The organism is Secundilactobacillus silagei JCM 19001 (genome assembly GCF_002217945.1).
Classification (GTDB): Bacteria; Bacillota; Bacilli; order Lactobacillales; family Lactobacillaceae; genus Secundilactobacillus; species Secundilactobacillus silagei.
This window is the reverse complement of sequence record NZ_BCMG01000013.1, coordinates 1-85,094: the sequence shown is the minus strand read 5'-3', so window position 1 is coordinate 85,094 and position 85,094 is coordinate 1. Positions and strand designations below refer to the sequence as shown.

82 protein-coding genes, 1 tRNA gene and 1 rRNA gene are annotated in these 85,094 nt (G+C 45.9%); 18 read left to right on the top strand and 66 right to left on the bottom strand.

Features of this window, described 5'->3' with window-relative positions; genetic code table 11:
• The 3 genes from CES79_RS11330 to CES79_RS11320 all read right to left on the bottom strand — a co-directional run.
• A 16S ribosomal RNA gene (locus CES79_RS11330) occupies window positions 1–65 on the bottom strand; the annotation flags it as partial.
• 363 nt (window positions 66–428) lie between these two features.
• Window positions 429–812, bottom strand: coding sequence for a CvfD/Ygs/GSP13 family RNA-binding post-transcriptional regulator (locus CES79_RS11325; RefSeq protein ID WP_054655911.1), 384 nt, complete (start codon window positions 810–812; stop codon window positions 429–431).
• 84 nt (window positions 813–896) lie between these two features.
• A complete protein-coding gene (locus CES79_RS11320) occupies window positions 897–1,481 on the bottom strand; it encodes a peptidylprolyl isomerase (protein ID WP_054655913.1) in 585 nt (194 codons plus the stop codon).
• A 334-nt stretch (window positions 1,482–1,815) separates the two neighbouring features.
• Here CES79_RS11320 and CES79_RS11315 point away from each other — a divergent pair, with 334 nt between their 5' ends.
• Window positions 1,816–2,469 (top strand): VTT domain-containing protein, encoded by a 654-nt coding sequence (locus tag CES79_RS11315; protein WP_054655915.1) that lies wholly within the window; start codon window positions 1,816–1,818, stop codon window positions 2,467–2,469.
• 44 nt (window positions 2,470–2,513) lie between these two features.
• Here the strand turns inward: CES79_RS11315 and CES79_RS11310 are convergent, their stop codons facing one another.
• The 17 genes from CES79_RS11310 to CES79_RS11235 form a co-directional block, all read right to left on the bottom strand.
• The gene (locus tag CES79_RS11310; RefSeq protein ID WP_089137258.1) at window positions 2,514–3,155 is read right to left on the bottom strand and encodes a TIGR01906 family membrane protein; all 642 of its coding nucleotides are present in this window, start codon (window positions 3,153–3,155) and stop codon (window positions 2,514–2,516) included.
• Window positions 3,148–3,933, bottom strand: a complete 786-nt coding sequence (locus CES79_RS11305; protein ID WP_089137249.1) for a TIGR01457 family HAD-type hydrolase — start codon at window positions 3,931–3,933, stop codon at window positions 3,148–3,150. Before CES79_RS11305 ends, CES79_RS11310 begins: the two co-directional genes overlap by 8 nt.
• A gap of 6 nt (window positions 3,934–3,939) precedes the next feature.
• Entirely contained in the window at window positions 3,940–4,647 is a 708-nt protein-coding gene (locus CES79_RS11300; protein WP_089137248.1) for a YutD family protein, read from the bottom strand.
• Window positions 4,640–6,040: a bifunctional metallophosphatase/5'-nucleotidase gene (locus CES79_RS11295; RefSeq protein WP_089137247.1), complete on the bottom strand. Its 1,401-nt coding sequence runs from the start codon at window positions 6,038–6,040 to the stop codon at window positions 4,640–4,642. The genes CES79_RS11300 and CES79_RS11295 overlap by 8 nt, the downstream gene beginning before the upstream one ends.
• Before the next feature lie 151 nt (window positions 6,041–6,191).
• Window positions 6,192–7,370 carry an RNA-guided endonuclease InsQ/TnpB family protein gene (locus tag CES79_RS11290; RefSeq protein WP_089137246.1) on the bottom strand — a complete coding sequence of 393 codons (1,179 nt, stop codon included), beginning with the start codon at window positions 7,368–7,370 and terminating at the stop codon, window positions 6,192–6,194.
• Between the two features lie 233 nt (window positions 7,371–7,603).
• The gene (locus CES79_RS11285) at window positions 7,604–8,215 is read right to left on the bottom strand and encodes a metallophosphoesterase family protein (RefSeq protein WP_225362424.1); all 612 of its coding nucleotides are present in this window, start codon (window positions 8,213–8,215) and stop codon (window positions 7,604–7,606) included.
• Between the two features lie 168 nt (window positions 8,216–8,383).
• A complete protein-coding gene (locus CES79_RS11280; RefSeq protein ID WP_089137245.1) occupies window positions 8,384–9,766 on the bottom strand; it encodes an amino acid permease in 1,383 nt (460 codons plus the stop codon).
• A gap of 282 nt (window positions 9,767–10,048) precedes the next feature.
• On the bottom strand, window positions 10,049–11,239 hold the full coding sequence (locus CES79_RS11275; protein ID WP_089137244.1) for an acetate/propionate family kinase: 1,191 nt from the start codon (window positions 11,237–11,239) through the stop codon (window positions 10,049–10,051).
• A gap of 17 nt (window positions 11,240–11,256) precedes the next feature.
• The gene (locus CES79_RS11270; RefSeq protein ID WP_225362422.1) at window positions 11,257–12,279 is read right to left on the bottom strand and encodes a class I SAM-dependent methyltransferase; all 1,023 of its coding nucleotides are present in this window, start codon (window positions 12,277–12,279) and stop codon (window positions 11,257–11,259) included.
• A 78-nt stretch (window positions 12,280–12,357) separates the two neighbouring features.
• Window positions 12,358–12,528 (bottom strand): hypothetical protein, encoded by a 171-nt coding sequence (locus CES79_RS12890; RefSeq protein WP_159459494.1) that lies wholly within the window; start codon window positions 12,526–12,528, stop codon window positions 12,358–12,360.
• Window positions 12,521–12,943, bottom strand: a complete 423-nt coding sequence (locus tag CES79_RS11265) for a prepilin-type N-terminal cleavage/methylation domain-containing protein (RefSeq protein WP_054655920.1) — start codon at window positions 12,941–12,943, stop codon at window positions 12,521–12,523. Before CES79_RS11265 ends, CES79_RS12890 begins: the two co-directional genes overlap by 8 nt.
• Complete coding sequence (locus tag CES79_RS11260) at window positions 12,940–13,143, bottom strand: hypothetical protein (RefSeq protein ID WP_054655922.1); 204 nt, start codon at window positions 13,141–13,143, stop codon at window positions 12,940–12,942. Before CES79_RS11260 ends, CES79_RS11265 begins: the two co-directional genes overlap by 4 nt.
• On the bottom strand, window positions 13,121–13,567 hold the full coding sequence (locus tag CES79_RS11255) for a type II secretion system protein (protein ID WP_054655924.1): 447 nt from the start codon (window positions 13,565–13,567) through the stop codon (window positions 13,121–13,123). The genes CES79_RS11260 and CES79_RS11255 overlap by 23 nt, the downstream gene beginning before the upstream one ends.
• Window positions 13,539–13,844 (bottom strand): prepilin-type N-terminal cleavage/methylation domain-containing protein, encoded by a 306-nt coding sequence (locus CES79_RS11250; RefSeq protein WP_054655926.1) that lies wholly within the window; start codon window positions 13,842–13,844, stop codon window positions 13,539–13,541. The genes CES79_RS11255 and CES79_RS11250 overlap by 29 nt, the downstream gene beginning before the upstream one ends.
• Window positions 13,844–14,878, bottom strand: coding sequence for a type II secretion system F family protein (locus CES79_RS11245; RefSeq protein WP_089137243.1), 1,035 nt, complete (start codon window positions 14,876–14,878; stop codon window positions 13,844–13,846). Before CES79_RS11245 ends, CES79_RS11250 begins: the two co-directional genes overlap by 1 nt.
• The gene (gene comGA / locus CES79_RS11240; RefSeq protein ID WP_225362420.1) at window positions 14,820–15,791 is read right to left on the bottom strand and encodes a competence type IV pilus ATPase ComGA; all 972 of its coding nucleotides are present in this window, start codon (window positions 15,789–15,791) and stop codon (window positions 14,820–14,822) included. Before comGA ends, CES79_RS11245 begins: the two co-directional genes overlap by 59 nt.
• 115 nt (window positions 15,792–15,906) lie before the next feature.
• The gene (locus CES79_RS11235) at window positions 15,907–18,822 is read right to left on the bottom strand and encodes an MMPL family transporter (RefSeq protein WP_089137242.1); all 2,916 of its coding nucleotides are present in this window, start codon (window positions 18,820–18,822) and stop codon (window positions 15,907–15,909) included.
• Window positions 18,823–18,979: 157 nt separating this feature from the next.
• Here CES79_RS11235 and CES79_RS11230 point away from each other — a divergent pair, with 157 nt between their 5' ends.
• The gene (locus tag CES79_RS11230) at window positions 18,980–19,603 is read left to right on the top strand and encodes a TetR/AcrR family transcriptional regulator (RefSeq protein ID WP_089137241.1); all 624 of its coding nucleotides are present in this window, start codon (window positions 18,980–18,982) and stop codon (window positions 19,601–19,603) included.
• A gap of 91 nt (window positions 19,604–19,694) precedes the next feature.
• Here the strand turns inward: CES79_RS11230 and CES79_RS11225 are convergent, their stop codons facing one another.
• The 3 genes from CES79_RS11225 to ccpA all read right to left on the bottom strand — a co-directional run bounded on the left by CES79_RS11225 (window position 19,695) and on the right by ccpA (window position 23,115).
• Window positions 19,695–20,429 (bottom strand): YebC/PmpR family DNA-binding transcriptional regulator, encoded by a 735-nt coding sequence (locus CES79_RS11225; RefSeq protein WP_089137240.1) that lies wholly within the window; start codon window positions 20,427–20,429, stop codon window positions 19,695–19,697.
• A 108-nt stretch (window positions 20,430–20,537) separates the two neighbouring features.
• Window positions 20,538–22,016 (bottom strand): CPBP family intramembrane glutamic endopeptidase, encoded by a 1,479-nt coding sequence (locus tag CES79_RS11220; RefSeq protein WP_089137239.1) that lies wholly within the window; start codon window positions 22,014–22,016, stop codon window positions 20,538–20,540.
• A 97-nt stretch (window positions 22,017–22,113) separates the two neighbouring features.
• Window positions 22,114–23,115, bottom strand: a complete 1,002-nt coding sequence (gene ccpA, locus CES79_RS11215) for a catabolite control protein A (RefSeq protein WP_089137254.1) — start codon at window positions 23,113–23,115, stop codon at window positions 22,114–22,116.
• 420 nt (window positions 23,116–23,535) lie between these two features.
• Between ccpA and CES79_RS11210 the strand changes: the two genes are divergently transcribed.
• Entirely contained in the window at window positions 23,536–24,633 is a 1,098-nt protein-coding gene (locus CES79_RS11210) for a M24 family metallopeptidase (RefSeq protein ID WP_089137238.1), read from the top strand.
• A gap of 86 nt (window positions 24,634–24,719) precedes the next feature.
• Here the strand turns inward: CES79_RS11210 and CES79_RS11205 are convergent, their stop codons facing one another.
• Both CES79_RS11205 and CES79_RS11200 read right to left on the bottom strand, forming a co-directional pair.
• Window positions 24,720–25,190, bottom strand: a complete 471-nt coding sequence (locus tag CES79_RS11205) for a hypothetical protein (protein WP_089137237.1) — start codon at window positions 25,188–25,190, stop codon at window positions 24,720–24,722.
• 23 nt (window positions 25,191–25,213) lie between these two features.
• A complete protein-coding gene (locus tag CES79_RS11200; RefSeq protein ID WP_054655942.1) occupies window positions 25,214–25,618 on the bottom strand; it encodes a DUF948 domain-containing protein in 405 nt (134 codons plus the stop codon).
• Between the two features lie 141 nt (window positions 25,619–25,759).
• Here CES79_RS11200 and CES79_RS11195 point away from each other — a divergent pair, with 141 nt between their 5' ends.
• The gene (locus tag CES79_RS11195) at window positions 25,760–26,614 is read left to right on the top strand and encodes a mechanosensitive ion channel family protein (protein ID WP_089137236.1); all 855 of its coding nucleotides are present in this window, start codon (window positions 25,760–25,762) and stop codon (window positions 26,612–26,614) included.
• 72 nt (window positions 26,615–26,686) lie between these two features.
• Here CES79_RS11195 and cbpB read toward each other — a convergent pair whose 3' ends face one another.
• From cbpB to racE, 4 genes are read right to left on the bottom strand one after another with little or no spacing between them, the layout of a single operon-like run.
• The gene (gene cbpB / locus CES79_RS11190; protein ID WP_089137235.1) at window positions 26,687–27,181 is read right to left on the bottom strand and encodes a cyclic-di-AMP-binding protein CbpB; all 495 of its coding nucleotides are present in this window, start codon (window positions 27,179–27,181) and stop codon (window positions 26,687–26,689) included.
• A gap of 21 nt (window positions 27,182–27,202) precedes the next feature.
• A complete protein-coding gene (locus tag CES79_RS11185; RefSeq protein WP_054655946.1) occupies window positions 27,203–27,721 on the bottom strand; it encodes a metallophosphoesterase in 519 nt (172 codons plus the stop codon).
• A 1-nt stretch (window position 27,722) separates the two neighbouring features.
• Entirely contained in the window at window positions 27,723–28,322 is a 600-nt protein-coding gene (locus CES79_RS13040) for an XTP/dITP diphosphatase (protein WP_170173518.1), read from the bottom strand.
• Complete coding sequence (gene racE, locus CES79_RS13035) at window positions 28,315–29,163, bottom strand: glutamate racemase (protein ID WP_054655948.1); 849 nt, start codon at window positions 29,161–29,163, stop codon at window positions 28,315–28,317. Before racE ends, CES79_RS13040 begins: the two co-directional genes overlap by 8 nt.
• Window positions 29,164–29,324: 161 nt before the next feature.
• On the opposite strand from racE, the gene CES79_RS11175 reads away from it, so the two are divergent.
• A complete protein-coding gene (locus CES79_RS11175) occupies window positions 29,325–29,810 on the top strand; it encodes a DUF2507 domain-containing protein (RefSeq protein ID WP_054655950.1) in 486 nt (161 codons plus the stop codon).
• Window positions 29,811–29,913: 103 nt separating this feature from the next.
• Here CES79_RS11175 and trxA read toward each other — a convergent pair whose 3' ends face one another.
• The 20 genes from trxA to ykzS all read right to left on the bottom strand — a co-directional run bounded on the left by trxA (window position 29,914) and on the right by ykzS (window position 49,696).
• On the bottom strand, window positions 29,914–30,234 hold the full coding sequence (gene trxA, locus CES79_RS11170) for a thioredoxin (RefSeq protein ID WP_054655952.1): 321 nt from the start codon (window positions 30,232–30,234) through the stop codon (window positions 29,914–29,916).
• A 75-nt stretch (window positions 30,235–30,309) separates the two neighbouring features.
• Window positions 30,310–32,667 carry an endonuclease MutS2 gene (locus tag CES79_RS11165; protein ID WP_054655954.1) on the bottom strand — a complete coding sequence of 786 codons (2,358 nt, stop codon included), beginning with the start codon at window positions 32,665–32,667 and terminating at the stop codon, window positions 30,310–30,312.
• Window positions 32,668–32,733: 66 nt separating this feature from the next.
• Complete coding sequence (gene zapA, locus CES79_RS11160) at window positions 32,734–33,015, bottom strand: cell division protein ZapA (protein ID WP_225362419.1); 282 nt, start codon at window positions 33,013–33,015, stop codon at window positions 32,734–32,736.
• Window positions 33,016–33,135: 120 nt separating this feature from the next.
• Window positions 33,136–33,465, bottom strand: a complete 330-nt coding sequence (locus tag CES79_RS11155; RefSeq protein WP_054655956.1) for a DUF1292 domain-containing protein — start codon at window positions 33,463–33,465, stop codon at window positions 33,136–33,138.
• 11 nt (window positions 33,466–33,476) lie between these two features.
• The gene (gene ruvX / locus CES79_RS11150; RefSeq protein ID WP_089137253.1) at window positions 33,477–33,914 is read right to left on the bottom strand and encodes a Holliday junction resolvase RuvX; all 438 of its coding nucleotides are present in this window, start codon (window positions 33,912–33,914) and stop codon (window positions 33,477–33,479) included.
• Complete coding sequence (locus tag CES79_RS11145) at window positions 33,914–34,183, bottom strand: IreB family regulatory phosphoprotein (protein ID WP_054655958.1); 270 nt, start codon at window positions 34,181–34,183, stop codon at window positions 33,914–33,916. The genes ruvX and CES79_RS11145 overlap by 1 nt, the downstream gene beginning before the upstream one ends.
• A gap of 144 nt (window positions 34,184–34,327) precedes the next feature.
• Window positions 34,328–36,973, bottom strand: coding sequence for an alanine--tRNA ligase (gene alaS, locus CES79_RS11140; RefSeq protein ID WP_054655960.1), 2,646 nt, complete (start codon window positions 36,971–36,973; stop codon window positions 34,328–34,330).
• A gap of 303 nt (window positions 36,974–37,276) precedes the next feature.
• Window positions 37,277–38,638, bottom strand: a complete 1,362-nt coding sequence (locus CES79_RS11135; protein WP_054655962.1) for a DEAD/DEAH box helicase — start codon at window positions 38,636–38,638, stop codon at window positions 37,277–37,279.
• A gap of 1 nt (window position 38,639) precedes the next feature.
• Window positions 38,640–39,599, bottom strand: a complete 960-nt coding sequence (locus tag CES79_RS11130) for a DHH family phosphoesterase (protein ID WP_054655964.1) — start codon at window positions 39,597–39,599, stop codon at window positions 38,640–38,642.
• 128 nt (window positions 39,600–39,727) lie between these two features.
• Complete coding sequence (dinB, locus tag CES79_RS11125; RefSeq protein ID WP_225362417.1) at window positions 39,728–40,864, bottom strand: DNA polymerase IV; 1,137 nt, start codon at window positions 40,862–40,864, stop codon at window positions 39,728–39,730.
• Between the two features lie 55 nt (window positions 40,865–40,919).
• Window positions 40,920–41,300, bottom strand: coding sequence for a preprotein translocase subunit YajC (gene yajC, locus CES79_RS11120; RefSeq protein ID WP_054656001.1), 381 nt, complete (start codon window positions 41,298–41,300; stop codon window positions 40,920–40,922).
• A 107-nt stretch (window positions 41,301–41,407) separates the two neighbouring features.
• On the bottom strand, window positions 41,408–42,550 hold the full coding sequence (tgt, locus tag CES79_RS11115) for a tRNA guanosine(34) transglycosylase Tgt (RefSeq protein WP_089137232.1): 1,143 nt from the start codon (window positions 42,548–42,550) through the stop codon (window positions 41,408–41,410).
• A 74-nt stretch (window positions 42,551–42,624) separates the two neighbouring features.
• On the bottom strand, window positions 42,625–43,659 hold the full coding sequence (gene queA, locus CES79_RS11110) for a tRNA preQ1(34) S-adenosylmethionine ribosyltransferase-isomerase QueA (protein WP_089137231.1): 1,035 nt from the start codon (window positions 43,657–43,659) through the stop codon (window positions 42,625–42,627).
• A 13-nt stretch (window positions 43,660–43,672) separates the two neighbouring features.
• On the bottom strand, window positions 43,673–44,686 hold the full coding sequence (gene ruvB / locus CES79_RS11105) for a Holliday junction branch migration DNA helicase RuvB (protein WP_089137230.1): 1,014 nt from the start codon (window positions 44,684–44,686) through the stop codon (window positions 43,673–43,675).
• Between the two features lie 32 nt (window positions 44,687–44,718).
• A complete protein-coding gene (gene ruvA / locus CES79_RS11100) occupies window positions 44,719–45,318 on the bottom strand; it encodes a Holliday junction branch migration protein RuvA (protein WP_054655966.1) in 600 nt (199 codons plus the stop codon).
• Between the two features lie 188 nt (window positions 45,319–45,506).
• Window positions 45,507–46,541 (bottom strand): lysylphosphatidylglycerol synthase transmembrane domain-containing protein, encoded by a 1,035-nt coding sequence (locus tag CES79_RS11095; RefSeq protein WP_054655968.1) that lies wholly within the window; start codon window positions 46,539–46,541, stop codon window positions 45,507–45,509.
• Between the two features lie 3 nt (window positions 46,542–46,544).
• A complete protein-coding gene (locus CES79_RS11090; RefSeq protein ID WP_089137229.1) occupies window positions 46,545–47,564 on the bottom strand; it encodes a glycosyltransferase family 4 protein in 1,020 nt (339 codons plus the stop codon).
• A gap of 21 nt (window positions 47,565–47,585) precedes the next feature.
• A complete protein-coding gene (locus CES79_RS11085) occupies window positions 47,586–48,764 on the bottom strand; it encodes a glycosyltransferase family 4 protein (RefSeq protein WP_089137228.1) in 1,179 nt (392 codons plus the stop codon).
• Window positions 48,765–49,065: 301 nt separating this feature from the next.
• Complete coding sequence (locus CES79_RS11080) at window positions 49,066–49,332, bottom strand: phosphocarrier protein HPr (RefSeq protein ID WP_089137227.1); 267 nt, start codon at window positions 49,330–49,332, stop codon at window positions 49,066–49,068.
• Window positions 49,333–49,504: 172 nt separating this feature from the next.
• Window positions 49,505–49,696 carry a protein YkzS gene (gene ykzS / locus CES79_RS11075; RefSeq protein ID WP_054655972.1) on the bottom strand — a complete coding sequence of 64 codons (192 nt, stop codon included), beginning with the start codon at window positions 49,694–49,696 and terminating at the stop codon, window positions 49,505–49,507.
• A 335-nt stretch (window positions 49,697–50,031) separates the two neighbouring features.
• Between ykzS and CES79_RS11070 the strand changes: the two genes are divergently transcribed.
• Window positions 50,032–52,284: an ATP-dependent Clp protease ATP-binding subunit gene (locus tag CES79_RS11070; protein ID WP_089137226.1), complete on the top strand. Its 2,253-nt coding sequence runs from the start codon at window positions 50,032–50,034 to the stop codon at window positions 52,282–52,284.
• Between the two features lie 164 nt (window positions 52,285–52,448).
• Window positions 52,449–53,519, top strand: coding sequence for a MucBP domain-containing protein (locus tag CES79_RS11065; RefSeq protein WP_089137225.1), 1,071 nt, complete (start codon window positions 52,449–52,451; stop codon window positions 53,517–53,519).
• Between the two features lie 44 nt (window positions 53,520–53,563).
• Here CES79_RS11065 and CES79_RS11060 read toward each other — a convergent pair whose 3' ends face one another.
• Together CES79_RS11060 and CES79_RS11055 are read right to left on the bottom strand one after the other, a co-directional pair.
• Complete coding sequence (locus CES79_RS11060; RefSeq protein WP_408005820.1) at window positions 53,564–56,218, bottom strand: cation-translocating P-type ATPase; 2,655 nt, start codon at window positions 56,216–56,218, stop codon at window positions 53,564–53,566.
• A 187-nt stretch (window positions 56,219–56,405) separates the two neighbouring features.
• Complete coding sequence (locus tag CES79_RS11055; RefSeq protein ID WP_054655980.1) at window positions 56,406–57,824, bottom strand: C69 family dipeptidase; 1,419 nt, start codon at window positions 57,822–57,824, stop codon at window positions 56,406–56,408.
• 173 nt (window positions 57,825–57,997) lie between these two features.
• On the opposite strand from CES79_RS11055, the gene CES79_RS11050 reads away from it, so the two are divergent.
• Window positions 57,998–59,347 (top strand): FAD-dependent oxidoreductase, encoded by a 1,350-nt coding sequence (locus CES79_RS11050; protein WP_089137223.1) that lies wholly within the window; start codon window positions 57,998–58,000, stop codon window positions 59,345–59,347.
• A gap of 100 nt (window positions 59,348–59,447) precedes the next feature.
• Here CES79_RS11050 and CES79_RS11045 read toward each other — a convergent pair whose 3' ends face one another.
• The 7 genes from CES79_RS11045 to recX form a co-directional block, all read right to left on the bottom strand.
• Window positions 59,448–61,016 (bottom strand): peptide chain release factor 3, encoded by a 1,569-nt coding sequence (locus tag CES79_RS11045; RefSeq protein WP_089137222.1) that lies wholly within the window; start codon window positions 61,014–61,016, stop codon window positions 59,448–59,450.
• Window positions 61,017–61,042: 26 nt separating this feature from the next.
• The gene (locus CES79_RS11040) at window positions 61,043–63,067 is read right to left on the bottom strand and encodes a CDP-glycerol glycerophosphotransferase family protein (RefSeq protein ID WP_089137221.1); all 2,025 of its coding nucleotides are present in this window, start codon (window positions 63,065–63,067) and stop codon (window positions 61,043–61,045) included.
• Window positions 63,068–63,082: 15 nt separating this feature from the next.
• Window positions 63,083–63,910: a hypothetical protein gene (locus CES79_RS11035; RefSeq protein ID WP_089137220.1), complete on the bottom strand. Its 828-nt coding sequence runs from the start codon at window positions 63,908–63,910 to the stop codon at window positions 63,083–63,085.
• A 79-nt stretch (window positions 63,911–63,989) separates the two neighbouring features.
• Window positions 63,990–64,400 carry a glycerol-3-phosphate cytidylyltransferase gene (gene tagD / locus CES79_RS11030; protein WP_089137219.1) on the bottom strand — a complete coding sequence of 137 codons (411 nt, stop codon included), beginning with the start codon at window positions 64,398–64,400 and terminating at the stop codon, window positions 63,990–63,992.
• A gap of 117 nt (window positions 64,401–64,517) precedes the next feature.
• Complete coding sequence (locus CES79_RS11025; RefSeq protein WP_089137218.1) at window positions 64,518–65,669, bottom strand: AI-2E family transporter; 1,152 nt, start codon at window positions 65,667–65,669, stop codon at window positions 64,518–64,520.
• Window positions 65,670–65,785: 116 nt separating this feature from the next.
• A complete protein-coding gene (gene ntdP / locus CES79_RS11020; protein ID WP_054655983.1) occupies window positions 65,786–66,334 on the bottom strand; it encodes a nucleoside tri-diphosphate phosphatase in 549 nt (182 codons plus the stop codon).
• Between the two features lie 93 nt (window positions 66,335–66,427).
• Window positions 66,428–67,252, bottom strand: coding sequence for a recombination regulator RecX (gene recX, locus CES79_RS11015; RefSeq protein WP_225362416.1), 825 nt, complete (start codon window positions 67,250–67,252; stop codon window positions 66,428–66,430).
• Window positions 67,253–67,322: 70 nt separating this feature from the next.
• On the opposite strand from recX, the gene CES79_RS11010 reads away from it, so the two are divergent.
• Entirely contained in the window at window positions 67,323–67,769 is a 447-nt protein-coding gene (locus tag CES79_RS11010) for a flavodoxin (protein WP_054655985.1), read from the top strand.
• Here CES79_RS11010 and CES79_RS11005 read toward each other — a convergent pair whose 3' ends face one another.
• The gene (locus tag CES79_RS11005) at window positions 67,770–68,720 is read right to left on the bottom strand and encodes a YihY/virulence factor BrkB family protein (RefSeq protein WP_089137217.1); all 951 of its coding nucleotides are present in this window, start codon (window positions 68,718–68,720) and stop codon (window positions 67,770–67,772) included.
• A 9-nt stretch (window positions 68,721–68,729) separates the two neighbouring features.
• On the bottom strand, window positions 68,730–69,851 hold the full coding sequence (gene wecB, locus CES79_RS11000; RefSeq protein WP_089137216.1) for a non-hydrolyzing UDP-N-acetylglucosamine 2-epimerase: 1,122 nt from the start codon (window positions 69,849–69,851) through the stop codon (window positions 68,730–68,732).
• Between the two features lie 223 nt (window positions 69,852–70,074).
• Here wecB and CES79_RS10995 point away from each other — a divergent pair, with 223 nt between their 5' ends.
• A complete protein-coding gene (locus CES79_RS10995; protein ID WP_089137215.1) occupies window positions 70,075–71,016 on the top strand; it encodes a glycosyltransferase family 2 protein in 942 nt (313 codons plus the stop codon).
• Window positions 71,017–71,031: 15 nt separating this feature from the next.
• Window positions 71,032–71,436, top strand: coding sequence for a GtrA family protein (locus CES79_RS10990; RefSeq protein ID WP_054655991.1), 405 nt, complete (start codon window positions 71,032–71,034; stop codon window positions 71,434–71,436).
• 162 nt (window positions 71,437–71,598) lie between these two features.
• On the opposite strand, the gene CES79_RS10985 is transcribed toward CES79_RS10990, so the two are convergent.
• On the bottom strand, window positions 71,599–72,072 hold the full coding sequence (locus CES79_RS10985) for a hypothetical protein (protein ID WP_089137214.1): 474 nt from the start codon (window positions 72,070–72,072) through the stop codon (window positions 71,599–71,601).
• A 238-nt stretch (window positions 72,073–72,310) separates the two neighbouring features.
• Between CES79_RS10985 and CES79_RS10980 the strand changes: the two genes are divergently transcribed.
• Complete coding sequence (locus CES79_RS10980) at window positions 72,311–72,763, top strand: universal stress protein (protein WP_089137213.1); 453 nt, start codon at window positions 72,311–72,313, stop codon at window positions 72,761–72,763.
• A gap of 59 nt (window positions 72,764–72,822) precedes the next feature.
• Window positions 72,823–72,895, top strand: a tRNA-Arg gene (locus tag CES79_RS10975).
• A gap of 154 nt (window positions 72,896–73,049) precedes the next feature.
• Here the strand turns inward: CES79_RS10975 and CES79_RS10970 are convergent.
• Complete coding sequence (locus CES79_RS10970) at window positions 73,050–74,384, bottom strand: DEAD/DEAH box helicase (protein ID WP_089137212.1); 1,335 nt, start codon at window positions 74,382–74,384, stop codon at window positions 73,050–73,052.
• A 22-nt stretch (window positions 74,385–74,406) separates the two neighbouring features.
• Window positions 74,407–75,411, bottom strand: coding sequence for a Gfo/Idh/MocA family protein (locus CES79_RS10965; protein ID WP_089137211.1), 1,005 nt, complete (start codon window positions 75,409–75,411; stop codon window positions 74,407–74,409).
• A gap of 170 nt (window positions 75,412–75,581) precedes the next feature.
• On the opposite strand from CES79_RS10965, the gene CES79_RS10960 reads away from it, so the two are divergent.
• On the top strand, window positions 75,582–75,956 hold the full coding sequence (locus CES79_RS10960) for a DUF4828 domain-containing protein (RefSeq protein ID WP_054655995.1): 375 nt from the start codon (window positions 75,582–75,584) through the stop codon (window positions 75,954–75,956).
• Window positions 75,957–76,026: 70 nt separating this feature from the next.
• Here CES79_RS10960 and CES79_RS10955 read toward each other — a convergent pair whose 3' ends face one another.
• Together CES79_RS10955 and CES79_RS10950 are read right to left on the bottom strand one after the other, a co-directional pair.
• Window positions 76,027–76,794, bottom strand: coding sequence for a GH25 family lysozyme (locus CES79_RS10955; protein WP_089137209.1), 768 nt, complete (start codon window positions 76,792–76,794; stop codon window positions 76,027–76,029).
• 75 nt (window positions 76,795–76,869) lie between these two features.
• Window positions 76,870–77,718, bottom strand: a complete 849-nt coding sequence (locus CES79_RS10950; protein WP_225362415.1) for a MurR/RpiR family transcriptional regulator — start codon at window positions 77,716–77,718, stop codon at window positions 76,870–76,872.
• A 353-nt stretch (window positions 77,719–78,071) separates the two neighbouring features.
• Between CES79_RS10950 and gntK the strand changes: the two genes are divergently transcribed.
• The 4 genes from gntK to CES79_RS10930 all read left to right on the top strand — a co-directional run bounded on the left by gntK (window position 78,072) and on the right by CES79_RS10930 (window position 83,267).
• Entirely contained in the window at window positions 78,072–79,634 is a 1,563-nt protein-coding gene (gene gntK / locus CES79_RS10945; protein ID WP_089137208.1) for a gluconokinase, read from the top strand.
• 110 nt (window positions 79,635–79,744) lie between these two features.
• A complete protein-coding gene (locus tag CES79_RS10940) occupies window positions 79,745–81,103 on the top strand; it encodes a gluconate:H+ symporter (protein WP_089137207.1) in 1,359 nt (452 codons plus the stop codon).
• A gap of 110 nt (window positions 81,104–81,213) precedes the next feature.
• Window positions 81,214–82,536: an APC family permease gene (locus CES79_RS10935; protein ID WP_089137206.1), complete on the top strand. Its 1,323-nt coding sequence runs from the start codon at window positions 81,214–81,216 to the stop codon at window positions 82,534–82,536.
• A 137-nt stretch (window positions 82,537–82,673) separates the two neighbouring features.
• Window positions 82,674–83,267, top strand: coding sequence for a sugar O-acetyltransferase (locus tag CES79_RS10930; RefSeq protein WP_089137251.1), 594 nt, complete (start codon window positions 82,674–82,676; stop codon window positions 83,265–83,267).
• 83 nt (window positions 83,268–83,350) lie between these two features.
• Here CES79_RS10930 and CES79_RS10925 read toward each other — a convergent pair whose 3' ends face one another.
• Complete coding sequence (locus CES79_RS10925; protein WP_089137205.1) at window positions 83,351–84,889, bottom strand: gamma-glutamylcysteine synthetase; 1,539 nt, start codon at window positions 84,887–84,889, stop codon at window positions 83,351–83,353.
• Between the last annotated feature and the right edge of the window lie 205 nt (window positions 84,890–85,094).

Sequence of the window (85,094 nt, the reverse complement as noted above, 5' to 3'; positions counted from 1 at the left end):
TCGACTTGCATGTATTAGGCACGCCGCCAGCGTTCGTCCTGAGCCAGGATCAAACTCTCATTTTATGATTGTTTGTGACTCATTAATATTACTAGCGAAATTGACTTCGCAAATTACATTTGATATCAGCCGAAACTGATATGTCCTGCACATTTGTGAAACAAAACTTTGTTCAGTTTTCAAAGGTCTACAAGATGACTCAACTCAATTAGTATAACTAAGTTAGAAAAAATTGTCAACGCTTTTTTGAATCTTTATTCATTCACATTAACAACTTATTTAATGAATCATCTGCCGTCCTAAAAGAGCGATTGAATATTAACCGTCTGAATATAAATTCAATCAATTAATATTGTCCTCTTTGACAACAAATAAAATAATACCAGCTATCAGCGACAGGGTCAAGGATAAATAATAAATTAATCAAATTATTTTGCGACAAACTCTCTCAAGGCCTCTTGTTCCCACGCATGCCGCCTTTTCTGAATCGTTTTGAAACCGTCATGAACATTTCGATTGGTCCAATAATGCTTATGATGGCCCTCGTTTTGAGGTGCCACTGGTGCTAACGGTACCTGAGGTTCTTCCATACACCTTAACGAAAGCGAGATCTTACCCGTAAATTCATCAATGTCTAAAATGACAACATCAATTTCATCGCCAACAGATAAGTAATCATGAATATCTTTAACAAACCCATAATGACATTCAGAAATGTGAATCAACCCCTGTATGTCGTGGCCGAGATTAACAAACGCCCCGTAAGGCTGAATTCCCGTAACTGTCCCGTGAACATGATCGCCAATACGCATTATTCAATACTCCTTTCCACATTCTTTTCTATATAAAACAAAAAGCCTAGGGTCTTCACACCCCAAGCTCAGTTATCAATCATCCTAGTCATCAATGCTGACTGATTCGATTACGATATCTTCCAATGGTTTGTCAGACTCATCCGTCTTCACCGTTGCCATTTGATCAACTACCGCCATCCCTTCAACGACTTGACCAAAGACGGTATGTCTAAAGTCCAGCCAAGGGGTTCCGCCCTTTTGATAGGCTGTAACGATTTCTTCAGGGAAATGAGCATCCTTCATTTGCGTCGTCAGCTGATCAGACATATGCTGATTTTGAACGATAAAGAACTGACTGCCATTCGTATTAGGACCGCTGTTCGCCATCGAAACCGCACCGCGAAGATTATAGAGTTCCTTTGAAAACTCATCTTCAAATGGCTCGTTCCAGATGCTTGATCCGCCCATACCGGTACCGGTTGGATCGCCACCTTGAACCATAAAATCATTGATCACACGGTGAAAAATAACTTCATCATAATAGTTTTTCTTAGCCAGGGTCACAAAGTTCTCAACCGCTTTAGGTGCTTGCTCTGGGAACAATTGAATCACAACATCACCCATTGATGTATGGATGGTAGCCCGGGGGCCGTTAGCCTTATCGGGTTGTAACTGTGGATAGTTCACATTAATAACCTCCAAGTTTTCTTTCATATCTATTATCCATGAAATATAACGAAAAGCAAGCCTCAAGCTCCGGAAACATCAGGTTGCCCCCTAACTGTCGCAGCTTGCTAAACGTCAATTAAGTCATACGAAATTGTAACACAATCGACGTTTGGTTATTGGTATTTATGCGACTAAGCGCTAACTTCTAACCCTTATTTAAGATAACTTTCCCAATTAATTCACTGAACGGCATGTTTACGATTCACTTAAATCCATTTGAAAGGCTTTGACACATGCCCGTTCTTTGATACAATATCAGCATCTTAGACTTTGAAAGGAAACCTTCTAAATTATGGGTCAATTAATTGATTTCGTGCTTCACATTGACAGTCACATGGTGAACATCGTTAATACCTTTGGTGGCTGGTCATACGGCATTTTATTTCTCGTCATCTTTATTGAAACTGGCGCAGTGATCCTGCCATTTTTGCCTGGTGATTCACTGCTCTTCGCGGCGGCTGCCTTAGCTGCTAATCCGGACTATCACTTAAGTATTAGTTTGTTTACCATTATCTTTTTACTGGCAGCGATCGGTGGCGATTCGACGAACTTCTTGATTGGCCGCCACTTCGGCATTGCCATCACGCGCCACCCATTCTTTAGTCGGTTTATTAAAGAAGAAAACCTGGCATCCGCCCGCAAATTCTTTGAAAAGCACGGTAAAATTGCGATCTTTCTAGCGCGCTTTATGCCGATCATCAGAACCTTTGTCCCGTTTGTAGCGGCAACTTCTGATTATGACTACCGCTCTTTTCTACGCTATAACATCCCCGCTGGTATCTGCTGGGTCTTGCTATGCTGCGGTGGCGGTTACTTCTTTGGCAACATTGATTTCGTCAAAGCCCACTTTTCACTGGTCGTCATTGGCATCATTATCGTCTCCATGATTCCAGCTTTGATTGGCCTACTTAAGAGTCGCGGTCAAGTGCCCAAGGAAGAAGATTAAACCCATTAATCCAAAAAACGCTCTAGCCGGTTATCAAAACCGTTCTAGAGCGTTTTTTTAGTATCTAAGAAAGTCCGTCTGCCACGCCAAACGCCCCACAGCATCATCAGTTCAAATAGACCAAAGGCTAAAAGAAAACACTGCGAGAAGAAACTCTCTGGCAAAACTAAGATCACCGGGTCAAACCGGGGATCAAATAACCAGTCAGAGTTGCGAAACAGGACCTTATGGAAATCAATAAAAAACTGGTTAAAGTTCACTAACATGAGTAACGCTGCTAAAACGGGAACCACAGCAGCGGTCTGAAACGGTCGAATGAGTTTCCACAGCAGCTTCTTAAGCGACAGCGACCGGAGAAAATGCAGGGCTGGCCAGATGGTCACGATCAGCACCCCATTATTCAATAAGAATAAGTGCTTGACGTCAATAAAGTGCTGCAGGCCACTGGGAGACGTTGGAAAATCCATCATGTCCAGCTTGGTGATCCATGGCAGCTGCAGGTACTCTAATAATTGCACATAATTCTGCACGATACGACTGCTTGAAATCTGAACGATTCGCGACAAATGTCCCAGCCGTACATTCAGCCAGTAGAGCCAAACACTGTTGATGGTAATAAAGATCACCGCTGAGATGATCGCCAAAAAAAGGGCTGTCCACTGCAAAATGCGCTTTAGTCTAGTCATCCGCCACCGACCATTCATCTAAACTGTCGATCTCATAGGTTGGCGCAATCTTTTGCTGCGCCACCTGCTCGCGAGTTGATAAGCCGGTATAAACTAGCAGCGTATCCACACCAAAGCGAATGCCGGCTGTAATATCGGTCTTGTAGTTATCCCCGATCATCAAAACTTGAGACTTTTCTAATCCCATTACTTTCAACGCGTTCGCCATAATGATCGTCTCTGGCTTACCAATGTAAATCGGCCGCTGCTGCGTGGTGTAGGCTACCATTTCAACCAGTGAGCCCGCACCAGGCAGCATGCCGCGTTCATTGGGAATATTGGAATCCGGGTTAGTGCCGATAAACTTAGCGCCGGCTCGAATCGCTAAGGTTGCCAGTTCAAATTTATGGTAGGTCACATCCGAATCAAGGCCAACCACCACAAAGTCTGGGTGGCGTTCAGACAGTTCAAACCCCTTATCTAAAAAGGCCTGAATCAGCCCAATTTCACCAATAATATAAACTTTGTTCTGCCCGGGTTTAGCAATACCAGCCACGTAGTCCGCCGTTGCTAATCCGGCCGTATAAACGTTAGTCGCTTGGACGTGAATATCGTGATTAGTGGCTAAATTATCGACCACGTCCGCTGGCAGTTTGGTCGTATTATTCGTCACAAACAAAAAATCCTTGTTGGCCGCCTGCAGCCGCTCAACAAACCGTTTAGCAGCCGGAATTCGCCGTTTGCCAGCGTAGACTGTGCCGTCCAGATCAATAAAGTAGCCATCATAATGTTTTTGCATCAAACGCTAATCCTCTTTTTCTCGAATTGTAAATTTACGGTGCTGACTGTGGCCAACCGTCTTAACCGCCCCATGACGCTGACTAACAGGCGTTTTCTTGATCGGTTTGACCTTCTCGACCGTATACGCCTTTTGCTGACCATGACTTGATCGGTTTTGACGTTTAGTATGCGCCCGTTTATTGACAGGCGCTGCTTCAGAGCGATGTTCCTTTTTTTTAGTCTGGGTTGGTTTCGACTTTTTAGTCTGGTTACCAGAATGATTGCGGTTTTGCGATTTACCGCCGTTATTTTGATTGCGGTTAGACCGGTGATGATTCTCACGCTGCCGAGTCGTGCGCTTCGGCATCACGACTTTGGCATCTTCATTATGCATCACAAAATAAGGACTGCCCGTATTGCAAGCTTCGTCCAAATAGTCCTGTAACGCACCGATCTTAAGTTCTCCGGCAACGTTGCGCTTATCATCATAAAAGCCGCGCAGCCGTAACTGACCGAAACCCCAATCGCCGACTAGATAATCATAGCGGGAAAAATAAGTGTTAAACCGGTCGCTCAATTCCACGCGATCAAAGCCGTCACGGTAGTTCACCACCAGCTCATACGGATGATCGTTAATCTGGTAATGAGTCTCATCAACCGCCACAATCACACCGCCAGGATCGCGGCTGGCACGGGCATCGTCAATCAAAGTCTGTAAGGTTTTTTTATCCATGGTAACCCTCCTTTCTGATGGGATATTGTTTAGCGAGATAGTCGCCAAATACCGTTCTTAAAAGTTTACCATATAAAATTTCATTTTGCCCAACGATCGAAATTGTGGGGAAGAACGGAATAAACAAATAATTATCTGGCATGGCCACGGTGTATGCCCGCAACGGTGACAAGGATTCGCCACGGAAAAGGACCGTCCCATCGTAGTCGTTGTAGGTAATACCAGAATAGTTCAACGCGCCAAAGATCTTACCGCGAAAACCCATTCCCTTAATTGGAAACCGCGATAAGAACAGCCGGTTTTTCTCCATTTCGTGAATCAGCCGCCAGAGATTATCACCGCTTAACGTCACCTTCATGACGTGCATGGCGTGCGGCAGCATTTGATGCAGGTGGTTGCGCGAGATAATACCAGCTGGCAGGTCCTGCAGAAACAGGCCGCCGTTTAAAATGGCTGCATCGGTATCTGCATAGCCTTCCAGAGCAGCTAGTCCTTCACTCACCAGGCGGGAATGGCCCTGCCAATTTTTTTCCATGGCCACGGGTAGATCCGCGACCTTTTTTTCATCTAAAAGCTGCTCGCCGCGTTTTTGATACCCCTCAATTTCTTGTCGATCGTTCGTTGCTGCTTGCAGATTAGCGGTTTGAACAACTGAAGCTGAAGACTTCACGATCTGATGGTCCGTCAGCTCCAACTGAATCGTGCCAATGTACTCGCCGTATTTACCGGCCGCTCCCAGCATGGTGGTTTGATCATATTCGCCATGTGGCAATAAATGATGGGTATGCGCGCCCAAAACCACGTTAATTTCCGGAAACCGCTTAGCGATCCACCGGTCAACGTCCAGTCCCAGGTGCGACAGCAAAATACTGCAGTCGTACTGCCCTTCAAATTGCTTGAGCAAATGCGGCAGCATCCGTTCCACCGAAATTGGCTGCCAGCCAAGCAACGGGTACGTTAAACTATACGGTGCCGTTAACCCTAACACCAGCACCCGGGTACCCGCTTTGGTAACGATCACCTTGCCAGGCAGCGCCCATTTAGGCTGAATCGTTTGCGGCAGATTTAAGAGATTACCCAAAATCACATCAAAATTAGCCTGATCATACAGGTGGTTGAGCTGCTTCTTGGAATTTCCCAAACCTTCGTTATTGCCGATCGTTACGCCGTCATAGTGGATCTGGTTCATCAAAGTCACGTTGCTCTGACCGTTAGTCGCTTCGGTTAACGGGTGAGCCCGGTCCATCTCATCGCCAATATCAAAAGTAAGGACTTGATGGCCAGCTGCTTCGTAGCGCTGCCGTTCTTCAGTCAGATAACGGCGGATCTTCGGCCAATTTTCGAGATGGGAATGAAGGTCATTGGTGTGTAAAATTGTAATTTTTTCAGTCATCCCTCGACTGCTACTGATAACTTATAAAAAGTTAACGATTGTTCTTGCTTCATCCTATCCTGTCTCGCACGTTACTCGCTACTGCAGTTGATATGATAGTCCACAAGCGTCAATTCCCGGCTAGCCACCGGTACATGCTTTACTGCCTGTTTTAGTAGGCTAAGGCAAAGTTTTCCGTATCCCTGATATTCAGGGCAGCATTTAAATCACGGTCATTGGTATAGTGACAATTAGGACAGTGATAAGTGCGCTCACTCAACTTTAAACTCACTTTCTTAGTTCCGCAGTTATGACAGAGCTTGGAAGTTGGTTCAAAGCGCCCGGTAAGATGCACTGGAATCCCTAATTGCTGACATTTAGTAATCAGTTTTACTCTGAAGTTATAGAAACCTTGCTGAGCGATGGCTTTAGCCAAATGTCGATTTTTCATCATTCCACTAACATTCAAATCTTCTAAGGCGACCCATTGTGGTTTGGTTCTCACCACAGTGGCAATAATCTTATTTTGATTATCGATCTGAATGTTAGTTAACCGTTGATAAAGCCGTTGCACTTTCAGCTGGGTTTTGGCTAGATTTAAATCAGTAGCAGATCTGCCTTCCTTCTGTTTTCTAGCTTTCAGTGCACGATACTGGCGTGACAATTTTCTTTGCAGTCGTCGAAGTCGCTTTCTGATTCGTTTTAGACGACTGCTTTTGTTCCGATTACTGTAAATGGAACCATCACTTAAAATCGCAAAATTTTTTAAGCCTAAGTCAATGCCAATGGGATTGCCATTTAATGGGAGTTGAATCGCATCAGCTTGTTCCACAACACAGGTCAGATAATACCGACCAGCCTTAACTTTCACCCGCCCGTTTTTGATGACAAAATGTTCAGCATCAGTGGGGATATAGCCGAATTCTTTCAACCGCACCCAGCCCAGTTTAGGCAATTTAACCCGGTGTCGGTCACAAGCAATGATCTGTTTCTGACTGTTCTTAACGAAGTAGTAACTGCCTTGGCCACGTTTAAACGAACGCCAATGTGGATAACCGCTTAGTTTTTTAAAAAACCGTTTCATGGCTGTATCCGCGTCGATAAACGCCTGCTTCACAGACTTGGCATATAATTCTTTGATCCACTGATCATCTGGATTAGCCTCTAAATAATCATGATTGAACCACTTAGAGAACTCATAAGCATTCATGTAGTGATAACCACACTCGTAGCGTTGACGATTAATATCTAAAAAGAGGTTGTAGGCCCAGCGACTGCCGGATATCTGCTGATCGATCAGCCAAGCCTGTTGATTCGTTGGCTTAAGCTCAACTTTGTAGGTAATTAACATCTCGGTTTCCCCGTCTACTTAAAATTTGGTGACCCACTTTATCCAGTGGGTTCGTGATAATTATACCGGATAGATCACTTTAAAAGTCATTTTAAGGGAATTATGAGGGAAACTATTTTCAAAATCAGTCAGTTCATTTAAGCTTGACAAAGCAACCTGATATTACCCCTTTTGATAAGTTTTTAGAGACTTTTATAACAAAATAATAATCATTCATCCTTCCTCTAATGTCTTTATTTGCGTTTTTGAAAATCGTTATATTTGCCGGCTACCATTTCTTCGATCTCCGCCATGGAAAAAGGTGTGCCAAAGGGTGGCTTATGCTTTAAATAGTCGGTTTCAGGTGTATCAACACCCACGTTAATATCTTCTTTAATGTTGACGGAATAGTGGTGAATGTGGCCGTGTAAATTAATGATCTGTTTTACAATACCCATCATCATTGGGTAATGCGTCATGTAGTACTGACAGTGATTGACCTTGATGACGGCGCCCACATCATGAAATTGAAACTTGGGCTTGCCGCCATAGGTATAGTTGTGCTGTGCCAAGTACTTAAACAGCGCGCGGTTATCGTGGTTCCCCTTGATGAGGATCAGATGGCCGTTTAATTGATTCAACACATCTAAGATCGCCGCCTGAGCCGCTTTTTCCGGTCGAATGAAGTACAGGGCAATATCACCTAAATGATACACCGTATCTTCTGGTGTCACGCGTGCGTTCCAATGGTCAATAATGGTTTGATTCATCTCTTCGACGGATTTAAATGGCCGTGGTGCAAAATCATTATTGCCGAGTAAATCCTTATGAAAAAAATGCGTATCTGCAGTGAAATACAGTTGCACGCCGAACCCCTTCTTTATTCAAAATTAGCTCATAAAAAAACTTCACTCCATTAGTTTACCATGTTACCCCACGGATAGGAAAGAACTCGTGTTTTCAACGGCTTCGTTAAGAAGTCACTGAAACCAAATAAAAAAAACCGGCACAGAATCGTCCCGATTTTAAGCAATCTATTTTTTAAGTTTTCTCGCTTGTGAGCGATCCATCCCCGTTTTAAACAGCCAAAGTCCGCATAGCCAGAGAACTGATCCAATGAGTGCAACCAGCGTTTCAAACCGAAATAGCAGGATAATGCAGACCATGGTGAGAAATAACAGCACAAAATAATCTGAATATGGCGCCCACGGCATTTTAAAGCTGACCTGTTTTGCCTGTCCAGCCGCAGTTGCGCGTTTGTACTTAATGTGGGTCAGAACAATTGACCCCCAGATAAACAAGAAGCAGGTCGTAGCGATACTTGAAATCAGTGTAAATACCTTACCTGGAATAAAGAAGTTTAGCAGGACCACAATTGCAATTATTGTTGCTGAAAAGAACAGCGCGTTGACCGGCACCTGCGCCCGTGACAATTTGCCTAACCGTTTTGCCAGTTTAGTTTTACCCCCGTAAGAAAGGGAAAATAACATCCGCCCAGTCGTATATAGGGCACTATTGCAGGCTGAAGCTGCCGCCGTTAAGACCACGAAGTTGATAATGGCAGCCGCTGACTTGATGCCAATCGCTGAAAAGACTTCTACAAATGGACTTTGATCAGGCGAAATATAGTGCCAGGGATAGATGCACATCAACGCCATTAACGACCCCAAGTAAAATAGGATCACCCGCATCGGAATTTCGTTGATGGCCTTCGGAATAATCGTTTTAGGATCATTGGTTTCTGAGGCGGTCATCCCCACCATTTCAATTCCAATAAACCCGAACAAGACCATTTGAAACGAGAGGAGAAACCCCTTAGCGCCGTGGGCAAAAAAGTGACCGTCGGCTAAATTCATCACTGAAGCATGGCCCACTGGGGTTTTGAACTGAATCACCACTAAAACGATGCCAATAACGATCAGGGCAATAATGGCCGCAACTTTCACGATTGCAAACCAGAATTCCGTTTCACCAAAGGCCTGAACCGTCACCGCGTTGATCAAGACTAGGATCAGTAAAATCATTAAACCCGTGACCCACTGCGGTAACTGCGGAAACCAAAACTTCATGTAAAGCCCGGCAGCCGTTAAATCGGCCATGGCAATACTTAGCCAGCAGACCCAATAAGTCCACCCAGCAATAAAGCTCCAGCGTTCACCCAGGTATCTTTTAATAAAATCAATGTAAGAATGAGCGTTTAAATCCGACAATAATAACTCACCTAGTGCCCGCATCAGTAGAAAACACGCGACACCGGCAATCAGATAAGCCAGTAAAATTGACGGACCAGCCAAATGAATTGATTGGCCGGCACCTAAAAACAGGCCGGTCCCAATCGTGCCACCTAAGGCAATCATTTGCACATGCCGATTCTTTAATCCGCCAGATCGCTGTTTAGCAGATTCTGTCTTCGCCATAAGCTTCACCCCTTTATGAGGAACAATTATACACGCGAAAAGCGCCAGTACGATAAAACGACCGCAATGACTGCCAATTAACTGTGATTCACACATAAGAAATCGCGGTGTTATCGTTATGCTTACGTTCATGATGATTGTTCACTTTTAAGTGAAAAAACTGCACGTTCATGAATAATGGTTGAAGAAAATTATCATACCATCACTAACTTGAACGTTTTTTGCAAAAAAAATAGCGCTCGATTCAAAAACGAATCGAGCGCTATTATCAGTTAAAAATAATTATTTCGTTAACCGTTCAACGTCACGAACGATCATTAATTCTTCATCCGTTGGGATCAACAGCGTCTTAACCTTGGCGTCTGCAGTTGATAGATCACGTTCAACACCGCGAATATGGTTCTTTTCAGGATCAACAGCAATGCCGAAATAGCTTAACTTATCAGCAACTTCTTGGCGAATCGGAATGTCGTTTTCACCGACACCGGCCGTAAAGACAATGGCGTCAACACCGTTCATTTCAGCAATGTACTTACCAACGTAACCGACGATCCGGTTGATGTACATATCACGAGCCAAGTGTGCCTTCTCGTTTTTATCCTGAACCTTTTCAAGGTCTCGCATATCAGCTGAGTATTCAGAAACCCCCAGTAAGCCAGACTTCTTGTTCAAGATTTCGATCATATCGTTAGGATCCTTAATGTTTAACTTTTCCATTAAGAACGTAACCAATGAGGCATCGATATCACCTGAACGGGTGGCCATCATGACCCCGGCTAACGGCGTGAAGCCCATGGAAGTATCAAATGACTTGCCGTCCTTGATCGCGGTAATCGAAGCACCGGCACCAATGTGCATGGTGATCAATTTGAGATCCTTTAACGGCTTGCCAAGCATGGCTGCTGCCCGGCCGGAAACGTAACGGTGGCTAGTTCCGTGGGCACCATATTTACGAGCACCGTATTTTTCGTAGTATTCGTAAGGAATGGCGTACATGTAGTTGGTCTTAGGCATGGTGGTGTGAAATGACGTATCAAAGACCGCCACGTTTGGCACGTTTGGCAAAATCTTACGGAACGTCCGAATGCCCATTGCTTCAGCTGGGTTATGCAGTGGCGCATATTCAGCTAAATCTTCGATCTTCTGTAAAACATCATCGTCTACTAATGCTGAATCAGTAAAGAATTCACCACCGGCAACGACCCGGTGACCAACACCCGTAATTTCGTTGTAGTCAGCAATGATCTTCAAGCTGATCAGTTCTTTAAGCATGAGGTGAATGGCTTCTTCGTGGTCCTTGACATCCTGGGTGTTTTCATACTTTTGGCCATCGCCGTACTTAACGGTCACGATGGAATCCTTTAAACCAATTCGTTCGATCACACCACTAGTGATGACTTTTTCTGAAGGTGTTTCGAATAATTTAAACTTTAACGTTGAACTTCCTGCATTGACGGCAAGTGTTTTTCCCATGTGATAATCTCCTTATGTTACTGCTTTAGTAAATCATTTAGTTCCCAGTCGACTATTTCCGCAATGAACTTTGAAAATCCGGCCTGATCTTTAAACGATGGAAATTCACCGATCATGACCTTATCAGCCTGTTTCGTATTTTCACCGTGACGCTGCAACAGCAAAATCGACTTTGCCGATTGCTTAGCCGTAAACAGATCCTTCGGCAAGGCTAATAAACCTTGCAGGTACGCGGCATCTTGAAGCCAAGACAGCAACCCCTTCGATTCTGGGGTTGAAAACAACTGACTTGGAACTAAGAAAACCCCGTATCCGCCCGGTTTCACATAGCGCATCGCTTGCTCCAGCAATAAATGATGGACGTAGGAATGGCCGGACTGAGCGTGTGTCTTAAACGTTGTAACCTTTTCATCAAGTGGATAATACCCAATCGGCAGATCGGATACGACCAGGTCAGCTTCAGGGATCTGCAGTTCACCCAGTGCATCCTGATGCATCAAAGTCACTGAAGATCGTTGCAGGGTCGTATTGATGTCGGCGACTGACAGCAGTGATTCGTCATTATCGATCCCAATTGCGGCGACTTTTTCGTGAGTCGCAGCCGTTAATTGGTTGATAATCGTCGTCAGCAAATTAGCCGTCCCTACAGCTGGATCAAGAATCGTCAGCTGGTTTTGACTTTCAACCAGTCGAATGACGATGTAGCCCATGACCATGGCGATGCTATCCGGGGTCATCTGATGATTTCCCTGAATATCGTCTTCACGCATGGCTTTGAGCATCGCTAGCTGAATCGCTTGACGCACGGTTTCAGCATTCAATTGGTTGCGGTCAACAGAATCATATAGCGCCTGAAGCTGCTGAACGGTCTTTTCATCCGGTCGACCATCTTCTACCTGAACGTGTCCGTCGATCAAATTATCACCGGATTCAATAAAGGCATCTAAATAAGATGTTGAAAGCGCATCCTTCAGTAACTCGCTGGATTCATCGAGAACCTTAAAAAGCGCCTCCGTTTCTTTAATAGCCAGAATTGTCAACCTCCTATCCTAATGGTTTCTCCACACAAATTATAGTTTACAAATATTCGCCTGTTAATTCAAGCTAACATCGGAAATTTAACGTCTATTGGGTGATTTCACTGGCCGTTTTTGCTCGTAATGATGAATCAAAATATCATAGGCTTCAACCTGTCGTTGATAACCCTGTAATTGGAACAGTAAAACTCCACTTAACAAGATTAAAAAGAGCAGCGCTAAAATCGTGACGAACCCTCGGCGATTACCCATCGTAACCCCCAATCGTCGTCACCGCAGAAAATTGCTGCAGTTTCGTTTTCACATTGATCTTCAGCCGATCATGAACCACGTCAAATTCATAGTAGTTCATGCCGGTAAACAGCGGCATGTACCCGCCTTTATCGGTCGTTAACATCAACTTACCTTGATGGCCCTTTAAATAATACGTGCGGGCTTTATCAGTGTGTGGTTTCAGGGCGGCTTTTTGCCGGTAAACCTGGCCTAAAGAAAAGCGGTACTGTTTACCTTCAAGTTCAGCTAGCATGTGATACCAGGCTAGCTGCTCATCGTATTTTTGCTGGGTGCGGCCGTTCATCATTTGCAGACCAAATTGCAGGGTCAGTAAAGCTAACGCCGTCACCGCCAGTGCGATTAGTGTTTCAATCAACGTAAATCCTGGTTTCATTTACTCACCTGCTTTGCTGGTTTAAACTGGATTTCAAATTGATGCCTAAGCTGCTGCACCCGGACCTGCCGCTGTTCCAACTGTTTGGTCATCGTCACGTGAGCTTGAGTGTAGAGCGTGAGGCCAATACTGATCAACACCAAGCCAATTAACGCATCGCTTAACATAAACCCAGCTTTACGCCGCTTCCCGATCAACATGGTAGACCCCCCAACCCATTTGAATTACTAACCGGTATTTGCGCTGATCAACATCGGATGAAAACGTCACGGTTCGCGGTGAGATCGTGGCGTTCGAGCGAATCAGCAATTTTTCGGCCCGTTCAGGATGCAAACTCCGCGGCAGCGTGAGTGACTGATCGCCCTTGTCCGTTCGAAAAATTATGGGGGCATTCTTTTCAATCGTAATTTCCGTTTTACGGCCGTGATACTGCGCCTCATAGAGTGCCTGTTTCCAGTAGCCGTCAAAACTGTTCCAAAAGGCCCGTTCCGTTTGCAGCGACGACCGGGAAAACCGCTGACCGCCGACCATAACGAGCACCAAAAGACTGCTGATGATGACTAAGGTGATGAGCATTTCAATCATCGTAAACCCCTCACGAACTGGCTTTAACTTCGTCACCATGGATTTTGATCCCCTCTTTGTTGGCAATTTTCACTTGTTTGACCGTCAGATAGCCGGCTTTTTGCAACTCTCCCAAACTGGCGGTTTTCTTATCCGTCGAATCCAGATAAGTGTCTAACTGTGTCTGAACCACCGTCGTCATGGCCCCGGTATGAACCGAATTAGCCCGGTCTTTTTGATGACTGATATTGGGTGCGATGATCAGAATCAACAGCCCAATAATAAACAGGACAATGGTCATTTCAATTAAAGTAAAAGCTGAGCGTTTGCGTTGCATTATAGTCCTCCAATCGTGTGGTACATCGGTAAAAACAAGCTGGCATAAGCGCCGATGATCACGCTACCAATCAGCACAAACGATAGTGGCTGAATCCAGGTCATCATTACTTCTAAACGGTTAGTGAGCCGCCGATAGTACAGCTCCGTCAAAACGGTCAGTTCTTTGACTAATTCCACTCGCGGTTTACCGCTTTGAAACAGCAGCTGTAATTCCTTAGGTAAAAAATAAAACTGGGTCATGACTTGTGACAGCGGCTGACCAGCAGCTAAAGCCGTTTCCAATTTACCGCCTAACTGGTATAACAGGGTCGTCGTTTTCGCTTTTCGCAGCGTCAACAGGATTTCTTGAAAACCCAGGCCGCCTTCAAACATGATGGTCAAGGTCGCCAAAAAATAGTAGCCGTAATAGGCCTTAATAATCGGCCCTAAAATGGGAATATGGGCCGTCTGTTCGACCCGTTTTAAAATTGGTTGCTGCTTGATGGCCTGATACCCGCAGATTATGATCAATAGCACCGGTATCACCGCGATACTCCACCACCAGTTGGGACTGTGCTGCGAACTGGTTGGTGCTAAAGCTTCAATTTGAGGCAGGATCACGAGCTTCATCCCCGTGATGATGACGGCCAGTATTGCCACTAAGATCAGCGGGTACTGCAACAGCCGTTTAATTTTTTGATGGCGCTGATGGGCCGTCTGCAATAGGCGACTGACTTGGCCCAGACTTTGGGTCAGCTGGCCGTGTTCCTCTGCTAACCGCAACTGCAAGCCAATTTGGTCGTCTACAAACGGCTCAAAAGTCTGACTAACGGTGTAGCCCGCGTGCAGCTGTTCGTTGATCACGTGCAGATCCCGTTTTTGCGGCTGATACAGCGTCTCGCAAAACTGGATCGCGTGCCGAACGGAAAACCCCACTAACAATAAATCACTGACCGTCCGGAAAATATTGGCCTGCGTGCTAATTGACCATGGCTTAACCGGCTTTAAACCGCTCGTAGACGGCTGCTGAAATTTGGTTGCTGTATCTTGCATGCTTTAGATTCTCCTCCCATTGCGGTGTCATTTCTGCGGTCTGTTGCCATTTACTAATCGGACCACTGACTAGATCGAGCAAAGCCGTTAGATTACCATCCGCGGTTGGTAATAGGCGCTGATAAGCCACCCCGACTACCGCCTGCGCAATCGCGGCTGGCTCAATGCCTAACTGGCTCAACCGGGTCACGGTGCCCTTAGCCGTTTGGGCGTGGACACTGCTCAGTACCAGATGGCCACTCAAAGCCGCATCAACGGCTGCTTTAGCCGTTTCGCGATCCCGAATTTCGCCGATGATCAAGACCTCTGGCCGGTGCCGTAACGCCACTTTGATCAAAGCTTGATAGCTCATTTCGGCTGCCGGGTTCACCTGGAGCTGCAAAAAGTCCGGTGCCACGATCTCAGTCGGATCTTCCACTGACAAAACGGATAACGTCTTGCTCAAGTCCTTAGCTAAATGATAAATCGTGCTGGTCTTGCCAGAACCCGTGGGCCCCGCGAAAAGGATTAGCCCTCGCAGTGAACACCAGTCTCGCAGCTGTGCCAACTGCTTCGGTACTAAAAAGGCTAGCCGCTGTTCAGCCAGTGGCAGCAGCAAACGAATCACGATGGATTCTTGGTTGATAAAATTCCCCACGCTAGAGAGCCTTAAATGAACGGTCTGACCGTCAACAGTCAGGGTCAAGGCACCTAATTGGGGGCGCCTGGTCTCCGTGATCGCCATGTTAGCCCGGTATTTAAAATGGGCAATCAACTGCTGACCTTCACTGATTGTTAACTGTTTAACGAATACCAGACCATCACCGTGGTGTTCAAAGACGCGATAAACGTCACCAACGGGTTGAATGTGCAGGTCAGAACTGCCCGATGCAACTGCGGCGCTTAGTAAAGTTTGTCCTAATTGTTCTATCATCATTTTCCTCCTGTCCCTACCTACGCACATTGGCTGACTGGGGTTTGCAGATAATAAAAAGGCGCTCCCCTTTTCAGGAAACGTCTTCATTCAATTCAGATAATAACCAGCCACTTTAATCCTGTTTGGACTGTTCTTGGGTGTTCATCTTATCGTTAACGTACGGGTAGGTCCACTTGACCATCACGGACATGATAATCGGCAAAACGATGACGAGAATCACCAGTCCAATGATCACGGTCATTGCGACTTGAATCAAAGTTAAAACATCCGATGGCATCAACGCCGCAAAGGTCCCACTTAAAATAATTGCTGCGGAGATCACGACCGTCCCAATTTTAGCAGAAGCGTTTAAAATTCGTCGCCGAACATCCGGAATTTTAGCACCGTCATCCCGGTAGCGCATCATCAGGAAGATACTGTAATCCACACCTAAAGCAACGATCATGATAAAGCTAAAGAACGGTGTGTTCCACGTCAAGAGCGTTCGTGAAAGCAGTACTTTTGACAGCAGTTTAGTCATCGTCAAGGCACTAATATAAGCCGTCACCAGCGTGGCAATGATGGTCAATGGCTGAATCAAGGAACGGGTAACCACCATTAAGGCAATCCCAATCCCCACTAGCATGATGGCAACCGTCCGAATAAAGTCACCGCTGGATAATTTTTGCAGGTCAGCCGTTTGCGACGTTTGACCGCCGATAGCAATCGTGCTAGTTTTCAGGGCACCGTGTTTCAAACTGGCTTTAGCATCACTGGAAATCGTCCGCATTCGACTGGCCGACTGGGTCGTACTTGGATCACTGTTGAGAATAATGGTAATCTTAGCAATCTGCCGGTTACTGGACATGAACGCATCCAGTGATGGTTTAAAGGCCGAACTGCCAAGCACTGATTGCGGAATGTAGAAGTCATTACCCACGTAAGAGTTTTGCAGGCCTTTCAAGTAATTGCTGGCAGTGGAAGTTCCCTGGCTAATTTTTCCTAGCGCACGGTTAGCACTCGTCAAGCCTTGTTGAAGTGCCTTGGTCTTAGACTGCAGTTCGGCAACTTGAGCAGCTAACTGTGTCACCCCGGCGTTGACCTGCGTACTGCCACTGGCAACGGACTGGGCACCGCTGTTCAGTGCAGCCCCCTTTTGAGCCAGTTGGCCAGCCCCACTATTGAGCTGATTAATGCCACTGGTAAATGGGGTCACCTGCGCGTTAAGTTGACCCAGGCCATTAGACAGCTGGCTTGATCCAGCTGCTAATTGACTGGTACTGCTTTGAACCATGGGCAGCCGGCTAGTCTGTGCCTGCAGTTGCGTCAACATCTGCGTTAATTGCTGACTGCCGCTGGCAAGTTGGCCAACACTGCTAGAGAGTCCCGTGGTACTGCCGCTGAGCTGACTGGTACCGACGCTTAACTGGTTAACACCGGCAGTATAGGCTGAGACCCCCTGATTAAGCTGCTGGGCGCCAGCTTGCAACTGGCCAGTACCAGCAGTGAGCTGCCTTAACTGGGCGGTATTTTGACTGGTATTGGCTGCTGTCAGTTGCTGGTCAGCCGAGTTTAATCCAGCTTGAACCCGTGCTAAGCCCTGGTTAGCTTGGTTGAGTCCCGTGACTAATTGGCCTACCTGATTTTTAAGATAGAGCCGCTTGATTTTAGAACCGCCGGGCTGAGTGACAGAACTAACCTGCTTGACACCGGGTTCAGCCTTTAAATAAGTCGTTAAATTGTCAATGGCCGCTAAATCCTTTTGATTATTCAACGAGTGGCTGCTTTCAATGTACAGCGTGGACGGGCCAGACATACCGGCCGGAAAATGTTTGTGAATCAGGTTATAGCCGGCTTTAGATTCAATGTTATTAGGCAATTCAGCCGCGTTATTGAAGTTCAGTCTCTGATGGCTAAGCAGTAATAACGGTACGATCAGGATCACCATGATCACAACGGTAATTGTCGTATGATTCAGTGCTGAATGCGACAGGAAATGCCAAAACGGATTATTCCCGTGAGCCGCCAGATTCTTACTTGGCCAAAACATCCTTTGACCCAGTGTTGCCATAAAAAACATGTTGAGGGTCAATAAAACCGCCAGTAATACGACTACCCCGACGGCCACCCCAACGGCTGAACGGTAGAACGAAAAGCGTGCTAGTCCTAGCACGGTGAACCCGATCAAAACCGTTGAACCGCTAAAGAGAATTGTTCGGCCAGCGTGTTTACGGGCCACTGACGCCGCCTGACTAGCGGCTAACCCATTTGCTAGTTCCTCTTTGAACCGGTTGTAGAGTAAAATATTGTAATCGGTCCCGATCCCAAAGAGGACCACTACCATAAAGATTTGGGTGAAATTAGAAATTGGAAAGTTAAATTTATCTGCTAAGTTCATCACGATACCCACGGAAACCAGGTAAGAAACACCCACCGTCAGCAACGAAATAAACGGCACGACCACGGACTGGAAAACTAGGATCAGCACGATAAAAATAAAAACAGCGGCGATGATTTCAGTCTTCTTCAACCCGGCCTGAGTCGTGGTCGAAAAGTCGTCGTTTAACAGATCACTGCCAGTCACGTAGGTCCGCAAACCATTGATCTTCAGGTGACTACGTAACTGTTTAGCTTGGGTAGTCACTTTGGCGTGGTCAGATAGATCGACCATTGCCAATTGGGTCGTGCCATCCTTAGAAGCCAGCTGCTTCTTAGCCTCGGCATTATCACTAGCGCTGGTCATATCCAAAATATCCAGGTTCGGATCCTGTTTAATATTGGCGGTGGCGCGGTTGATCTGCCGGTTATTTCGAGCGTTTAATGTGCCATCTTTTTTATTAAAAACCACAATTAGCGACCGGACACCGCGATTATTCTCGGATTTACGAGCGATATTCTTCGCAATTTCGCTTTGAACCGATGACGGTAACGTGACCGCCCCATGAGTCTTAACGAGCTGCGTCACGTTTGGCATCGTCAAAAAGGCAATCAGCACTAAGCCAATCCAAACGATCAGGGCTAACCCGTGTTTTTTGAAAAAACGTTGCATGAATCAATCTCTTCCTCTCTTAGACTAGTGACTATACTTATACACTTGTATAACCTATACCAATATGATAAGCTCACGTTGAAATGACTGCAAGAAACAAAATTAGACTTCTGCTTATAATTAGACAGTTTATAAAAAATGCAAGGAAGGATTAATGATGAAATACGATTTAGACAAAAAGCCGACGCGTGGTGCGCAGCGGACATTACTCGCGTTTTCGCAGACCATGTTTCAATTACTAGCTCAAAAACCATTTGAAAAAATCAACGTTAATGAGATCTGCCAGTTATGTAATTTTCCCCGAGCGACTTTTTATAATTACTTTGACGATAAATACGACCTCATCAATTACTGCTGGTACGTGTTAGCCGAAAAAGTGCATATTGAAGAGGCTGACCAACTGAAGCCAAACGAAGTCGTGATTATTTACTTTGACCGCTTATATGACCTATTTGAAAATAACAGTCAACTGGTTTTAGCTATTCTACGGCATAATCAGATTTCTGGTAATTTAGTCAACAGCTTTACGAATTACCTGCGTAATCTTGCTCACAAAATGTTTCTGGAAGTCTTCGGCAATCTGCATTTCGATGTACCGGTCGAACTGATGGTCGATCATTGCAGTTCAACCATTTTACTGCTCATTGAATGGATTTTTCTTAAAAAACAGCCCACGACCCGTAAACAGGCTCACCATTATTTAGCGGTTTTATTAGGGGATCCAGAAACTACCGCGGTACAAGACTCAACCACTGAAAAACCAACTCATACTGGCGCTTAACCTTTACCCGGTGCCAATAACTTAATAATCAACGACAAAAAGGAGACCAGTTCATCACTGAACTGATCTCCTTTAAAACGCATTAATTCAATTATTCAACACCTTCAGGTAACGTAGCTGCTTCATAAACATCCGAAACATCATCGTTATCTTCAAGCTCTTCAATCAAACCTTGGTATTGCGAAACCTTTGCTTCGGGAACTTCGGTAGTGTTTTGTGGGAACATCGTCACTTCCGCTGTATCCAAGTTGTACTTTTCTTGCAGCGCATCACGGGCTGCAGTCAAACTAGCTGGATCCGTAAAGATTTCAAATTGATCATCACTGGTCTTCATGTCATCCGCACCAGCGTCAAGTGCATCCATCAAAACCGTATCTTCATCGGCGTCTAAGCCATCACGTAAGATAACGATGTAGCCCTTACGATCAAACATGTAAGAAACTGAACCAGCAGCGCCTAAAGACCCACCATGATGGGTAAAGGCGGAACGAACAGCAGCAGCGGTCCGGTTCTTGTTATCGGTCAACGCGGCCACCATAATGGCAGTCCCGCCAGGACCGTAGCCTTCATAAGTGATTTCTTCGAACTTTGCTCCACCAACACCAGAAGCCTTATCGATAGCGCGTTGTACGTTATCCTTAGGCATGTTAGCAGCACGAGCCTTATCCATCACCAATCGAAGTTGAGGGTTGTTTGCTGGATCAGGATCACCTGCTTTAGCGGCTTGATATAAGTCACGTGAGATTTTTTGGAAAATTTTACCACGCTTAGCATCTTGGGCGTTTTTACGCCCTTGGATGTTATGCCATTTTGAATGTCCTGACATTTCACGACTCCTCTTTTCTTAATTATATTCGTTTACACACAGACTATATTATAATATCACGCAAGGGTTTTCAATACAACCAGTCAACAATGAAACCAGTAATTATTTCTAACCCTGCTGAACGATTGCCAGAATAAACATTGCAACAACGGCAATCACCTGAATAATATCAAACAAAAAGTGCGTCAGAATAGCTTGCCAAATATTTCTGGAAAAATAGTAGATCAAGCCAAATAACGCGCCAACACACATGTACGGGATCATCTGAACTAATTGACCGTGGAAGTTGTTCCAGTGCGCCAGTCCAAAGGCCACTGACGAAACTACCAGCATCAGCCAAGTCATGACACCGCGCCCACGCCATTGATAAAACAGCGCGTGGCGAAAAACGATCTCTTCCGTAAAGGGCGCCATCAAGGTCGTCAAACTGGCCACTAATGCCATTCCAGCGGTTTGAATACTCATTACTGAACCAGAACCAGTACCGGCGACACCGATTAATTTCAATCCCTGCCGAACTACGGTTAACAGGATATAAGCGGCGACAACACCACCAATCCCCACCAGCAGGCCGGATCCTAAATGGCGCTTAAACCGCTGCCAATGACTGGCCAAAACGTCGCGGTATAAATACAGTGCGGTACATAGGCCCACGAAAAAGATCAGGTCTGCCAGAACAACTCTGAGCCACTGATTGGTCGTTACAGCTACCACCGCTGCACCTAGACCGAGTTCCGCTAACGGAATGACGATGGCAATGACCGTTTTAATCATCGAAACCGACTGCCGCTGAATTGCCGGACGTCTTTGAGAGCGACGACTAAAATTAACTTGAGTAGCGCTGTTGGGTGCAATTTTCACCGCGTAACGCTTGGTCTTTAGCAGCCAGTAACCGAGCGCACCAAAGACCACCGCGTAGGTCAGACTCGTCCAAACGCTCATGCCGACCGTATTGTTTAACGTTCCAAAGGCCACTGTATCAAAGGCATCGATCGCACCATGCGCTAGGATCGGCAGCCAGAGGTTGGCAGTGACCAAATAGATGGCCGCAAAGAAAAATCCCAGACCAATGGCTTCCAGCATCTGAACCAACGTCATTGTTAAACTGCCGTTGGAAGCATTCACTAGGTGAACTAAACTAAACATCAGCCCACTGATAAACGCCGTCATGACGGCACCCAACTGGTACCGCTGACGCAACGCGCTGACCAAAACACCACGAAAGACATATTCCTCAAATAACCCAACCGAAAACCCCACTATAATGGCGGTTAAAATAGATCTCAAACTCAAATTAAACTGCGGATTCAGTGTTGAGTCCCCCAGCAAAACAATAATCATCGGTAAGATCAACACCCATTGGCGAGGGTTCCCACGACCCCGCCAGCTCACTTTAGCTTTCGGATACCAGTGATTTAACCCCCACCAGCAACCAAAGGCCAACAGTTCGGTCATGATTTGAACCCCCGGTTTAGAAATCATGGGAACCGCACTTGCACTCAACCGACCAACCATCATCGCTAACGTCACGATAATCACCGTCATCACAACTGACGCTACTGATAGTAACACTGCTCCTCTTTTCATACGCTACCTCCAAAAAAATTTATAAAAAATAAGCAGGCGTTACGCGTTCTTCTAACCAGAAGATAACATAAACCTGCTTATTGACTAACCTTGGCAATTAGTGAGTTGATGCGCGTTTCATTAAGCCATATGGCAATAAGACCGTCTTATTTTCCACTGGTTCGTTATTCATTAATTTAGTGAGTAACCGCATCGCAACGGCACCAATATCGTATAGCGGCTGAGTAATGGACGACATCTTTGGTCGAACCATTTCGGTCAGTTTGGTATCGTTACTGGTAATAATTTCAAAGTCGTCTGGGACACTTAACCCCGCATCCGTGACACCGTTCATCACACCAGCAGCTAACTCATCGTCACCGATCACCGCTGCGGTGGCATTAACGGATTGCAATGCCGGCTGCAACAGCTGCCCGGCCTTGTAAGAATAATCCGTTTCAAAGACCAGTTTGTCATCGTAACGTAACCCAGCCTTCTTTAAAGCTTGCTTGTAACCCTTCAGCCGGTAATCACGGTTGATCGGATAATCTAAGCTGCCGGATACAAAGGCGACACGTTCGTTACCATGGTCGATCAAATTCTTGGTAGCTTCTTCAACAGCGGCGGTATAGTCGATGTTGACACTTGGCATTTGATCTTGATCATCAACACAGCCAGCCAGCACGATCGGTGTCTTAGTCCGTTCAAATTCCTTGCGAACTTCATCACTGATGTCATTGCCCATAAAGACAATGCCATCAACTTGTTTTGCCATTAAGGTATTTAGTACCTGCACTTCTTTGCGGCCATTCTCGTCAGAATTGGTTAAAATAATGTTGTATTTATACATCATGGCGATATCGTCGATGCCCCGTGCTAGAGCTGAAAAGTAAATATTGGTGACATCCGGAATGATGACCCCCACAGTCGTCGTTTTCTTACTTGCTAATCCTCGTGCCACAGCATTTGGGCGATAGTCCAAGCGTTCAATTACATCTAAGACTTTTTTCCGCGTTGCCGGTTTAACGTTGGGATTCCCGTTAACCACTCTTGATACAGTGGCCATCGACACATCGGCTTCACGGGCGACGTCATAAATTGTTACAGTCTGTTTATCCATTGCGATAGCCCTTTCTTTATTGGTTTGATTCGTTTTCATCGATTTTCAACAACTCGTTAAATATATCAGAAAAATTTTCAGAAATCAAATTGAAAACGTTTTCAGCTTGATAATACTCTCTTACGACGGACTTTTCAAGACCACCATTTGAGTTCTGTCCCATCCAGTGACGGCAATTTGCAGAATCAATTTTCTTTGACGATTCAACTAGTTTCTGAAAAGGCCTATTGCAACGGGCTTTATTGATTGATAGGCTAGCATTATTCCCGCCAATCAAGCTGAAAAGACAGGGCTTTACAAAATATTTTGGTTATTGACCCCTTTTCCAAGTTTTACCGGCTTAGATGAAAGCCACCATTTCCACTTCTGCTGATGTCAAGCCATGATATAATGATGGCATCCTAATTCGAGGTGATTACTTTGTCAAAATTACAACAGGTTCAAGAATGGACCGTCCAGCACCATGCTGATGTCACTTATATCAGCGACCCAAGCACGATTCAGTACCTCACTGGGTTTTACAGTGACCCGATTGAACGGGTGTTAGCACTCGTCGTCTTCCCTGATCAAGAACCCTTCATGTTTGCGCCCGCCCTGGAAGTTGAAGCCATCAAGGACACCGGCTTTTCATTTCCGGTTTACGATTACTTAGATCATGAAAACCCCTGGCAGATGATTGCAGATAACGTGAAAAAACGTGTCAGCCAGCCGACTGAAATTGCTCTGGAAAAAAACCAGCTTTCAGTGACGCGGCTGGAACACCTGCAGCAAGTCTTCCCTAGTGCACAGTTTAACCAGGATATCACCCCCTTCATCAATCAGTTACGGGTCATTAAAACCGCGAGTGAAATCGACAAACTCAACGTAGCTGGCAAATGGGCCGACTTTGCTTTTGAAAAGGGCTTTGCCGCCGTTAAAGCCGGTCGGACTGAAGAACAAGTCGTGGCCGAATTACAGTATGCGTTAATGAAGCAGGGCATCATGCAAATGAGTTTTGAGACCCTTGTGCAGGCTGGTGCCCACGCCGCCGAACCGCATGGTGCCACCAACGCCACTCAATTTGAAAACAACGAACTGATTTTGTTTGACCTGGGTACCATTTGGCAGGGATACATCTCGGATGCTTCCAGAACGGTTGCCTTAGGTAAACCCACTGAAAAACAGCTTGATATTTATCAGGTATGTCTTGAAGCCCAGTTGACCGCACAGGCTGCTGCTAAGCCCGGCATCACTGCTGCGGAACTGGATCAAGTTGCCAGAGCAATTATTACTAAAGCAGGTTACGGCGAGTACTTCATTCACCGGCTGGGTCATGGTATGGGCATGAGTGAACATGAATTCCCGTCAATTATGGCTGGTAATGACATGGTCCTGCAACCCGGTATGTGCTTCTCCATTGAACCGGGAATCTACATTCCGGGTGTGGCTGGTGTCAGAATCGAAGACTGTGTTCACATTACTGAAAGCGGCTGTGAACCCTTCACCCACACACCAAAAGAATTAACCTACGTTGGCTAATTTGAACGGGCAGTTGCACAACTAAAAAAACAACCTGATCACTTTAACGCGATCAGGTTGTTTTTTTAAAGTATTTTATTGATCATTTAATCTTTCTGAGAATCGTCAGTATCGTCATCCGGCTTAGGATCCGTCTTTGGTGTGGCGGTTTCGTCTGCGACGTCAGCCCCGCCAAAGGTTTCCTCGCTATTTAAGACGATATCATCTGAGTCGTCCGAGTCGGCTGAGGAAACATCGGCTAATTCAGACCGCAGTGACTCGTCCGTATCATCTGAATCAGCAGGATGATTTAACGTTTTATCACCCAGCTGACTGGCAGCATCCCTTACCCGGTCACTAACGGTTTGCGACTGATCAGAAAAAGTTTCCTTAAAGTCATCCCAAGCATCACTCGCGTAAAACGCATAGTCCACGGCTCGGTCTTTTGCAACGTCCAGTTTATCCTGCACGTTGGCTTTAAATGCCGCCTTATCTTCATCACTCAGCCGATTATAAGCAGTGCGTGCAGCCACTGCACCAGCAGCTAATCCGACCAAAAAGCCTAACTTTTTTCCCATGAGTCAAAAACTCCTTTCAATGATCAATCCTTATTCTTACGGCCACGATAAGCGTTGAAAAGCGACTCGCCTAGTTTGGCGAACAAACCGGTAGTAGCAGTTTTCTTAGCCGTCGATTTCACCTTACCAGTTAAATCGTGAGTGGCTGAATTCAGTTCAGAGACACTGGTCCCTAAATCAGCTGCTGCCTGAAAAACCGGATCGATCGTTGCTACTTTATGGTTCACATCATCTAACAGGGTGTTTGTGCTTGCCAAAATATCTTCAGCATGCTTCGAGATCACGTCCATGTCATCAGTCATGGTTTTCACGCTTTTGTTAACCTCGCTCAAGGTCCGCACCATCTTCATCAAGAAAGCGCCGATAAAAAAGACTAATATCAAAAATGCGATGGCGGCAATTAAGCCGGCCACTTGTCCTGCTGTCACACTACCCCTCCTTACTTTAACCCATTAGGTTAAGAATAGCATTGCGTTTAAGCTGACGCAATATAAAACACCGGTTCACCTGCTTTTTTTGAGCTTAATCTGTTACACTTATTGGTGAAATTAATTCAAGGAGCTAATGATATGATATTGAACACTAATCTTACCCGTTTCGTTCAACATTTCAATTGGCAGCACATTGGTGAACAAATTGCCACGACCCTCTTTCAACTGTTGCTCGTGACCATTGGACTGCTACTCGTTAATTGGATCGGTAAAAAAATTATTCGGCATTTATTCAAACGCTATAAAAAAACAAAGTTCACGGCTGGCTCGGCTAATCGCGTAGATACAATTTTTACCCTAGTCATGAACATCTTCCAATACACGGTCTTATTCTTTTGGATCTACGCCCTGCTGTCCTTCATGGGGGTCCCCGTTGGCACCCTGGTTGCTGGTGCTGGTATTTTCAGTTTGGCACTAGGCCTCGGTGCGCAAGGCTTCGTTTCAGACATCGTCACCGGGGCCTTCATCTTAATGGAAGAACAGATCAACGTTGGCGATGCGGTCAAAATTGGTGAAGTGGAAGGCACGGTTTCCGCAGTCGGCATCCGTACCACGCAAGTCATCAGTGCCGATGGGACCCTGAATTTTATTCCCAACCGTAATATTACCATTGTAAGCAATAAATCCCGTCACGAAATGCGGGCGCTGGTCCAGATACCCATTTTCCCCAATTCACCCATTGATCAAATCAATACCATTATTGAGTCCGTCAATCAAACGGTCCCGGCTCAATTTCCCACCATCACGCAGGCACCGACTAACATGGGGACGGTTCCCCTGCCAGATGGCCAAGTGGTGATTCAAGTCGTCACCTTTACAGAACCGGGCGAGCAGTTTACCGTGCAGCATAAACTGCTGTCCGCCTACTTAAAGGCCATCGAGGACGCTCACATTGAATTACCGACCGTTTATCATAACGATCCGCAAAAATAAGCCGTTCAACTCAAATAGCCGGCAACAGTGACTTTATCACTGTTGCCGGCTATTTTAATTACTTATAATTTTTTAACCATTACTGATTTTCTTCATCGAATTCAAACGTGGTTGCACATCATACTGTTTTGACAAATTATGGGCGACGTAGTTCACCCGCTTTAATAGTTCCCGACGCGTAATGATACCGGTGAACGTTTTTTCATCTGACACGACTGGCACAAAGTTATTGTCAATTAACAGGTGCATGATCTCATCTAAATCAGTGGGATCTTCAATTGATCGAAAATCAGTCTCCATAACATCCGCCACGGTCAAACGCCGCAGATTTTCTGAAGCAACGTGATCCGTATCCAACATGTGTTCAGTGATCATCGAAAGTGAGATCAAACCGCAGAGATGCTGGTCATTATCCAGCACCGGAACCTTTGAATACCGCACCTTCGTTAACACTAAAAAGGCATGATAACAATCATTTTTCACCATCACATTGGCAACTAAATTAGCTGGAATAATCAAATTATCGTGATCTGCCATGATCATTTTTTTAATTGGTTCATCAATCATTAAAAACCTCACGCAACCTTTCTAGCGTTTAAATTGCTGGTGGAGCTGATCGATCTGATTTAACTGCCGATCATAAAAATCAACCGTGACTTGAGCAGGCAAGACGTTAATGATCGCAAAGGTACCGCCGATGGCAGCGTATTGCCCCCGTGGCAGTGAGATGCTGCCGGGATTAACGTAGAGCCGCCCCTGAGACATCTCAGCTGCCAACTGGTGCGTGTGGCCAAACAAAACGACCTTCGCCCCAATCTCTCTGGCTCGAAGATCTAGCCGCGTCAAACTCATCGAGACATCGTACAGGTGCCCATGCGTCATCAAGACTTTAGTGTCTCCAATAACTGGCTGGATTTCATCCGGAAAGGTCGTGCCGTAATCGTTGTTACCTTTAACGACGTACACGTCTTTGAATAACGGATCGTCAACGGTCATTTCTGAATCACCGCAATGAAAAATAGCGTCGACTTGATCGCGATAGGCCTCAAAAATGGTCTGCAGAATCTGCCGATCACCGTGATTATCACTAACCGCTAAAAGCTTCATGCTAATCCTCCCACCAGTTATCAAACTGCGTCATCATTTTTTTAGTTGCTCGCCCGCGGTGGCTGATGGCGTTCTTCTCATCTTCACTCATTTCAGCCATGGTTTTACCCTTGGATGGCACGTAAAACAACGGGTCGTAACCAAAGCCGTTCTCACCGCGCGAAGCCGTCAAAATCTGGCCCTGTACTTCACCGTTCACGACCAGCTTCGAGCCATTTGGTTTCAGTAACACTAACGTCGTGTGAAATACCGCCTGCCGTTTGTCAGCTGGTACCGACTTTAAGTTGTTTAACAACTTCGCGTTATTGGCTGCGTCGTCATGGTCGCCAGCATACCGTGCGGAATAAATCCCCGGTTCACCGTTTAAAGCCGTTACTTCCAAACCGGAATCATCGGCTAAGACCGGTAACTGCGTATGGTCAGCGATTGCTTTAGCCTTGATCGTGGCGTTTTCTTCAAACGTCGAGCCGGTTTCTTTGATAGCGCCAACGTCCGGATAGTCCGCTAACGTCTTGATCGTAATCCCCTTTGGTGCGAGCATTTCAGTAAACTCTCTCGCCTTACCCTGATTGCGCGTTGCGATCACTAATGTATTAGGCATTGCTAGGCTCCTTTGTGGGTAGATCACCGTACGTCATCAGCTGTTCCACTGGGACGTGCTTAACGTTTAATTGCGGCAGCTGCAGCCAATCTTTCGCAATTGCAGTAAAGCTGTCAACGTCACCCGTCGTGTAAAACTGGCGGGTCTTGGTGCCATGATCCATATTCAGTAGTTGTTGATCAAACAGTAACTGCTTGATGACACTCACCGTTTCAACACCGGAATCAACTAGCGTTACCTCTGGTCCCATCGCTTGTTGAATAAAATCGGTCAGTAACGGGAAATGGGTGCAGCCTAAAATTAAGGTATCAACCGGATGCGTCTTGAAATATTGCAGCTGATCAGCCACAACCTGAGCCGTCTTGGCATCATGATACTTGCCAGCTTCCACCATGGTGACAAAGTCTGGACAAGCCAGGCCCTCAATTGAAACGGCCGGTGATAACTTGCTGATTGCCCGCTGGTAAGCGTGACTCTTAATCGTTCCTTCAGTCGCAATAACACCGATGTGCTGGCCAGTTGAGACCTTAACGGCGGTCTGGCTGCCAGAATCGATGACCCCCACTACAGGAATCGATAATTTTGCTTGTAAAATGGGTAGTGCTGCTGCCGTAGCAGTATTGCAGGCAAGCACCAATGCCTTAATATGCTGGTCTAATAAAAAACCGGCAATTTGTTGCACAAAGTGGGCTACTTCTTCGGTAGGCCGCGGTCCGTATGGCAGACGTGCCTGATCGCCTAAGAAGACAATTGATTCGTTTGGAAGTTGTTTGAGCGCTTCTTTAACAACGGTTAGACCGCCAACACCGGAATCTAAAAAACCAATGGGTTGAGATGTCATCACAATCTCCCTTTCAAATAGTTCTTGAAACTATATTATTATCCTTTTTAACACGGGAAGCAAGAAATCCCAGTTTTTTTTAAGTTCCGTTAATTATCTTGCAATTTAAGCGCAATCCATTGTAACCTTAATGTAATAGAAAAGTGAATGGAGAACATCTCATGAATAATCAGATTTACAAACATTATCTTTCAGATCCCGAAACCGCACCCCTTTTTGGGAAAGCCTTCTTTCGCGACGTCATTTTAAACGACCTGTTAGGCGCCGATGCGGGCAACATTGCTTATTGGGAAGGTAAACAGCTAGCCAGACGATTCACTTTAGGCAGTATTACAGATTTAGTGACCTTTTTCCAGCAAACTGACTTGGGAGAGCTCACACTGCAAAAACAGTCGGCAAAAGAATGGCGCTTTATTCTGAACGGTAAGCCCGTGACTAGTCGGGTAGCGCTGCAGCCAGACGCAACTTTTTCACTGGAAGCCGGCTTTTTAGCCCAGACTGCCCAGCAAATGGTAGGCATCGTGGCCGAAGCCGAAATGGGCGAGAAACCCAAGCACGCTGAGGGGATCTTGCTCATTGTTCATTTGGATCCTAAAGATAGCGTCTCTGATCCACAAGAGTTGGATCCGATGACCATCATCGATTAAGCCAACTTGGCTTTAAATAACGACACTAAATAATAAAAAAGGGTCTCATTATCAGCTTTTCCCGCTGATAATGAGACCCTTTTTAGTTAACTTTCTGGTAGCTCTAAGCCTCAACGTATTGAGACAGTAACTGCTTTAACTGGTCCTTGGTGTGATAACCAACAACCGTATCCACAACTTGACCGTCCTTTTTAACGAGGAGGGTTGGAATACTCATGATACCGAATTTTTGCGGTGTGTTCGGGTTAGCGTCAACATCCATCTTGTTGAAAGTGACCTGACCGTCCATTTCACCGGATAATTGTTCAACTACTGGTGATTGCATACGGCAAGGACCGCACCAAGTTGCCCAAAAATCAGTTAATGTCACGCCCTTCGACGTATCGTTTTCAAAAGTTTTATCTGTCGTTTCTACAACAGCCATAAAACAATCCCTCCTTTATTTGTTTACCTTTAGTAAGTGTATCAGATTTTTTCAAAAGAACAAGTATTTAGCAACCTACAGTTTAGCAATGGTTGAGCCATCGCCACCCGCATTCGCTGGTGAAAAGCCAAACGATTTGATTCGTGGATTAGACTGCAGGTACTCGGTAACCCCTTTACGCAGGGCACCCGTCCCCTTACCATGAATGATCGTAACCGAGGGATAACCGGCCAAAAGCGCCGAATCAATGAAACGGTCAACTTCAGCCATGGCTTCTTCATAGCGGTGACCACGTAAGTCTAACGTCGGTGAGACCCCGTTGGAACGAGTGCGTTGAACCGTTGCCCGTGGTCTTGGCGCTTCTTTTTCAGGCGCTGCCCGTTCGAGATCGGTATCCTCAATTTTCATCTTCAAGATCCCCATTTGAACTTCAAAATGATGGGCATCCAGCTTATCCATGATCACTCCGCGCTGACCGTAAGACCGGACCACGACTTCGTCACCCTGCTTAAAGTTATGACGCTTCTTTTCACGGTTTAAGACGCGGTTCTTCTTCAGCTTTTGATCTTGCTGCAGGGCATTAATTTGCCCCTTAGCATCGATCAGCTGGTCTTCTTTGATCACAGTCTTACCAGCCTTAAGCTGCTTCTTACGAATATCTTTGATGATTTTATCCGCCCGCAGCCTGGTTTTTTCAACCAACTGATTGGCGTCATCTTTGGCCTGTTCCATCAACTGGTCTTTTTGTTTCAAATAACCGTCAAATTTAGCCTGCAGATCCTTTTGCAGCTGTTCGGTTTCTGCCAGTTTCTTGGCAGTCTCCTCAGCATCGAGGTCCGCCTGTCGCTTTTGCGCCGTTAAATCGGCAATCATGTTATTCAGGTCTTGACTATCTTGATCCGTCAATCCCCGCGCTTCGTCAATGATCGATGATTTAAGACCCAGCCGCGTAGCAATCTCCAGTGCGTTACTACGACCAGGAATACCAATCATTAACCGGTACGTTGGCTTCAAGGTCGCGTTATCAAACTCCATGCTGGCGTTGATCGTTTCTGGTCGATTATACCCGTAAGCTTTAAGCTCCGGATAGTGGGTCGTGGCAATGACTTCACTGCCCATTGCACCGATCTCATCTAAGATTGCCATGGCTAGTGCTGCCCCTTCTTGCGGGTCAGTACCAGCGCCCAATTCATCCACCAGAATCAAACTGTGATCACTGGCCGCCTTTAAAATCGACACAATGTTTTCAATGTGCGACGAGAACGTACTCAGATTTTGCTCAATCGACTGTTCATCACCAATGTCGGCGAACACTTCATCAAATAGCCCCACTTGAGAATGCTCATTAGCCGCAATAAATAACCCGGACTGGGCCATTAATTGGGTAATCCCGACCGTTTTTAAGGTAATCGTTTTACCACCGGTGTTGGGACCAGTCACGATAATCGCTTTGTAGTCTTTACCCAGCGCAATATCGTTAGCCACGACCTTCTTCGGGTCGATCAAGGGGTGCCGTGCCTGGCGGAGCGCAATCTGGTTGTCAGTGGACAAAATCGGTTCAGTGGCCTTTAACGCATGCGCGTAGCGGGCCTTAGCATTAATAAAGTCTAGATGCCCCAAAATAGTTGCGTTAGCGTGAATCTCCGCTTGATAAGGACGCAAGGCGTTTGACAGATCCAATAAGATTCGCCGTTCTTCTTGACGTTCCGCAATTTGAGATTCCCGGAGCTGATTATTTTTACCCACGACTGATTCCGGTTCGATAAACAGGGTCTGGCCACTGGCACTTTGATCGTGCACGATGCCGCCAAACCGTTGCTTATATTCCGCTTTAACGGGTAACACGTACCGGTCGTCACGAATCGTCACCAAGTTATCGCTGAGGTACTTGGCATTCTTGCCACGGGTAAAACCCGCCATCTGGCTACGAATAGCCCCTTCAAAATTATTGATCTGCCGCCGAATCCGCCGCAGTTCAGGTGACGCTTCATCCGTTAGCCGGCCATCATCTTCCAGTGACACGCTTAACCGTTTACTGATCTCAGGCAAATGAACGAGGTGTCCGACCACGTCATATAAACGACGCAGATCTACGGGGCGCTGCTTCAGATCATCAAAAAAATTGACGACGGCTTGGACGGTTTTTAAGATCTGGCTAATTTGGGCCAGTTCCGTCCCGTTCAATGTACCGTCAATTTCAAGCCGTTTTAAGTGTGGGCCAACATCCGCCAACTTAGGAATCGGAATGCCGCTTTCCAACCGGTAAATATCCGCACCGTCTTTAGTTTCATCAATTTGTTCTTGAACCCAGTCAAGGTCATTGCTGGGCTCTAATTGCTTTAACTCGGCGTCACCCGCAGCAGAGACAAGGTACTGTCGCAGCTGCTGTTTAATTTGGTCATACGCCATGGTTTTATAAATTTTGTTATTCATCTCTAACTCCCGTAACTCAAATGCTGTTGTAAAACCTGACGATTTCAAGACAGAGACATCACGGCCCTACTTAGCCTCATCGTCTTGATCTTGCTTTTTAAGCTGATCATAGGCCTCAGTTTTTTCTAACTGATCTGAAATGGCATTAAAAGCCAATAATATCGAAGCTTCTTCCTTACTCATGTCTGGTGCCAATTTTTTTAACTGAGCAAGTTGCTGATTCATCAACTCTGTCACCGCCCGCATATGCGCCTCCGTTTGGTTACCGACGATCGTATAGCTCTGACCATCAATGACCGCTTTAAAGCGTCTGCGAGCCGGTTGCGGTTTCTTCTTCGTGTTATCCAAATCGTTCACCTCCAGAGTATCTATTAGACTCATTTAGCCGCTGACCCATACGGACCAGCGGCTAAATGAATGAGTTTTGTGTTAGACACAAGGTCTAAACACCTACTCAGTAATGCTCATTTATTTGGGATCCGGTACGCCCCAGTCTTGGTCAGAGGCATCAGTACCGCCACCGTTCAAGAAGGTATTCAGCATTGATTCGACCATATCCCATTCATCGTCATTTTCGATCGGTAACAGGTCGCCGCCTTGTGGATCAGCTGGATCGTCACCATCTGCCAGTTGATAAGCTTGGATATCAACTTCTTCATCATCAGCCTTACCAGCTGGATAAAGTAAAATGTATGACTTGTTGTAGTCCGGTGACTTAAAGGTAAACAGGACATCGTATAATTCTTCCTTGCCATTTTCATCGACAATGGTAATTTGTTGTTCGTTGTTTTCACTCATGTTTGTGTGCCTCACTTTTCTTTGGTCAAAGGGCCTTTGCGATCCAAGTAGTTCTGAAGAATCAAGCTGGCTGCTAGTTTATCGATCACTTTTTTGCGTTTTTTACGCGAAACATCCGCTTCTTCAACGAGCATCCGATCAGCTTCGACGGTGGTTAACCGTTCATCCTCAAAATCCACTGGTAAATCAAAAGTTTGCTTCAATAAATCGCCGTAATCTTGAGAAGCCTGGGCTCTGGGACCCAGTGTATTATTCATGTTCTTCGGTAAGCCTAAGACGAAACCGGTCACTTCGTACTGCTTGACCAATTCCTTCACCCGATCAATGCCGAACTCTTTTTCATCTTCATTAATGCGAATGATCTCAACACCCTGCGCAGTCCACCCGAGCATATCACTCACCGCAACTCCGACAGTTCTTGAACCTACATCTAATCCCATTATTCTTATCACTTAGTCGTCGTCCCATTCTCATTTAGGTAGAAGCGAACCAGTTCCTCAATGATTTCGTCGCGTTCATGCTTACGAATCAAGTTCCGGGCGTCATTGATACGGGGAATATAAGCCGGATCACCAGATAGCAGGTAACCTACGATCTGATTAATGGGATTATAACCCTTTTCCTCTAACGCTTGGTACACAGTCACCAATGTCTCATGAACATCCTTCGGCTTCTTATCACCGAAATCAAAATACATGGTTTTATCTAACGTACTCATGATCACACCTCCACCAATGCTATTTGTTCTTATTCTACCGAATATAGTCAAGAACGACAATGGTTGTGGAGCGTTGTAACTGGAATGAAATATATAAGCCGCAATTTAAACGCTTTTTCAACCTAATATTTAAAGTTTAACACGTTAGTTTAAATTTGACAGCCATTTTGCAGCTTCGGCCATGGCATCCTGCAAACCAGCCGGGTTCTTACCGCCGGCCTGTGCCAGATTAGGCCGACCGCCGCCGCCACCATTAATTTTTGGTGAAATGGCTTTGATCAGGTCACCAGCTTTAACGCCGGCCTTAATGGTATCGTCATTAACAGCCACGATCAAGTTCGCTTTTTCGCCAACTTGGGCACCTAAGACTAGCACATCTGATAATTGCTTTTGCCGCCAAGTATCCGCTAATTGACGCAGTTGATCCATGGAAGAAACCTGAACGACACCGGTGATCAATTGTTTGCCATTAACGTCTTGCACGTTATCAAAAATGGCACCAGCTTGTTGACTAGCCAATTTGGCTTCAAGGCTCTCTGCTTTGTTCGATAACGTCTTGATCTGTTCTTGTAATTGCTGGATCTTATCCGGAACTTCTTCAACTTGCTGTGACTTCAGCGTAGCAGCAGCGTTAGTCAAAACCTGATCATGCTTTTCGAGGTACTCGTAAGCATCTCCAGCGGTGACCGCTTCGATCCGACGAGTGCCGGCACCAATACCCGTTTCAGAGGTGATCTTAAACAGGCCTAATTCGTTGGTGTTCTTGACGTGAGTCCCACCGCAAAATTCAATGGAGAAGTCCCCAACTGAGACGACCCGGACTTTGTCGCCGTACTTGTCGCTGAACAGTGCAATGGCACCCATCTTCTTACCGGTTGCTTGATCGGTCACCTTAGTCGTGACCGGAATTTCTTCAAAGATCTTTTCGTTGACGATGGCTTCAACCTTGGCTAGATCTTCGTCGGTAACTTGACCAAAGTGGGTAAAGTCAAACCGCAGATAGTTTGGTTCAACCAGTGAACCGGCTTGCTGGGTATGCTCACCAAAGACGTTTCGCAAGGCTTGATCCAGTAAGTGGGTCGCCGTATGGTTCTTCTTGACCTTACTGTGGAAGTGCGCATCGACTTTTAAGGTTACTTGATCGCCAACTTTAATCCCATGATGCAGCTTTAAGGTATGCAGGTTCTGACCGTTTGGTGCGTGCTGCACGTCTTCAACGGTGGCAATCAAATTGCCGTTTTCATCCAGAACATCACCCTTATCAGCCACTTGGCCACCCATTTCAGCATAGAATGGCGTCTTGTCAAAGATAACTTGGGCCAGTTCACCTTCAGTTGCGTCGGTCAGCTTACCATCGGCCACGATATCGGTGATCTTGGCATCATTGACTTCAAGCTGCGTGTAACCAACGTATTCACTTGGTGACTTCACACCAATCAGCACGTCAGTCTGAACACCCATGGAGTTATCCGAATTCCGAGCCTTACGAGCACGGTCACGTTGTTTCTTCATTTCGGCTTTAAAACCGTCTTCATCAACCGTGATATGTTCGTCAAAGGTATATTCACGGGTCAACTCAACTGGGAAACCGTAAGTGTCGTACAGCTTGAAGGCATCCGCACCGTTAATTTCGGACTCGCCCTTCTTCTTAGTATCCGCAATCAAGTTATTCAGTAAGTTTAAACCATCAGCTAACGTCACGTTGAACCGGTCTTCTTCTGACTTCACAACTTGAGCGATATAGTCGCTGTTTTGCAGCACTTCTGGGTAGTAAGCCTTCATGACTTCACCGACAACTGGAACGAGTTTGTACAGGAAAGCCCCCTTGATGCCTAATTTTTGACCGTTGACCACAGCTCGGCGGATCAAACGGCGAATAACGTACCCGCGACCTTCGTTAGATGGCAGTGCGCCATCACCAATAGCAAACGTAATCGCCCGTGAATGATCAGCAATCACTTTGAAGGAAACGTCTAATTTAGGATCTTGACCGTACTTTTTACCATCGCTATAAGATTCAGTTGCGTGGATCATGGGTAAGAAGAGGTCGGTTTCAAAGTTAGTTTTAGCGTTTTGGAACACTGAAACGACCCGTTCAAGGCCCATTCCAGTATCAATGTTTTTCCGTGGCAGTGGCTTGTATGAGCCGTCTGGTTCGTGGTTAAACTGTGAGAATACGATGTTCCAGATTTCCAGGTAACGTTCGTTTTCGCCACCAGGATAGCTTTCAGGATCGTCTTCCGCCAAATTATTGAAGGACTGACCACGATCATAGAAGATTTCACTATCAGGACCAGAAGGACCCTCACCAATATCCCAGAAGTTATCGTCTGCTTCAACGATGTGGTCGGGTATAACACCGACTTCTTCCCAGCGCTTTTTAGCAGCGTCATCATCGGGATAAACGGTGATGTACAGTTTTTCCGGATCCCAGCCGAACCACTTGTCTGACGTGAGCAACTCCCAAGCCCAAGCAATGGCTTCGTTTTTGAAGTAATCCCCAACGGAAAAGTTCCCCAGCATTTCAAATAACGTATGGTGACGCGCTGTCCGGCCAACGTTTTCAATATCATTGGTCCGAATACTCTTTTGTGAACTGGTCATCCGGGGGTTCTTAGGCACAACCGAGCCGTTAAAATAGTTCTTCATGGTAGCAACACCAGAGTTGATCCATAACAATGTTGGGTCATCCACGGGTACTAATGACGCGCTAGGCATGATCGTGTGACCCTTACTTTTGAAGAAATCCAGGTACATCTGCCGAATTTCACTGCTGCTTAAATCTTTCATTCTCTTTTTCTCCTTATTAAAAATAATAAAACACCGCTGCTAGTAAAGACGTCTAAGACGCGGTACCACTTTACTTGCAACGATGTTTGATCGTTTACCACTTAAGGCTCAATGCGCTGAGCAACGGTTATTCAATTCTTCGTAAGGGAGCACTTAGCCTGGGAATCGTTTTTCGCATCAGCCAAAACGTTTCTGAAAAAACCGGCCGCTAAGCATATCCTTGCAATTAATACGCATATTAGTATACATTTTTTGCAAATGTCGTGCAAGTTACTTTGCTATCCAGATCAAGCAACCAGCACCTTATTTGTAGCGTTGGGAAGACGCCTTTTTATTTTTCCGGGCTTTACGGTGATTTTGACGTTGCTGAATCCGACTTTCAAACCACTGTTCCTTATTGATCGCCTTCTTGATCTTCTTCTTGTATCCAGGCTTGACCGTCCGCTTTTCCTTTTGAATTCTGCCAGCCATGGCCCCAGAAATTTTCGGTGCCCGCGGGCCACGCTTCTTCCGACGATTACGGTCAAAGGAATCGACCACTTCACCGTTCTTGATCTGCTTGGGCTTAAACACGATGCCCATATCTTCAAGCGCGGAGACCTTTTCTTCTTCCTCTGGTGTATAGAAAGTGATCGCCGTTCCCGGCAGACCTTTACGGCCAGTCCGGCCAACCCGGTGAATAAAGTAATCGAGGTCGTCTGGAATGCCGTCATTGATGACGTGAGAAACGCCATCGATATCGATCCCACGAGCAGCTAAATCAGTTGCCACCACAAATTGGAAATCCAAGTTATGAATTTCACGCATGACCCGTTTCCGTTCTCGGGCAGGCAAATCGCCATGGATCACAGCGACCTTTAACCCCTGTGCTTTTAGATAATCAGCAATTTCAACGACCCGTTGCTTCGTGTTAGCAAAAACCAATGCCAAGTACGGTTCGCCCATGGTTAGGAGCTGATAGATCAGTTCGTTTTTGGAGTGACCCTTGGTTGCTAGCAACCAGTTATCAATGGTTGGACTGATCACTGACTTAACTGGAATCTCCTCGACGACCGGATTTTCCATGTATTTGCGTAAAAAGGGCCGTAATTTAGCCGGAATGGTGGCCGAAAAGACCATCATTTGCAGGTGTTCCGGCATCCGGGCCGCAATCTGGTCAACATCAGCTAAGAAACCGAGATCCAGCGTCATATCCGCTTCATCCACCACAAATTGGGTCGCAGTATGCACGTCTAGAGCACCATTTTTAATGAGATCACGGATTCGCCCAGGGGTCCCAATGACCAGTTCAGGCTGTTCACGCTCTAACTTTTCAATCTGGCGCTTCTTATCCGTGCCACCGACGTAGTTACCGATTTTTAACGGCTTCGGGCTGTGCTTAGCCAGCTGCTTAGCATCCCCATAAATTTGGTAAGCCAGTTCCCGGCTAGGAGTCGTGATCACGGCCTGAACTTCGTGGGTTTCAGAATCTAAAGCATCAAAAATTGGCAGTAAAAAGGCGTGGGTCTTCCCACTCCCAGTCTCTGACTGACCAACGACGCTTTTCCCTGAACGGATAACGGGGATCAGTTTTTCTTGAATCGCGGTTGGTGCTGTAAAGCCAAGTTCGTCTACCGCCTCAGTTAAATAGGACTGTAAACCGAACTCTTTAAAGGTTTGACTCATGTTATTCTCCTTGTTTTGACAATAGTGCGTCTAGTTCTTTGATGACTTGTTTAATTTCGTCATCATCGTGAGCCACGGCACCGCTGGCCAAGGCGTGTCCGCCACCGCCGTGCCGCTTAGCTAATTCGTTAATTGCGGGACCCTTAGACCGTAACCGAATCCGGAAAGTGTGGTCTTTGGACTCCACGAAAATAGCCCAAGACTTAACTTCCTTGATGCGTCCAGGTAACGGTACCACTGAACTCGTGGATTCGTCACCAAGCTTGAAGGGTTCCAAGACTTCGTCACTGAGCTTAATGTAAGCTGCACCACTAGGCAGAATCGTCAGGTTTTCGTAAACGTAAGCCGACAATCGGGCTAGTGGAATCGAAATTTCGTCTTCTTTTTGATTCACGTCACTGGCAGAAAAATCAAACTGCATCAATTCACCAGCCACCTTCATGGTATGGGTCGAAGTGGAAGGATACATAAACCGGCCAGTATCGCCGACAATTCCGGCATACAATAATCTGGCCGCTTCAGCAGTGCAGGTCAGTTCCGGCTTCATTGCCATATAAAAATCAAATACCAATTCGGAAGTACTGGAAGCTTCTGGGGAAACCCACATCGGATCACCGAACTGATCATCATTTGGATGATGATCGATCTTGATCAGCTGATTACCCTTGCTGTAGCGGTCATCATCGATTCGTGGCTGGTTAGCCGTATCTAAGACCAGGACTAAAGCGTCTTTGTAGACGTCATCGTCAATCGTGTCCGTCTTGCCTAACCAATCGAAGCCTGGATACTGCTTCCCCACCGAATAGATCTTTTTGCTGGGAAAACTGGCTTTTAAGATCTCCGCCAGCCCCATTTGCGAACCGATGGCATCCGGATCAGGCCGTTGATGCCTGTGAATAATAATGGTTTGATGTTGTTTAATTGCGTTTAAAATTTCAGTCTGTGTTTCTTTTAATGTCATTACTGTGTATCACCTTTCAACTCGCTTAGTCGTTTCTACAGTATAAGTTGTCTCGCCCTTGAAAGCAAGAAGCCATAACAGATGGTGAAAGAATTGTTGCTCTGCCGTTAAACTAATCAGCCGGTTAGCTAGTTATCATCAGAGTACTTTTTGTGTTCTTCGTGTTCAAACAGATCTAGCGCAATGTTTTCAAAACTGATTGGCGCCAACCCAGTAAGAGTAATGCCCAGCAGACGCACCCCCTCTGGACTATTCGGCAGACTGTTCATGATCTCTTTAGCCATCTGCGCATAGAGCTTGGGATCATTTTCCAAAAAGTCGGCCTGGGTCGTCCGCTTAGTTTTGGTCTTAAAATCACCGTAACGCACTTTAAGGACCAGTGTGCGCCCATGCATCTGCTGTTTTTTAACCGTTTTAGCCAGCATCTCAGCTAACTTATCCAACTGAGCGTCGATCTCACTATCCGTGGTCAAAAACGGCCAGTAGGTGGTTTCATTGCCGATTGACTTCCGCTCCCGCTGGTATTCTACTGGCCGGTCATCCGCACCACGCACCCGCTGGTACAAGATTTCACCGAATCGTCCAAATTGCTTGATCAGATCCAATTCGTCCCAGGCCAAGAGGTCCTGCCCGGTTTGAATGTTTAGATCATGCATCTTCGGCACCGTCTTCTTCCCCACGCCCCGAAAACGTTCGATGGGTAATTGCATCAAAAAATCGTGGGCGTCTGCTGCGTGAATGATCGTGATGCCCACCGGTTTACGATAGTCCGAGGCTTCTTTAGCGAGAAACTTACTGTACGAGATCCCAATCGAACTGGTTAAATGGGTCTGATCCCAAATTTCGGCTTGTAGGCGGACCGCTAACTCAACGGGATCGGCCAGTCTCAATTTATTGGTAGTCACATCCAGGTAAGCTTCATCAAACGCAACGGTTTCAATAATGTCCGTGTATTCGTGAAAGATCCGGTGAATATGATCTGAAATTGCGCGGTAGTGCTGAAAATCAGGGGTAACAAAAACTGCTTTGGGGCATAATTTTAACGCCTGCTGCGCTGGCATCGCCGAATGAATACCAAATTTTCGGGCCACGTAATTGGCGGTGGTCACCACCCCGCGGCCACCAGTCTGCCGGGGATCGTGTGAGATCACTAACGGCTTTTGCTTATAGGCGGGTGTATCGCGCTGTTCGATGGAGGCGTAAAAGGCGTCCATATCAACGTGTAGAATGTGGCGGCTGTCATCAACGTGCACTGGATTATCCAAACTGGCGCCCCCTTTATAACTAAAAAAATCTCCCTCAACAAAAGGGAGATTAAAGCTACTTATCAGCTTTGGTATCATCTTTAGAATCATCAGTTGCTGCGTCTGAAGGTGTTGCTTCAGTCGTATCAGCTTTGTCATCTTCAGCTGGTTTTGTTTCAGTTGATGCTGCAGCAGTTACTTCACTCGCTGCAGAACGTTGGGTCACTGATCCAATGGCATTCAAGTCAAAGACCAAATAAATGCCATCACAATCAAGGGTAACTGTCTTAGCTTCATTGTTGATCTCATCGATCACACCATGAAGCCGACCGATCGTAACGACGTGATCGCCCTTTTTCAATTGGCTCAACGTATCTTGATGCTTCTTTTGCTGTTTACGTTGTGGCCGGATCATTAAGAAGTACATTGCAACGATCATGACCACAATCAATAGCATGCTGGAATAACTCCCAGCATTTGCGCCTGCTAAAACGTTCAAATTGTTTCACCCACCTTTGTCTACTGTATAATTTAACAAAAATTCGTCAATCAGTCTATCAAATATCAGAAATTTTTCGGATTTGGTTGATTATAACCGTATTCTTCAAAGAATTGCGCCCGAAAATCAACCAAATTATCGTTCATGATGGCTTCACGCACTTTGCCCATCAGGTGTAACAAAAAGTATAAATTATGGTAACTGGTCAGTCGTAGGCCAAAACTTTCATCGGCCTTAAACAAGTGGCGAATGTACGCCCGGGTATAGTTCCGGCAGGTGTAGCAATCACACTGGTCATCGATTGGCGTGAAATCACGGGCATACTTGGCGTTCTTCACGGTCAAGCGTCCATGACTGGTCATACAGGTCCCACGACGCGCGATTCGGGTAGGCAGCACACAGTCAAACATATCAATGCCGCGCATGACACCGTCAATCAATGAATCCGGCGAGCCGACACCCATTAGATAACGGGGTTTGTTGGTCGGCAGCATCGGGGCGGTAAAGTCAAGCACCCGGTTCATTTCCGCCTTTGATTCACCAACGGATAAACCGCCAATGGAATAACCCGGGAAATCCATGCTGACCAGATCATGGGCTGATTGACGCCGCAGATCCTCATAGCCGGCTCCCTGAACAATACCGAATAGCCCTTGCCAGTCAGGATTAGCATGGGCTTTTAAGCCCCGTTCAGCCCACCGGGAGGTCCGTTCAACGGAGTGTTTGATGTAGTCATAGGACTCAAAGAATGGCGGACATTCATCTAAACTCATCATGATGTCCGGCCCCAGGTCATTTTCGATCTGCATCGCTTTTTCTGGTGATAGAAATAGCTGATCGCCATTGGAAGGGTTCCTAAAGTGAACCCCTTCTTCCATGATGTTGCGGTTCTCCGCTAACGAAAAGACCTGAAAGCCACCGGAATCAGTCAAAATTGGCTTGTGCCAGTTCATGAACTGGTGCAGACCACCAGCTTCTTTGATCAGGTCTTCTCCCGGTTGCAGCCACAGATGGTAGGTATTGGCTAAAATTACGCCGGCACCCATCTCATCTAGTTCTTCAGGTGCCAGTGACTTGACTGTCGCTTGGGTCCCTACCGGCATAAACATCGGCGTGGGAAAGGTCCCGTGAGGCGTGATCAGTTCACCCAGCCGGGCACCAGTATCTTTTTCCGTTTTGATCAGGCGATATTTAATCGCTGGTTCCATAAAATTGTTCCTCCGTATTTAACTAACAACGGCCCCTTGCGATTACAGTTACGCAAAAGGTCGTTAAGTAATCACTATTTAATAAACATGGCGTCACCGAAACTAAAGAAGCGGTAACGTTCTTCAATGGCATGGTGATAAGCGTTCAAAATGTTGTCACGGCCAGTAAAGGCTGCCACCAACATTACCAGCGTCGATTTAGGCAAATGGAAGTTGGTGATAAAGGCGTTCACCACCTGCCACTGATAACCGGGCTTAATGAAGATATCCGTCCAGCCAGAATCGGCTTTGATCTCACCGTGGAATTTAGTACCAATGGTCTCCAAGGTACGAATCGAAGTGGTTCCAGTGGCAATGATTCGGCCACCGTTAGCCCGAACTTCATTTAAAGTTTTAGCGGACTCCTCTGATAATTGGTAAAACTCCGAATGCATCTTGTGGTCTTCAATGTTTTTTTCATCCACTGGCCGGAAGGTGCCAAGACCCACGTGCAAGGTCAGGTAAACCAGCTTAACACCTTTATCCTGAACCTTTTGCAGCAGTTCCTTGGTCCAGTGCAGGCCAGCCGTGGGAGCCGCCGCCGAACCCACCGTCTTGGCATAAACCGTCTGATAGCGTTCTGGATCATCCAGCTTTTCTTTAATATAAGGCGGTAACGGCGTTTCACCAAGCTTTTCCAAGATCTCCATGAAGATGCCGTCGTAATGAAATTCAATCATCCGACCGCCATGTTCCAATTCTTTGGTAACGGTGGCGGTTAAGACCCCGTCGCCAAAGCTGACAGTTGAGCCAACCCGCATCCGTTTAGCCGGTTTCATCAACGTTTCCCATTCGTCACCCTGGGTGTTGTGCAGCAGCAAAACTTCCACGTGACCCCCAGTATCCGGTTTAATGCCGTAAATTCGGGCTGGCATGACGCGGGAGTTGTTCATGACCACGGCATCGCCAGGATTCAAGTAATCCAAAATGTCATAGAAATGCTTATCGGTCAGCTCACCGGTCTGATGATCTAAAACCAGTAACCGTGAAGCGTCCCGTTTTTCAATCGGGGTCTGGGCAATCAGTTCGTGTGGTAAATCGTAATCAAAATCTTCTGTGGTCAGTGTCATAATGAAGGTCCTTTCACTTTTTATCAGGGGAAATACCAAGGTGCTCATAAGCCAATGGGGTTACCATTCGACCACGAGCGGTGCGTTTGATGAAACCTTTTTGAAGGAGAAACGGCTCGTACATTTCCGCCACGGTATCGGTTTCTTCACCAATATTGGCGGCTAACGTATTAAGACCGACTGGACCACCGTCATAAAAGCGGATCATGGTCTCCAGCAGTTTAACATCGGTCTGATCTAAGCCCTCATCGTCCACCTGCAGCATCTGTAAGGCCTGCTGGACAATGGCGCGGTCGATCGAATCATGGTGGGTCGAAACTTCAGCGAAATCACGGATCCGTTTTAATAGCCGGTTGGCAATTCGGGGCGTACCCCGTGAACGGCGGGCAATTTCGTGGGCCCCTTCTTCTTGAATGGGTGAATGCAAGATCTTCGCCGACCGCTTGACGATCTGTTCCAATTCAGTTGTATTGTAATACGCCATGTGGCCAACGATGCCGAAACGATCCCGCAACGGTGCGGATAACAGCCCTGCTCGTGTCGTCGCCCCAATCAGCGTAAACGGCGGTAACGGAAAATGAATTGGATGGGCTGTTGGGCCTTGCCCCACTACAATATCAATAAAGAAATCTTCCATTGCGGAGTACAGCATTTCCTCAACCGCTTTTGGCAACCGGTGAATTTCGTCGATAAATAACACGTCGCCGGGATTCAGTTCGTTGAGCAGCGCCACTAGGTCCCCCGTTTTTTCAATGGCGGGACCGCTGGTGGTCTTAATACCCACCTGCATTTCGCTGGCAATGATCATGGCTAAGGTCGTCTTTCCTAAGCCAGGAGGCCCGTACAAAAGGACGTGATCCAGCGCTTCTTCGCGCTTTTTAGCCGCGCGAATATAGACGCTTAGCTCACGTTTTAACGCCGTTTGGCCGATGTAAGTCGACAAACGACTTGGTCGCAGGGATTGTTCAACTGACGTTTCAGTGTCATCCTGCTTTTCTCCCGCGACGATGCGATTATCTTCAGTCATCTGCTCGCCTCCTTTGAAACATTTTGCTTAATTTACTTGGTCAATAATTTTAAAGCCATACTTAAATAAGTATCCGTCGTCTGTTCAGGTTCTTTTTGCAGGGCTTTCTCAACCCGTTTAATATCCCGGTCCTTATACCCCAACGCCGTTAATGCTTCTAAGGCATCAGCTAGGGCTGCGTTATCAGCTGGTGAAACTGCCGAACTCTTTTGCTCAAAGAGACTGTTAGCTGAAAAATCGTCCAACTTATCTTTGAGATCCAGCACGATCTGCTGAGCAGTCTTTTTACCAATTCCCGGAAACTTAGTCAAGTAAGTAACGTTATCTTGGCCGATGGCGTCCACAATGGCCTGCTGATCGCCATTAGCTAAAATGGCTAACGCGCTCTTAGCACCGATTCCGGACACCGCAAGCAGTTTTTCAAAGAGCTGCTTTTCCTTCAATGAACTGAACCCATATAGCGTTTGAGCCGTATCACTAATGGTTTGATGAATGTAAATTTTAATGAGGTCATCGCCGACTTCAAACTGAAAGGGGTTGGCCACCCGAATCAGATAGCCCACGCCGTTCACGTCGAGCACAACGTAAGCCGGTTGAATGTCAACGATCTTACCATTTAAATACTGATACATTTTTATACTAGCCCCAGTTCTTTAATTTAAGTAAACGTATGTTTGCTTATGAGATTGTAACATGAATGACAGCCGACAGGCAAGGCGCTCAAAGCACGTAATTCAACGTTTATAAACAGCCTAAATGAAACGAAACAACCTGATTACCAGTCAACGTTTGACTGATGATCAGGCTACTTTTTTAACAATCATTTAATTTCAATTTCAGATTTCAGCTTGATCTTATCCGGTTTAACTGTCAGTGCTAACATACCGGCCAAGATTCCCAAGTAGTAAGTCAGCAGCCGCCAGAGTAACATGGCCAGCACGAGCTTGCTAGAATTGGTAATGTAGCTGCTAAACAGGACCGTAAACGCATATTCGGCACCGCCAGACCCACCAGGAATGGGAAAAATCGAAATCACCATCACGATCAAAACGTGCAGGCAGGTGATCATGACGATATTGGCGTGGGTATAGCCCAGTGAGAGCATGATGAAGTAAGGCACCAGGTAATAACACATTAACTGGAAGAAGGTGATCACGATCACTTTTAACAGTAGTTTCCATTGACCGATCAGCTGAACACTTTCCTGATAAAATAAATCGATCTTCGTATCCAGACGCACGATCCAGTCATTGACCCGGTCAGCCTTAGTAAACCAGCGTACTGGAATCATCACCAGACGCATTGCCCGTTTGGTGAACTGCGGCCAAAACATCACTAAGAACAACCCGATGATCACCGTAAAGTGAATCACAAACCCGAACACCACAAATAAAGAGAGGTAGCTCATCTTACTGACCATGTAATGAAAACCGATGATCAAAGCGATTAAAAAGTTGATCACGATCATCGCCTGATAGACGATAAACTTCATCAGCAGGATCGAACTCGCCCGGCCGCCATCAATGCCGCTTTGAAGCATGGCGATCAATTGCGCCGGCTGGCCGCCAGATGAAAACGGCGTGATGCCGTTAAACAACTGTTCAATGAGGGGAATTCGCAGGGCGCTCTTAAAAGAATAGTGCCCTAACCTGGCGTCCACAAAAATCTTAACCACTAATCCTTCGAGTAAGAAGTAAAGCAGCATACAGATAATCGCCACCCACAGCCAGCCTTGATGAATGGTCGTAAAGTCGCGAATTAAAATGTTGAATTTGATATCCCGTAAAGAATAGCCAAAGATGGAAACTCCCAATAGGATAATGAGGAACAATGCAATTTTATTTCGTCTCGACATACTTTATCCTCTTCTTGCCTGTTCAGTGTAGAATTGCAGCCAAATTTTGGCCAAACGTTCCTCTGAGTAATAGTCTGCAGCTTGTTTTGCCTTTTGTTTAAGTGCCGTCAGCGCCATTGGATCTGAACTGAGGTCAGAAATAATCTGGTCCATCTCATCAACGTCTTTAGCAGCCGCATAGTCGCCCTTAATAATGGCGTGATAGAGATCCAAATCACGTAGCAGAACTGGCGTATGGGTACTGAACGCTTCTAGGACAGACATTGGAAACAGCTCATTATATGACGGCAGCAAAAATAAATCGGCCATGTTATAGTAATCGACTAATTTATCCCGATCAATGATCCCCGGAAAGCTCAGATTAGCTGGTGGATTATCTACCACCTGCTTCAATTTTTCGTAACCATCAGTGATCCGGCCGAATGAAAAGCCGCCGGTCCAGATAAACTGCATTTCTGGATGCCGTTTCGCTAATTCAATAAAGTCAAAAACCCCTTTGCGGACTTGCACCTGACCAGAACCTAAAATTGTAAACTTCTTAGGGTAATGATACTGTTCCCGCAAAGTCATTTTTTGATCGTCAGATGCAGGATGAAACATCTCCGCACTCACAAAGTTCGGAATGTAAGTGATCTTGTCCTTACTGATCCCATAGGCTTCTAGCTTGGGAATAAAGGACGGATTGACCACTACTAACTGGTCCATCCGCTTATAAAAAGCAATCACGTAACGATAAAAAATGGCTTTCGCAATTTTCGGTAGCTTAAGGCTGCCTTCAAGGGTTTCCGGCAGGAAATGAACAAAGCCGATCTTCCGTCCCCTTCCCGGCATAAACGTCGACAGGTAGAACGGAAAGTTAACCGTATGATAATGGCTAATGTCACTGCGACCGTACTGATTGATTTGAAGTGAAATCTGGTCTGATTCACGGGTCTTGAGCAGTCGAACCAGTTCCATATAGACACTGCCGACACCCTGCCCCTTCACTGAATCTGCGGCCGAAAACATTGTGATTTTTAACATACTTGCTCCGTTTCCTAAAAATTAATTACCAATATCCGCTGAACGCTCATGATTTTCCTCATAGTTAAGTTGCGTATCATGATAGAAATCAACGATCTTCTCACCGAACGTTTCACTTGAAACCTCTTTTAAGGTCTGATTCAAGCCGGTATGATCACCGATTTTATCATGTTTGAGGTAATAAATCATCTTCTCAACCATTTCAGCTTGCGTTTTAAATGTCGCCCCTAATTCCGCATTTTGCAGCAGGTCATCCGTATAGGGACTGGATTTAACCACGATCTTTTTATCCGAGGCCAGCGCTTCAATATAGGTCAGTCCTTGCGATTCCGAATCGGAAGCTGACACAAATAAATTCGTCGCGTGATAAAACGCGGCAACTTCATTATTATTGATCTCGCCAGTAAAAATCACCTGTTCATCAAGGTTGAGATCATGCGCTTGTTGCTCCAGCGTTTCCTTGGCAGGACCATCACCGACGATCATGAGATACGCGTTGGGCAGCTTTTTTAAAAGCGTTGCAAACCCATCAATAACTTCTTTGATATTTTTTTCATACGCGACCCGACTTAAAGACAGCATCATGGGTGCGTCTGCCGGAATATGATACTTTTCACGAACGTTTAATTCGGCTTCATCTGGCTCATACTGTTCCAGATCAATACCAGTGGGGATGACGCGAATCGGTGCTTTAACACCGTATCCCTGCAAGGTATCGATCACCCGTTCGCTGGGGGCAACAACGCCGTCCAGGTGACTGCAAAAAGCCAGGGTCATCTGTTTGACGTGAACTGGTTTTAAAATTTTGCCGTTCGCAACGTAGTGGAGATAATCTTCGTACATCGTGTGATAAGTATGGATACACGGGATCTTCATCGCGCGGGCAACAAACTTACCGATTAAGCCCATTGAAAATTCAGTCTGCGTATGAACAATATCCAGATTTAACTCCTTGGCTAACTGATAGGCATGCAAAAGGCCCCGAAAGGCAATTCGCCGATCAGTAAATGACACAAATGGCACGCTTGGAAAGCGAAAAATATTACGTTCATAAACGTCTTTTTCAACGTGCGGATCAGTCGTCGTAAAGATATACACCTGATGACCCTGTTTTTCCAACTCATGACGCAGTGTTTTAATGGAAGTCGCCACACCACTCACTTGAGGGAAGTATGTGTCAGTAAATAAACCAATGTTCACGACAATCCCCCCATCTCTTTAATCCTGTCTGCTTATTATTGTTAATAATTATATTGGTTAGGTGTGTGTAATGCAAGAATAGAAAATTTGTTCTGACGACGTAAATTTGTCAGTCTGTATAAGTTATTTAACCTACTAACAATAGTTTATCACGCTTAGAGGTGCAAGCACCTTTGCTTTTTCTTAAATTTAAAAAAAGGTTCCCCAGAAAGCAACACTTTTCTGGGGAACCCTTTTATCAAACCAACTTTTAGTTAACGCTGATTATCAATGGTAATCATTACCTTACTATTGGTTGTTATTAGTTAGAGAGGCCTTCTGCCTTCATCGTCTTGGCAATTTCATCCATGGCTTCAGTCTCGTCGTCGCCATCAGCAGAGATGGTAACCTGGGTGTTTTGACCAACACCTAATGACATGACACCCATGATTGACTTCAAGTTGATGGACTTGCCATCATACTCCAAGTTGATGTCTGAGTTAAACTTGCTGGCTGCTTGTACTAACAAGGTTGCAGGACGCGCATGAATACCAGCTTCTGCAGTAATCCGAAAGTTGCGTTTTTCCATAATATATCAATCTCCTTTATCAGCTAAAAAACAAATTGGGCTACTTTTTCATTAGTTTCATAAGAACGGCTTTTATGAAATAAATAGAAAAACACCTTTATCCTAAGAATATCAATTTATTAAACAAAATACAAGCTGTTGACGGAAAAAATCAACCGCTTACATCGTTTATTTACTGTGTTTGGTCGTGATCATAGTGATAAATAATTTTACCGTTCTTCTCAGCTTGCCCCACGATTCGCTTACGGGACTCAAACTGCATATAAGCTGTCTGAAAGGCCATGAAATCAGCTGGTTCAACAGTAAATTCATCTAAATCACCTGATTTGAGCCGTGCCATCAAATTGGCATAGTCTTCAGCCAAACCTGTCACCTCCACAGCACCGAAATTTTTAGTTCGTTACATTGTACCATAACTGATAACTTAAAGTAAGGACACAACTTAAAAAGTGGCTTATTTCCAGCTGATTCGGCTGAAAAACCGATTATCCAATCAAACTGCTTGCAAGATTTGCCAAAATGCAGTAAAACATAAATTGAGTTAGCACTCGTATAGCCTTCGTGCTAATTTTACCCCTAAAGTGCGAGCAAACTACTTGCGAAAACACTTGGGTATTGTATAATAGGGTCAATGGTCAAGATTGGTCAGACATTTGATCAGTTATTGGCATGACTACTTAATAAGAGAGGAGTCGAGATATGCTGTGTCAGAATTGTCATCAACGTGAAGCGACGATTCATTTGTACCTGAACGTAAATGGTCAAAGGCAGCAAGTTGACCTTTGTCAAAATTGCTATCAACTTCTAAAAAATCAGCAGAATAACTCTAATCCTGGAAATGGAGGTGCACAAATGGCACAAGATCCATTTGGCTTTGGTAACCTAGACGATATTTTCCGCGCCATGCAAGGTGGCAACCAAAATGGTAATCCACAGGGCTATCAACAACAAGTCCCACCTACCCAGCCAAGCGGTCCGAATAACGGCGGCCGCCAAAACGGCAACGGTAATGGTGGTCTATTAGGCCAATACGGTATCGATCTGACTGAACTTGCAAGTCAGGGCAAGATCGATCCAGTCATTGGCCGTGACCGGGAAATTTCTAGAGTCATCGAAATTTTGAACCGACGGACTAAGAACAACCCCGTTTTAATCGGTGAAGCCGGTGTTGGTAAAACGGCGGTGGTTGAAGGTTTGGCTCAAAAGATCGTCTCTGGTGATGTTCCGCAGAAACTATTGAATAAAAAGATCATTCGTTTTGACGTGGTTTCCCTCGTTCAAGGCACTGGTATCCGTGGTCAGTTTGAACAACGGATGCAGCAGTTAATGAAGGAAGTTACTGATAACCCTAACATCATCTTGTTTATTGATGAAATTCACGAAATCGTGGGTGCCGGGAACGCTGAAGGCGGTATGGACGCCGGCAACGTTTTGAAACCAGCACTTGCGCGTGGCGAGTTCCAGTTGGTCGGTGCAACGACTTTAAATGAATACCGAGATATTGAAAAGGACCAAGCACTGGCCCGTCGTCTCCAGCCCGTTACCGTGGACGAACCAACTCCGGAGGAAGCCGTTAAGATCTTAAAGGGCATCCAAAAGAAGTATGAGGATTACCACCACGTTCACTATACGGACGCCGCACTGGAATCAGCGGTCAAATTATCTGACCGTTACATTCAAGACCGTTATCTTCCTGATAAGGCCATTGATTTACTTGATGAATCAGGTTCTAAGAAGAACTTGACCATTAACGTGGTTGATCCCAAGACGATTGACGAAAAAGTCAAGACGGCTGAAGATCAAAAACAAGCTGCTTTGAAGCAGGAAGATTACGAAAAAGCCGCCTATTACCGTGACCAAGTCACTAAACTGGAAGAAGCTAAAAAGTCACAAACGACTGCCCCTTCTGCCGACGATGAACCCCAGGTCACTGAGGAAGATATGCAAAAGATCGTCGAAGAAAAGACAGGTATTCCAGTTGGCGAACTGCAAAACAAGGAACAACAGCAGCTACGTGATCTGAGTGATTCATTGAAGACTCACGTGATCGGTCAAGATAACGCTGTAGATAAAGTTGCACGGGCTATCCGTCGTAACCGGATCGGCCTTAACGGGACTGGCCGTCCAATCGGTTCGTTCCTGTTTGTCGGCCCTACCGGGGTTGGTAAAACGGAACTGGCTAAGCAATTAGCCCGTGAACTGTTTGGCTCAACGGAGGCCATGATTCGCTTTGACATGTCCGAGTACATGGAGCCGCATTCAGTGGCTAAGCTGATCGGTTCACCGCCTGGCTATGTGGGTTACGAAGAAGCTGGTCAGTTAACTGAACAGGTTCGTCGTCACCCTTACAGTTTGATCCTCTTAGATGAAGTTGAAAAAGCTCACCCAGATGTCATGCATATGTTCTTGCAGATCTTGGATGATGGCCGTTTGACCGATTCACAGGGGCACACCGTTTCCTTCAAGGATACGATCATCATCATGACGTCAAATGCCGGTACCGGTGATGCCGAAGCCAGCGTTGGTTTCGGTGCTGAAGCTGCTGGCAAGACGCACTCTGTCCTTGATCAATTGACCAACTACTTCAAGCCTGAGTTCTTGAACCGGTTTGATGACATCGTTGAATTCAATTCCCTTACCAAAGAGAACTTGATGAAGATCGTTGGCTTAATGATCGATGATGTGAACGTGATGCTCGCCAACCAAGGCCTGCACGTCCACGTGACTGAACCAGTGGAAGCTAAGTTAGTTGAATTGGGTTATGATCCTGCTATGGGTGCCCGACCGCTTCGGCGAGTCATTCAAGAACAGATTGAAGACCGAATTGCCGACTTCTATCTGGCGCACAACAACGTCAAGAATCTAGTTGCTAAAATTGAAAATGGTGACATTACCCTTGATGAAGAATCGCCAGCTGCACCTGCAACTAACGAAACTGATACCAAGAAGTAACGTCACTAGCCTTTAAAAAGGTCTGCACATCAATCATTTGATGTGCAGACCCTTTTGCGTTCACAGCGCTCTTTTCCGGTCGGCAATATCTCGCTGAAAACTTCTCCGATACCCAGTAAGTGGGGTATACTAGAGACAAAGAACCATTTGGAAGGGGGATTCATATGTCTTTTTGGGACCGGTTAAAAAAATTAATGACTAAGAATCGACCCAGAACCCCTTCTCGGCGAATCGTTTCAACGTTGTCCGATAGTTCGATCTTAAAACCCAAACGTGATGTGACCAAGACTGTTCAAAAGGCCACGGCCAAACCGGCTGCCACCAGCACTGTAATGGCTGATGCCCCTACTGAAGAACAGAGCGGATCAGCCGTCATGCTGGTGCTCTATTTGGACGAGCAAAACCAGCCGTTGAGAAAACCGCAGTGGCTCAATGGCCAGCTGGGTGAAAGAATTCACTTTAACCCCCATCACATTGAACACTATCTACTGTTTCACATTATTGGCTTTGCCACCCACTTCGCTAGCCCCTACCGGATCATGACCCTTCAATTTACTAAAGAGATGGGTCACCCAGTGATCCTGTATTCAGTCGACTACGATACCCGCGAAATGCTTGCCTCCCCCGTCATTCAAACCGGGGCCGTGAACCAGCCCTTTGCCTTTAGCAAAACTGAACTTGATGGCTTTCACTTAATTAAAGCTAATCGGCCGTTAACGGGGCATTTTACGGAAGCATCCCAAACTATCGTGGTGATGTTGCGCCGCAATAATTGGACTGCTGTTCAGCGGATCAGTATTTTTGTCCGTCTAAAAGACAGTACTCAGATCTTAGATCAGCCCGATGGACAGCCTTACCGCTACGAATTTCCAAAAAATTCAGTTTGGCGCGCCTTCATTCGGGTCAACACCCAGACTGGTGAAACCTGGTTTAATTTAGGCGGTCCGCAGTGGATCAACGGCAAAAACGTCACTCAAACTGATCGACCTGAAAATCAACAGATCGGTAAACGTGAACCGGCAGTGTTTAAGGACATCAATCATGCAGCAGTGATCGACTTTGTTACTGGCCATTCCTTGCACGTGTACGCTGAGCCTAATGGCCGCGCCATCAAGTTAATTGCTGATGGCACAAAAATTCAGATCACCGGCGAATACACGGATAGTAATCAATTAAAATGGTACCAGCTGGATGATGACAGCATCATCCGCGCACAGTACGTTAAATTTGAATAACCTAAAACAACCCCGATTGTCAGCTAACAATCGAGGTTGTTTTTTTAGTCTTCTTCTAAAATAACAGGCCGGTTCAGCTTAGTTCGCTGCAGTCGCTTATTGAGTTCCAAGATACCGCTAGGAATAAAGATGGCGATGAGAATGATCAGCCAATTGATCCCCGATAACGTCACCAGCTGAAAGGCCTCACGCAGTCCCGGAATCAGCGCTGTACTGACCACCAGACCAGCAGCTAACAGCACGCCAGCATTTAACGCGGGATTTTTGGCAATTCCCTGCCAGGACAGTGGCGAACGTTGCTTGATCGGATAAATATCGACCATGGATCCTAACGCAAGGGTGAAAAACAGCATGGTCATCCCAACGGCTGGATCATTATTGGTTAGTCCGAAACGGCCCAGACCGTAAATTCCCAGCGTCAGCAGAATAAAGGTCCCCGTCCGAACCGCCACCCGTTGCCCTAATCCGTCAGCGAAAACACTGGTTTGCCGACTGATCGGCGGCCGTTTCATATTCAATGGTTCCGCTGGTTCGCGGCTGAGGTAGAAGCCAGGAATCCCGTCTGCTAACACGTTGATCAGCAATAACTGTTCCGCAATCAGCGGTGCGCCCCAGCCAATACCAACCGCAAAGATCATCAAAAAGATCTGCGCGAAATTGACGCCGATCAAAAACTCAACGGCTTTCAAAATATTTTGATAAACCGAGCGTCCCGTGGCAACCGCTGCCACGATGGTTTCAAAGTTATCATCCGTTAAGATCATGTCACTGGCATTCTTTGAGACTTCGGTGCCAGTAATGCCCATAGCAATCCCGACATCCGCAGCCTTTAGGGCGGGCGCATCATTAACGCCGTCGCCAGTCATGGCCACCGTAGCGCCCTGTTTTTGCCACGCCATAATGATCCGAATCTTATCTTCCGGCGATACCCGGGCATACACACTGATGTTTTCAATTTGCTGTGCCAGTTCCTGATCAGATAGCTGGGAAAGGGCCGCCCCCGTCACCACCTGATCTCCCGGACGTAAAATACCGATCTGTTTGGCAATCGCCTTAGCGGTTTCCAAGTGATCACCCGTGATCATCACCGTACGAATACCGGCTTCACGTGCCTGCGCAACGGCGGCAACAGCCGTCTCCCGTGGCGGATCGATCATCCCAATCAACCCAGCAAAGGTTAAATCACGCTGCAGTTCTTCAATGGGCGCTTCTGGCAGCGTCTCAAAGTATTTGTAGCCCACGGCCAGCACCCGCAAAGCATCGTGAGCAAACTGATCATGGATCCGGCTGGTTTTGGCCTGTTCCTTAGCCGACTGTTTCAGTGGTAGCCGGTCGAGCGCCCCCTTGACGATCAGCAACGCCCTGCCATCCGGTAATTGATGCAGGGTAGCCATCGTTTTCTTGGTTGAATTAAACGGGTCTTCCGCGATCCGCGGTGCCTGCTGTTCAAAGTCGGCGCGCGTTAATCCCTCAGTAGCCAGCCAGCGAACGATGGCTAATTCAGTGGAATCCCCGATTTCAATCCACTCATCTTGAATCTTTTCCCGGGTCGCATTGGTGGCTAACCCCATTAACCGCATCAGCGATTGGGTCTGCTCTTGAAGCGGGTTCTTGCCCACTACACTTGGTGCTGAATCAGTTGCAGCCCAAACCTGGGTCACCGTCATTTGATTTTGAGTCAGCGTCCCGGTCTTATCAGAAGCAATCACGTTCACGCCGCCAATGGTCTCTACCGCGTCCACCCGTCGCATAATGACGTGCTGTTTGGCCATTACGCCAACTCCATGAGAGAGGCTGATGGTCACAATAATAGGCAGGGTTTCCGGCACCGCCGCTACGGCCAGTGACACCCCGATCATTAAGGCATCCGTTAGTGGCTCCCCTTGGAAAAAGAGACCCAAAATAGTAATGATGATCCCACCGACCACGGCAACCGCCGTTAACCGACCAGAGAGTTGATTCAACCGTTTCTGCAACGGCGTCATGCGCGCTTTAGTCTGGTTTAACATGCCCGCAATACTGCCGATCTCAGTGTCCATCCCAATGGCCGTCACGACCATTTGACCAGTTCCCTGCGTGACGCCCGTTCCAGAGAAGGCTTCGTTGATACGATCACCGATTTCGGCTGTTTCGGCCACTGGTTCGGCCGTTTTTTTGACCGGTTCACTTTCCCCCGTCAAAACCGCTTCATCAATTCGTAATGCCGTTGCTGCAATCAAACAGCCATCGGCTGGAACCTGATTACCACCTGACAGCAACACAACGTCACCGACAACTAAATCAGCCGCATCGACCACCTGAGTGTGATCATCACGCAACACGTTAACTTCATGGATATTCATCTTTTTTAAGGCCGCTAAAGATTTCTCTGCGCTATGTTCCTGATACATTCCGATCAGCACGTTGATCACTAAAATACTGCCGATCACGATAGTCTTCGTCCAGCCACCATTTGCGGCAATCGCCAGGTAAGTTGATAACGCCACCGCAAATAACAGCACCAGTGACGCAACGTCAGACAAATGCCGCCAAATTTTTTGGAAAATGGTTGGTGGCTTTTCTTCCTGCAACACGTTGCGGCCATCAGTTTGCCGCTGCTTGACCTGTTCAGCGCTCAGTCCGCTGGTAAAATTGGTTTTAAGTGCCGTCGCTAATTTCTGACGGTCTCTTTCAGCATTTGTCTTCGTCATAGTCAGCAGTCCTTTCTTGTTGCTTTGGGGCGCCAGCCAGTTTCTCCTACCTTTAGTTTATCGAAAGCACTGCCGAGATACCATGAATTAATTATGATTAGTATTAGAATTCTTTATGAATTTAAACTTTAGTCTATTCCAGATTAAAAATACCGCCACTGTCGACTTAATTTCGGCAATGACGGTATCTTTAATGTTATAAGTTAACATCCATGTTAAACGTTAATTTTGAAAGTTCCAATCCATGTTCAAACAAATCGTTCATCAGTTTAGTGGTTCTGGCTTTCATTTCAGAGACGATCAAATAATTTTGCTGCGTCAGGTAAGTCGTGAGTTCTTCACCAGTTAATTTGCTGGCAACTTGATCAGTTTTGGCAACGTGTTTCGCAAACAGTTCCAGACTGGCGGTCAAATAATCACGGTCATCCTGAACAAATTCAGCGTAGTGGGATTCCACTAAAACGGAAAGCTTGCGGTACATCCAATAAGCACTCTCCTGATCAGCGTGAACGGGCGTGTTCGCGTAGGAAGGATCCGTATCGTTGGCGTTAGCGAAGAATGGCACGTAAGGACTGAATGCTGGTACCCCGAGGCTCAGCCACGTAATGGCGGATTGTGCTTCAGGCACGTTATTTCGCAACTGCAACACGTGGGAATTTTGCGTCCGGTTCATCGCAATCGGCCGGAACTTAGTCTTTAATTCAGCCGGTCCATTACCTAACGGATCATAGTCGGTTTCGTTATAGTGTGATCCCAGGATAAAGCTGATATCCGCCACGCTGATTTTACGGTTTGCATGACAAATAAACGGCAATTCGGCAGAAGTTGGCGACTGTTCCACATCCGGCATCAGGAAACGTTGGCCATACCAAACTCGCGGCGTATTATAATGCCGGTCCTTTTCCGTACTGGTGCCAAAAATATGACGGAAGTTCCAGCCGGTCTGATCTGGGTTTAAATGGTGCTCAGCAACAAAGTCCTGAATGCCTGCTGAAAACATAAAGTTATCGGGGTCATCAAACACTACCGATTGAATGGCCACTTGATTAGCCGTGATCACAAACGCATCATCAGGGACCCGCTGAGCTACCCAGTGATGGCCGGTCACAATTTCCATATACCAGGCTTCATCCTTATCAGCAAACAAAACGCCGTTGCCTTCCGGTGAGCCATACTTTTTAATCAGGTCGCCCAGCACCTGAACGCCGTTACGGGCGCTGGTGATTACGGGTAAGACCATGGTTTGCATGGTATCTTCCGCCATGCCATCAGCAACCAATGGATCAAAGGCCAAGGCAGCCGGGTTACCGTAGACGCTTTCCGTAGCACTCATGGCCACGTTATGCGCATTGATTCCACTTTCTTCATATAAGCCCACTTTATTAACTTCAACGTTAGGCGTTGCTTGATAGCAAACGGCATTTTTAGGCAGCGGTGCCTGAAACCCGTTTTGCGTCGATTGAAGGATCTTGCCTTCTTGTTCTGGCTGGTGCATGTAAAAGCGCTGCGGGGTCAACGGTGAAAACGTATCGTCATTTCTGGCGATCATTACTGAACCGTCGATCGAAGCGTTTTTACCAACTAAAACTGAGGTACATGCTGAAAGATGTGTCATTAGATTTCTCCTTTGAATTTTGTCTGTTATTAGTATATCGCAATTTAACCATTCGAAAACATTGAAAGCGGTTTCTATTTTCTTGTGAAATGCTTGACAACTAATCCTGCGACTGTAAAATATAATTGTAAGCAATCTTTTTTAGCTTAACGTTTTACCAAGGAGGAAATATGATGAAAGTTGCAGTTATTGGCTGTACCCACGCAGGCACATTTGCCACCAAGCAGATTTTAGCAGAGAACCCGGATGCTGAGGTGACCGTTTACGAAAAAAACGACGTCATTTCATTCTTATCTTGCGGAATCGCGCTTTATCTCGGTGGCCAGGTAAAAGATCCCCAGGGACTCTTCTATTCCAGTCCAGATGAATTATCAAAACTCGGGGCAACAGTTTTGATGAAACATAACGTGAAGAGTATCGATAACAAGGCCCATACCATTACCGTTGAGGACTTGGAAACCCATGAAACAACGACTAGCAGTTATGATAAATTAGTCATGACTTCCGGCTCTTGGCCAGTCATTCCACCAATTCCGGGTATCGACAGCGATAAGGTCCTGCTCTGCAAGAACTGGGCACATGCCCAAGAGCTCTTCCACCGTGCTGGTGATGCGAAACGGATCGCCGTCATCGGGGCCGGCTACATTGGCGCTGAATTAGCTGAAGCCTATTCACTCAAGGGCCACGACGTCACGTTGGTTGATGCCCAAGACCGGGTCATGCCAAAATACTTTGACCGTGCCTTTACAGACAAGATCGAAGATGCCTATCGCGACCACGGCGTCAAGCTTGCCCTGGGTCAAAAAGTGGCGGGCTTTAAGACAACGGCTGATGCGGTCACGATCACGACTGATAAGGAAGCCATTACCGTTGATCTAGCCGTGCTTTGCATTGGTTTTAAACCCAATACCGGTCTGTTAGCTGGTAAAGTTGACATGGCTAAAAACGGCGCCATTCTTACCAACGATTACATGCAAACTAGCGATCCAGACATCTTTGCCGCTGGTGACTCAGCAGCGGTTCACTATAATCCGACCGGCAAAAACGCCTACATTCCGCTAGCAACTAACGCGGTTCGTCAAGGAATCTTAGTGGGCAAAAACTTAGTAAAACCAACGGTCAAGTACATGGGGACGCAATCATCATCTGGTTTAGCCCTTTACGGGATCTCACTTTGCTCAACCGGGCTAACGGCTGAAGCGGCCAAGGAACAAGGCATTCAAGCTGAACAGGTGATCATCACTGATAATTACCGGCCAGAATTTATGCCGACTACCCTGCCCGTAACCATGTCTCTGGTCTTCAATCCAGAAACTCGTGAAATCTTAGGTGGCGCTTTGATGAGTAAGTACGACATTTCGCAATCTGCCAACCTCTTATCCGTTTGCATTCAAAACCACAATACCATCGACGATCTTGCCATGGTAGACATGTTATTTCAGCCAAACTTTGACCGGCCGTTCAACTATCTGAACATTCTCGGACAAGCGGCGCAAGAAAAGCTCGCTTCGGCTAAAGCTTAGTTATTCAATAAAAATAAATTCTAATCACGACTCAAAAAACCTGATGAACACGTCAATTGTGACTGTTCATCAGGTTTTTTCGTTTTTATTTGCGGAGTTTTTACAGTTTTGAAGCCAACTTAACGTCGGGATACTTCTCAGTAAACCAGCGTTCGGCAAATTGATTTTCAAACAGGAACAGAGGGTCACCGGCTAAATCTTTGACCAGTAAGTTTCGGCTGGAAGACATCCGTTCATCCAATTGATCTGAATCGATCCACCGGGCAATCTTATGCCCCATGGGTTCCATAATGACATCGGAATTATATTCGTTCTTCATGCGGAACTGGAACACTTCAAATTGAAGTTGACCAACCGCACCCAAGATGTAATCCCCAGTCGTATACGAGGTGTATAGCTGAATGGCACCTTCTTGAACCAATTGTTGGATACCTTTATGAAACGACTTTTGCTTCATAACGTTCTTAGCCGTTACCCGCACAAACAGTTCTGGTGTAAACTGCGGCAACTTTTCGAACTGCAGCTTCTTCTTACCGGTATAAATGGTATCGCCGATTTGATAGTTACCAGTATCGTAAAGGCCAATGATATCACCAGCCACCGCCGTTTCCACGTTTTCACGGGTATCAGCCATGAACTGCGTGACGTTTGATAACCGCATCGTGCGCCCTGTCCGGCCCAATGTGACATCCATGCCACGCTGGAATAAACCGGAACAGATCCGCACAAAGGCGATCCGGTCACGGTGCTTCGGGTCCATGTTCGCCTGAATCTTAAACACAAAGCCAGAGAACTCGTTGTCCGTTGGCTCGATGTCATCATTTTCCTCAGTCCGGTGAGCAGCCGGCTGCGGTGCAAATTTCAAATAAGTTTCCAGGAAGGTTTTAACCCCAAAGTTAGCTAAGGCCGAGCCAAAGAAAACGGGGGTCTGATCCCCACTGGCAATCTTGGCTTCACTAAATTGATTACCAGCGTCTTCGATCAGTTCCATGTTATCCCGGGCATCTTCATACCAGGAATCGGTCTTTAACGGCTGCGAGTCGTCAATGTCACCGTTGTCGTCCAATGGTAAATAGGTGGTCCCGTCACTTTCTGGGCGGAAGAGGGCAACTCGGTTATGGTAACGGTCATACAGACCCTTTAATTCTTTTCCCATACCAATCGGCCAGTTCATTGGATAGCCTTCGATTCCCAGAACTTCTTCCAGTTCAGCGATCAGATCCATTGGGTCGCGGCCATCGCGATCCAGCTTGTTCATGAAGGTAAAAATCGGGATTCCCCGCATTTTACAGATCTTAAACAGTTTTTTAGTTTGCGGTTCGATTCCCTTTGCAGAATCGATCACCATGACCGCAGAATCCACCGCCATCAGGGTCCGGTACGTATCTTCAGAAAAATCCTCATGGCCAGGGGTATCCAAAATATTGATTTGCTTACCTTCGTAGTCAAACTGCATTACGGAACTGGTAACGGAAATCCCACGCTTCTGTTCAATTTCCATCCAGTCTGACTTAGCAAAATTACCGCTTTTTCTAGCCTTGACGGTTCCGGCTTGACGGACAACACCACCAAACAGCAGTAACTGTTCAGTAATGGTCGTCTTACCGGCATCAGGGTGAGAGATAATGGCAAACGTGCGCCGGTTGGCCACGTCTTGTGATAATGTCATAGCACTATTCCTTTCCAGAATTGACATTAACCGTTCTTTTCAATCTGATGCACAACGTAGTTAACAACTTTAAGTGAACTTAAGCCATCATCGATCGAGCAGAATCGGTTATAAAATTTCATAAATTTAGGGTCTTCACTCATATCAGGCTGTTTGAGACAAGCCGTAATACCCGCGAGCAGTTCCTTTTCGTTATTGGCAATTTGTCCTGGCAGATCCTTTTCGTAATCAAGATAGAAGCCACGCAGCTCATCCTTATACAAATGATAGTCGTATGGGTAAAAGAGGATCGGCCGTTTCAAGTAGGCGTAATCAAAGAAGACTGAAGAGTAATCAGTGATCAGCATATCCGAAACCAGATACAGGTCAGAGATATTAGGATGACTGGAGAAATCATAAACGAAATCCGTGTAGTCACTAATATCCATGGCGTTGGCAATCAGATAGTGCATCCGTAAGATCAGCACGGTGTCATCACCGAACTGTTTTCTGAAGTCATCTAAACTAAACGGTAATTCAAAGGTGTACTTGCCCTTTTCAGCAAACTGATTATCCCGATAAGTCGGGGCGTACAAAACCACCTTTTTATCCAGTGGAATACCCATTTGTTCCTTCAACGCCTTGATATCTTCGGGATGCGAGTTGATCAATTCATCATTTCGCGGATACCCGACCTTTAAAATTTGGTTGTTAAACCCAAACGCTGACCGGAAAATCTGGGTTGAATAATCGTTAGGTGAAACCAACGCATCCCAGCGGTTAGCTTCCTTCACAAAATTATCGTGGTACTTCGTCGTGGTCGTCCCAGGCATTGATACATTTTCAATATCCAGTCCTAATTTCTTCAACGGTGTCCCATGCCAAGTTTGAATATAGGTCACGTACCGGGGCTTTTTGACCCAGGCTGGGAAGCGGGCGTTACTGATCCAATACGAACTCTTCTCTAACGTCCGGACCCACTTAGAAGTCCGCCGAACCACGTAGGGAATCTGGTTTTGCTTACAAAACTTCTTGAGTGAACGGTCAATGGACCAAACAAAGGTAAAGCCCGGATAAAGTTCCACAAACAAGCGATAAATCGCGTATGGACTATCACTGACTTGCCGGCCGCCAAAACTTTCAAAGATGATGGTTGGCTGTTCATATGGGCGATGGCCTGACTTAAATAACCAGCGCATCCGCCGCAGATTAACTTTATCTTGCAGTGTTCGGCCAAGGTTGACTACTGCCTGCAATTTTTGTGGCAGTGCCCCCGCTCGCTTAAGCAAAGACGGTGCCGGGAATTCTTTGATGACAATCCCGTTATTAACGCTCTTCTCAATCAAAATCATCCTGCCACCGGGTAGGACAGCCTGCGTCATCTGACCTTCAAGTGAACGGGCTAAAATCACCCGCTGCTCAATTTGCTGCGTCCCCACCGTATATTCAACAAACAGATCTTCAATGGAGTCAGACGGCAAATCAGTCAGTGGAATATTAGCTGTAAACAGCGTCTTAAGGGACCCCGCGGTTGTTGGGTAGGCTAATTTAGCCCCTAAGTTACGCGTTTTTAAAATGATTTTTTGGTTTTTGATTGGCTGGCCGTTGAGGCGATTATAACCAGTAATACTTAACGTATCGTTCGTCAAGTTAACGGAGTTGATCGTAAACTCGTCTTCTGGCTGCTGCGTATGAATGTTAAAGGTCGCCATTCCCTCAGCATCAGAATTAACTTGGTAGTAGCTAGTCAAAGATAACTGGTGCCGGTCACTAAGATATTCAGATTCAACCTGTAAAATAACCTGTTCATCCGCCGTATTAAACGCCAGAAACAGCTGCCAGGCAAACTCACTTTGGCCAAAGGCGTCAAACTGCAGCTGGTCCGGATCGATTTGAATCCGGATCAAGTTATTATCAACTATCCGACGGACTGGTACCGTTACGGAAGCGAGACTGGTCTTTTCCAAGAACATGACTCTCAGATTATCAAAAGAGCCGGGAACGTCAATCAATTCAAATTCTAATTCTTGCTTTTTCTTTTTTTGGTGTAACCCTGATAATATTGCACGCACGAGTAACGACTCCCCTTAGTAATTAAAGATCAACTGTTGCGGTAAGTATGGCGCCAATTTCGGATTGTCATTGAGATCGATGAATAGACCGGAATCAGCGGCAACGACCTGCTCCAGTACACTAGCATAGAATGAATAGACACTGTCAAACCGGTCGTAGTTTTGGTAACTCACCACTTCATAATAGGCCTGTACTTCTGAATCCTGATACTTCACATGGCCCTTTTCCGTTTCAGAAACCATCTCTGTGAAGACCAGCTTGGAAGTCCGACCCATCGTATACGCGATATTAACGGGCTGTGTGTGCCGAATAAAGCGAGTCACTAATTGACCCTGCTGATTTAGCAACAACGCCTGTGACAAGTTGTTATCGTCATCATAGCTTAAAATACCAAATTCTCTACCAGCTTCATACACCGCGGATTGAACCGGCTGATGCTTATCAAACCGCGTCTTTAACAGTGGTTTCTGGTTAACGTCTTCGTTAACCTCAGCGGTAATTTCACCATCTTTAATGTAGCGCACCGTGACCCCTTCTGCGGCTTCAAAGCGGTGGGCCGGCAGAGTCTCAAAATCACTTTTAAACTGTTCCGAAGCCGTCACTTCAATACCGGGTGCGTCTGACATTAAGTTGGCCAATGACACCACCTTCAGTTTGGCCACCTGCTCTGCGGGAAACAGGTCGTGCATCAAACGACGAGCGCCTTCATAATGATTGAATTGGATCATCGCCAAGATAATGGTCACCTGAACCTGATCAGTCATTAAAGACTGCACTTTCTGCTTAAAAGTCAGCTTTTTTAAGCCGGCCAAAGACGTGACCAAAAAAATTGCTTGTTTCATTATGCCATCAACCTCACTTTAAATTACAATAAAATATCCCTAGTCGCAACTGGGGATATTTGTCGTTACATTCAACTGATTATTTTTTCCAGTCAACTCCGGCTTTAAGACCAAGATCTTCCTTGATCTTAGTCGTTGAAATACCTTCCGTCCGAGGCAAGTAGATGACTTGGCAATAGTCCTTCAGAAAATCAAACTTGCCCTTCCAGTCATCGCCCATCACAAAGATATCGATGTCATTATCTTGAACGTCTTTGATTTTTTGATCCCAATTCTTTTCAGGAATCACTTCATCGACATACCGGATAGCTTCTAGAATATATTTACGGTCTTCATATGAGGTATATGCTTTTTTACCTTTGACTGCGTTGAACTCATCTGATGACAGACAAACGGTCAGATGATCACCAAGAGCGGCTGCACGCTTTAAGAGTCGTACGTGTCCCTTATGCAATAAATCAAAAGTGCCATACGTAATTACTTTTTTCATTGGAATCTCCTGCTTAATTATTAATTTAATACGCCTTTACTATCTCGACTATAATATCATAAATTTTAACACAACCCAACAGCCCATCACTGAATTATCACTGGTTTTAAACAAAGGTTACGTTTCTGACGGCGGCTTGGCTTGACTTTCATCTCGCCGCTCGCTTTGCAGCAGCCAGATGTGGTAAATATTTTCGACGATCACCTTGACCACGGCATACAGCGGTACGCCGAGGATCATTCCCATCAAACCGGCAATGTTTCCCGCCACCATCAAGATAACGATAATGGTCAGCGGATGAATCTTTAACGTTCTGCCGATCACGTTGGGATAAACAAAATTACCGTCGATCTGCTGAACAATAATGGTGACGATGAGTACTGAAATCACCTGAACTAACCCCGTACCAATGGCAACGATCACGGCTGGCAAGACCCCAATGTAGGGTCCAACGTAGGGAATAATGTTGCACATCCCGGCAAAGATGCCCAGTAGCAGGCCGTATTTTAAGCCCACCAAGGTAAAGCCAATTGAAGTAAACGTCATGACAAACAGGCATTCGATCACCTGACCGCCAATGTAATGGGACAGCGTCTGACTCATTTGAGAAAGAATATTCATGGTCTGATCGGCGTGCTTGGCTGGCATCAGCCGCCGCAACGCTGGCATTAACCGCTGGCCGTCTTTTAACATGTAAAACAGCATGACTGGGACGGTCACGGCCACGATAGTCACGCTGGTTGCCAGACCGATCACGGTCCCCACGCTGTTGGTTAAGCCCGTCATAAAGGACTGTGCGTAATTTGAAAGGCCGTGTTCTAACTGCGATGCATACGACTGAAAATCAACGTTTTTTAACCAGTCATACTGACTTAAATGCTGATTTAAATGATTCAAAGTATCTTGAATCATCCGCACAATGTGGGGCACGTTATTAACCAGCGTGGCCACCTGCTGAATCAGCCGGGGAACTAACCAGAACAGCCCGCCAGCTAAGATGCCAAAGAGCGCTAAGAAAAGTACCGCCACCGACCAGGTCCGGTTTAACCGGAAGCGGCCGATCCTGATTTTTTGTAGCAGCTTAACGATGGGATTTAACATGTAAAAGAGGATCCCCGCTAGCAGGATCGGCATAAAGACCGTTCTAAAGAAAGTCCCAATGGGCGCAAAGAGGAAGCCCAGCTTCGTACAGACCCAGATCAACGTCGCTACTATTAAAATTTCCAGCGACCAAAAAAGCAGTTTAGACCGCTGTACTTGATTAAACATCCCGATCCCCCCTTCTATGCGCATTAATTGCCATTATTCTATCACACACTATCCTACACAAAAAGCGAGGTCAGCTTATTTGTCCAACCTCGCTTTTAATGACTAAAGCAACCCCATTACTTATGACGGGAAAGCTCGAGATAGCGTGAATACCATAAATCAACGTATTCCTTTGAAAACGGACCCTTACGATTATTGATCCAGTCGACCAAAATCAAAACATTCGCTTTTAAAATCTTGTCGATCTCAGGCGGATACTGCCAACGGCGACTGAACACTTCATACTCGTCAACATCGAGCAATCGTTTTTCACCATCAGGAAAAACCTTAACGTCAAGATCATAATCTATATACTTTAATGCTTCCTTATCTAAGGCATAAGGAGTTGCCAGATTACAGTAATAAGAAACCCCATTATCCCGAATCATTGCGACAACATTAAACCAATAGTGTTTATGAAAATAAACAATTGCCGGTTCCCGAGTGACCCATCGCCGCCCATCGTCTTCAATCACCAACGTATGGTCATTGCAGCCGATCAGGGCATTTTCGCTTGTTTTAAGTACCATTGTATCGCGCCAAGTTCGATGCAAACTGCCGTCGTGCTTATAGCTTTTGATCGTAATGAAGTCGCCTTCCTTAGGTCCTCTAGCTTCGCGCGCCATATTAAACCCTACTTTCCAAAGCGTCGGGTATGATTAATTAAATTCGCCCTCCATTATAGCAAACCCAATTCAGCAACACAATGGTTAAACCCGTTAACTCTCCTCTTCAGCCTTACGTTCCAGCCACTTCGAAATCAGATCACCATTGAAGCCCTTTCGGTATAACGCCTGGCGAATTTTTAACTGGCGCTCACGCATTGGCTTGGTATGGTAGCGGCGCCAAAGCTTTTCGGCCTGCGCTGAAAGCAGATCAAGTTCGGTCTCCTCATCCATCTCAAAGTTAGTTTCAGCAAGGGCCTGCCCCACTGAATCAAACGAAAAGCCCTTTGCTACCAGTCGCTGCTGAACCTTTTGACGCTGAATCTTCGGTGTCAGTTTTTGGTATTGCCGTTGCAGTTTTTTAACCAGCTCATCTAAGCGTTCCAGCTGTTCATCTAACTGATAGTCTTCAGCCAGCGCATTGTCGATCAGCTCATCTTTCACACCGCGTTGTTTCAACTGACGGCGAATCACACTGGGCCCCTTATCGCTGGTACGTTTCATTGTCCGCACGTAACTATGGGCGTAGTGCTCATCATCCAGTAAGTTGTCATCGACTAAGCGGGCCATCACCGGTGCAATCGTTGTTTCAGGAATTTCTTTTTTAATCAGATAATCGCTGATTTCCTTTTCCGTGCGCTGCTGATAAGACAGGTAATTTAAAGCCAGTTCGTAAGCCTTAGATTGATCATCAGCCGAGGCCAATGTAGTAATCAGCTTCTGGGTCAGTTCTGTTCCTTTCAGCAGCCGGTAGCGGATCAAAACGTCTTCGCTGACCGGGAACGCATAGTGGCCGTTCACGTAAACGTTATACCGGCCAGCCCGTTTTTGCGCCTCAATTTTAGTAATTTGCAATTTAGTTGACGAATCTTCTGCCAAGTCATTTCACACTCCCTTGCTAGTTTGATATACTAAAGATGATTAATACTTAAGAATAGGGGCGACTTTAATGGCAACTGCACACGTTGTGTTTGCAACCATCACCGGGAATAACGAAGATATTGCCGATATTATTACTGAAAAATTAGAACAGTTAGGCGTTGACGTCACGGAGTCAGAAATCTCTCAAACGGATGCCGATTCACTTGAAAAGACGGACATTGCCGTGATCTGTCCATATACCTACGACGAAGGCCAACTGCCTGAAGAAGGTATGGACTTCTACGATGACCTCCAGGATGTAGATCTCTCCGGTAAGGTTTATGGCGTGGCTGGTTCTGGCGACACTTTCTATGGCGATGATTTCTGTGTCGCTGTGGATGCCTTTGGCAAAGCACTTAAAGATGCTGGTGCAGCCCAGGGTGCTGATAACGTCAAGATCAATCTGGAACCTGAAGATGACGACATCAAGACACTAGATGCCTTTGCTGAAAAGCTCGTTAAACAAGCAAAATAATTACTTTTTCTGTTTTTTATTAGAAGGCCGCTTCCTTTTTTTATGGGAAGCTGACCTTCTTTTTGTTTGCCGTTTATGATGGCTGACCCTAGCTTGATCCACGAGATTTTGCATGATATCCAACTCTTCAATTTCACCCTGACGCCACTCTTGAATCGTCGCGTTGATCACCCCGCCTGCCAGCAAAATGACCCCGGAAAGGTTCATCCAGATCAGCAAAATAATAAACGTCCCAATCGTTTGATACCCAGTGATATTATGGGCAAAATAACGAATATAAAGTGAAAAGCCCTGCGCCAGTAGCAGCCAGCCAACCGTGGTCATTAGTGCCCCGATCCAAACGTAACGTAACTTCACCTTGGCGGATGGCACCACCCGGTACAACAGTGTACTGAGCAGTAAAATAACTAAAAATGAAATTGGCCACCGTAAGCTGCCAATAAAATCCGTCAGCTGGTTTGAAAGGTTAAACCAGGGCTTAAGATACCGCCCCAGCCATTCACTCAAACTAAAAAGCACCGCAATGATCATAATTGAAACAATCGCTAACAGAATCAAAATAAACGAAAAGAAGCGGCTAAAAATAGCATTCGGCTGTTCGATCCCATACGCTAAATTAATACTGCGCTGAAAAGCCGAGACAGCCCGTCCTGCAGACCAGATCGTCACGATAATGCCTAACGACAGAGTTCCGGTACTCCCCTGCTCTAGAAACGAGCGAATAATTGGGGCTAACGTTTGAAAGACCGGTTCTGGCAGCACTGGTTCCACGTAACTCAGCACACTATTGGTGTTAAAGTGCAAAAAGGCAATCAAGTTCCCAGCAATCAGCATAATGGGAAAAATCGATAATAGCATATAGTACGACAGTACCGCTGCCGAATCGTTAACGTTGGCGTTGGCAAAACGGTGGATCAGCTGCTTGACAAAACCCTTAAATCCCGTTTCCATAGTTCAGCCTCATAATTGTTGTTGGTGGTCTTCGATAATTTTTAAGATCCGTTCCGCTGCATGACCATCGCCATACGGGTTCTTGGCATCAGCCATCTGTCGATAAGCAGCCTGGTCTGTCAGCAGCGTTTCCATTGCTTGAGTGACCACCTTTGGATCAGTTCCCACTAATTTTAGCGTCCCGGCTTTGACCCCTTCTGGCCGCTCGGTTTCATCTCGTAACACTAAAACCGGTTTTCCAAGTGACGGCGCTTCTTCCTGCACCCCACCGGAATCCGTCATAATCAGGTAGCTGCGAGCTGCTAAATTGTGGAAATCAACGACGTCCAGCGGTTCAATTAAGTGAATCCGCTCAGCGCCGCTCAATTCAGCCTGGGCCATTTTTTGCACGGCTGGGCTTAAATGTACCGGATAAACAAGCTCGACATCTGGGTGAGCAGCAATCACCTTGCGAATCGCTTGAAAAACCCGTTTCATGGGTGCCCCCTGATTTTCCCGGCGGTGCATGGTCAGTAAAATGATCCGGTGCTGGTCATCAATCTGGTCCAGTACCGCGTGATGATAGTTCTCATCAACGGTTTGTGCCAGCGCATCAATTGCCGTGTTGCCGGTGATAAAGATCCGGTCGTCCGGGTGATTTTGCTTCAGCAGATTTTCGCGACTTAAAGCGGTTGGTGCAAAGTAGTAGTCACTTAAAATATCCGTCAGCTGACGGTTCATTTCTTCTGGATAAGGTGAGTACTTGTCCCAAGTCCTCAGCCCCGCTTCAACGTGGCCCAGCGGTACCTGGTGGTAAAAGGCACTGACACTGGCAGCAAAGGTCGTGGTCGTATCGCCATGAACCAGAATAATATCGGGTTTAACTTCATCGATGACGTTATCCAAATGAATCAAAACTCGACTAGTGATCTGCGCCAACGTCTGGTTGGGCTTCATAATGTTCAGATCATAATCCGGTTTAATTTTAAAAATGTGTAAAACTTGGTCTAACATTTCGCGGTGCTGAGCCGTGACCACCGTAATTGGTGTAAAATGATTGGGTTCCTGTTGCATCCGTAATACAATTGGTGCCATTTTAATGGCTTCTGGCCGGGTACCAAAAACGGTCATTACTTTAATTGGTTTCGTCATTTTAAAAACTCCCAGGTTATAAATTTACGTTTCAGTCGTGTTTATTTTTGAATTGAATCAACGCTTATAATTGTACCAGAACCCTTGTTTTAGAGATACAATTCTGACGGTTTTTTCACTTTTGAAATCGGGCATTAATAAAACTTAATTAATTTTAACTTTGTTATCAATAATGTTTGTCTTAATATAGAACTTAAGCATAAGAAGGGAAGGTTGGATATCTATGCGTACCGTCAGCCTGATCGTACCTTGCTACAACGAGGAACAATCGATCACTATTTTTTATGATGCCGTAGCTAAGGTGTTTGCTTCAATTAACAAACCAACCGAACGCTATCAGCCAGAATATTTATTTGTCAACGATGGCTCCAGCGATAAAACATTGCCGATCCTAAAAGACTTACAAAAACAGCACCCAAAAACCGTTCATTATCTATCGTTTTCCCGTAATTTTGGGAAGGAATCAGCCCTTGCCTGCGGACTAGACGCCTCAACCGGTGATCTGGTCGCTGTCATGGACGTCGATTTGCAAGATCCACCGGAATTACTCCCTAAAATGATTGATTTAATTGAAAACGACGGCTACGACTGTGTCGGCACCATTCAAAAGGAACGCCGCGGTCAAGGACGGATTCGGGCTTTCCTATCGACCAAGTTTTACAACGTCATTGACGCCATCTCACAGGTTCGCATCGAGCCAAACGCCCGTGATTACCGGTTAATGACGCGTGAAATGGTGGATACCATTACCTCGTTGCCTGAATACAACCGCTTTTCAAAGGGCATCTTTGCCTGGGTCGGTTATAAAACAACTTATCTCAAATACGAAAGTCAGCCGCGAGCTGCCGGCACTTCTCACTGGTCATTCATGCAGTTGGTCAACTATGCCATTGATGGCATTATTGATTTTTCAGACGCCCCGTTAAAAATTGCGACTTGGGTCGGCGGTATCTCCTGCGTACTGGCGGTTATCGGCTTTATTTTTGTGATCGTACGCGCGCTCACGATTGGCGGTGCCGTTGCCGGCTGGCCATCATTAGTTTCCATTATCCTCTTCTTAGGCGGTATTCAGCTATTCAGCCTGGGCATCTTAGGGGAATACATTGGTAAAATTTACCTCGAAACTAAACACCGGCCAAAATACATTGTTCAAGAAAAAAAGTAGAATCAGGTACCTAATATGCATACCCTATGGAAATTATTTAAACAATACAAGCCGGTTATCAGCTACTTGTTCTTCGGCGGTTTAACGACCCTGATCAACATCGGTGTTTTTGGCTGGCTTAACCTGCACATGAATTACCAACTCGCTAATGTTTTAGCGTGGTTAGCCTCCGTGATCTTCGCCTTCATCACCAATAAACTCTGGGTGTTTAATTCCAAGTCAATGGCCTGGCGCACCTTTTTATGGGAAACGCTGACCTTCTTTTTCTTCCGCGTCTTATCGTTAGCAGTCGATCAATTGATCATGTTTGTCGGCATTTCATTACTTAATGGCAATCCGTTAATTGTGAAAATTATTGATAATGTCGTGGTCGTAGTCCTTAACTACTTCTTCTCCAAGTGGATCATCTTTAAAAAATGAGTTACACTTCAATCTGTTATCAATAGATAAAACAAATGAGTTTTGGCGCACTATTAGGCTATATCGAAGTATTGAACAAATGGCCATTTGTTACTATTTTCAATTAAGAAGTCTATTAGGATACTTACCAACATAGACTTATGTCACGGCCTCTATTTGTTATTAATGCGCATGCTGCAAATCTTGCAAGAACGCCGCAATTAAGCTCAGTTGATCGGGTGTATAGCGATCGACCAATTCTGCATGCTGCTTATCCAGCAATTCAGTCAGCTGGTTTTGAACGGCAACTACCTTAGTTCCAACCTTGGTTGGCTGATAAATTGCCTTTCGCTGTTCCGGTGCCGATTTAGTGACAAAGCCTAGCCGGGAAAGTTTATTCATACTTTTAGCGATCACCCCAAAGCTGAGGTCCATGGCTTCCACCAGCTGATCTTCTGTAACTGGCGCTAAGGCCACCACTTGCTGTAATAATTTTAAGCTTAACGTCGATAACTGAGAAATAGCGTACTGCAGGTCCCGATTCGGAATATGCAGCTGCAACCATTGGCGTTCAAAATTATTATCCTGAGCCCGGGTATTCATGATATCGATCAGTGAATTTTCAATATGATGTTTATAAAAGTCTAATTTATCCAAATTATATCCCTCATTTTCTGTCAAAAAGACTATATCATAAATCACGAAACTGAGAAAGCTGTTTGGCTCTGTGCATCGTTCATATCAGCGGTTATTTTAAGCTGAAATGACCGCTGATATGACTGTCCTGATTTTGATGAGAAAGGTTTCAGAGTTGATGAGATAAAAGTCTTGAAACCATTTTCAAAAAGTTTCACAATGTAGGTGAGCCATTAATAATTCGAAAAGAGCTGATAGTATGTATAAGCACATTGTTGTACCGCTTGATGGCAGTCATAATTCCAAACTGGCACTGTCCGAAGCGCTGAAACTGGTTAACCAGTTCAATGCTGAATTGACCTTAGTTAACGTTGCTGATGATAAACGATTGATTTACGAGGTTACGGGAACCGGTATTGCTAATACTGGGGGCTACTATAAAGAGCTTGACGAACACGCCACGGCCATTTTAGATGAAGGTAAAAAAATTGCGACGGACGCCGGCGTGACAGCTAAAACTGAAGTCCTCCATGGCAGCCCCAAACAGGTAATTGCCGTGGAATATCCTGAAAGCCATGATGTTGACCTCATCGTGATGGGTAAATCAGGAACTGACGCCATTGACCGGCTACTGGTTGGGTCGACTACGGCAGCCGTTGTCCGTAACGCCTTGACTAACGTTTTAGTCATCGCTGAACCCACTAACAATTAAGGCTTAACTAACCTTTACAACAACCCCAATCCATGAGAAAATATGCAGTGTGCTTTTTTGGCCCCATAGCACAACTGGATAGGGCACCCGCCTCCTAAGCGGCTGATCCCGGTTCGAGTCCGGGTGGGGTCATTGAGATTACTTCAGCGGTGTTTCTGGATGTTTGATCTAGGAGCACCGTTTTTATATCATTACTAAAACTAGCATGGCTTTCAGTCCGTTTGCGTACTGAAAACCATGCTAGTTGTTTTTATTATCTGGGAGAACATTCAATAGCCATTACTTGTTAATTTGACTCTTCACGTTCTTCTTCGCGTTTATGCCGCATACCTTTACGCTTAGAATGCTTATTGTGACCCTTCTTTTTCTTGATTGGTTCTGGCAGAGAAGCTTTAACTCTTGGCTTGCGACTAGCTGGTTGCATGGCCGTTGGATCAGTTTGAACTTCGCCTGCCACCTTCGCCTCTGCCGTCGTGCTTTGATCATCATCAAATGATTGTTCCTGTTCCGGACGCCGTTTATAAGTAGTCCCCAATTGATGATCCTGATAATAGACGGGAACTAAGTCATATTGCGTCTCTTTTAAAAGTCGTTTCAAATCTCTTAAATCATGGTCGTCACCGAAGTTCACCACTTGTCCTGGCTCACCCATCCGACCTGTCCGGCCGACCCGGTGGGTATAGATGATCGCGGTGTCCGGCAAATCAAAGTTAACGACCGCTGGTAACTTGGCGATATCCAGTCCACGAGCTGCCACATCCGTTGACAGCAGTAATTTAACCCGTCCTAAGCGAAAATCAGTTAGGGCTTTTTGCCGTTCCGTCTGTCGCTGATTAGCGGAAAGCGTTGCGACTGGCACGTGATGGTGTGTCAGCCAGCTCTTAGTTTGCTGCAGTGAACCCACATGGTTGAAGAAGACTAAGGCTTTAAACTGTTTCACTGAGGTTAGTTTTCCTAGCATGCCCGCTTTTTTCAAATTAGAAACCTGTAACAGGCCGTGCCGAACGACCCCTTGTGTGTGGTCAATATCACGGACATCTACCCGGGTAACCGGTGTGCCAAACCACTTCTTCAGTTCTGATAGGATCGGCGTTTCAGTTGCTGAGAAGAACCCCATTTGAACCTCAGAGGGAACGTCTTGCAAGATGGTGCGCACCGTATCAAAGGTTTCACCCTCAAGCAAATCGTCAGCTTCATCCACGATCACCGTTTGGACATCGTGGGTCTTAAGCTTGCGGTCTTCGATCAAATTCAAAATTCTGCCCGGTGTGCCGATCACGATTTCTGGGTGTTTTTTCAACTGTTCCAGTTGGCGTTTAACGTTAGCTCCACCAGTGATGGAAACCACTTTAAGGTCAACTAACGTCGCAAAACTGCGTGTTACGTGGGTCAACTGCATCGCTAACTCCTGTGATGGTGCAATGATCACCGCTTGAATCCCTTGTCCTGGTGCTAACCGTTCCAATACTGGTACTACAAACCCCAAGGTCTTTCCAGAACCGGTTGGTGCAAGACCAAGCACGCTGTCGCCATTTTTAAGCGGTTCATAAACCGCTGACTGAATGGGTGATAATTCATCAAAGCCTAATTTTTCGAATCGATCTTTAAATTGTGGAATCATATTCAGACCCCCTCATTTCTTATTAGTTATCGCGTTCATCGTAAAAGACAATTTTACCAGACTGCCGCAGATTAAACAGCATTTTGTTGACTTGGACACTGAGGTTCAGCCAGTAGCTGTAATCAGCTTGGTTCTGCGGCTTAGCGGGATCGTTTAAGACCCGTGCAAAATCACGCACTTCTGGCAGCATCGGATTGTCAGTCACTGGTTTGCTGAGCAGCGTTTTCTTACCCGTTTCATCCAAGTAAGCCACTTCACCAAGTTCACCCGCATCATCGATTTCAATGGTGTCTTTTAACCCATAAATTTCTGAAGCCATATACGAATTAGTCGTCTTACCAAAGTTCAGGGTAACGTTAAATTCCCCGTACTGCAGAATTGCGACCCCTTTACCATCAACACCAGTCTGAATAAATTCTGGGAAGTAATTGAACTCATTTGGCATGCCAAACAACGTCACGGCATCATATAACGGATAAACACCCAGATCCTGCAAGGCCCCGCCCGCAAACTTTAAGGAAAACACGTTGGGTTCCTTACCTGCTAGTACTTGATCGTACCTGGAGCTGTACTTCATATACGTTAAACTGGCACCCTGTACTACTGGCATCTTTTTTAGCTGCTGTTCAATCGCATGGAAGTTTGGTGTATGAATATTTCTCGCCGCTTCAAAATAACGCAGTTTGGGATGCTGCTTCAACAGTTCTTGGATGCGTTCCATCTGCGCCTGATTTTCAAAAGCTGGCTTTTCAACAATGATATTTTTACCGGCTTGAAGCGCTTGTTGCGCCTGTTCAAAATGCAAACTATTCGGTGAAGCAATGTAGACCGTACTGAAGTCCCCCTGGGTAAAGAAATCATCAAGGTTGGTATAGGTCTGTGCGCCACCGTTTTTCTGACTAAATTCAGTTGCAGTATTCTGGTGTCTCGAATAGACTCCGGTTAACTGGTACAGCCCAGAAGTTTGGGCAGCCTCCACGAATTTCTGAGTGACCCAGTTGGTCCCGATAATGCCAAAGTTTATCATCAAAAACGCCCCTCTTTCTGCTTTTAACTCCATCATAGCAGTTCCAAACTCAAATGATAACCACTGACAATTAGAAGTCGATATTATTTTTAAAATTAAGTTAAAGAACGGGGAATTAGTTTATAAACATGTTAAAATTAGTTCAAAGTACGAGCGAGGGGGACCACATTATGAAGGCAAAGGACTTTATTCATTCAGGCCGGACACTATTCCAGCACTTTATGCGGTCTTCTCAGCGTTTAACTCAACATGATACCGGTACTTCCGACTCTTCCCCAATGATTTTTATTGGGTCGTGGAAGTTGCGCCACTCTGAAACAACCCGGCTCCACTCACTGGTGATTGGTCCCGATTTGACCATTAGTATCGATCACCGGACGATTCCCTGCAAGGTTGTATCATTAAGTGACGATACCCTAGTGTTGTTAGACCATTATGGCTACCATATCACGATCACAGCTGATCATAATGTGCCGGTTAAATTGTTTGATGAAGCCGATAATGTGATTTACTATATCGTTTCAAGTATGAATAAACCAACTTAAAATACAGTCTGATCATCACCCGTCCATGACGAACCGATGATAATCAGGCTGTATTTTTTTGAATTTTTATTTAATTTGTGACCCACGAATGCCACTGTCGCTGTGAGCCATTGAAGACGGACGCACCAACCGTTTGAGACTGACCGTTTAACTTCACCGTTGCAGTTTCGTTATATTCAATAAAGACGACCTTATCATCTTGATCAGTCACCCTTGACGTTTGCAGCCAGCAATTATACCTCACCAGTTCAGACTGGTTCAGCGCCCGCCAAACCGTTGGGGTACACCAGATAATAATTCGTTTATCATAGCGTTGCTGCAACAGTGAAATAAACCGCTGCAGTTTATTTTGCGCTGATCGCCGCGTTAAGTACCGCGCATCGTAATTGCCATACGTTCCAACTTGGACGGCAATGGGTAATTGACCTACCCGGTGGCTAACCTCCTGGGTAAAGTTTTGCAACTGAGCCCGTGGAGAAGTTGTGTAGCTGTAAACGTGATAGACCCCCAGCTCCAGATTGCTGCCCTGCGCGCGGTCATAGTTGCTTTGAAACTGGTCATCCGTATAGGTTGCACCGGAAGTCGCCCGTAAATAAGCGAACTGATAGCCTTGATGCTGCAGCTGCTGAAAATCAACAAATCCATTGGCCTGCGTCAGCGACACACCGCGTACGGCGTAATTGCTAAGCTGCCGGTTACGGTAGTGCTGATAGCCCAGCCAGCCCCCGATGATTACAATTAAAATCAACAGAATGGAAAAAAAGCGTAATCGTCGTGAACGGTTGCGCAATTTTTTATACGTGTTGGTATAAATGGGTTCAATTCGCTGTCGTTTCACACCTGCTCATCCCTTGTCCCTTTTCAGACTATTTTACCACGCTTTTTGTTAACCACCGAAAGCCGCTACCGATTCTTAAGTTCTGGTACGGTCGATGGCTTCCTTGACCCGGTCCATGACCGCTTCAGTCTTATTTGACAGTTTAACAGCCACAATGGTAAATAAACTGTCGATTATGGCTAGTTGGGCAATTAAGGTATACATACTGTCAGAAGTTGTTGACATTTGATCCGCCAGCGACAGCAGCACCATATCAGCCCGCTGTGCCAGCGAAGACCGCCCGTAGCTGGTAATGGCAATCACCGGTACGTGGTTGTTATGCAGCTGTTTTAAAACGGTCAAAGTTTGCTGGTTTTCGCCAGAATGAGAGATCATGATCGCACAGTCGTTTTCATCCATTTTAGCCGCCTGCATTAACTGCACATCAAAATCGGGGTAGTATTCACTGTTGATCGACGTTCTTAAAAATTTATGGTAGCCATCTAGCGCTGCGACAGATGAGCCCCCCAGTCCGAAGAAGGCCAGTTGATTGCACTTTAATATATAGTTTGAAATTTCTTCCAGCTCATCATTATGCAGCAGTGACTGCGTTGAGATCAACGCATCGATCATCGCTTGAAAAGTCTTTTGAGCCATCTCTTTGGGCGTATCATCAGGTTTCACCTTTTTGAACATGCTGCTGCGATTAACGTCCGAACTGACATTTGCCAGATCCAGACTGAATTCACGAAAATTAGAATAACCGACAGCCTTAGCAAACCGTGAGATTGAGGCGGTGGAAACACCAACTCTCTCAGCCAGCTCGTTAATGGTGAGTTCACTCACCATTTGAGGCTGAGCAAAAATATAATCCGCAATTTTTTGATGTAATTTGCTTAAATTGGGATAGTAAGACCTGATGCTGCTGATTGCTGATTGTGTCAAATTCACTGCCTCCTACGCTGAGAATCGCTGACTTTACATGTTTTCCCTACTGTAACGTTGTTTATACAATATAACATCTAAACTTAGATTTAATAACACGCTTATTCATTTTAACATGTCGCATTTATAACGGGTATGGGGCATATCATAAGTTCTATACCGAGTATTCTAGTCATTGTTTGCCAATTTGTAAATAATTTTCTTATATCCCCTTGAATTGTGAAACCTTTTTTCATATAATGGACAGGTCAATAAAGAAAGTTTCTTTATGAAATGTGAATTCTTGAAACCGTTTTAAATTTCCTTTACACTCACAATACGGGTTCGATTTAAAGAAAGGGAGTCATAGAAAAATGGACTATATGATTGGTGTCGATATCGGAACGACCAGTGTCAAAACGGTTCTGTTCGACAACGTTGGTAAAGTACAGGGTTATTCCAACAATTTGTATCCCCTTTACCAGGATGTTCCTGATATGGCTGAGGAAGATCCTGATGAGATTTTCTCCGCAATCGTTGATGGCTTAACCACTGTTTTACGCAAGGCAAACTTAAGCAAGGGCGAGCTGAAGGGTGTCTCATTCTCAGCAGCCATGCACAGTTTGATTCTACTGGATGAGAACCATAAGCCAATGACCCGGGCCATTACCTGGGCTGATAACCGGGCCGTTAAGTACGCTGACCAATTACGTGAAAACGGTGTCGGTAAACAAATTTACGAGAAAACCGGTACCCCAATTCACCCAATGACGCCGTTTACCAAATTAATTTGGCTGCGTAATGAACACAAAGATCTCTTTGACAAGGCGCGTTGGTTTGTTGGTATCAAGGAATACGTGATCTATAAACTATTTGGTGTCTTGAAGGAAGATTATTCCATTGCTAATGCCACCGGGATGTTTAACATCTTCAAGATGGACTGGGATGATCAAGCCCTTGAGTTAGCCGGTGTGACCCGCGACAAGTTACCAGAATTAGTGGATACCACTGATACTGTTTCTGGTATGAATGAAGATTATGCCCGCGTGATTGGGATTGACCCTGACACACCATTTGTGATGGGTGCTTCAGACGGTCCCCTAGCCAACCTGGGTGTTAACGCCATTGATCCTGGCGTTGTAGCCGTTACTATCGGGACTTCTGGTGCCGTTCGTGTCGTTACTGATAAGCCGAAGATTGATCCTAAAGGCCGGGTATTTTGTTACTACCTAGCTCCTGGTAAATGGGTCGTCGGCGGACCAGTTAACAACGGTGGAATCGTCTTCCGCTGGGTTCGTGATCAATTATTCGCCCCAGAAAAGATTACGGCGGAACAAATGAAGATCGACAGTTATGATCTCTTAACTGAAATTGCTTCTAAGATTCCTGCTGGATCAGATGGTCTGATCTTCCACCCATTCTTAGGTGGCGAACGGGCCCCAATCTGGGATGCTAATGCCCGTGGTTCCTTCTTTGGTTTAACTCGTAAGCATACCCGTGCTCACATGGTTCGGGCGGCGCTGGAAGGCATCGTCTACAACCTCTACACCGTATTGATTGCCTTGGAAGAAGTTGTTGGCAAGCCTGTCAGCATCCAAGCGACTGGTGGTTTTGCCCGTTCAGCACTTTGGCGTCAAATGTTAGCTGACATTTTTGAACAGGATGTCACCATTCCAGAAAGTGTTGAAGGAACTGCTTTGGGTGCCGCTGTTCTCGGAATGTACAGTCTGGGCCTGATTGATGACCTGAGCGAAGTTAAGAAGTTCGTTGGTGTCACTAACGTCCACCATCCAAATCCTGAAACCTACGAAGCCTACCGTGCATTAGTACCGATCTACATTCGTTTAAGCCGTCAGTTACAAACCGAATATAAAGCGATTGCCGACTTTCAACGTAGTCAGGATGCTAAAAAGAAAGCAGCCGACAAAGATCTTTAATTCATTATGGGTATCATCTTTTAAAACTAAAAAGGGTTATTATTGTCCGTCACTGTGAAAGGCCACTTGGTGGCTTTTCCGTTGCCATCTTTTGAAAGGGTTTTCTAACTATGGAAATACTAGCGTTAGTTATCGGGATCCTATTCCTGTTAGTCTTGATCATCCAATTCAAGATGAACACTTTCGTATCTCTGATTTTAACTTCTGTTTTAACTGCCATTTTACTTGGCATGCCGCTCACCAAAATTGCTACCAGTATCGAAACTGGTATTGGTAGTCAATTAGGTGAATTGTCACTGGTCTTTGGTTTTGGTGCCATGCTGGGTCGGTTAGTTGCCGATTCCGGTGGTGCTCACAAAATTGCCACAACTTTAATTGATAAATTCGGTCGCAAACGACTTCAATTAGCCATTATGCTTGCCTCATTCATTATTGGTATCGCGCTATTCTTCGAAGTTGGGATGGTTCTGTTAGTTCCTATCGTCTTTGCCATTGCCGTTGAAGCTGAAGTGCCAATTCTTTACCTTGGGATTCCAATGGCAGCTGCCTTATCAGTTACCCACGGATTCTTACCACCTCACCCAGCACCAACTGCCATTGCGGCAGCCTTGGGCGCTAGTGATGGTAAAGTCTTGCTCTTTGGTATTGTCGTCGCCGTTCCAGCCGCCTACATTGCTGGTCCCTTATTCACTAAGTTAGCCGAAAAGTTTGCCCCATCTGCTTTCAAGCAAAAGGGTAACTTAAGCTCTCTTGGTGAAGTTAAGGAAATGGCCCCTGAAGACGAACCTAGCTTCGGTCTTTCTACTTTAACCTCACTATTCCCAGTTATCTTAATGGCCATTACGACCATTTATAAAATGACCGTTGATGGTGGTACAACGCCAACTAAGAACCCAACGATGCTTGACCAAATTGTTGCCTTCATTGGTGATCCTGCGATTGCCATGCTGATTTCGTTGCTCTTTGCAATGTGGTCAATGGGCTGGGCCCGTGGCCGTGCAACTAAAGATATCATGGAAACCGTTGAAAACGCCGTTAAGTCCATTGCCATGCTGCTGTTAGTTATTGGTGGTGGCGGTGCCTTCAAGCAAGTGCTGATCGATGGTGGTGTTGGTAAAGAAGTCGCTAAGATGTTCGCCAACTCAAGCATCAGTCCACTGATTCTCGGCTGGTTAGTTGCCGTTGTTCTGCGGATCGCATTAGGTTCTGCTACCGTGGCCGCTTTAACTGCCGCTGGTATCGTTGCCCCATTAATGGCCGCTGCCGGTGTTGATCCTGCCCTGATGGTACTTGCCATTGGTGCTGGTTCATTAGCCGCTTCACACGTTAACGATGCTGGGTTCTGGATGTTTAGAGAATACTTTGATTTGACCGTGAAACAAACACTCTCAATTTGGACCGTGCTTGAAACCGTCATTTCAGTCGTCGGGATCTGCATGGTTATGATTCTGAACGCCTTGTTCCATTAATTAATAATTATCATAAACTTCTAATGTAAAACCCTTCCCCGGTGCGTTGTCACCGGGGTTTTTCTTTGCTATAATTGATTGCTACTGAATTCGGAAGGACGGAAGTTATCTTGAGTGAACCAAAATTAAAACGTGAAATCGGTTTGTTTACCGCCCTGTCAACCGTGATGGGAACCGTTATTGGCGCAGGTGTCTTCTTCAAAGTTGCCAGTGTCGTTGAAGTGACTGGCTCGGCCAGCATGACCTTAGCTGCCTGGATTTTAGGTGGCCTGCTCACCATTTGTGCTGGCTTAACCGTAGCAGAACTTGCTGCAGCGATTCCGCAAACCGGTGGCGCAATTAAATACATTGAATACACCTATGGTAAATTGCCGGGCTTCTTAATGGGCTGGGCCTTGATCCTGGTTTATTACCCGGCTAACATTGCCGCGTTGTCCATCATCTTTTCTACCCAGGTCTTAAACCTGTTTCACCTGCCATTAATTTGGCACATTCCGATTGCCATCGCCTGTGGCTTAAGTATCACCCTGATCAACTTCTTGGGTGCGCGAGTCGGCGGTGCCTTACAATCAATTACGCTCATCTTTAAACTGATTCCGATCTTTATTATCGTGGTATTTGGCCTGTTCTCAAAAGCTCAGGTTTCAGTCTCATTGTTACCAGTGACTGCTGGTCCCCATTTAAATTTCTGGACCGCGTTTAGCAGCGGGTTGTTAGCCACGATGTTTGCTTATGATGGCTGGATCAGTATCGGTAATATTGCCGGCGAAATGAAACACCCTGAAAAAGACCTCCCGCGCGCCATTGTGCTAGGGTTAGTCTTTATCACCGTGATCTATGCCATTATCAACTTTGTGTTTCTTAAGAGTCTGCCAGTTGACCACATTGCCGGTAACCTTAATACCGCATCTGAAACTGCTGAAATGATTTTTGGTCCCATTGGCGGTAAGCTGGTTACCGTTGGCATCTTAATCTCCGTGTACGGCGCCATCAACGGCTATACGCTGACTGGAATGCGGGTACCCTTTGCGATGGCCAGTGAAAATTCATTGCCGTTCAGCAAGCAATTACGCAAGATCTCCCGTAAGACTTACGTGCCTTACTATGCTGGCTTAGCTGAGTTTGGCATTGCTGTGATCATGATGTTCATGGGATCCTTCGATACCTTAACTGATATGCTGGTCTTTGTGATGTGGATCTTCAACGTTTTGCTGTTCATCGCATTGTTTATTCTACGCAAACGAGAACCAAAATTACTTCGGCCATACCGGGTGCCAGGCTATCCCGTGATTCCAATCATTGCGATTCTCGGTGGCCTGTTTATCTTGATCATCACCATCTTGACCCAGACTGGTCTAGCCGTTACTGGACTGGTTCTAACGGGTATCGGCGTCCCAGTTTATTACTATCATCAACGCAAACGAGCTAAATAACGATTTACCTGAAGAGTCCCCCTTGAGAGGACTTTTTTGTTTGCTGCATTTGTCTCAAGTTGTTGGTCGTAATGACCAGTGCTAAAATGGAAGCGGTTAATCAATATTAAACAATGATTGGTAGATGTGATGATAAGATGACAACTGAACTTGAAAAACAGCAAAATGGTGAATTATATGATGCTCATGACCCAATTTTTAAACGGTATAAGGACGAAGCCAACCACTTCTTAATGGTTTACAACCAAACGCCTTACGATCAGGCTGATAAGCGGCGGACGCTTTTGGAACAGTCGCTGGGTAGCATCGGCAAAAACGTGACCGTGGGTACCCCGTTTCTCTGTGATTTCGCTCGGAACATTCATTTGGGCGATAAGATTTCCATCAACATGAATTGCTCACTGATGGATTCTGCCGAAATTCGCATTGATGGGGAAACTATGGTGGCCCCCAACGTTCAAATCTATACCGGGACGCATCCAGTGCCCCTCTCAGATCGGTTAAACGACCAGTGGGCTGCTCATCCCGAACAGCACTTTGTGAGAACCCGTTCGTTACCAGTTCATATCAAACACGGCTGCTGGATCGGCGGTGGCGTGATTATCCTGCCCGGTGTGACCATCGGTGAAGGCACCGTCATTGGCGCTGGCAGCGTGGTCACTAAGGACATCCCCGACCACGTGGTTGCAGTGGGTAATCCCTGCCACGTTCTGCGTAAAATTGAAGAGTAAATTAGTAACTAAAAAGGGTGAAGCGGCCCATTATCAAGGTCGCTTCACCCTTTCTTTGTAAAATACTTGATTATAATCACTTTTTAAATTGCCCGATCACTATTCACATCCGGTAACGGCAGATCTGGGAACATCCGTTTGAGATACTCCGTTGCCGGTTCATCAGAAACCCGATCAGCTTCGATCACTTGGGTAATTGAATTAAACGTCAACATCAGCATAATCGCACCATGCTCGTCACGCACGGCATAGTATCTAATGCCTAACTGTACGGCCCGAAAGATTAATTCCTGCGCGTTAGCTGATAATCGTGGCATTCTGGGCAACAGATCTTCAGTACCAACACGCTGCGCTTTCCAGGCTGTTGCCTGCTGAACGCCAAAGGTCATGAGACTGTTTTGATCATCCAAATGACTCACTAGCTTGGCCGCTGGTGTTAATTCCGGATGAGTGATCACCTCAGCAAAATCGTCAATTGCGTTGATCAACTCACTGTGGGCTTTAAGTTCAACTGCCAGCTCATGTAACCGCTTAAAAAAGCGTTGTCCGTCAGCTGCTTTAAAGGTTGCTTGCATGGGATCTTCCAGCGCTACTCGTTCATTATCCTGCTCCGCTTGTTCCAGCTTGGCAACGATCTGCTCGTCATCCACTGGTGTGACTAACGCGTAAATGAACAAGAGTTTCATCAAGTAAAGCGCATGACGGCTGATCCCATTTGAGCGAAACGGCATCAGGTCTAAACAACGAAATTCAAGGTAGCGAACACCCTTTGTTGACAGCTCGTTAAGTCTGTCAGCACCCCGCAGCCGAACGGGACCATAGAATTCGGCTCGACTGTATAATTTCTTAGTTGCGATTAGGTCGCTTAAGCGATCAATAAAATGCGGCAGCGACTGATAGATCGTTGCATCAACGCCATCGTCTGGTAGGTTAGCATAACCAAAATGGCTGTTGCGGATACTTCTCACTGGATGTGAAAGGCCCTCAGGTACGGTATCAAAGAAGCCCTTTTCAGCAACCGGTGACGCCCCAAACAGGTAAGTAATGAGCCAACGATTTAGTACCAGATTTTGCGCCATTCTGAAGTACAGCGCGTTTCGAAAATCGGTGACCCGACTAAATTCGTTTTCATAGTGGGCATACAGCCGATTGATCACGGGATCTGGAATACTGTAATTTAAATGCACCCCGGTCATGATTTTTGGGCAAACGCCATATTTTTTAGTCAGGTAGTCACGGTAATCAGCATAGGCTGGCCGATTAAAGTGAGCTTTGATATAATCGACGTCCGAAGCGGTGACCCGTGGCGGCATGCTCAACGGCCAAATGCGATCCTCTCCCTGTAAAGAACGGTACAGCACCGTTTGCAGCGTATCTAACTGGTCCAAAACGCCCCCAATATTGGGATTGGGATCCGTAATTAACTCCGCCTGTGTTTCCGCATAATCCGTCTGTAGATAAGGGTGAAATGACCGTGACCCCAGCATTTGCGGGTGCGGTTCACGACTCAACTGCCCCTTCTTATCAACTCGATTTTCTTCTACTTCAACCCCTACCAAGCCATGATAAAGTTGTTCACTGACGCCTTCTGTTTTAATGACGTTCAAAAGATTGTCTAACATCCGAGATCCCCCATTGTTTGTGGTTAACATTGAATAGATTATAGATTAAAACATGGTGAGTAATCAAGTTTTTACTCTAATAAAAAGGGGTTCTCTGTCAACTGTTGTTGGTAACGACCATAATGCACTCAATCATTATTTGATGATTGGGTGTTTTGTTTTTGTCCTTAACATAACAAGGACGCGCAAACGGAAATTCTTAAAT

Coding starts and splice junctions, on each gene's coding strand:
- CES79_RS11325 (WP_054655911.1), bottom strand. CDS start 812: ATGCGTATTGGCGATCATGTTCACGGGACAGTTACGGGAATTCAGCCT.
- CES79_RS11315 (WP_054655915.1), top strand. CDS start 1,816: ATGGGTCAATTAATTGATTTCGTGCTTCACATTGACAGTCACATGGTG.
- CES79_RS11310 (WP_089137258.1), bottom strand. CDS start 3,155: ATGACTAGACTAAAGCGCATTTTGCAGTGGACAGCCCTTTTTTTGGCG.
- CES79_RS11305 (WP_089137249.1), bottom strand. CDS start 3,933: ATGCAAAAACATTATGATGGCTACTTTATTGATCTGGACGGCACAGTC.
- CES79_RS11300 (WP_089137248.1), bottom strand. CDS start 4,647: ATGGATAAAAAAACCTTACAGACTTTGATTGACGATGCCCGTGCCAGC.
- CES79_RS11295 (WP_089137247.1), bottom strand. CDS start 6,040: ATGACTGAAAAAATTACAATTTTACACACCAATGACCTTCATTCCCAT.
- CES79_RS11290 (WP_089137246.1), bottom strand. CDS start 7,370: ATGTTAATTACCTACAAAGTTGAGCTTAAGCCAACGAATCAACAGGCT.
- CES79_RS11280 (WP_089137245.1), bottom strand. CDS start 9,766: ATGGCGAAGACAGAATCTGCTAAACAGCGATCTGGCGGATTAAAGAAT.
- CES79_RS11275 (WP_089137244.1), bottom strand. CDS start 11,239: ATGGGAAAAACACTTGCCGTCAATGCAGGAAGTTCAACGTTAAAGTTT.
- CES79_RS12890 (WP_159459494.1), bottom strand. CDS start 12,528: ATGGGTAATCGCCGAGGGTTCGTCACGATTTTAGCGCTGCTCTTTTTA.
- CES79_RS11265 (WP_054655920.1), bottom strand. CDS start 12,943: ATGAAACCAGGATTTACGTTGATTGAAACACTAATCGCACTGGCGGTG.
- CES79_RS11260 (WP_054655922.1), bottom strand. CDS start 13,143: ATGTTGATCGGGAAGCGGCGTAAAGCTGGGTTTATGTTAAGCGATGCG.
- CES79_RS11255 (WP_054655924.1), bottom strand. CDS start 13,567: ATGGTGACGAAGTTAAAGCCAGTTCGTGAGGGGTTTACGATGATTGAA.
- CES79_RS11250 (WP_054655926.1), bottom strand. CDS start 13,844: ATGCAACGCAAACGCTCAGCTTTTACTTTAATTGAAATGACCATTGTC.
- CES79_RS11245 (WP_089137243.1), bottom strand. CDS start 14,878: ATGCAAGATACAGCAACCAAATTTCAGCAGCCGTCTACGAGCGGTTTA.
- comGA (WP_225362420.1), bottom strand. CDS start 15,791: ATGATAGAACAATTAGGACAAACTTTACTAAGCGCCGCAGTTGCATCG.
- CES79_RS11235 (WP_089137242.1), bottom strand. CDS start 18,822: ATGCAACGTTTTTTCAAAAAACACGGGTTAGCCCTGATCGTTTGGATT.
- CES79_RS11230 (WP_089137241.1), top strand. CDS start 18,980: ATGAAATACGATTTAGACAAAAAGCCGACGCGTGGTGCGCAGCGGACA.
- CES79_RS11225 (WP_089137240.1), bottom strand. CDS start 20,429: ATGTCAGGACATTCAAAATGGCATAACATCCAAGGGCGTAAAAACGCC.
- CES79_RS11220 (WP_089137239.1), bottom strand. CDS start 22,016: ATGAAAAGAGGAGCAGTGTTACTATCAGTAGCGTCAGTTGTGATGACG.
- ccpA (WP_089137254.1), bottom strand. CDS start 23,115: ATGGATAAACAGACTGTAACAATTTATGACGTCGCCCGTGAAGCCGAT.
- CES79_RS11205 (WP_089137237.1), bottom strand. CDS start 25,190: ATGGGAAAAAAGTTAGGCTTTTTGGTCGGATTAGCTGCTGGTGCAGTG.
- CES79_RS11195 (WP_089137236.1), top strand. CDS start 25,760: ATGATATTGAACACTAATCTTACCCGTTTCGTTCAACATTTCAATTGG.
- cbpB (WP_089137235.1), bottom strand. CDS start 27,181: ATGATTGATGAACCAATTAAAAAAATGATCATGGCAGATCACGATAAT.
- CES79_RS11185 (WP_054655946.1), bottom strand. CDS start 27,721: ATGAAGCTTTTAGCGGTTAGTGATAATCACGGTGATCGGCAGATTCTG.
- CES79_RS13040 (WP_170173518.1), bottom strand. CDS start 28,322: ATGCCTAATACATTAGTGATCGCAACGCGCAATCAGGGTAAGGCGAGA.
- racE (WP_054655948.1), bottom strand. CDS start 29,163: ATGACATCTCAACCCATTGGTTTTTTAGATTCCGGTGTTGGCGGTCTA.
- CES79_RS11175 (WP_054655950.1), top strand. CDS start 29,325: ATGAATAATCAGATTTACAAACATTATCTTTCAGATCCCGAAACCGCA.
- trxA (WP_054655952.1), bottom strand. CDS start 30,234: ATGGCTGTTGTAGAAACGACAGATAAAACTTTTGAAAACGATACGTCG.
- CES79_RS11165 (WP_054655954.1), bottom strand. CDS start 32,667: ATGAATAACAAAATTTATAAAACCATGGCGTATGACCAAATTAAACAG.
- CES79_RS11155 (WP_054655956.1), bottom strand. CDS start 33,465: ATGAGTGAAAACAACGAACAACAAATTACCATTGTCGATGAAAATGGC.
- CES79_RS11145 (WP_054655958.1), bottom strand. CDS start 34,183: ATGAGTACGTTAGATAAAACCATGTATTTTGATTTCGGTGATAAGAAG.
- alaS (WP_054655960.1), bottom strand. CDS start 36,973: ATGAAAGATTTAAGCAGCAGTGAAATTCGGCAGATGTACCTGGATTTC.
- CES79_RS11135 (WP_054655962.1), bottom strand. CDS start 38,638: ATGAGTCAAACCTTTAAAGAGTTCGGTTTACAGTCCTATTTAACTGAG.
- CES79_RS11130 (WP_054655964.1), bottom strand. CDS start 39,599: ATGACATTAAAAGAAACACAGACTGAAATTTTAAACGCAATTAAACAA.
- yajC (WP_054656001.1), bottom strand. CDS start 41,300: ATGCTATTGATTGTGGTCATGATCGTTGCAATGTACTTCTTAATGATC.
- tgt (WP_089137232.1), bottom strand. CDS start 42,550: ATGGAACCAGCGATTAAATATCGCCTGATCAAAACGGAAAAAGATACT.
- queA (WP_089137231.1), bottom strand. CDS start 43,659: ATGACACTGACCACAGAAGATTTTGATTACGATTTACCACACGAACTG.
- ruvB (WP_089137230.1), bottom strand. CDS start 44,686: ATGACTGAAGATAATCGCATCGTCGCGGGAGAAAAGCAGGATGACACT.
- ruvA (WP_054655966.1), bottom strand. CDS start 45,318: ATGTATCAGTATTTAAATGGTAAGATCGTTGACATTCAACCGGCTTAC.
- CES79_RS11095 (WP_054655968.1), bottom strand. CDS start 46,541: ATGTCGAGACGAAATAAAATTGCATTGTTCCTCATTATCCTATTGGGA.
- CES79_RS11090 (WP_089137229.1), bottom strand. CDS start 47,564: ATGTTAAAAATCACAATGTTTTCGGCCGCAGATTCAGTGAAGGGGCAG.
- CES79_RS11080 (WP_089137227.1), bottom strand. CDS start 49,332: ATGGAAAAACGCAACTTTCGGATTACTGCAGAAGCTGGTATTCATGCG.
- CES79_RS11070 (WP_089137226.1), top strand. CDS start 50,032: ATGCTGTGTCAGAATTGTCATCAACGTGAAGCGACGATTCATTTGTAC.
- CES79_RS11065 (WP_089137225.1), top strand. CDS start 52,449: ATGTCTTTTTGGGACCGGTTAAAAAAATTAATGACTAAGAATCGACCC.
- CES79_RS11055 (WP_054655980.1), bottom strand. CDS start 57,824: ATGACACATCTTTCAGCATGTACCTCAGTTTTAGTTGGTAAAAACGCT.
- CES79_RS11050 (WP_089137223.1), top strand. CDS start 57,998: ATGAAAGTTGCAGTTATTGGCTGTACCCACGCAGGCACATTTGCCACC.
- CES79_RS11045 (WP_089137222.1), bottom strand. CDS start 61,016: ATGACATTATCACAAGACGTGGCCAACCGGCGCACGTTTGCCATTATC.
- CES79_RS11035 (WP_089137220.1), bottom strand. CDS start 63,910: ATGAAACAAGCAATTTTTTTGGTCACGTCTTTGGCCGGCTTAAAAAAG.
- tagD (WP_089137219.1), bottom strand. CDS start 64,400: ATGAAAAAAGTAATTACGTATGGCACTTTTGATTTATTGCATAAGGGA.
- CES79_RS11025 (WP_089137218.1), bottom strand. CDS start 65,669: ATGTTTAATCAAGTACAGCGGTCTAAACTGCTTTTTTGGTCGCTGGAA.
- ntdP (WP_054655983.1), bottom strand. CDS start 66,334: ATGGCGCGCGAAGCTAGAGGACCTAAGGAAGGCGACTTCATTACGATC.
- CES79_RS11010 (WP_054655985.1), top strand. CDS start 67,323: ATGGCAACTGCACACGTTGTGTTTGCAACCATCACCGGGAATAACGAA.
- CES79_RS11005 (WP_089137217.1), bottom strand. CDS start 68,720: ATGGAAACGGGATTTAAGGGTTTTGTCAAGCAGCTGATCCACCGTTTT.
- wecB (WP_089137216.1), bottom strand. CDS start 69,851: ATGACGAAACCAATTAAAGTAATGACCGTTTTTGGTACCCGGCCAGAA.
- CES79_RS10995 (WP_089137215.1), top strand. CDS start 70,075: ATGCGTACCGTCAGCCTGATCGTACCTTGCTACAACGAGGAACAATCG.
- CES79_RS10990 (WP_054655991.1), top strand. CDS start 71,032: ATGCATACCCTATGGAAATTATTTAAACAATACAAGCCGGTTATCAGC.
- CES79_RS10980 (WP_089137213.1), top strand. CDS start 72,311: ATGTATAAGCACATTGTTGTACCGCTTGATGGCAGTCATAATTCCAAA.
- CES79_RS10970 (WP_089137212.1), bottom strand. CDS start 74,384: ATGATTCCACAATTTAAAGATCGATTCGAAAAATTAGGCTTTGATGAA.
- CES79_RS10965 (WP_089137211.1), bottom strand. CDS start 75,411: ATGATAAACTTTGGCATTATCGGGACCAACTGGGTCACTCAGAAATTC.
- CES79_RS10960 (WP_054655995.1), top strand. CDS start 75,582: ATGAAGGCAAAGGACTTTATTCATTCAGGCCGGACACTATTCCAGCAC.
- gntK (WP_089137208.1), top strand. CDS start 78,072: ATGGACTATATGATTGGTGTCGATATCGGAACGACCAGTGTCAAAACG.
- CES79_RS10940 (WP_089137207.1), top strand. CDS start 79,745: ATGGAAATACTAGCGTTAGTTATCGGGATCCTATTCCTGTTAGTCTTG.
- CES79_RS10930 (WP_089137251.1), top strand. CDS start 82,674: ATGACAACTGAACTTGAAAAACAGCAAAATGGTGAATTATATGATGCT.
- CES79_RS10925 (WP_089137205.1), bottom strand. CDS start 84,889: ATGTTAGACAATCTTTTGAACGTCATTAAAACAGAAGGCGTCAGTGAA.